General features: G+C 61.5%; 113 protein-coding genes and 1 pseudogene (1 of these 114 running past the window's edge). 65 read left to right on the forward strand and 49 right to left on the reverse strand.

The window, feature by feature from the left end; all coding sequences use genetic code 11:
- The 5 genes from HHL24_RS15460 to HHL24_RS15480 all read right to left on the reverse strand — a co-directional run.
- Window positions 1–199 carry the 5' portion of a hypothetical protein gene (locus tag HHL24_RS15460; protein WP_169486328.1) on the reverse strand. The gene continues 143 nt to the left of window position 1, outside the view, so 199 of the gene's 342 nt are visible here — the first part of the coding sequence; it begins with the start codon at window positions 197–199; its stop codon lies off the left edge, out of view.
- A 299-nt stretch (window positions 200–498) separates the two neighbouring features.
- The gene (locus tag HHL24_RS15465; RefSeq protein WP_169486329.1) at window positions 499–870 is read right to left on the reverse strand and encodes a hypothetical protein; all 372 of its coding nucleotides are present in this window, start codon (window positions 868–870) and stop codon (window positions 499–501) included.
- Between the two features lie 266 nt (window positions 871–1136).
- Entirely contained in the window at window positions 1137–1397 is a 261-nt protein-coding gene (locus tag HHL24_RS15470) for a hypothetical protein (protein ID WP_169486330.1), read from the reverse strand.
- Window positions 1390–2139: a DNA/RNA non-specific endonuclease gene (locus HHL24_RS15475; protein WP_169486331.1), complete on the reverse strand. Its 750-nt coding sequence runs from the start codon at window positions 2137–2139 to the stop codon at window positions 1390–1392. The genes HHL24_RS15470 and HHL24_RS15475 overlap by 8 nt, the downstream gene beginning before the upstream one ends.
- 446 nt (window positions 2140–2585) lie before the next feature.
- Window positions 2586–2945 (reverse strand): DUF3564 domain-containing protein, encoded by a 360-nt coding sequence (locus HHL24_RS15480; RefSeq protein WP_169486332.1) that lies wholly within the window; start codon window positions 2943–2945, stop codon window positions 2586–2588.
- A 159-nt stretch (window positions 2946–3104) separates the two neighbouring features.
- On the opposite strand from HHL24_RS15480, the gene HHL24_RS15485 reads away from it, so the two are divergent.
- The gene (locus HHL24_RS15485; protein ID WP_169486333.1) at window positions 3105–3779 is read left to right on the forward strand and encodes a DUF4410 domain-containing protein; all 675 of its coding nucleotides are present in this window, start codon (window positions 3105–3107) and stop codon (window positions 3777–3779) included.
- A gap of 42 nt (window positions 3780–3821) precedes the next feature.
- On the opposite strand, the gene HHL24_RS15490 is transcribed toward HHL24_RS15485, so the two are convergent.
- Both HHL24_RS15490 and HHL24_RS15495 read right to left on the reverse strand, forming a co-directional pair.
- Window positions 3822–5507, reverse strand: coding sequence for an acid phosphatase (locus HHL24_RS15490; protein WP_169486334.1), 1686 nt, complete (start codon window positions 5505–5507; stop codon window positions 3822–3824).
- A 125-nt stretch (window positions 5508–5632) separates the two neighbouring features.
- Window positions 5633–5920, reverse strand: a complete 288-nt coding sequence (locus HHL24_RS15495) for a hypothetical protein (RefSeq protein ID WP_169486335.1) — start codon at window positions 5918–5920, stop codon at window positions 5633–5635.
- 175 nt (window positions 5921–6095) lie between these two features.
- On the opposite strand from HHL24_RS15495, the gene HHL24_RS15500 reads away from it, so the two are divergent.
- Window positions 6096–7067: an IclR family transcriptional regulator gene (locus HHL24_RS15500; protein ID WP_169486336.1), complete on the forward strand. Its 972-nt coding sequence runs from the start codon at window positions 6096–6098 to the stop codon at window positions 7065–7067.
- A 103-nt stretch (window positions 7068–7170) separates the two neighbouring features.
- On the opposite strand, the gene HHL24_RS15505 is transcribed toward HHL24_RS15500, so the two are convergent.
- A complete protein-coding gene (locus HHL24_RS15505; protein WP_169486337.1) occupies window positions 7171–8247 on the reverse strand; it encodes a porin in 1077 nt (358 codons plus the stop codon).
- A 440-nt stretch (window positions 8248–8687) separates the two neighbouring features.
- Here HHL24_RS15505 and HHL24_RS15510 point away from each other — a divergent pair, with 440 nt between their 5' ends.
- From HHL24_RS15510 to HHL24_RS15600, 19 genes are all read left to right on the forward strand, one after another.
- The gene (locus HHL24_RS15510; protein WP_020068683.1) at window positions 8688–9002 is read left to right on the forward strand and encodes a non-heme iron oxygenase ferredoxin subunit; all 315 of its coding nucleotides are present in this window, start codon (window positions 8688–8690) and stop codon (window positions 9000–9002) included.
- A gap of 1 nt (window position 9003) precedes the next feature.
- Complete coding sequence (locus tag HHL24_RS15515) at window positions 9004–9315, forward strand: recombinase-like helix-turn-helix domain-containing protein (protein WP_169486338.1); 312 nt, start codon at window positions 9004–9006, stop codon at window positions 9313–9315.
- A gap of 49 nt (window positions 9316–9364) precedes the next feature.
- Window positions 9365–10462 (forward strand): aromatic ring-hydroxylating dioxygenase subunit alpha, encoded by a 1098-nt coding sequence (locus tag HHL24_RS15520; protein ID WP_169486339.1) that lies wholly within the window; start codon window positions 9365–9367, stop codon window positions 10460–10462.
- Window positions 10455–11231, forward strand: a complete 777-nt coding sequence (locus HHL24_RS15525) for an SDR family oxidoreductase (protein ID WP_169486442.1) — start codon at window positions 10455–10457, stop codon at window positions 11229–11231. Before HHL24_RS15520 ends, HHL24_RS15525 begins: the two co-directional genes overlap by 8 nt.
- A gap of 26 nt (window positions 11232–11257) precedes the next feature.
- Window positions 11258–11785, forward strand: a complete 528-nt coding sequence (locus tag HHL24_RS15530; protein WP_169486340.1) for a cupin domain-containing protein — start codon at window positions 11258–11260, stop codon at window positions 11783–11785.
- A 46-nt stretch (window positions 11786–11831) separates the two neighbouring features.
- Window positions 11832–12722, forward strand: coding sequence for an alpha/beta fold hydrolase (locus HHL24_RS15535; RefSeq protein WP_169486341.1), 891 nt, complete (start codon window positions 11832–11834; stop codon window positions 12720–12722).
- Window positions 12723–13610, forward strand: coding sequence for an IclR family transcriptional regulator (locus HHL24_RS15540; RefSeq protein ID WP_169486342.1), 888 nt, complete (start codon window positions 12723–12725; stop codon window positions 13608–13610).
- A complete protein-coding gene (locus HHL24_RS15545) occupies window positions 13607–14404 on the forward strand; it encodes an SDR family oxidoreductase (RefSeq protein ID WP_169486343.1) in 798 nt (265 codons plus the stop codon). Before HHL24_RS15540 ends, HHL24_RS15545 begins: the two co-directional genes overlap by 4 nt.
- On the forward strand, window positions 14397–16055 hold the full coding sequence (locus HHL24_RS15550) for a thiamine pyrophosphate-binding protein (RefSeq protein ID WP_169486344.1): 1659 nt from the start codon (window positions 14397–14399) through the stop codon (window positions 16053–16055). Before HHL24_RS15545 ends, HHL24_RS15550 begins: the two co-directional genes overlap by 8 nt.
- A complete protein-coding gene (locus HHL24_RS15555; protein ID WP_169486345.1) occupies window positions 16048–16878 on the forward strand; it encodes an aspartate dehydrogenase in 831 nt (276 codons plus the stop codon). Before HHL24_RS15550 ends, HHL24_RS15555 begins: the two co-directional genes overlap by 8 nt.
- A gap of 40 nt (window positions 16879–16918) precedes the next feature.
- The gene (locus HHL24_RS15560) at window positions 16919–18409 is read left to right on the forward strand and encodes an aldehyde dehydrogenase (protein ID WP_169486346.1); all 1491 of its coding nucleotides are present in this window, start codon (window positions 16919–16921) and stop codon (window positions 18407–18409) included.
- Window positions 18410–18426: 17 nt separating this feature from the next.
- Window positions 18427–19392: a VOC family protein gene (locus HHL24_RS15565; protein WP_169486347.1), complete on the forward strand. Its 966-nt coding sequence runs from the start codon at window positions 18427–18429 to the stop codon at window positions 19390–19392.
- Window positions 19385–20650 carry an NAD(P)/FAD-dependent oxidoreductase gene (locus tag HHL24_RS15570; protein ID WP_169486348.1) on the forward strand — a complete coding sequence of 422 codons (1266 nt, stop codon included), beginning with the start codon at window positions 19385–19387 and terminating at the stop codon, window positions 20648–20650. The genes HHL24_RS15565 and HHL24_RS15570 overlap by 8 nt, the downstream gene beginning before the upstream one ends.
- Window positions 20651–20674: 24 nt before the next feature.
- The gene (locus HHL24_RS15575; protein WP_169486349.1) at window positions 20675–22078 is read left to right on the forward strand and encodes an MFS transporter; all 1404 of its coding nucleotides are present in this window, start codon (window positions 20675–20677) and stop codon (window positions 22076–22078) included.
- Window positions 22079–22514: 436 nt separating this feature from the next.
- Window positions 22515–22772 (forward strand): RHS repeat domain-containing protein, encoded by a 258-nt coding sequence (locus HHL24_RS15580; protein ID WP_169486350.1) that lies wholly within the window; start codon window positions 22515–22517, stop codon window positions 22770–22772.
- Between the two features lie 46 nt (window positions 22773–22818).
- Window positions 22819–26502, forward strand: a complete 3684-nt coding sequence (locus HHL24_RS15585) for an RHS repeat-associated core domain-containing protein (RefSeq protein WP_169486351.1) — start codon at window positions 22819–22821, stop codon at window positions 26500–26502.
- Window positions 26483–26914, forward strand: a complete 432-nt coding sequence (locus HHL24_RS15590; protein WP_169486352.1) for a hypothetical protein — start codon at window positions 26483–26485, stop codon at window positions 26912–26914. The genes HHL24_RS15585 and HHL24_RS15590 overlap by 20 nt, the downstream gene beginning before the upstream one ends.
- Before the next feature lie 178 nt (window positions 26915–27092).
- The gene (locus tag HHL24_RS45065; RefSeq protein ID WP_169486353.1) at window positions 27093–27458 is read left to right on the forward strand and encodes an RHS repeat-associated core domain-containing protein; all 366 of its coding nucleotides are present in this window, start codon (window positions 27093–27095) and stop codon (window positions 27456–27458) included.
- Entirely contained in the window at window positions 27452–27820 is a 369-nt protein-coding gene (locus HHL24_RS15600) for a DUF6984 family protein (protein ID WP_407947507.1), read from the forward strand. The genes HHL24_RS45065 and HHL24_RS15600 overlap by 7 nt, the downstream gene beginning before the upstream one ends.
- Window positions 27821–27870: 50 nt before the next feature.
- Here the strand turns inward: HHL24_RS15600 and HHL24_RS44010 are convergent, their stop codons facing one another.
- The 3 genes from HHL24_RS44010 to HHL24_RS15615 all read right to left on the reverse strand — a co-directional run bounded on the left by HHL24_RS44010 (window position 27871) and on the right by HHL24_RS15615 (window position 29682).
- Entirely contained in the window at window positions 27871–28002 is a 132-nt protein-coding gene (locus tag HHL24_RS44010; RefSeq protein ID WP_329606666.1) for a SymE family type I addiction module toxin, read from the reverse strand.
- A gap of 198 nt (window positions 28003–28200) precedes the next feature.
- Entirely contained in the window at window positions 28201–28983 is a 783-nt protein-coding gene (locus HHL24_RS44790; RefSeq protein ID WP_329606667.1) for an Hsp70 family protein, read from the reverse strand.
- 237 nt (window positions 28984–29220) lie between these two features.
- Window positions 29221–29682 carry a GNAT family N-acetyltransferase gene (locus HHL24_RS15615; RefSeq protein ID WP_169486356.1) on the reverse strand — a complete coding sequence of 154 codons (462 nt, stop codon included), beginning with the start codon at window positions 29680–29682 and terminating at the stop codon, window positions 29221–29223.
- Between the two features lie 120 nt (window positions 29683–29802).
- Here HHL24_RS15615 and pdxR (HHL24_RS15620) point away from each other — a divergent pair, with 120 nt between their 5' ends.
- Window positions 29803–31323, forward strand: coding sequence for a MocR-like pyridoxine biosynthesis transcription factor PdxR (gene pdxR / locus HHL24_RS15620; RefSeq protein WP_169486357.1), 1521 nt, complete (start codon window positions 29803–29805; stop codon window positions 31321–31323).
- Between the two features lie 31 nt (window positions 31324–31354).
- Here the strand turns inward: pdxR (HHL24_RS15620) and HHL24_RS15625 are convergent, their stop codons facing one another.
- The 3 genes from HHL24_RS15625 to HHL24_RS15635 all read right to left on the reverse strand — a co-directional run bounded on the left by HHL24_RS15625 (window position 31355) and on the right by HHL24_RS15635 (window position 34104).
- Window positions 31355–32458 (reverse strand): NAD(P)/FAD-dependent oxidoreductase, encoded by a 1104-nt coding sequence (locus HHL24_RS15625; RefSeq protein ID WP_169486358.1) that lies wholly within the window; start codon window positions 32456–32458, stop codon window positions 31355–31357.
- A 174-nt stretch (window positions 32459–32632) separates the two neighbouring features.
- The gene (locus HHL24_RS15630; protein ID WP_169486359.1) at window positions 32633–32836 is read right to left on the reverse strand and encodes a DUF3562 domain-containing protein; all 204 of its coding nucleotides are present in this window, start codon (window positions 32834–32836) and stop codon (window positions 32633–32635) included.
- Window positions 32837–33039: 203 nt separating this feature from the next.
- Window positions 33040–34104 carry a DMT family transporter gene (locus HHL24_RS15635; protein ID WP_169486360.1) on the reverse strand — a complete coding sequence of 355 codons (1065 nt, stop codon included), beginning with the start codon at window positions 34102–34104 and terminating at the stop codon, window positions 33040–33042.
- A gap of 170 nt (window positions 34105–34274) precedes the next feature.
- Here HHL24_RS15635 and HHL24_RS15640 point away from each other — a divergent pair, with 170 nt between their 5' ends.
- The 8 genes from HHL24_RS15640 to HHL24_RS44020 all read left to right on the forward strand — a co-directional run bounded on the left by HHL24_RS15640 (window position 34275) and on the right by HHL24_RS44020 (window position 42809).
- Window positions 34275–34877: a lipocalin family protein gene (locus HHL24_RS15640; RefSeq protein WP_169486361.1), complete on the forward strand. Its 603-nt coding sequence runs from the start codon at window positions 34275–34277 to the stop codon at window positions 34875–34877.
- Window positions 34878–34965: 88 nt separating this feature from the next.
- The gene (locus tag HHL24_RS15645) at window positions 34966–35742 is read left to right on the forward strand and encodes a DUF1295 domain-containing protein (protein WP_169486362.1); all 777 of its coding nucleotides are present in this window, start codon (window positions 34966–34968) and stop codon (window positions 35740–35742) included.
- A gap of 69 nt (window positions 35743–35811) precedes the next feature.
- On the forward strand, window positions 35812–36915 hold the full coding sequence (locus HHL24_RS15650) for an SAM-dependent methyltransferase (protein ID WP_169486363.1): 1104 nt from the start codon (window positions 35812–35814) through the stop codon (window positions 36913–36915).
- Between the two features lie 386 nt (window positions 36916–37301).
- Complete coding sequence (locus HHL24_RS15655) at window positions 37302–37910, forward strand: cytochrome b (protein ID WP_169486364.1); 609 nt, start codon at window positions 37302–37304, stop codon at window positions 37908–37910.
- A 58-nt stretch (window positions 37911–37968) separates the two neighbouring features.
- Window positions 37969–39420, forward strand: coding sequence for a glycosyltransferase family 2 protein (locus tag HHL24_RS15660; RefSeq protein WP_169486365.1), 1452 nt, complete (start codon window positions 37969–37971; stop codon window positions 39418–39420).
- 191 nt (window positions 39421–39611) lie between these two features.
- Window positions 39612–40853, forward strand: coding sequence for an aromatic ring-hydroxylating oxygenase subunit alpha (locus tag HHL24_RS15665; protein ID WP_169486366.1), 1242 nt, complete (start codon window positions 39612–39614; stop codon window positions 40851–40853).
- Between the two features lie 186 nt (window positions 40854–41039).
- A complete protein-coding gene (locus HHL24_RS15670; RefSeq protein ID WP_169486367.1) occupies window positions 41040–42029 on the forward strand; it encodes an alpha/beta hydrolase in 990 nt (329 codons plus the stop codon).
- Between the two features lie 363 nt (window positions 42030–42392).
- Complete coding sequence (locus HHL24_RS44020) at window positions 42393–42809, forward strand: rubredoxin (protein ID WP_230417478.1); 417 nt, start codon at window positions 42393–42395, stop codon at window positions 42807–42809.
- 78 nt (window positions 42810–42887) lie between these two features.
- On the opposite strand, the gene HHL24_RS15685 is transcribed toward HHL24_RS44020, so the two are convergent.
- Window positions 42888–43742 carry an oxidoreductase gene (locus HHL24_RS15685; RefSeq protein WP_169486368.1) on the reverse strand — a complete coding sequence of 285 codons (855 nt, stop codon included), beginning with the start codon at window positions 43740–43742 and terminating at the stop codon, window positions 42888–42890.
- A 56-nt stretch (window positions 43743–43798) separates the two neighbouring features.
- Window positions 43799–44728 carry a LysR family transcriptional regulator gene (locus tag HHL24_RS15690; protein WP_169486369.1) on the reverse strand — a complete coding sequence of 310 codons (930 nt, stop codon included), beginning with the start codon at window positions 44726–44728 and terminating at the stop codon, window positions 43799–43801.
- An 85-nt stretch (window positions 44729–44813) separates the two neighbouring features.
- Here HHL24_RS15690 and lysA point away from each other — a divergent pair, with 85 nt between their 5' ends.
- Entirely contained in the window at window positions 44814–46082 is a 1269-nt protein-coding gene (lysA, locus tag HHL24_RS15695; protein WP_169486370.1) for a diaminopimelate decarboxylase, read from the forward strand.
- Between the two features lie 64 nt (window positions 46083–46146).
- On the opposite strand, the gene HHL24_RS15700 is transcribed toward lysA, so the two are convergent.
- Window positions 46147–47067, reverse strand: coding sequence for a LysR substrate-binding domain-containing protein (locus HHL24_RS15700; protein ID WP_169486371.1), 921 nt, complete (start codon window positions 47065–47067; stop codon window positions 46147–46149).
- Window positions 47068–47189: 122 nt separating this feature from the next.
- Between HHL24_RS15700 and HHL24_RS15705 the strand changes: the two genes are divergently transcribed.
- Together HHL24_RS15705 and HHL24_RS15710 are read left to right on the forward strand one after the other, a co-directional pair.
- A complete protein-coding gene (locus HHL24_RS15705) occupies window positions 47190–47957 on the forward strand; it encodes a transporter substrate-binding domain-containing protein (RefSeq protein WP_169486372.1) in 768 nt (255 codons plus the stop codon).
- A 42-nt stretch (window positions 47958–47999) separates the two neighbouring features.
- A complete protein-coding gene (locus tag HHL24_RS15710; RefSeq protein ID WP_169486373.1) occupies window positions 48000–49118 on the forward strand; it encodes a succinylglutamate desuccinylase/aspartoacylase family protein in 1119 nt (372 codons plus the stop codon).
- Window positions 49119–49254: 136 nt separating this feature from the next.
- Here HHL24_RS15710 and HHL24_RS45070 read toward each other — a convergent pair whose 3' ends face one another.
- The 4 genes from HHL24_RS45070 to HHL24_RS44025 all read right to left on the reverse strand — a co-directional run bounded on the left by HHL24_RS45070 (window position 49255) and on the right by HHL24_RS44025 (window position 53414).
- The gene (locus HHL24_RS45070; protein WP_407947508.1) at window positions 49255–49635 is read right to left on the reverse strand and encodes a DUF6984 family protein; all 381 of its coding nucleotides are present in this window, start codon (window positions 49633–49635) and stop codon (window positions 49255–49257) included.
- Window positions 49636–50268: 633 nt separating this feature from the next.
- Entirely contained in the window at window positions 50269–50535 is a 267-nt protein-coding gene (locus tag HHL24_RS15715) for a cupin domain-containing protein (RefSeq protein ID WP_169486374.1), read from the reverse strand.
- A gap of 512 nt (window positions 50536–51047) precedes the next feature.
- Window positions 51048–53201, reverse strand: coding sequence for a phosphocholine-specific phospholipase C (locus HHL24_RS15720; protein WP_169486375.1), 2154 nt, complete (start codon window positions 53199–53201; stop codon window positions 51048–51050).
- A 63-nt stretch (window positions 53202–53264) separates the two neighbouring features.
- A complete protein-coding gene (locus tag HHL24_RS44025; protein ID WP_230417479.1) occupies window positions 53265–53414 on the reverse strand; it encodes a hypothetical protein in 150 nt (49 codons plus the stop codon).
- Between HHL24_RS44025 and HHL24_RS44030 the strand changes: the two genes are divergently transcribed.
- The 6 genes from HHL24_RS44030 (at window position 53407) to HHL24_RS15750 (ending at window position 61997) form a co-directional block, all read left to right on the forward strand.
- A complete protein-coding gene (locus HHL24_RS44030; RefSeq protein ID WP_230417480.1) occupies window positions 53407–53679 on the forward strand; it encodes a hypothetical protein in 273 nt (90 codons plus the stop codon). The two genes, HHL24_RS44025 and HHL24_RS44030, sit on opposite strands and share 8 nt — an antisense overlap.
- Window positions 53680–53834: 155 nt before the next feature.
- Entirely contained in the window at window positions 53835–55832 is a 1998-nt protein-coding gene (locus HHL24_RS15730; protein WP_169486377.1) for an amylo-alpha-1,6-glucosidase, read from the forward strand.
- Between the two features lie 51 nt (window positions 55833–55883).
- The gene (locus HHL24_RS15735) at window positions 55884–58691 is read left to right on the forward strand and encodes an MGH1-like glycoside hydrolase domain-containing protein (RefSeq protein WP_169486378.1); all 2808 of its coding nucleotides are present in this window, start codon (window positions 55884–55886) and stop codon (window positions 58689–58691) included.
- A gap of 157 nt (window positions 58692–58848) precedes the next feature.
- The gene (gene zwf, locus HHL24_RS15740; protein ID WP_169486379.1) at window positions 58849–60450 is read left to right on the forward strand and encodes a glucose-6-phosphate dehydrogenase; all 1602 of its coding nucleotides are present in this window, start codon (window positions 58849–58851) and stop codon (window positions 60448–60450) included.
- Between the two features lie 35 nt (window positions 60451–60485).
- Window positions 60486–61286, forward strand: a complete 801-nt coding sequence (locus HHL24_RS15745) for an ROK family protein (RefSeq protein ID WP_169486380.1) — start codon at window positions 60486–60488, stop codon at window positions 61284–61286.
- A 141-nt stretch (window positions 61287–61427) separates the two neighbouring features.
- Entirely contained in the window at window positions 61428–61997 is a 570-nt protein-coding gene (locus HHL24_RS15750; protein WP_169486381.1) for a YbhB/YbcL family Raf kinase inhibitor-like protein, read from the forward strand.
- A gap of 58 nt (window positions 61998–62055) precedes the next feature.
- On the opposite strand, the gene HHL24_RS15755 is transcribed toward HHL24_RS15750, so the two are convergent.
- Entirely contained in the window at window positions 62056–63051 is a 996-nt protein-coding gene (locus HHL24_RS15755; RefSeq protein WP_169486382.1) for an aldo/keto reductase, read from the reverse strand.
- 589 nt (window positions 63052–63640) lie between these two features.
- On the opposite strand from HHL24_RS15755, the gene HHL24_RS15760 reads away from it, so the two are divergent.
- The 6 genes from HHL24_RS15760 to HHL24_RS15780 all read left to right on the forward strand — a co-directional run bounded on the left by HHL24_RS15760 (window position 63641) and on the right by HHL24_RS15780 (window position 68634).
- Complete coding sequence (locus HHL24_RS15760) at window positions 63641–65833, forward strand: TonB-dependent receptor (protein ID WP_169486383.1); 2193 nt, start codon at window positions 63641–63643, stop codon at window positions 65831–65833.
- Window positions 65834–65910: 77 nt separating this feature from the next.
- Window positions 65911–66594 (forward strand): Fe2+-dependent dioxygenase, encoded by a 684-nt coding sequence (locus tag HHL24_RS15765; protein ID WP_169486384.1) that lies wholly within the window; start codon window positions 65911–65913, stop codon window positions 66592–66594.
- On the forward strand, window positions 66591–67313 hold the full coding sequence (locus HHL24_RS15770; RefSeq protein ID WP_169486385.1) for a PepSY-associated TM helix domain-containing protein: 723 nt from the start codon (window positions 66591–66593) through the stop codon (window positions 67311–67313). Before HHL24_RS15765 ends, HHL24_RS15770 begins: the two co-directional genes overlap by 4 nt.
- A 43-nt stretch (window positions 67314–67356) precedes the next feature.
- On the forward strand, window positions 67357–67479 hold the full coding sequence (locus HHL24_RS44580) for a hypothetical protein (RefSeq protein WP_268966720.1): 123 nt from the start codon (window positions 67357–67359) through the stop codon (window positions 67477–67479).
- Window positions 67480–67583: 104 nt separating this feature from the next.
- Window positions 67584–68273 carry a nitroreductase gene (locus tag HHL24_RS15775; protein WP_169486386.1) on the forward strand — a complete coding sequence of 230 codons (690 nt, stop codon included), beginning with the start codon at window positions 67584–67586 and terminating at the stop codon, window positions 68271–68273.
- A gap of 49 nt (window positions 68274–68322) precedes the next feature.
- On the forward strand, window positions 68323–68634 hold the full coding sequence (locus HHL24_RS15780; protein WP_169486387.1) for a high-potential iron-sulfur protein: 312 nt from the start codon (window positions 68323–68325) through the stop codon (window positions 68632–68634).
- Window positions 68635–68685: 51 nt separating this feature from the next.
- On the opposite strand, the gene HHL24_RS15785 is transcribed toward HHL24_RS15780, so the two are convergent.
- Both HHL24_RS15785 and HHL24_RS44035 read right to left on the reverse strand, forming a co-directional pair.
- On the reverse strand, window positions 68686–69036 hold the full coding sequence (locus tag HHL24_RS15785) for a DOPA 4,5-dioxygenase family protein (RefSeq protein ID WP_169486388.1): 351 nt from the start codon (window positions 69034–69036) through the stop codon (window positions 68686–68688).
- A 36-nt stretch (window positions 69037–69072) separates the two neighbouring features.
- Window positions 69073–69261, reverse strand: a complete 189-nt coding sequence (locus HHL24_RS44035; RefSeq protein ID WP_230417481.1) for a hypothetical protein — start codon at window positions 69259–69261, stop codon at window positions 69073–69075.
- 682 nt (window positions 69262–69943) lie between these two features.
- On the opposite strand from HHL24_RS44035, the gene HHL24_RS15795 reads away from it, so the two are divergent.
- A complete protein-coding gene (locus tag HHL24_RS15795) occupies window positions 69944–70417 on the forward strand; it encodes a hypothetical protein (protein ID WP_169486389.1) in 474 nt (157 codons plus the stop codon).
- 355 nt (window positions 70418–70772) lie between these two features.
- On the opposite strand, the gene trpS is transcribed toward HHL24_RS15795, so the two are convergent.
- Window positions 70773–71801, reverse strand: coding sequence for a tryptophan--tRNA ligase (gene trpS / locus HHL24_RS15800; protein ID WP_169486390.1), 1029 nt, complete (start codon window positions 71799–71801; stop codon window positions 70773–70775).
- Window positions 71802–72533: 732 nt separating this feature from the next.
- Here trpS and HHL24_RS15805 point away from each other — a divergent pair.
- The gene (locus tag HHL24_RS15805; RefSeq protein ID WP_169486391.1) at window positions 72534–72755 is read left to right on the forward strand and encodes a hypothetical protein; all 222 of its coding nucleotides are present in this window, start codon (window positions 72534–72536) and stop codon (window positions 72753–72755) included.
- 177 nt (window positions 72756–72932) lie between these two features.
- Here HHL24_RS15805 and HHL24_RS15810 read toward each other — a convergent pair whose 3' ends face one another.
- Together HHL24_RS15810 and HHL24_RS15815 are read right to left on the reverse strand one after the other, a co-directional pair.
- On the reverse strand, window positions 72933–74894 hold the full coding sequence (locus HHL24_RS15810) for a hypothetical protein (RefSeq protein ID WP_169486392.1): 1962 nt from the start codon (window positions 74892–74894) through the stop codon (window positions 72933–72935).
- Window positions 74895–75115: 221 nt separating this feature from the next.
- Window positions 75116–75271, reverse strand: a complete 156-nt coding sequence (locus tag HHL24_RS15815) for a glycine zipper 2TM domain-containing protein (protein ID WP_230417485.1) — start codon at window positions 75269–75271, stop codon at window positions 75116–75118.
- 263 nt (window positions 75272–75534) lie between these two features.
- Here HHL24_RS15815 and HHL24_RS15820 point away from each other — a divergent pair, with 263 nt between their 5' ends.
- From HHL24_RS15820 to HHL24_RS15835, 4 genes are all read left to right on the forward strand, one after another.
- Complete coding sequence (locus tag HHL24_RS15820) at window positions 75535–75888, forward strand: YciI family protein (RefSeq protein WP_169486394.1); 354 nt, start codon at window positions 75535–75537, stop codon at window positions 75886–75888.
- 154 nt (window positions 75889–76042) lie between these two features.
- Complete coding sequence (locus HHL24_RS15825) at window positions 76043–76456, forward strand: YciI family protein (protein ID WP_169486395.1); 414 nt, start codon at window positions 76043–76045, stop codon at window positions 76454–76456.
- Window positions 76457–76473: 17 nt separating this feature from the next.
- Window positions 76474–76881, forward strand: a complete 408-nt coding sequence (locus tag HHL24_RS44040; protein ID WP_169486396.1) for a VOC family protein — start codon at window positions 76474–76476, stop codon at window positions 76879–76881.
- Window positions 76882–76885: 4 nt separating this feature from the next.
- Window positions 76886–78163, forward strand: a complete 1278-nt coding sequence (locus HHL24_RS15835) for an RNA polymerase sigma factor (protein ID WP_169486397.1) — start codon at window positions 76886–76888, stop codon at window positions 78161–78163.
- A 39-nt stretch (window positions 78164–78202) separates the two neighbouring features.
- Here HHL24_RS15835 and HHL24_RS15840 read toward each other — a convergent pair whose 3' ends face one another.
- From HHL24_RS15840 to HHL24_RS15875, 8 genes and pseudogenes are all read right to left on the reverse strand, one after another.
- On the reverse strand, window positions 78203–78892 hold the full coding sequence (locus tag HHL24_RS15840; RefSeq protein ID WP_169486398.1) for a class I SAM-dependent methyltransferase: 690 nt from the start codon (window positions 78890–78892) through the stop codon (window positions 78203–78205).
- 189 nt (window positions 78893–79081) lie between these two features.
- A pseudogene (locus HHL24_RS44045) lies at window positions 79082–79216 on the reverse strand (LysE family translocator); the annotation flags it as partial.
- 16 nt (window positions 79217–79232) lie between these two features.
- Entirely contained in the window at window positions 79233–79811 is a 579-nt protein-coding gene (locus HHL24_RS15850) for a DUF4337 domain-containing protein (RefSeq protein WP_169486399.1), read from the reverse strand.
- A 192-nt stretch (window positions 79812–80003) separates the two neighbouring features.
- Complete coding sequence (locus HHL24_RS15855; RefSeq protein ID WP_169486400.1) at window positions 80004–80180, reverse strand: DUF1427 family protein; 177 nt, start codon at window positions 80178–80180, stop codon at window positions 80004–80006.
- A gap of 55 nt (window positions 80181–80235) precedes the next feature.
- Window positions 80236–81201, reverse strand: coding sequence for a quinone oxidoreductase family protein (locus tag HHL24_RS15860; protein ID WP_169486401.1), 966 nt, complete (start codon window positions 81199–81201; stop codon window positions 80236–80238).
- A 167-nt stretch (window positions 81202–81368) separates the two neighbouring features.
- On the reverse strand, window positions 81369–82208 hold the full coding sequence (locus HHL24_RS15865; RefSeq protein WP_169486402.1) for an AraC family transcriptional regulator: 840 nt from the start codon (window positions 82206–82208) through the stop codon (window positions 81369–81371).
- 108 nt (window positions 82209–82316) lie between these two features.
- The gene (locus HHL24_RS15870; protein ID WP_169486403.1) at window positions 82317–83261 is read right to left on the reverse strand and encodes an AEC family transporter; all 945 of its coding nucleotides are present in this window, start codon (window positions 83259–83261) and stop codon (window positions 82317–82319) included.
- A 73-nt stretch (window positions 83262–83334) separates the two neighbouring features.
- Window positions 83335–84072, reverse strand: a complete 738-nt coding sequence (locus tag HHL24_RS15875; RefSeq protein ID WP_329606672.1) for a VC0807 family protein — start codon at window positions 84070–84072, stop codon at window positions 83335–83337.
- A gap of 193 nt (window positions 84073–84265) precedes the next feature.
- Here HHL24_RS15875 and HHL24_RS15880 point away from each other — a divergent pair, with 193 nt between their 5' ends.
- Complete coding sequence (locus HHL24_RS15880; RefSeq protein ID WP_169486404.1) at window positions 84266–84808, forward strand: GNAT family N-acetyltransferase; 543 nt, start codon at window positions 84266–84268, stop codon at window positions 84806–84808.
- Window positions 84809–84928: 120 nt separating this feature from the next.
- Here the strand turns inward: HHL24_RS15880 and HHL24_RS15885 are convergent, their stop codons facing one another.
- On the reverse strand, window positions 84929–85669 hold the full coding sequence (locus HHL24_RS15885; protein ID WP_169486405.1) for a GNAT family N-acetyltransferase: 741 nt from the start codon (window positions 85667–85669) through the stop codon (window positions 84929–84931).
- 106 nt (window positions 85670–85775) lie between these two features.
- Here HHL24_RS15885 and pdxR (HHL24_RS15890) point away from each other — a divergent pair, with 106 nt between their 5' ends.
- Complete coding sequence (gene pdxR / locus HHL24_RS15890; RefSeq protein ID WP_169486406.1) at window positions 85776–87383, forward strand: MocR-like pyridoxine biosynthesis transcription factor PdxR; 1608 nt, start codon at window positions 85776–85778, stop codon at window positions 87381–87383.
- Between the two features lie 223 nt (window positions 87384–87606).
- On the forward strand, window positions 87607–87939 hold the full coding sequence (locus HHL24_RS15895) for a hypothetical protein (RefSeq protein ID WP_169486407.1): 333 nt from the start codon (window positions 87607–87609) through the stop codon (window positions 87937–87939).
- Window positions 87940–88121: 182 nt separating this feature from the next.
- On the opposite strand, the gene HHL24_RS15900 is transcribed toward HHL24_RS15895, so the two are convergent.
- Both HHL24_RS15900 and HHL24_RS15905 read right to left on the reverse strand, forming a co-directional pair.
- On the reverse strand, window positions 88122–88928 hold the full coding sequence (locus HHL24_RS15900; RefSeq protein WP_169486408.1) for an aminoglycoside phosphotransferase family protein: 807 nt from the start codon (window positions 88926–88928) through the stop codon (window positions 88122–88124).
- A 6-nt stretch (window positions 88929–88934) separates the two neighbouring features.
- A complete protein-coding gene (locus HHL24_RS15905) occupies window positions 88935–89783 on the reverse strand; it encodes an aspartate/glutamate racemase family protein (protein ID WP_230417482.1) in 849 nt (282 codons plus the stop codon).
- A 72-nt stretch (window positions 89784–89855) separates the two neighbouring features.
- Here HHL24_RS15905 and HHL24_RS15910 point away from each other — a divergent pair, with 72 nt between their 5' ends.
- The gene (locus HHL24_RS15910) at window positions 89856–90440 is read left to right on the forward strand and encodes a flavin reductase family protein (RefSeq protein ID WP_169486409.1); all 585 of its coding nucleotides are present in this window, start codon (window positions 89856–89858) and stop codon (window positions 90438–90440) included.
- A gap of 134 nt (window positions 90441–90574) precedes the next feature.
- Here the strand turns inward: HHL24_RS15910 and HHL24_RS15915 are convergent, their stop codons facing one another.
- Window positions 90575–91060 (reverse strand): GNAT family N-acetyltransferase, encoded by a 486-nt coding sequence (locus tag HHL24_RS15915; protein ID WP_169486410.1) that lies wholly within the window; start codon window positions 91058–91060, stop codon window positions 90575–90577.
- A 189-nt stretch (window positions 91061–91249) separates the two neighbouring features.
- Window positions 91250–91423 (reverse strand): hypothetical protein, encoded by a 174-nt coding sequence (locus HHL24_RS15920; RefSeq protein ID WP_169486411.1) that lies wholly within the window; start codon window positions 91421–91423, stop codon window positions 91250–91252.
- Between HHL24_RS15920 and thrS the strand changes: the two genes are divergently transcribed.
- From thrS to HHL24_RS15945, 5 genes are all read left to right on the forward strand, one after another.
- Window positions 91413–92627: a threonine--tRNA ligase gene (thrS, locus tag HHL24_RS15925; protein ID WP_169486412.1), complete on the forward strand. Its 1215-nt coding sequence runs from the start codon at window positions 91413–91415 to the stop codon at window positions 92625–92627. The genes HHL24_RS15920 and thrS overlap by 11 nt on opposite strands.
- Window positions 92628–92862: 235 nt before the next feature.
- Window positions 92863–93531, forward strand: coding sequence for a nitrile hydratase subunit alpha (gene nthA / locus HHL24_RS15930; protein WP_169486413.1), 669 nt, complete (start codon window positions 92863–92865; stop codon window positions 93529–93531).
- On the forward strand, window positions 93528–94199 hold the full coding sequence (gene nthB, locus HHL24_RS15935) for a nitrile hydratase subunit beta (RefSeq protein ID WP_169486414.1): 672 nt from the start codon (window positions 93528–93530) through the stop codon (window positions 94197–94199). The genes nthA and nthB overlap by 4 nt, the downstream gene beginning before the upstream one ends.
- A gap of 1 nt (window position 94200) precedes the next feature.
- Window positions 94201–94569, forward strand: coding sequence for a nitrile hydratase accessory protein (locus tag HHL24_RS15940; RefSeq protein WP_169486415.1), 369 nt, complete (start codon window positions 94201–94203; stop codon window positions 94567–94569).
- A 291-nt stretch (window positions 94570–94860) separates the two neighbouring features.
- Entirely contained in the window at window positions 94861–95232 is a 372-nt protein-coding gene (locus HHL24_RS15945) for a hypothetical protein (RefSeq protein WP_169486416.1), read from the forward strand.
- Window positions 95233–95451: 219 nt separating this feature from the next.
- Here HHL24_RS15945 and HHL24_RS15950 read toward each other — a convergent pair whose 3' ends face one another.
- The 8 genes from HHL24_RS15950 to HHL24_RS15985 all read right to left on the reverse strand — a co-directional run bounded on the left by HHL24_RS15950 (window position 95452) and on the right by HHL24_RS15985 (window position 104353).
- Entirely contained in the window at window positions 95452–96183 is a 732-nt protein-coding gene (locus HHL24_RS15950) for a maleate cis-trans isomerase family protein (RefSeq protein ID WP_169486417.1), read from the reverse strand.
- 38 nt (window positions 96184–96221) lie between these two features.
- Window positions 96222–97601 (reverse strand): amidohydrolase family protein, encoded by a 1380-nt coding sequence (locus tag HHL24_RS15955; RefSeq protein WP_206002882.1) that lies wholly within the window; start codon window positions 97599–97601, stop codon window positions 96222–96224.
- Window positions 97602–97703: 102 nt separating this feature from the next.
- Window positions 97704–99047, reverse strand: coding sequence for a nucleobase:cation symporter-2 family protein (locus HHL24_RS15960; RefSeq protein WP_169486419.1), 1344 nt, complete (start codon window positions 99045–99047; stop codon window positions 97704–97706).
- A gap of 142 nt (window positions 99048–99189) precedes the next feature.
- Window positions 99190–100308: a CobW family GTP-binding protein gene (locus HHL24_RS15965; protein ID WP_169486420.1), complete on the reverse strand. Its 1119-nt coding sequence runs from the start codon at window positions 100306–100308 to the stop codon at window positions 99190–99192.
- 49 nt (window positions 100309–100357) lie between these two features.
- The gene (locus HHL24_RS15970) at window positions 100358–100966 is read right to left on the reverse strand and encodes a UbiX family flavin prenyltransferase (RefSeq protein ID WP_169486421.1); all 609 of its coding nucleotides are present in this window, start codon (window positions 100964–100966) and stop codon (window positions 100358–100360) included.
- Window positions 100963–102360, reverse strand: coding sequence for a UbiD family decarboxylase (locus HHL24_RS15975; RefSeq protein WP_169486422.1), 1398 nt, complete (start codon window positions 102358–102360; stop codon window positions 100963–100965). The genes HHL24_RS15970 and HHL24_RS15975 overlap by 4 nt, the downstream gene beginning before the upstream one ends.
- A 101-nt stretch (window positions 102361–102461) precedes the next feature.
- Entirely contained in the window at window positions 102462–103388 is a 927-nt protein-coding gene (locus tag HHL24_RS15980) for an amidohydrolase family protein (RefSeq protein WP_074289307.1), read from the reverse strand.
- Window positions 103388–104353: an amidohydrolase family protein gene (locus HHL24_RS15985; protein WP_169486423.1), complete on the reverse strand. Its 966-nt coding sequence runs from the start codon at window positions 104351–104353 to the stop codon at window positions 103388–103390. Before HHL24_RS15985 ends, HHL24_RS15980 begins: the two co-directional genes overlap by 1 nt.
- Window positions 104354–104595: 242 nt before the next feature.
- Here HHL24_RS15985 and HHL24_RS15990 point away from each other — a divergent pair, with 242 nt between their 5' ends.
- Window positions 104596–105507, forward strand: a complete 912-nt coding sequence (locus HHL24_RS15990) for a LysR substrate-binding domain-containing protein (RefSeq protein ID WP_169486424.1) — start codon at window positions 104596–104598, stop codon at window positions 105505–105507.
- A 138-nt stretch (window positions 105508–105645) separates the two neighbouring features.
- Here HHL24_RS15990 and HHL24_RS15995 read toward each other — a convergent pair whose 3' ends face one another.
- Window positions 105646–106542, reverse strand: a complete 897-nt coding sequence (locus tag HHL24_RS15995; protein WP_169486425.1) for a LysR substrate-binding domain-containing protein — start codon at window positions 106540–106542, stop codon at window positions 105646–105648.
- 141 nt (window positions 106543–106683) lie between these two features.
- Between HHL24_RS15995 and HHL24_RS16000 the strand changes: the two genes are divergently transcribed.
- From HHL24_RS16000 to HHL24_RS16015, 4 genes are all read left to right on the forward strand, one after another.
- Window positions 106684–107211 carry a (2Fe-2S)-binding protein gene (locus HHL24_RS16000; RefSeq protein ID WP_169486426.1) on the forward strand — a complete coding sequence of 176 codons (528 nt, stop codon included), beginning with the start codon at window positions 106684–106686 and terminating at the stop codon, window positions 107209–107211.
- Window positions 107212–109497 (forward strand): xanthine dehydrogenase family protein molybdopterin-binding subunit, encoded by a 2286-nt coding sequence (locus tag HHL24_RS16005; protein WP_169486427.1) that lies wholly within the window; start codon window positions 107212–107214, stop codon window positions 109495–109497.
- Between the two features lie 162 nt (window positions 109498–109659).
- A complete protein-coding gene (locus tag HHL24_RS44795; protein ID WP_169486428.1) occupies window positions 109660–111501 on the forward strand; it encodes an ATP-binding response regulator in 1842 nt (613 codons plus the stop codon).
- A 251-nt stretch (window positions 111502–111752) separates the two neighbouring features.
- On the forward strand, window positions 111753–112502 hold the full coding sequence (locus HHL24_RS16015; protein WP_169486429.1) for a response regulator: 750 nt from the start codon (window positions 111753–111755) through the stop codon (window positions 112500–112502).
- Window positions 112503–112890: the final 388 nt, after the last annotated feature.

Below are 112890 nucleotides of genomic sequence, written 5' to 3' on the forward strand. Positions count from 1 at the left end.
CCGTGCTGACCACATACACGCCGAGCGGAGAATGAAGCAGGGTGCGGAGCTGGGTGCCGGGAAGATCGTGCGACGGGTGGGGCAGGGTTACCTGCAAGCGGGCGCGAGCCGCGGGGAAGGGAATGACATTGTTGCGTTGGAGCGGCGGCGCGCTGAGCGGCTGCGTTTCGAAGCTGTCGATTGATTGCGTGAGAGCCATTTGATGCGGCGTTCGTTGACGCCATGGTTGATCAAGACAGTTCGAGATTAGACTTCTGCAGGTAAACGCAGTGCAAAAATTGAGGTGTCCGCTGAAAAAATCATGCGGGTTCGACGAGTCGCTCGAATTGGACCAGGCGCCGTGCTGGCAAATAAACTTTGCGTGAGCTTCAACCAGGCGTCATGTGACGCGCCCATAAAAAAAAGGCGAGTCGTGAGACTCGCCCTCCCTGAACGGCACAGTTCGGCTTCGATTAACTACGCATGCCTGGCCGGTGCGTGCCGAAAACCGATCACGTGTTATTGCGTCTTCGTCGTGTCGGTCTTTGCGCCGTCGGCTTTTGCCGGGGCATTGCTGGCCTCTTTCGCGCTCTCCGGCTTTGTCTTGCTTGCGCTTGTGTCGACGGTGGTCTTCTTGGCGACTTTATGGGTCTTCGCTGTGTGGCTGGCGGAAATCTTTTTCACATGCGCTTTCGTAGCGGCTTTGGCCGGCGCTTTCGTCGTCGCCGTGCCATTGTCGGCGGCGCCGGTTTGCACCGCGGTGCTCGCCTTCAGATTCGCTTGACCGGCGGCTTGCGTTTGCGCGGGTTGCGCGGCCGACGGCGCTGCGGTTTGTGCGAACGCGGTCGACACGACCAGAGCGGAAGCGAGAGCAGCGAAAAGCGTCTTCATGATGTAACTCCTGGTTTAACCGGTTGTTTTTCGTGTCGCGGCTGAAATGTTTCAGCGCTGCCGGTTTAACGCTGGCCGGAAGACAGCAGTTGACGGTGCTCTGGTGACAAAACGTAACGGCGGATACATATCGGGATCCTGAATCATCCAGGAATGTTTCCGTGGATGAGCTGCATCAGGCCTGGTTTGATATGAGGCGCGCCTGTCGAGCGACAGGCGCAACGAAGAGAACCCACATCCGCGCGCTTTAGCGATTCCTGACCGCGCTATTGAAACGGATTCTGCACGACGCCCGGTTTCGCATCCGGCTCATCCTTTACCTTCGCCGGCAAATTGGTCTGCGCCTGCAGCGCGGCCACCACCGCATCGATCGCTTCCTTCAAGGCCAGCGCCGCCTTCAGCCCGCGCTGGTCTTGAGTCAGCTCCAGTGTTCCGTTCAGCACCACGCGCGTGGTGCCGTTGCTGACGGTGAGTGCATCGCCCTCGATGTTGAGCACGTCGTCATCGTTCGAATAGGGTTTAAACACCTTTCAGTCCTCCCGGTCGCTGATCTTTGAGATTCTCCGGAATACCCGGAAAACGGATGCCCGAGGCCGCCTCGAGTTCGTGAATCGTCCTGATGTCGTAACGGTTGGTCGAGACGTTGTCCACGATCACCGCGAACGCCATTTGCCGGGACGGCACGTAGACCACCTTGAACAATTGCGTCGGCACGAAGACGCGCGTCGGTCCGATGGTCTGCAATTGCTGGCCGCTGAAAATCGGCCCGGTGACCACATAGGTATCGTCGTACGACATCGCGATCCTACGCACCGACGTTTCGATACGTGCCCACAAGCGCTGATTGTTCTCGCGGTTCTGCGGCACGACGTTGGCCAGCGAAAACGATTGTGCCATCGCTTCCTGATTCCAGCGATTGCCCGCCGGGCTCATATGCCCGCGATCGAAGCCACTGCGCTTATAGTCCGCGAGCGTTGCGCCTTCACCGTCGGGCAAACGCGCGTCTTCGAAGAATTTGTTGGTGCGCACCATGTCTTTGGCGGCTTCGATATGGTCGCGCGTCAGATGCTCGGCGGACCACAGTGGACCATGCGTGATACCCGAATGCAGCACCGCGAAATCGCTATAGCAAAGCATGCGCGTTTTCGGCGCCATCTTCTGATTGGTCAGAACCGGCCATTGCGCATTCGGGGTGAACTGGGTGCAGGAAGGCGCCGCGCTCGCGTGAGCGGCAACGGCGAACAATAGACAGGCAAGCCACTTCTTCATGTGTCAGTCAATTGAAGGATTGGGGGGCGCAAGTATAGCGTCGCGAGCCTGTATCGAGCGACGTGGAACGCGGGAAAACACAGGGAAGGAAGCGGCTTTTGCGCTGCACCCGCGATGATGAAAATGCTGTGAGCGGAAGAAGCGGAAGAAGCGGAAGAAGCGGAAGAAGCGGAAGAAGCGGAAGAAGCGGAAGAAGCGGGAGAAGCGGGAGAAGCGCCCGGCGCACAGCAAAAAGCGCCACACGAAAAAAACGGGCCGCTTTGCAGCGACCCTAAATGCGTGGAGTTCTGACTCTACGCACGCAAACTTAAGAACGACTTAAGCGGGCGATGCGGAGTGCGGAGTGCGGAATGAGTTGAAGGTTGAACCGGCACACGAATCCGCCCGTGCACGGGCGGCGCGGTCTGCGTGTGTAAAAACTTCGACCGGCGAAAAAGCGCCAGAACTTAATTGCCGAAAACGCTGTGTTCGGCGTGCACGTTCTGGCGGTCGACAGCTTGTAAGCGCCAGAAGCCGCTGGTCGGTGCGCGCGTGGGCAGGGCTGTCCACGCTGCGGCACCTTGCGCCGCGCTCACGCGTTGCTTGCGATCGACATGCAATCCACGCAGCGTGCACAACGGCGCATCTGTGCTCGGCGCACAGAGCGTGGTCACGCCATCGTCGTCGCGTAACTCGCCCCACGGGGGCAGATCGATCCCTTGATGCGCTTCCCTCGACCACCGGTGTTCATCGGTGTCGAGCCATAACACAGCGTAATCGTGGCTGACGGTGGGATCGGAACCGTTGATGAGGATGGTCAGGCGCATGGCAGTTCCGTACAAATTGCGAAGTAGTGCTTTAACAGTCTATGCTGCAACGCGTGTTATGCAAGGCAAAAGGTACGACGATCAGGCACGAAAAAACTTACGCGCGGTGCATACGGCTGTAGGATAGCCGCGTCATAAAGACATTCGCGGAGGCACGCCATGCTGCGTCGATTTCTGGAACTGACGATGGTGGCGGCATGTCTGGGTGCGGTATCGACCCTCAGTGCCGCGGCGGACAGCGCTCCCTTCGCAGCGCCAGCGCCGATCGTCTATGTGTCCGACTTCGAACTCGACGTGGCCAACGTGACAGCTGACAGCGGACCGGGGCAACGTGTGCGCCGCCTGCGCGGACTGCTGCCGAGCGGCCCAGGCCCGATGGGCAAGGACAAGAATCCGGCAGACCACGCCAAGGACATCGTGAACGAGATGGCGGACGCGCTGACTGCGGATCTGAAACAAGGCGGCGTCGACGCGCGCCGCACTGCGCCCGGTCAGCCATTACCCGCAGCGGGTTGGCAAGTGCGCGGCGTGTTTCTGAGTGTCGACGACGGCAATCGGCTCAGGCGCGCGATGGTCGGTTTTGGTGCGGGTCAGAACGATATTCAAGTGGCCGTGTCGTGCGACAGCTTGGGGACGGCAGATTTGCCGCCGCTCTATCAGGCCGTCGAAGAGGCCGACAGCAAGGGTAAGCCAGGCGCGGTGATCAAGCTCAATCCATACGTGATCGCGGCCAAGTTCGTGATGGCGAGCGGCGATGAGAAGAAGACGATCAAGAAGACCGCGCAAGAAATCTCGGATTCGGTGATTGCAAAGCTGCACGGGGTGGCGCAGTGACTGACGCGCTGCTGCCCACCCCGCGAGATAGGTAAAAGCGGCTTAGGCCAGATCCAGCGTACCCGTCAAATCCCCAAGCGGCGCCAAGCCATTCTGCGCAAAAGCCCGATCTCGTGCGACAACCCCATCGAGCGGCGCCAGCCCATGCACGCGGCTAATCAGGCGAAGAATCGAATTGGTGTCATACACCGTATGGTCGACATAGCCCTTCTTCGCCAATGGCGAAATCACCAACGCGGGAATCCGCGACCCCGGCCCCCAGCGGTCGCCCTTCGGCGGTGAGACCGGATCCCACCAGCCGCCGTTTTCGTCGTGCGTGACGACGATCACGGTGTGGGCCCATTGCGGGCTGCGCTGAATATGTTCGATAACGTTCGTGATGTGCCGGTCGCCCGATGCGACGTCCGCATACCCCGCGTGCATGTTCAGATCGCCTTGCGGCTTGTAGAACGTGACCGCCGGCAAACGCCCCGCATCGATATCGGCAATCAGTCGATTGGTTGAGGCGTCGTCGCCGAGACCCGCGTCGCGCAGATACTTACGCCGCGCGGCCGTGCCTGGCGCGTAATTAGTGAAGTAGTTGAACGGCTGATGGTGGTACTGGAAGTCAGGCACGGCGCCCGTGTCCTGATGCTCCAACGCGTATTGCCACGCACCGCTGTACCACGCCCAGTCGACGCCTTTGTCCGTCAGACGGTCGCCGATCGTCGCGTAGTTTTGCGGCGGCAGCACGCGTGGATTCGACGCGTCGGCGAAGGCCGGATTGCCGCCTTCGGCTGGACGCACATTGCTCGGCTGGTAGGGCGGCGCCATCGTGTTGACGGCGTAGCCGTCGGCGGTAAACGCACCGTCGTTGACGAATTTCGGCGGACCGTCGAGCGCGGACGCCGGCGAGTCGGCCGCCTGCTTTAGCCGCGCGCCGGTCAGATCGTCGCCTTCGACGACCGAGACCATCTTCTTCGCCGGACTGTTTTGAATGTCGGGATAGAACGGCGCCTGCGCCGAGATCAGAAAAATGTGGTTCAGCCACGAACCGCCGAACGCCGCCATGAAGAAGTTGTCGCACAGCGTGTATTGCTGCGCGAGATTCCACAGACGCAGCGTGTCGGCGGAATTGCGGTAGTGCCCCATCACCAGGCCGCCGGAGTCGCCCCATGCGGCGAACCGATTGTTGCGCCCGGCGTTGATCTGCATCTGGTTCTGATAGAAGCGATGCACCAGATCGCGCGTGATCACCCCGTTCGGCAAAGGCGCGCCTTGTGCATCGGTGATATGGAAGGGCCCGTTGCGCAGGTTGCTGATGTCCTTCTGGCCGATCATGTAGCGCTTGCCGTCCACCTCCTGGGCTTGCGGCACGAGGCCGCCCCAGATTGCCGGCAGGCGCGGCAGCGGCGTCTTGCCGTCGCGGTCGAGTTGCAGATAACGCTCGGCGCTCACCGCGTCGAGTGGATGCTGGACGCCGGGAAAGTTGCCGTACAGGTTCGCGAAGCTGCGGTTTTCGGCGTAGATCACCACGATCTGCTTGACCTGGTCACGTAGTGCAGCGTCGAGCCGCAAGTCTGCGGCACTGCGCGGCGCCGTGTCGCTCGCGGTACTGAGCTCGGTCTTGCAACCGGTCAATGCGAGTCCGATGCCGACCGCCGCAAGCCCGGTCAGGACACGGCGGCGATCGGGATCGTCGGGAGCGTCGTTGGGGTTCGGCGGCAGGGTGGAGTCGTTGTCTGTCATCGGTAGGTTTTGTGGTTAGCGTGACGGGCGCATAACAGCCAGATAGATCCAGATAGCTGCCGCTCGGGGCGGCGTGCGCGCGGCACCGGGTTCAGATACGAGGTGGCCGGAAGGCTCCGGCACAGCTAAGGTAATCGTCGCTTCACGCGCCAGCTGTTGTGCGTCGAATCGACGGCAAGCAGAAGCCAATGCTTGGCGTCCACTGGATGACGCCTCTGGGTAGCGTAACCGTCGACGGTCAATTCGAGTTCGTCGAAAGTCCGCCGATGGCAGGTGGCATGCGCGCCGGAGCCGTCCGCGAATTCGACTATAGCCGTGGCCGCGCGGGTCGGCTCGGGCAGGTGCGCGATATGCACTGCGCAGCCCGGATAAAGATGTGAGTCGGCAACTTGGATCTGGACGGAATCGGACATGAGCGTGGTCTCCGGACGCCTGGCGGGAACCAGGGCGCGGCAGTGAGGCCTCGCGCGATGGACCGCACCAAAGCATAGCACCGCGCGAAACGAAAATGACCGCCGTGTGCTTCGCGCTATCATGTTGATCTGTACCCGATGAACAGCAGAGACAACGGCAAAGACGGCAGCCAAGATGGCAAAAGAAGAGCAGACAGGAGCGGGACGCAAGCACGCGAGGCCACGCGGTGCGACGGCCCCGGCTTCACAGGACGATGCGGCGTTGTCCCACGCGGACGGCGCCGATACGACCGATTCCCCCGATGAAGAGAGCACCGGCGGATCGACTTATCTCGTGCCGGGGCTGGAGCGCGGCCTGCGCATCCTCGCCGAATTCAGCGCGCGCGAGCCGATTCTGGGCGCGCCCGAATTGTCGAAGCGCATCGGCATTCCGCGCACCACCACATTTCGTCTACTGCAAACGCTCGAAGCTTTAGGCTTTCTCGAACGCGTAAACGGCGACCGCTATTTCCGCTTGAGCGTCGCGGTGTTGCGGCTCGGTTTCGAATACTTGAGTTCACTCGAACTCACCGACGTCGGCACGCCGATTCTCGAACGTTTGCGCGACGCGACCGGCCTCAGCACGCATCTGCTGATCCGCGACCAGCGCGACGTAGTGTTCGTCGCCAAAGCGCAAACCCATGAGCCGATGTTCAGTTCGGTGAAGGTGCATGTCGGGACGCGTCTGCCCGCGCATGCAACCGTTCATGGCCAGGTGCTGATGGGCGATTTGAGTTTCGAAGAATTACGTCAGTTGTACCCCGAGCCGCAACTCGAACGTTTCACCGAACGCACGCCGGCGACTGTCGAAGAGCTATATGGAAGAGTGCGCGAAAGCGCGGCGCTCGGCTATGCGTTGAGCGAAGCGTCTTTCGAAAGAGGGATTTCGGTAGTGAGCGCGCCGGTGCGCGACCAAAGCGGCAAGATTGCAGCCGCGTTGACCGTCACCATTCCGCGTTCCGATATCGGTGAAGCGGAGGAACGCGAGCCGCTCATCATCGCGGTTTGCCAGGCGGCGCTCGAATTGTCCGAGCGGCTCAGCTATCGTCCGCGGCCGGATGATCCGACTGCGGCTCAAGCGCGTCGCAGACCGGTTGCGGCGAACTGATTCGGCTTCTGTTTTTGCTTATATAAAGCGACCCGGGTGCGTAAGCAGCCGGGTCGTTTGCTTTACAGCGCCGACATCGATATCAACACCGACATGGCTGCCGTCAGAACGAGTGGTGGATACCCGTCAGGAAAATCGTCTGGTTCCGGCCGCTCGATACACCCGCCGTAAAGAACGCGGCGTCCGTATTCGAGCCCGCGCGCTCATACAGCGCATTCACATACAACTGCGTCGACTTCGACAGCGCATAGATATCGCCGATCTCAAACTGCGTCCAGCGATGGCCGGCCATTGTAGTGGTCGCGGCACCGCCGGCAACGCTGTTGAATGGCGTGAATTGGTAGTTCGCGCCCACGTCGTAGCTCTGATACGTGTCCGAATGGCCGGACGATTCCAGCTTCACACGCGTGTACAAGCCATGTACCAGCAGCTTGCCGAACTGGTATGACGCGCCCGCGCCCATGTTCTCGACCTTGTCCGCCGTGTAGTTCGCCGCGGCGACACCCTGGAAGGTGGTGATGCCCGTCGTCACGATCGACGGCGTACGGTCGTGCTCGTTCGCATAGGTCGCGCCGGCCTTGAATGGACCGTTCGCATAGCTAAGCGCAAAGCTCAGTGTCTTGCCGGTCGAGAAGTTGGTCGTGTTACCGAGACCCATCATCGCGCCGACCGAGAAGCCGTTGAAACTCGCCGAACGGAACTTCACCGAATTGTCGAACGGCACCACGCCCGTGTCGGCGAGTTCGTCGATGTTGCCTGGATGGAACGCGTACCAGCTCGCGGCTTGATAACCCGTGCTAAACGGACCCAGCACGTCGAAGCTGAATGGCGTCTGATGGCCGAGTGTCACGGTGCCGATCTGGTCCGAACTCAAGCCCACGAACGCCTGACGATTGAACAGCGTGCCCGCTTTGGCGAATGCCCCCGTGGTCGTATAGAAGCCGTTTTCCAACTGGAAAACCGTCTTCAGACCGCCGCCCAAATCCTCGACGCCCTTCAGGCCCCAGCGGTCCGGCTGCATGTTGCCTTGTTCTTCGATCCACTTCGAACTGCCACCCGCATTGCTGATATACGCGACACCGGCATCCAGGCTGCCGTATAGCGTCACACTGCTCTGTGCCCATGCGCCAGTCGTTGCGCAGATTGCCGTCAAGCCGGCCGCCGCAATGATGTGCTTCACCGTTGGTTCTCCTGATCACACGACGGATAGCTCGCGCCGATTTCGTCGTCCCTGATCCTTGCTTTGGGTTGAATGCAGCTTCGGGTTTATGCGCCAAAACTGCTACGCTTTATGTTCCACCTATGGGCGTTTGTATCGCCTATGGAAAAGTATAGTGACTCTAGAGGCGGTCAAAATAAATTTTCGGACCCCGTACAAACCCGTATGAAGGCGTCGACATTTGTCTGAAAATTACCGGTAAACCCAAGCCCAGAAAGGCTCTTGAGCAAACGCGGCCATTCATCTCACTTCACGCAAAGCTGTGTTGTGAACGCCACAGTCGGTGTTTTCCCCTACCAGCCCAGATTTTTATTTTCTCTAGCCAAGGTCACTCCTATAATTATCCATACACGAACTGATGTTCCTTGTATGGAACATAAGGCTTCAGGAGAAGGCGAGAAATGACTGAACAATGGCGCTGCGCCGGCCATGCCGGCGACCTGTCCGAAGACGCGCCGCTCGAGTTCAAACTCGACGGCACCGAAATCGGCATCTACAAGGTGGGCGATGCGCTGTACGCGCTGGAAAACGTCTGCCCCCATGCGTACGCGCTGCTGACGCAGGGCTTTGTCGACGGCGACACCGTCGAATGCCCGCTGCACGAAGCCGTGTTCCATATCCCGACCGGCAAATGCTTGAAAGAGCCCGGTGGCCGCGACCTGAAGATGTACTCGGTACGTCTCGCCGGCGAAGAAATCCAGATCAAGGTGGAATGACATGCGAGAGCAAACCGTGAACTTCAATCCCTTCCTGAAGCCGTGGCTCGCGCCGCAGCCGAACAACGTCGCCGGCAAGGGTGTGATCGAAAAACCGGGCGAGACCGAAAACTTCATCTGGCAAACGCGTAAAGCGGAGCCGACCCAGTACGAAAACGACTTCGGCGATGCGCTTGAAAAGGTTTTCGAAGCCGGCGCGAATGAGTTGCAGGAAGTCGTCGACGGGTTGAATCGTGTGGGCTTCCGCACTCCGGAAGGCAACACGTGGGACGCCGACCGTCTCGCCGCCGAATTCCGCCTGCTCGCCGAATAAGCGCGCTTTCCCGAACACGTCTCATCGCTTTCGTATCCGGAGTCTCTTTATGACGTCCCCCAATACAACGACACAAGCCGCGGCCGACCCGATCCAGTCGTATCTGAACAAAGGCCTGCGTAATTACTGGTATCCCGTTGCACCGAGCTGGCAAGTCGGCGACGCGCCGGTCGGCATCACGCGCCTCGGCGACCAGATCGTGCTGTGGCGCGACAAGGAAGGCAAAGTCCGCGCGCTCGAAGACCGCTGCCCGCACCGCGGCGCGCGTCTGTCGCTCGGCTGGAATCTCGGCGGCAGCGTGGCGTGCTGGTATCACGGTATTGAAATCGACGGCGGCGGCACGGTCACGAAAGTCCCGGCTGTCTCGAACTGCCCGCTGGAAGGCCAGAAGTGCGTGAAGTCGTATCCGGTCGAAGAGCATGCCGGCGCGATCTTCCTGTGGTTCGGCGACGATGCCCATAAAGAACCCACGCCGCTCGTGCTGCCGGAAGAACTGGTCGGCGACGAGTACGCGAACTTCCTGTGCATGTCGCACTGGAAGTGCAATTACCAGTACGCGATCGACAACGTGATGGACCCGATGCACGGTGCGTATCTGCACGCGACGTCGCATTCGATGGCCGAAGGCGACAAGCAGGCCGACATGCGCGTGCGCAAGACCGAAACCGGTCTGATGTTCGAAAAGGTCGGCCAGCGTGACGTGAACTTCGACTGGGTCGAACTCGGCGAAACCGGCACGCTGTGGATGCGCCTCGCGATTCCGTACAAGAAGAAGTTCGGCCCGGGCGGCAACTTCGGGATCATCGGTTTTGCTACGCCGGTCGATGAAGACAACTGCCAGGTTTACTTCTGGCGTACGCGCAAGGTGTCGGGCTGGCAGCGTGACGCATGGCGCTTCATGTATCGCAACCGTCTGGAAGCGCTGCATTGGGCCGTGCTGGAACAGGACCGCTATGTTCTGGAAAGCATGGCGCCGAACGCACGCGAGCACGAATTTCTCTATCAGCACGACGTCGGCATGACGCGTGTGCGGCGCATGTTCCGTCAGCGCGCGCAGCAGCATTTCGCTGAACTGGATGCCTATCACGCTCAAGCCGCTCAAGCCGGCGCAGTTCAAACCGAAGCAGCGGGCCACAGCCATGCATAACGAAGCGCCACCGGCATTGTCAGCACTCAAAGGCCGGCGCGTCCTTGTGACGGGCGGCGCGCGTGGTCTCGGCGCGGCGTTTGTTCGCTCGCTGGTGCAAGCCGGCGCGCAAGTGGTGTTCGGCGACGTGCTGCATGACGAAGGCCGAGCGCTCGCTGCGTCGCTGGTCGAGCAAGGCCATGAGGTGACGTATCTGCCGCTTGATCTCGCTGATCCCGCCAGCATCAAGCAATTCGCCGATCAGGCCGCGGCACAACTCGGCGGTCTGGACGCGCTGATCAACAACGCGGCGATCACCAACTCGGGCGGCAAGTTCGCTGACGAGTTGTCGGTCGACACGTGGGACGCCGTGATGAACGTCAACGTGCGCGGCACGTGGCTGATGAGCACCGCCGCATTGCCGTATTTGCGCGACTCGGGCCGCGGCAGCATCGTCAACATCGCCTCGGATACGGCGATGTGGGGCGCACCGAAGCTGCTCGCGTATGTCGCGAGCAAGGGCGCCGTGATCTCGATGACCCGCTCGCTGGCGCGCGAATTCGGTGCACATCAAGTGACGGTCAACGCGATCGCGCCGGGCCTCACCGAAGTCGAGGCCACCGCCTACGTGCCCGCCGAGCGCCACCAGTATTACCTGCAAGGCCGCGCGCTGACGCGCGCACAAGTGCCCGACGACGTCACCGGGCCCGTGCTGTTCCTGTTGTCAGACGCCGCGCGCTTCGTGACCGGCCAGTTGCTGCCGGTCAACGGCGGCTTCGTGATGAATTGATCTTGTCGAATCGTAAGGAGAAAGAGATGGCGGACGCCGATATCGAACGCAAATCGTGGGACCAACCCGCGGACGCGAGCTTTGCACAATGGTTGGACAGCCGCGTCGCGCGCCTGGAAACGCGTCGTTATGACTGGGATGCGCTGAAGTTCCAGGCCGACTACGACCCGAAATATCGCCGCGCGCAAATGCGCTATGTCGGCACGGGCGGCACGGGCGTCGCGAAGGACGTGAACACGGTGCCCGCAGGCGGCTTCACGTTTTCGACGATGGTGATCCCGGCCGGCAACATCGGCCCGAGCCATATTCATATGGACGTCGAAGAAATTTTCTTCGTGCTGCGCGGCAAGATGAAAGTGATCTGCGAGAAAGACGGCGAAACGTGGGCAGCCGTGCTCGGCGAACGCGATCTGATTTCGGTGCCGCCGGGCGTCTATCGCACGGAAGTGAACATCGGCGAAGAAGACGCGTTGATGTGCGTGATGCTCGGCGCAGCCAAGCCGATCACGCCGACCTACCCGCCGGATTCGCCTTTGGCCGCGCTCAAGCGCTAAGCCTTTAACTACCAGCGCAGTCTCACGAAAACCCGCGAAGGAAATCATGTCCGCAGTCCCGTCCGCTACCGTCGATCAAAACGCTACGCTCGAAGCGCGCCTTGCACGCTTTCCCGCGCAGCAGATCTGGCTGTCATCGCAACGCGCGGTGAGCTATCGCGACGTGGATAGCGCCGAAAGCGAAGCGCTGCCTTTGGTGCTGCTGCACGGTATCGGTTCGGGCGCGGCTTCGTGGGTGCAGCAGTTTGAAGTGCTGGGGGAAACGTGCCGTGTGCTGGCGTGGGATGCGCCGGGGTATGGCGCATCAACACCCGTAGAAGCCGATTCGCCCGCTGCAAGTGATTACGCAACCGTATTGACGGAATGGCTCGACGCGCTCGGCATTGAACGCTGCGTGCTGCTCGGTCATTCGCTCGGCGCGATCATCGCGGGCGCGTTTGCTGTGACGAATCCGCAGCGCGTGGCCGGCTTGCTGTTGTTGTCGCCTGCTGGCGGTTACGGCGCGGCATCGGCGGAAGTTCGCGAAACGAAACGCGATCAACGTCTTGCCATGCTGAAAGAGTTGGGCCCGCAAGGTCTCGCTGAGAAACGCAGCACCAATATGTTGTCCGCTCACGCGAACGACGAAGCGCGCGCATGGGTGCGCTGGAACATGTCACGCGTGATCCCGCACGGCTATGCGCAAGCGACGCATCTGCTCGCCAATGCCGATCTCGCCAGCGATCTCGCGCGCTACAAAGGCCGCATCAACGTCGCGGTCGGCGCAGACGACACCATTACGCCCCCCGAAGCCTGCGAGCGACTCGCACTGGCTGCCGGCACCCAATTGCAAGTCGTGCCACGCGCGGGGCATGCCGGTTATATCGAAGCACCTGCCGCGTACACCGCGATCATCGACACGTTCTGCCGCGCGAGCGACGGACAACGGAGCCAATGAATGACGCCCGACACGATTAACGCCGAGCGCGACGCGGACGACGACCGCAACGACACCAGCAGCGATATCAGCTATCGCGTGCCGGGTCTGGAGCGCGGTCTGAAGATTCTGACGGAGTTCTCGCCGCGCGAGCCCGTTCTCGGCGCACCGGAATTATCGAAGCGCCTGAAGATTCCCCGCACGACGGTGTTCCGTCTGCTGCAAACACTCGAATCGCTCGGCTTTCTCGAGCGCGCCGATAAGGACCGCAACTATCGCCTCGGCGTCGCGGTGCTGCGGCTCGGTTTCGAATACCTGAGCTCGCTCGAATTGACCGACCTCGGTTTGCCCATTATCGAAGTATTGCGCAACGACACCGGCTTGACGAGCCATATCGTGATTCGTGATGGACGTGATGTTGTATTCGTTGCCAAGGCGCAAAGCCACGCGCCGATTTTCAGCTCGGTGAAGGTGAACGTCGGTACCCGTCTGCCGGCTTACGCGACGACGCACGGTCAGGTGCTGATGGGCGACATGACGCTCGAGGACTTGAAAAAGCTCTATCCCGAGCCGGAGCTCGAACGCTTCACGAAGCAGACGCCTGCCTCTATCGACGACCTGTACGAACGGATTCGCGACGACGCCAAGCGCGGCTACGCGATCAGCGAGTCGTCATTCGAACGCGGCATTTCGGTGGTGAGCGCGCCGGTGCGCAACGACACGGGCCGCATCGTCGCCGTGATCACGACGACGATTCCGCGCCACGAGATCGACGCCTCGTTGCTCGATAGCGGCCTGATCGACAAGGTCCGCCGCGCGGCTGACGAACTGTCGCAGCGGCTCAACTATCGGCCGAAGGGTAGCCCGAACGCGGGCGCGAAATACTTTAAGGCACTGGGGCTCAAATGATTCAAATCGACTTGACCGGGCAGGTAGCGGTGGTGACGGGCGGTTCGTCCGGCATCGGCCTTGCGACTGCCGAACTGTTTCTGCGCGCAGGCGCCTCGGTCGCGATCTGCGGACGCGACAGCGAACGTCTCGCGCAAGCCGAGGCCTCGCTGAAGGCGCAGTTTCCCGGCGCGCCATTACTCGCGCAAACCTGCGACGTGCTCGACGCCGACGAAGTGAACGCATTCGCGCAAGCGGTGCAAACACGCTTTGGCCGCGCCGACATGCTGGTGAACAACGCCGGCCAGGGTCGCGTGTCGACGTTCGCCGACACCACCGACGACGCCTGGCGCGAAGAACTCGACCTGAAGTACTTCAGCGTGATCCGCCCGACCCGCGCGTTCCTGCCGATGCTGCGCGACGCATCAAACCCGGCAGTGGTCTGCGTGAACTCGCTGCTCGCCCTGCAACCCGAGCCGCACATGGTGGCGACGTCGTCGGCACGTGCCGGTGTGCTGAGCCTCATCAAATCGCTTGCGGTGGAACTTGCACCGCAACGCATTCGCGTGAATTCGATTCTGATCGGCATCGTCGAATCGGGTCAATGGCGCCGCCGTTACGCGAAAGAAGCGCAGCCGGGCCAGAGCTGGGAAGACTGGACCGCCGAACTGGCGCGCAAGAAAAACATTCCGCTAGGCCGCTTCGGCAAACCCGAAGAAGCCGCACAAGCGCTCTTTTACCTGGCTACGACGCTGTCGTCCTATACGACGGGCAGTCACATCGATGTTTCTGGAGGCGTTGCACGACATGTCTAACAAAACCACCGTTGGCGAACTGATCGCCGCTTTTCTCGAGCAATGCGGCGTTCAAACCGCATTTGGCGTGATCTCGATCCACAACATGCCGATCCTTGACGCGATCCACAACCGCGGCAAGATTCGCTACGTCGGCGCACGTGGCGAAGCGGGCGCGGTGAACATGGCTGATGGCCTGGCGCGTGTCTCCGGCGGCCTTGGTGTGGCATTCACCAGCACGGGCACGGCGGCTGGTAATGCAGCCGGCGCAATGGTTGAAGCACTGACGGCCGGCACCGCCGTGCTGCACGTCACCGGCCAGATCGAAACCGAATACCTGGATCAGGACCTCGCGTATATCCACGAAGCGCCGGATCAACTGTCGATGCTGTCGTCGATCTCGAAGGCCGCGTTCCGCGTGCGCTCGGTCGAAACCGCACTGCCGACGATCCGTGAAGCCGTACGTGTCGCGCAAACCGCGCCGAGCGGCCCGGTCAGCGTCGAAATTCCGATCGACATTCAAGCGGCAGAAGTGGAATGGCCCGCCGATCTGGCTGCACCGCACGTCACGACGCTCACGCATTGCAGCAAGCGTGTCGCGCAACTCGCGGATCAACTGGCGAATGCGAAGCGTCCGCTGTTGTGGCTCGGCGGCGGCACGCGTCATGCACGTGCTGCGGTTGAACGTCTCGTCGCGTTGGGCTTCGGTGTCGTGACCAGCGTGCAAGGCCGTGGCGTGCTGCCGGAAGATCATCCGGCGACGCTGGGCGCGTTCAACGTGCATGCCGCTGTCGAAAGTTTCTATAAGACTTGCGATGCACTGGTGGTGGTCGGTTCGCGTCTGCGTGGCAATGAAACGTTGAAGTACAAGCTGGCGTTGCCGCAACCGCTGTATCGCATCGACGCTGACGCGCTCGCCGACAACCGCGGCTATCGCAACGACATGTTCATTCACGGCGATGCATCGTCGGTGCTCGAAGAACTCGCGACGCTGCTCGAAGGCCGCCTGAAGGTGGATCCTAAGTTCGCACTAGATCTGGCCGCTGCGCGCGAAAGCGCCGTCGCCGATGTGGGCAAGGGCCTCGGCCCGTACAAGCGCCTCGTCGACGCGCTGCAACAGGCCGTGGGCCGCGACTACAACTGGGTACGCGACGTCACGATCTCCAACAGCACGTGGGGTAACCGCATGCTGAAGATTTTCTCGCCGCGTGCGGGCGTTCATGCACTCGGTGGCGGTATCGGCCAGGGCATGCAAATGGGTATTGGCGCTGCACTTGCTGGCAATGCAGCAAAGACCGTGTGTCTGGTCGGCGACGGCGGCCTGATGGTGAACGTCGGCGAACTCGCGACCGCCGTGCAGGAAAACGCCAACGTGATGATCGTGCTGATGAACGACCAGTGCTACGGCGTGATCCGCAACATTCAGGACGCGCAATACGGCGGCCGCCGCTGCTACGTCGATCTGCATCAGCCGGATTTCGCGCAGTTCTGCGAGAGCCTGAAGCTGACGCATTACCGCATCAAGTCTCTCGACCAGGCCGAGGAGATCATCCGCGAAGGCATGGCGAAGACGGGCCCCGTGCTGGTCGAAGTGGACATGCTGTCGGTCGGCTCGTTCGCCACCGCGTTCGCAGGCCCGCCGGTCAAGGAAAAGGAGCCGGAACATGCATGAGGCCGGCTACGCGGGGCATCACGCACCCGTCGACGTCGCGATGATCGGCTTCGGCGCGATCGGCCAGGCGGTGTATCGCTCGGTCGAGTCGGATCCGACGGTGCGCGTGTCGCACGTAATCGTGCCGGAACGCCATATGGCGTCGGTGCGTGAAGTGGTGGGCGCGTCGGTCGATGTGGTGGCGTCGGTGTCCGCGTTGAGCAGCCAGCCGCATTTCGCGCTGGAATGCGCGGGGCACAGCGCCCTGGTCGATCACGTGGTGCCGTTGCTGAAAGCCGGTACGGATTGCGCGGTGGCGTCGATCGGCGCGCTGTCCGACATGATGCTGCTCGATGCGCTTTCCGCTGCGGCCGATGAAGGCGACGCAACGTTGACGCTGTTGTCGGGCGCAATTGGCGGCGTGGATGCGTTGTCCGCGGCCAAACTCGGCGGTCTCGACGAAGTGCTGTACACGGGCCGCAAGCCGCCTACGGGTTGGCTCGGCACGCCCGCGGAACAGGTGTGCGATCTGCATGCGTTGACCGAAGAGCGCGTGATTTTCGAAGGCAGCGCGCGCGAAGCAGCACGGCTGTATCCGAAGAACGCCAACGTCGCCGCGACGATCGCGCTTGCTGGTCTCGGTCTCGACCAGACCATGGTGCGCCTGATCGCCGACCCGAAGATGACGCGCAACGTGCACCGCATTGTGGCGCGCGGCGCATTCGGCGAGATGTCGCTGGAAATGTGCGGCAAGCCGCTGCCGGACAACCCCAAGACGTCTGCATTGACCGCGTTCAGCGCGATTCGTGCGCTACGCAATCGCGCGGCACGTTGCGTGATTTAAGACATTAGCTCATTAGCTGAAGCAAACCGGAACGACCGACATGACTCACTTCGATACCAGCCTCGTGCCCACCGGCGATATTTTCATCGGCGGCGAATGGCGGCAAGGGCGTGGCAACCCGTACAAAAGCCTGTATCCGGCGGACCAGTCGGTCAACATGGAAATCTCGACGGCGAATGCCGAGGACGCCCGCGAAGCCGTGGAAGCCGCGGATATCGCATGGCGCCGCGCGGATTGGTCGGGACTGAAGCCGCATCAACGTGCACTGATTCTGTATCGCATCGCCGATCTGATCATGGCGCGTCACGAAGCGCTCGCGCAATTGCAACGCCGCGACAACGGCAAGCCGATCAACGAAACGCGCGTATTGGTGGCGAGCGCTGCCAACACGTTCCGCTATTTTGCGGCGTGCCTCGAAACACTCGACGAAGAAGTGACGCCCTCGCGCGGCGACTATCTGACGATGAGCATTTACGAACCGATCGGCGTGATCGCGGCGATTACGCCGTGGAATTCGCCGATTGCTTCGGACGCACAGAAGCTCGCGCCGGCACTGGCAGGTGGCAACGCCGTGGTGCTGAAGCCGGCTGAGGTCACGCCGCTCGTCTCTTTGGCGCTGGCTCGTATCTGCGAAGAAGCCGGTGTGCCGAAGGGTGTTATCAGCGTAGTGCCGGGCAAGGGCTCCGTAATCGGCGACGTGCTGGTGCGCCATCCGTTGGTCAAGAAAGTGTCGTTCACGGGCGGCACCGAAGTCGGCCGCGGTATCGCGCGTATCGCAGCGGACAAGCTGATGCCAGTCTCGCTCGAACTCGGCGGCAAATCGCCGACCATCGTGTTCGACGACGCTGATCTCGACCACGCAGTCAACGGCGTGCTGTACGGCATCTTCAGTTCGTCGGGCGAAGCGTGCATCGCGGGCTCGCGTCTGTTCGTGCAGCGCTCGATTTACGACGCGTTCATGAAGCGTCTCGCGGAGGGCGCACGCAAGCTGCGCGTCGGCGATCCGTCGCGCGCTGAGACGCAGATGGGGCCGCTGATTACCGCGGCGCATCGCGAAACAGTCGAACGTTACGTCGCATTGGGTCTGGAAGAGGGCGGCCGCCTGCTGTGCGGCGGCGAGCGTCCGGTTGGCGATGGCCGCGAACAGGGCACCTACTTCCAGCCGACCATTCTCGAAGGCCTCACGAACGACGCCCGCATCTGCCAGGAAGAAATCTTCGGCCCGGTGCTGGTCGCGATGCCGTTCGACGACGAAGCTTCGCTGCTGGAAGAAGCCAACAACAGTGTGTTCGGCCTCGCCGCCGGCATCTGGACGCGCGATTACAAACGCGCTTACCGGATCGCCCGCGCGCTTGAAACCGGCACCGTGTGGATCAACACCTACAAGCTGTTCTCGATCTCGACGCCTTTCAGCGGCTGGAAAGAGAGCGGCATGGGACGTGAGAAAGGCCGTCTCGGCATCCGCGAATACATGCAGCAGAAGAGCCTCTACTGGGGCTTGAACGACGCGCCGCTGGCGTGGGCGAACTAATACGCAAGAGGCACGTTATGACGATTCTCGGCATTGAACAGATTATTTACGGCGTGACGGATCTCGCCACTTGTCGCCAGTTTTTCGCAGACTGGGGCATGACGGAAGTGGCGCATGACGAAACGCGCGCGCGCTTCGAGACGCTGAACGGTTGCACGGTTCTGATTGTCGATGCGAACGACCCGTCGCTGCCGCCCGCCTTCGAAGAAGGCCCGACGTTGCGTGAAGTGACGTGGGGCGTGGCGACGAAAGCTGAACTCGACGAATTGCGAGGCCGTTTCGCCGGCCAGCCGGGTCATTTTGAAACTGAAGACGCTGTGGGTTGTATCGACCCGAACGGTATGGCGATTCGCGTCGAAGTGACCCGCAAACGTGCGCTCGATATTCACGGTTCGCCTTCGAACGTGTGGGGCCAGACGCTGCGCGTCGATCAACCGTCACCGATCTACGAACGTGCTGAACCGGTCGAAGTGGGCCACGTGGTGTTCTTCACGAATCAACTCGCGGAACAGGAAAAGTTTTACCAGGAGCTGCTCGGCTTCGAAATGTCGGACCGCTATCCGGGCCGCGGCGCGTTCATGCGTTGCGCACCGCACGGCGGCCACCACGACATTTTCCTATTGGCCTTGCCGGGCGGTAAGCGCGGTCTCAATCACGTGGCGTTCACCGTACGCGATATCCACGAAGTGTTCGGCGGCGGCATGCATATCAGCCGTTGCGGTTGGGATACGCAACTCGGTCCCGGACGTCATCCGGTCTCGTCGGCTTACTTCTGGTACTTCCAGAATCCGGCTGGCGGTTTGATCGAGTACTACGCCGACGAAGACCAACTCACGCCCGAATGGCAGCCGCGCGATTTCGAACCGGGTCCGACCGTGTTCGCCGAATGGGCGATCGACGGCGGCATCGACGGTAATACCCGTCGGCAGAAAAACGCGAAGGCGCCGGAAGGCAAGTTCATGACGGAGCGGAAAAATGACTGACACTGCTGCTGAAAAGGCGCAAGCCGCGCATGCCGGACTCGAAGCACCGCGCACGATCGTCGTGATCGGCGGTGGTCAGGCGGCGGGTTGGGTCGTGAAGACGTTGCGCAAGGAAGGCTTCGACGGCCGACTCGTGATGATCGCCGACGAGATTCATCTGCCGTACGAGCGCCCGCCGCTGTCGAAGGCCGTGCTGGCCGGCGAGGCGGATATCGAAACCGTGCGTCTGGTGAAGCCCGAGGATTTCGACGCGCTGAATGTCGAAGCATGGCAACCGGATTGCGCGACTTCGATCGATCGTGAACAGCGCATCGTGCGCACGCAGTCGGGCCGTGAAGTGCAATACGACCGGCTGGTGATTGCAACCGGCGGCGCGGCGCGCCGTCTGCCGGACGCGCTGGTGAAGACCTCGCACATCACCTATCTGCGTACGCTCGACGAAGCCGTCGTTTTGGGCGAACGCCTGCGCGCAAGCAAGCGCGTACTCGTCGTAGGCGGTGGGTGGATCGGTCTCGAAGTTGCGGCCACTGCGCGCAAGCTCGGCGTGGCAGCGACGGTAGTGGAAGGTGCACGGCGTCTGTGCGCTCGCTCGTTGCCGCCGATGGTGTCGGATTTCCTGCTGCAACTGCATCGTGAGAATGGCGTGGACGTGCGTTTGAACGCATCGCTCGTGTCGATTGCGGATCATCCGAACGACGCCAACCGTATTCGCGCAACGTTCGCTGACGGTTCCACATTGGACGCCGATTTCGCGGTCGCCGGTATCGGCCTCACGCCGCATACGGCACTGGCGGAAGCCGCGGGTATCAAGGTGGAAGACGGCATCGTCGTCGATCATTTCGGTGCCACCGACGACCCGCGTATTTTCGCTTGCGGCGACGTTGCGAACCATCCGAGCGCGTGGTTGAAGCGCCGCGTGCGGCTCGAATCGTGGGCCAACGCGCAGAACCAGGCGATCTCGGCGGCAAAAGCATTGCTCGGTAATTTCGAACCCTATGCGGACATTCCGTGGTTCTGGTCCGACCAATACGACGTCAATCTGCAAATCCTCGGCGACATTCCGGGTGATGCACAACTCGCTGTACGCGGTGATTTGCCGGGCAAGCGTGCCACGCTTTTCCATCTGGAAGACGGCGCGATTCGCGGCGTGATCGCCATCAACACTCCACGCGAGCTGAAACTGTCGCGCAAATGGATGAATCAGGGCCGGACTATCGACCTTGCCACCCTGACCGACGCCTCAACGGCGCTTGCCTAACCACACTACGGACGGCACCACGGCATGAGAACCATCGACAACACCATGGGGGACCGCAGCAGCGCCGGTGTCTCAGGCCCCGTGACCCGGGGTTCGATCATCGCGCGTCTCGAGCGTTTGCCGAAGAATGCGATGCAGGTGCGCGCGCGTATTCTGATCGGTCTCGCGACGTTCTTCGACGGCTTCGATGTGATCGCGATCGCGGCCACGCTGCCGATCCTGATTGCGAAGTGGCATCTGACGCCGTGGGAAATTGGCTTCCTGATTGGCTCGGGTTCGATCGGGCAGTTGATCGGCGCGTTTGTGTTTCCGTGGTACGCGGAGCGCAAGGGTCGCGTGAAGGCGATTGCGTTGAGCTCGGGGATCATCGGCATTACGAGTATTGCGTGCGGGTTTGCGCCGACCTTCGCGGTGTTTGTCGTGTTACGTGTGATCCAAGGGCTGGGGCTCGGCGGCGAATTGCCCGTGGCAGCGACATACATCAACGAAATCAGCCGTGCGCATGGCCGGGGCCGTTTCGTGCTGTTGTATGAAATCGTTTTTCCGGTCGGTTTGCTCGCATCGAACGCGTTGGGTGCATGGATCGTGCCGCGCTTCGGCTGGCAGGCAATGTACTTCATCGGCGGCATGCCGTTGATCCTGTTCTTCGTTCTGCGCAAGCTGGTGCCGGAATCGCCGCGTTGGCTTGCCGAGCGTGAACGGATGGCCGACGCTGACGTAGCCGTGCATGCTTTCGAGCGCGCTGTGAAAGGTCCGCTGCCGCCGGTCGCCAATTCGGCGGAGTTCGAAGCGATGGCCAATCGCCATCCGAAGCGCCGCATGAGCGACCTGTTCGGACCGGCCTATCTGAAGCGCACGATGGCTGTGGCGATGCTGTGGATTACGTGCGGCTTCATTCAATACGGTCTGTCGACCTGGCTGCCGACGATCTATCGCACGGTTTATCACGCGCCGCTGCAACTTGCGTTGAATCTGGCGGTGGCGGCTTCGGTGCTGGGGGTGGTGGGTTCGCTGACCTGTGCGTTGCTGGTCGACAAGGTGGGTCGTAAGCCGATCATCAATTTGTCGTTCGTGGCGTGCGCGCTGTCGCTGTTGCTGGCGGGTGTGTTCCACAACTCGTCGGTGTATGTGGTGGCGACGTGCTGCGCGTTCTCGCTCGGCTTCCTTGCTTGCGGCTTCATCACGGCTTATGTGTACACGCCGGAGCTATATCCGACCAGCATCCGTGCAATGGGCTGCGGTGTGGGCGGCGCGTGGCTGAAGGTGGCGGCGATCTTCGCGCCGGCCATCGTGTCGAAGACGATGATCGGCGGCAATCTGGAAGTAGCGTTTTACATCCTCGCGGTTGTGCCGTTCATTGCGGCGATTGCGGTGCACTTTCTTGGTATCGAGACCAAGGGGAAAGTGCTGGAGCAACTCGAGGCTTGAGGCTTTTTAGCGTGCGATGAGTTTGGTGGGCGGTTGATGTAGAGGTAGAGCAGTAGCAGAACCGCAATGGCAGGGAGATGAAGGGCGCACTGGGTGGTGCGCCCTTTGTTTTTACGCGGGCGGTTGTGCATGCACTCATGCAATTCATTGGTATGCGCGATCAGTGAACTGGGCTGACCAATTTGCGCTCGCACAGAGAAAGATCACTTTGCCGTCGCTACGTAAGGGATTTACTACTCAGTTAGAGAACAATCCTCTATAAATCGGCTTCGCCTTTCGATATCTTCCACTTGATTAGTAAACCTATAAATAAAGTTGGGAGATGTTGATGATCGGTTTATCTGGATGCGCGCATTCCTGTGTCGGCACATGGGGTGGACATCGCAGGGTGTTAGTCGAGCGCGTAGCGAATTGCTGCGTTTTGGTTTGTCTGGCTATGCCAATACAGTCGGCTCATGCCGACGACATTACCTACGGATACGACGCATTGGGCCGTCTGACGTCGGTAACGGTCGCGGGCGCCATTGCGTATTACGACTACGACTTAGCCGGCAATATCACGGCGATTCGGCGGCAGGGAGCGTTGTCTGCTGCGGCACGTGCGAGCGGCGCGGGCGCTTCAAATGCCGCTGCCGTTGGCGCATCCCCTGCGCTGACTGTGCCTGCGATCCCGGTTCGAACCAGCGCGCGCTAGGTGCGCTGCAATCGCCTTCCTCTTCCGGATTTTTCCTGCACCAGTTATGCAATCCATCGATGCCTTTGCGGCGCGTCGCGTGCTGCTACGCCCGTTTGTACTGTTTTGTTTTGTGCTGCTCTCGTGGTTTGTCACGCCGCACGCGCGTGCCGATTGCTTCGCCGACTATGCGTCGAACGGCGCCTACCCGACTAATCCGAGCTGTAGCTTGCTGGCCGCGACTGCGAACTTCAAGACCGGTGGCTATGCGTGTGGTGAACCTTTTACGATCGCCGCCTATTGCGGGGGTTCGACCGGCGGTAGCACGACGGAGCCCGTCCAGCCCGACGAGACCGTGAGCGTCGATGGCGACGATGTGACCGGCAGCCCCGGTGACGCCGGCGGTTGTGGGCCCGACGCATCGGCAGGCTGTGGCAGCGGCACGTCGGGCGGTGATCCGGTCAGGCTGTACACAGGCCAATTCCATCTGGTCGCACACGACCTGCATGTGGCCGACACGATTGCACTGGATCTGGCCCGGGTCTACCGCAGCAGCGCGTACGACACATCGGGCAGGCCAATGGCTGGAGCCTTCGGCGTTGGGAGCACGTTCAACTATGACAGCTACCTGGTGGTTGGCGCGGCGGACGACAATGGCGTGCGCCAGCGGATCGAGTTGTACCTGCCGAGCGGCATCCGCATTCCGTTCGCCGTGCGCGCCGGCACCAGCACGGTCTGGGACGACCTGACGAGCCCGGGCGAATACTACCGCGCGAGCATCGGCAATGCGGATCGCAACGGGACGACCAAAGTCCTCACCCTGCGCGACGGCCGTGTGCTGCGCTTCACCCTGACTGCGGGAATGTACCGGCTGGGCAGCGTGCAGGATCGCAACGGCAATACGGTGTCGATCGCACGTGATGGCGCTAGCGGTGTCGTCACGAGCGTCACGGGCCCGAACGGACGTGCGTTGACGTTTGCTTCGTTTGTGGGCACACGCGGCACGCCGTTGATCTCGCGTGTAACCGACTCGCTGAACCGGCAGCTCAACTATGCGTACGACAGCCAGGACCGTCTCATTCAGATGACCGACGCGGATGGCGGCGCGTGGAAATACGGCTGGGATAGCAAGTCGCGACTCGTGAGTGTTGCCGACCCGGAAGGCAATCTGCAGGTCACCAACACCTATGACGACAGTGACCGCGTCACCGGCCAGACGCTCGCCGACGGCAGTACCTTCGGCTTCTCGTATGCAGTGGCGGCTGGCAAGGTCACGCAAGCCGAAGTGACGGACCGGCGTGGCAGCATCCGCCGCGTTGAGTTCGACGGGAGCGGGCGGGTGGTGCGCAATACGTATCCCGCCGGCCAGACGATCCAGCAGGTGCAGACGTTTACGCGCGACCCTAATGGTCGCGTGACGAACCTCACGTCGACCGACCGCCAATACGTCTTCACCTACGACACGAACGGGAATCGCACGAGCGAGGCCGACCAGTACGGCACGCTGGTCACGCGCACCTTCGACAGCTACAGCCTGTTGCTGACGGAAGCGCAGGCGGGTGATCCGCAGCGAGGCGTGAGAACTGTCTATACATACGATGCGAATGGCAACCTGCTGACCGTAACGGACCGGTCGGGCAATCGCACCACGCTGACGAGCGATAGTCAGGGTCGTCCGCTCACGGTGACCGACGCACTGAAGGGCGCGACGCGTTACGCGTACAACGGCGCCGACCTGACAAGCGTCACGGATCCACTCAACCGCACCACGCAGTACACAACCGACGCTGCCGGCCGCGTGACGGCGGTGCAGGATCCGCTGGGCAACAAGACCCGACGCACGCTCGACGCGCTGGATCGAACTATAGATATCACCAACGCGTTGGGTGGTGTGATCCGCTTCACGTGGGATGGTGCTGGGCATCTGCTCAGTCAATCGGATCCGAAAGGCGTGACGACACGCTATACCTACAACGCGATCGGCCGTCCGGTGAGCAAAACCGATCCGCTGGGCCAAAGCGAGACATACACGTGGACACCGGCAGGCCAACTGGCAACGCTGACCGACCGCAAGGGGCAGGTTAGAACCTATACCTACGACGCAGCGGGGCGCGCGAAGCAGATCGATTTCCAGCCAGCGGTCCGCGCGGCGGCTAGCCGGAGCTGGCATTACGGCTGGGACAACACGCTTGATAAGCTTACCGGTATCGATGACTTCGGAGCGAGCCAGCGTGGCAATGCCGATGCGGATCAGCACATCGCAACCACGCTCCTCTACTACGACAGCCTCACTGGCAAGCTTACGCGGACTTTCGACTGGCCGACCCTGCAGGGACTCTGGTCATACCGCTACGCATCCGATACGCGTGAGCTGGCTGGTATCGACATGGACCGGGCGACGGTGGACTACAGCCGCGACGCGGAACATCGCGTCACGCAGATCACGTATCAGGTGAACGACGAGGCTCCGCGGACCTTCAGCTATGGGTATGACCCGCTGGGCCGGCGCATTCAGGCGACGCTTGCCAACGGCATCACGGCGACCTACGCGTGGGATGCGGCAAGCCAGCTGACCGGCGTGACGTACAGAAGCGCCGACGGCAGTGTGTTGGGCGATCTGACATACGGGTACGACCTGGCAGGGCGGCGCACGAAGTCGAGTGGCAGTCTCGCGAAGGTCGATCTGCCGCAAGCAGTGAGCGACGCGCAATACAACGCGGCGAACCAGCTCATGCGTTGGGCAGGCAAGGCACTCGTATACGACCTCAACGGCAATCTGGCTAACGATGGCGTGAGCCAGTACAGCTGGAACGAACAGGGATTGCTGGGTCAGATAAACGGCGGCGTGACGGCAAGTTTCAGCTATGACGTGTTTAACCGACGCAAGGACCGCACGGTCAACGGTCGGCGTATGCAGACCGTCTGGATCGGCGACGAACTGAACTTCATGGTGCCTGATGGGGACTGGTCACAACGTATCCGCGTCTTCTCGCCGTATCCGGAAAGTGGGCTGGATGAATTGACGTTCCGACGTATTGGAGACGACGCGAGTCAGGACCGGTATGTTCTGCGCGATGCGAACAACAATGTGATTGCGCTGACGGATGCGAATCAGCAGAGCCAGACGCAGTACGGCTACGAGCCATACGGCAAGGCGACGCAAGCCGGTGCGGCAGATCCGAACCCGCAGCAGTACACGGGGCGGGAGAATGATGGGACGGGGCTGTATTACTATCGGAGTCGGTACTACAGTCCGAGCACAGCACGATTCATCAGCGAAGACCCCATAGGTTGGGCGAGTGGGCAGACGAATGCGTATGCTTACGTCAACGGCAATCCGGTTTCGTACAGTGATCCTTCGGGCCTGCAGGTACCGTTCCCATACACGCCGGTCCCACCGCCGCCGGGCGCAGGGTCAAACACACCGTCCTGGGTTTCTCCGCCGTGGGGTGCTCAGGGGGCTAGCGACTGGATCAGGGATACCGTTGGCGGGATATTTTCAAACGGTGACGCCGATGATCCTGTTGTCTATCCGAACAATCCGGATAAAGCTGACGATGGTGTATTCACGCCAATTAACGGAACTCCTGGAAAGCAATGTAACGATGGCTCAGTTTGGGAGCGCGATAAGTCTGGTCATGGCAATCGCGATGGTGATGGCAGTCAATGGAAGCGCTGGCCAGACAGGAAGTCATGGGAAAAGGGCCGCACTCCCCAGAGCATCTGGCCCGATGGACGCATTCGGAAATAGTGAGCAAAGGGAAGCTATGTCGCTCAAGTTCAACGATCTACTGGCCAAAGCTTTAGCTGAATGGCCCCCGGAAATCGACTTCAAGCCTTTGTTGAGGATTGACCCGACATCGAAGAGATACTCTGTTAGTGGACTCGGAGAAATGGCCGATGAGATCGGGGATCGATATATTGGATCCACCGAAGAAATTTTCATGCGAAATTTACATTGGGTGATCTTCGAGGTGCTGCGCGATGTAGCCGCCAACGTCACAAGGGTCAAGACAAGTGATTTGAGCCCGGATGCTGTCCGGAGCGGATTTGAAAGGAATCTGAAGAGGTGCATGGAAATGCCGGACTTGGGATATCCACCCGCCGCTATCGAACTGGGTAGGCGTTACTTTGCTGAGAACGGGGGCGGCGGCACAGAATAGTCCCTTATGGAGTCAGCCAAACGAAAGGCCGCGAGAGCGGCTTTGCGTTTGGCTAGCCTTGATTGGTTGGAGTAACTAGCTCGCGCTTGTCTTGACCAATCGAACATAGGTACGCACAACAATTGCAGCTACGACGTGAGGGCCCAATTGCAAACGGTTGAGTGGTGCTGCAGTACCGATGTACTACTATCGGAGTCGGTACTACAGTCCGCAGACTGGTAGGTTTATCAGTGAAGATCCGATCGGCTGGGCGAGTGGGCAGACGAATGCGTATGCTTATGTCAACGGGAATCCGGTGCAGTTCACGGACCCTACCGGTGAAGCTAGCATTACCTTCGGCCATGGAGCACGACATCTTGCCGATACGGGGCTTTCGGCACAGTGTGTTGAAGGTGCGATATCTGCGCAGGTACAGCCACTGCTACCGCAAACCAGCATCGGCGCTGGCTTTTGGGGAACGGTAGTTGTTGACGGTACGAGAATCCAGTATCGAGGGATGCCTATCAACGGCGGCGTACATATAGGAACATATTTCCCATGGTGACTCCTGGCTATCGAGAGCCTACAACGCACGAGCGAGAACTGATGGATTTACTCGTTGCTCCCGATTTCCCGGGGGTAGAGGAGATCCGGGAGCAGCTAGGGTCGTGCAATGTGCGCGAGATCGATGATGAAGGTAGCCTTGGTTTGCAGATAAAAAACGCTGTAACGGCGTCGGTTATTGCCAGGGTGCCGGTTGAACTATATGCACCGGATACAGATGGTTTCGACGTGCATGTTCTGCTGCATGTGATCGACGGGATATGCCAGGAGATCGAAATTTATAAGGACACTCCCGGACCTATAAGGAAACTGCCAGAGAGATGGAATTACTTTGTGCCATCGTCTGGCGGGTCGAATCCTTGAAATTGCCTGATGCATCACAGAAGGGGCCGCATTCGCGGCCCCTTCTGTATTTAAAGCGGCGTAATGATGAGCTTCTGGTGTTCGACGGTGATACGCACGCGCTGTCCGGGTTCAAAGCCGGCGGTCTCGATCCATCGTCCGGAGAGCTTCATCCACGGGAAGGTGGCCGGCTCCTTGCGCATATGGAAGGGCAGGCGTGCCGGTTTCTGATAGCGCCAGGATTCCTGGATGGTGACAGACCGTTCGGCGACGGGCGGACGTGTTTTCGATTGGCATCAGCCATGATCACCTCCTCGTGTGAGCTGGTGGTGGTCAGCGGGTCGTATGGGTTGCCGCCCATGCGGCCCGCGCTTTTACTGCGTAACTTCTCCTTCCTGCTTCTACCGGCTTGCGCCGGAGCCGCGCCGTGCGGCTGTCTTCTTGGCTGCTGGTGCCGGCCTTTGCTGAATCCCACCGCCTCGTCTGGTACTTGATGATAAGGCTCTCGACGACTTCCCTGATGACGGCGCGCTCGTCGTCCGAGAGCTGCTGGACGGCCTCGAACTGCAGGGCGAGGTCATCAGAAGGCATATAAAGCGACGCCACGATGTAAGCCCGTTTTGCGTGAGCAGACGCTTCGCACGTTCGGCCTGCTGATGCAGACGCTGTGCGGTAATCGGCGTGAGCGAATCGACTCGAAAGCTATTGCGCTGGTGGAACAATTCGATGAGCCCCTCTGTGAAATCTTCGTCACGGAGAAAGTTGTCGCCCGTGTTGGCGCGCACTTCCATCACGCCTTCGAAGAAGTCGAGCACCGAGACATCGAACGTGCCGCCGCCCAGATCGAAGATCAGGAACTTGCGTTCGCTGTCGCGCTGAGGCACGCCGTACGCGAGCGAGGCCGCGGTCGGTTTGTTGACGAGGTGCGGCACATTGAGCCCGGCCAGTTCGCTGGCGATGCGCGTGGCTTTGCGTTGCGCGTCTCTGAAATAGGCGGGCACGGCGATCACGGCGTCGCGTACCGTTTCGCCGAAAAAAGCCTCGGCATCGGCTTTCAACGATTTGAGCACCAGCGAAGACAGCTCCTTCGGACGCAGTGTCTGCACGCCAACCGACACGTTGCGATTCGCGCACATGTAGCGTTTGAAGTTGGTTTTGCGCCCCTCCTTGAGGAGATCGCCCAAGGTCGCGCGGGAGCGGGGTGGTGCTCCGTCCAATGGCGATAGCGGCGGCTGCATGCAAACTTGAGCCTCGAGGGGAGCGGCTGCGGTGAGAGTCGGTGCGAGCAATGCAGTACGCATGCCGGCTGGATGGACCTTCGGGCATGCATATGCGATGCCTGGCCGCGCAAGGATGGCGGCGCGAAGAGGAGATGTAAAGCGGGGGATGCAAAGCCCGGTAGGCGGGCCTGCTGCGCGATATCACAACGCCTTGCGATACACCACGAAGCCGGAGCGTTCCGCGACCTTGTCGTACAGCTTCATCGCAGTGTGATTCGTCTCATGCGTCTGCCAGTAGACCCGCTGCAAACCGTCAGCCTTGGCTCGCGCATACACTGCTTCGATCAGTGCACGGCCGACCCCTTTGCCGCGCTCCGCTTCCAGCGTGTACAGATCTTGCAGATAGCAGGTCGGCGCCACCATGGTGGTGTGACGGTGATACAGGAAGTGCACGAGGCCCAGCAACTGGCCGTTGCGTTCGGCGACCATCGCGTGCATGGGTTCATAGCCGTCGAAGAAACGGCCCCATGTGACCTGCGTGATTTCGCGCGGCAATGCCGTTTCGCCCGAGCGGCCGTAGAACGCGTTATAGGCGTCCCACAGCGGCAGCCAGGCGTCGAAGTCGGCGGCCGTGACGGGGCGGATTTGAATCGCGTCGGACATGGGTGTGGCTCCTTGTATGGTTATGGTTGCGGGCGAGTGGCGGCCCCAGAACCGTCAGCATAAGGAATTTGTGGCACCATTGTTAGCTCCACAAAACGACCAGAATTTGGAGCCACAAATTTGGACTATGGCCTGTTGATGTCGAACGTCGAGCGCGCAATGGGTGGGCGCAAGCTCACGCAGCAGGACTTGCTCTACGAGAGTTTGCGCCGCGCGATTCTCGATGGCGATATCAGGCACGGCAGCCGTCTTGTTGCTACGCGAGCGCTCGCCGAACAGTTGGGCATTGCGCGCAACTCGGTGCTGTACGCCTACGAACGGCTTACCGAAGAAGGCTTCATCACGGCGAGCCGGCATGGTTCCATCGTCAGTATGGTAAGCGGTTCAGCTGCTTCGATCTCCGCAGCAAGCGGCAGCGTGCCGACGACTGAAAACCGCCTGTCGCGCCGCGTCGCCGATCTGCCGCGCGAGCGCACGAGTCCCGACGACCCCACGCCGTTTCGTCCCGGCGTGCCCGCGCTCGACGAATTCCCGCTCGCGCAATGGCGTGCTTCAATGGAACGCGCATGGCGCTCGGTCGAGCCGGGCGAGCTCGGTTACGGCAACAACGCCGGGCACCCCGCATTGCGCCGCTCGATTGCGGAATACGTGCGCGTGTCGCGCGGCGTGCGATGTTCAGCGGAGCAGGTGTTCATCACATCCGGCACGCAGGCGAGTCTCGATCTATGCGCCTGCATGCTGGCCGACCCCGGCGACAGCGTCTGGGTCGAGGACCCGGGTTATCACGGCGCAAAGGCTGCGTTTCAGGCCGCAGGTTTGCAACTGGTGCCGATTCCCGTCGACGCTGCCGGCATGGCGCCGACGCCCGATCATTGGGAACAGACGCCACCGCGCCTGATGTACATTACGCCCTCGCATCAATATCCGCTCGGCAGTGTGCTGAGCCTCGAGCGGCGCTGGTCGATCATTGAGAACGCGGTGGCGCGCGGCGCGTGGATCATCGAGGACGACTATGACAGTGAACTGCGCCACAGCGGTCCGCCATTGCCGTCGATCCAGGGACTCGCGGCCGATACGCCGGTAATTTACCTCGGCACCTTCAGCAAGACGATGTTCCCGGCGCTGCGCATGGGCTTCATGGTCGTGCCGGCGCACCTCGTCGCCGATATCGACGAGGCGCTCAGCGAGATCGCACGGCAAGGACGCGTGGCGGAACAGATCGCGTTGGCGGATTTCATCGACAGTGGGAAATATGCGCGGCATTTACGGCGCATGCGGCGACTGTATCAGCAGCGCCGCGCCGCGCTGGTGAGCGCGATCGAGCGGCACATGGGCGACCTGGTCACGGTCTCGTCCGATGGCGGCGGCATGCATCTGACGATGCGGCTCGATGTGCCACTGCGCGACCAGGATGTGAGCGCAGTGACGCGCGAGCACGGTTTGCGTATCGCTGCGCTCAGTGCGTTTTGTCAGCCGCCTGCTCAAGACGCCGCGCGCTATAACGGTTTCATGCTTGGCTACGCGGGCGTCAAGCCGCACGAAGCAGACGCGCTGGTGGCGCGACTTGCCGCCGTGGTGCGTGGGCTAGCCGTCCCGCTGCGTGATAAACAAAGCGCTGGCGTCTGTCATCTTCGCGCTTGAATAGACGCACCTTTGTCATAACGAAAGCGAGCTAGACCGTTTCCGCCCTGAGCCAACGCGCGAGCATGGCATCGTCATCGGTATCCAGCGCTTGCGCAATCCGCTGTCCGACTGCCGCGCCGAATTTATAGCCGTGGCCCGAGCATGCCGACGCCACCAACGTGTTGCCGATGCGCTTCGAAAAAAAGCGGTTGTCCGCAGTGAACGTGTAGGCGCAGGTTTTTACTTCGGTAACCGTATATTCTTCGATGCGGCTGAACGGTGGTGAAAACAACCTGCGCAGACTGTCACCTTCTCCTGGCGCCGCGACTCGATTGGCATCAGGATCAGGCGAACGTGATTTGTGCACCCCGGCGCCGAACTTCAGGCCTATGCCGTCGATCGGCGGCAGCACGTAACCGCCGCTATCGCCACCAATATCGACGATAGCAGGCGCATTCGACCATGCGTCCTCCAGATCCGCGGGCGGCTCCATGTAGGCGACTGCGTTGCGATACGTCATCAGGTTTTCGGCGAGCGCGGGGAACAGTTGCAGCGTCCACGCGCCGGCGGCGACCACGAGCCGGTCGGCGCGGATGATGGTGTCGTCCTCGATCCGCACGGAGGCCGCGTGCGCATCGATTGCGAGCACCTTGGCGTGGGTGCGAATTTCCGCGCCACGCATCTTGAGCCACGCTTTCATGTCGCGTGCGATGCGTTCGCTAAACAGTGCGCCGCCATCGTGATCGAGGTAGGCGTAGCGAAACGTGGCGGGGTCGAGAAAGGGATAACGCTCGGCCGCTTCGTGCGGGTCGAGCCGTTCATACTCGAATTTCATCCGGTCGAGGCCGGCGCGGAATAGCTCGGCGCCATCGCCTTCGTGTTGCGAAATGCCGAGTACGCCGCAATTCGCATAGTGGGATACGCCCAGGTCATTCCACAGCAGATCCCAGCTATCGAATGCCTCGGCGATGGTGCGTGCATAGCCATCGGCATCGCCATAGGCGCGACGGATCATGCGATGCCGGTCGCCCGAGGCGGCGAGTGGATTCGGAATCGAGCCCTGCTCGATCAGCGTGACGTCGTGTCCCAGTTTCGCGAGCGACCACGCTGTGCTCAAGCCGGCAATACCCGCGCCTACGATTGTTACCCGCATGCCATCTTCCCCCGAGTCGATGTATCCGGGTCAGAGTCTAGCAGTGGGAAAAATAAATACGCGTTCCAGCAGCGGGAAAAATAAATCGGTACGCGTTTTGGCGAATCGCCACGCATGCCAGCGGGGTCGATCCAGGGTGCTACAAGCAGGCGGTGGTCTCCGCGCGCCGCCGTATCAGTGTTTGTGCTTCGACGTATGGCGCAGCTTGTCGCGTACTTTCTTCGCGGCAAACAGCGGCACGTAATCGAACACACGCGCGTCGTGCCGGTAGTCGGCCAGTGTGTCTGCATACATCTTCGAGACCGTTTCCGTGGGCGTGTCGGTTTCCTCTGCGATGCTTCTCACCACTTCGTCGACGTTAGGCTCGGGTTGGGACATGAATCTCTCCGGGGCAAGCGGGGTGGACAGGCGGGACTGCCATGAACAGGCGCGCACGACAGGAGTTTCATTACAGGATGCGATGGGCCACGACGCCAATTGAATCGGTCTATCGCATAAACCGTTCCACAGAGATTTTTGTCTTGCAGTGCCGCAAGCGCCCGCGCCGCGCGGCGATGCGAGAAATCAATGCACGCGGCAAATCAATGCGTATGCCGGTGATGAATATCCGGGAAATGCGCGTGCGCATGCGTGATCGGCGCATGGGAATGCGGATGGGTGTGCGGCTCGTCGCCATTCCACGCGAAATCGTGTTCGTGCCGGTGATGCGCGTCGTGCCGATGACGATGCGTGTGGTCCAGCGGGGCGTGCGTGTGCGGATGCTCGTGACGTTCGCGGATGTGCAGCCAGACACCCAGGGTCATCAGGGCCGCGGCCACCCAGAATAGCGGCGGCGGCAGCTCCGGCCACAGCAGCCACGACAAGGTCACGCCGAATAGTGGCGCGACCGAGAAATAGGCGCCGGTACGTGCGGTGCCGAGATTGCGCAGCGCGACGACGAACAGCACGAGACTCACGCCGTAGCCCGCGAACCCCGTCAGCATGGCGAGCGCGACGGTCGCGGCCTTGGGCCATGCAGCGCCAAGGGTGAGCGCAAGCGTCACGTTGACCGAACCGGCCACGAGCCCTTTTATGCAGGCAATGAACATGGCATCGTGAGTCGATACCTTGCGTGTGAGATTGTTGTCGACTGCCCAGCACGCGCAGGCGCCGACCAGCAGCAGCGTGCCCGGCGGCAGGCCAGCGGCCCCGGGCTGCCACGACAGTGCCACGCCGCCCGCGACGATCGCGGCCATGCCCAGGAACACCTGAATGTCGACATTCTCGCGAAACACGATCCAAGCGATCAGCGCGGTAAATACGCCTTCGAGATTCAGCAGCAGCGAGCCGGTGGCGGCCGGCGTCGTCTTCAGACCCAGCATTAACAGCGCCGGCCCCGCGACGCCGCCGGCCGCGATCGCGCCGGCGAGCCACGGCACTTCGCGCACTGGGAAAGGGTTGTGACTGACCGGCCGCCCGTCCGCGTGACCTTTCAGACGGCGCGCCAGAATCACGGCGGCAAGGCCGGTGCCGCTGCCGAGGTAGAACAGTCCAGCCAGTAGAAACGGCGATAGCGAGCCGAGCAGCGCCTTGGCGAGCGGGGTGGTGGCGCCGAACAGGGCGGCGGCGAGCAGAGCGGTGAAAGCTGCGTTGAAGCGGGTAGGCATGAGCGGAAAATTCGCTAGGGTGCGGGCGTTGTCGACACGATACCGCTATCGGGCCGTGGACGCCTATGCTTCGCTGAACAGGCGTGCGGACGGGAAATCCCGCTCGCGCGCATCCATCCGGCCCCGTCGAACGTAATGCGTTTACTACCGCTACGTTCGAGGCCATTGCCATGCGCCGTGTTGTCTATACCGCCGCCGCTGTTGCGACTGTTTTGCTGCTATCCCTCACGGGTTGCTCCAACGGTCCACCCAATCCCAACCCGCGCGCCAGCGAGCCGCTTTCGACAGTGCCCGTCGATCTGCCGCGGTACATGGGGACCTGGTACATCATCGCGAACATTCCTTATTTCGCCGAGCGCGACTTGGTGGGCAGCCGAGCGGAATGGAAATTGCGACCGGACGGCAAGATCGACGATTCGTACTACGGCCGCAAGAAGCGCTTCGACGCGCCGGAAAAGCACTATCAGTTCCTCGACACGCCCGTGCCGGGCAAAGAAGGTGGCGAGTGGAGCGTGCAACTGTTCTGGCCGGTCCACGTGACGCAGCTGACGCTCTACGTCGACCCCGATTATCACTACACGATTCTGGGTTATCCCGGCAAAAACCTCGGTTGGATCTTTTCGCGTGACCCTGACATGAGCGACGGCACCTATCGGTCGCTGCTCGCGCGGCTCGATGCGATGGGTTACGACACGTCGCGTTTCAGGCGTGTGCCGCAGCGTCCCGACCAGCTGGGCAAAGAAGGCTTTGCCTCGCCGGGCGACAAAGACTAGCGCCGCAGGCGTGCCGGATGCTGCGCCCGCGCGCATCCGATCGAGCCCTTACAGCGTATAACCCGCATCGCCATTGAACGAGGACCCCATGCCGCCACTTGCCGCCGCCGTGATCGCCCTGGTTGGGCTCGTCGTGATTTTCAGCGCCGTCTGGGCGTGGCAATTGAAGACCGAGAACGCCGGCATGGTCGACCCGGTCTGGGCCTATTCGCTCGGACTGGTCGCGGTGCTTTACGCCGTGCTCGGTACCGGCGACCCGGTGTCGCGCGCACTGACTGCGCTGGGTGGTCTGGTTTGGGGCGTTCGCCTCGGCACGCATCTGTGGAGACGCAATTACGGCAAGCCGGAAGACGCGCGCTATCGCCGCTTCCGTGACGAATGGGGCGACAAGGCAGCCAGCAAGATGTTCTGGTTTTTCCAGGTGCAAGTCGTGATCTCGATGCTGCTGTCGATCGCATTCATGGTGCCGTCGTACCGGAGCAGCCCACCGGCCATCGGATGGATCGTGCTGGCGGTCGTGCTATGGCTTGTCTCGGTAGTCGGCGAAGGCATCGCGGACCGGCAACTAAAACGCTTCACGCTGGATCCGGCCAATCACAACGCCGTGTGCCGCGTCGGCTTGTGGCGTTATTCGCGGCATCCGAATTACTTCTTTGAATGCGTGCATTGGCTCGCTTACATCGCGCTGTCGATCGGCACGCCCTGGGCCTGGTTCACGTTGTTGCCGCCAGTGCTAATGGCGTTTCTGCTGCTGAAGCTCTCCGGTATTCCGCTGCTCGAAGAAAGCATGGCGAAACGGCGCACCGGTTACGCCGATTACATGCGCACCACCAGCGCGCTGATTCCGTGGCCGCCGCGGCATTGAGATGAACCGGCCAAGGCACGTGCGAATGTTCAAAGAAAAGTCGAGGAAAAACGATAGGGAGTCAGCCTCATGAGCCTTTCCACCACCGACCATACGATGCCGCCTTCCTCGCCCGCTGAGACCGGCGACGGCTGGCTGATCCAGAGCTGCGAGCGCGGCTGGTTGCCCGATAGCCTGATCCGCTTCGGCATGCGTCAGCTAATGCGCCAGCGGCTGCGCGACGAAGCGATCGACAACGGCGAGTTACGCGCGCAACGGCTCAACCGTCTGCTGGACGACTTGCGCGCGAGTCCGATTGCTATCGAAACGCAGGCCGCCAACACGCAGCATTACGAGGTGCCGGCGTCGTTCTTCCACGCGCATCTCGGACCGCATCTGAAGTATTCGTGCTGTTTGTACCCGACCGGCAACGAGACGCTCGCACAAGCCGAAGTGGCGATGCTCGAGCGCTATGCCGAACGCGCGGAACTGGCCGACGGTCAGCGGATTCTCGATCTCGGTTGCGGATGGGGCTCGTTGTCGTTGTGGCTCGCGGCGCGTTATCCGCGCGCGCAGATCGTCGCGCTATCGAATTCGCATGGGCAGCGCGCGTTCATCGAAGCGCGTGCGGCGGAGTTCGGTTTGCACAACCTCTCGGTGGTCACGGGCAATGTCGTCGATTTCGAATTCGACGAAGCGCAGCTTGATGGCGGTTTCGATCGCGTGGTGTCGATCGAGATGTTCGAGCATATGAAGAACTACGGGCTGTTGCTCGCAAAGATTTCACGCTGGATGCGCGACGAGGCGAAGCTGTTCGTGCATATCTTCGTGCACCGCACGCTTGCGTATCACTTCCAGGTGCAGGACGGCAGCGACTGGATGTCGAAGTACTTTTTCACGGGTGGCACGATGCCGTCTGAAGCCCTGTTGCTGAACTTCCAGGACGATCTGCGGATGGAGCGGCAGTGGTGGGTGAGCGGTACGCATTACGAGCGCACAGCGAATCATTGGCTCGCCGCGCTCGATGCCGCACGTGATCGCGTGATGCCGATGCTCGTCGATACCTATGGCACGCGCGATGCGGCTGTGTGGTTGCAACGGTGGCGGATGTTTTATATGGCCGTGGCCGAGTTGTTCGGCTACGCGAATGGCAATGAGTGGGGCGTGGGGCACTATCGGTTTGTGAAGCGCTAACGAGTGTCGCTCTGCATGCAGGCGGCTTCGGGTGACGGCGCCACCGGCGTATCATCGCCGACCATTTGCTGCTGCGTTGGCGAAATTACGGCCTCAGCGTGATACCGCTTCCGCACCCCTTGCGGCGCAATATCACCGGGTTAAGCGCAACCCGTGGTTCGAAGCAGAGGTGTTGCCGCCTTTGCGGGAGCGGGTTGGTATGGCGCTCCAGGAGTGATTCGCTTCGCACTGTCGAAATAATCCGAAACACACAATTAAGCGCCTGGCGGAATAAACCGGCAAACTAATGCGTTTGCTTCATACCGGCGACGCGATCAGACCTGCTGCGGCACGGCCGAATTTTCAAACAGCTTTCGCCGGAAAACCATTTGCAGACGGAACGACCCATGAACACCCACGCCGATTCCCTGACCGACTCGACCGACTCGACCGGCACGCCGCTGCCGTCGCGCTATACCCGCACGGCGATGACGCTGCACTGGCTGATCGCGCTGCTAATGATCGGCAATGTCGTACTCGGCCTGACCGCCGAATCATGGCCCGACGACTGGGTGCGTCCGGTGGTCGATACCCATAAGTCGATCGGTATCACGGTGCTCGGTCTCGCGCTGATGCGCATCTTGTGGCGCGTGTCGCACAAGCCGCCGCCGTTGCCGCGTGAGTTTCCGTCGTGGGAGAAGATCGCCGCGCATGTCGCCCATTTCCTGCTGTATTTCCTGATGATTGCGCTGCCGCTGTCCGGCTGGCTGCACGATTCCGCGTGGAAAGACGCGGCCACGCATCCTATGCGTCTGTTCAACCTGTTCCCCTGGCCGCGCATCGGCTATGTGATGAATCTCGACCCGGCACTCAAGGAGACTTTGCACGACCGCTTCGGCGCCTTGCATACGTGGCTCGGCTACGCGCTGTATGCGTTGCTGGCGATGCATATCGGCGGCGCGTTGAAGCATCAATGGATCGATCGCAAGTCGGTTCTGAAACGCATGGTGCCGTAAGCACCGTCACGCTGCTTTCTATCTAATAACCGCACCAACGACGGACTCAGCAGTCATTTTGAAGAAAACTCTGGAACAGGCGCTCGCCCTTGCATCGCCGCGCATTTTGCCGCGTCCCACTACGCTGCTGAGCACGCTGATTCATTTCAGCGTCGTCGTGTTGTGGCTGCTGCTGTTCGCGCGCGCGTTCTTTCTGCAGGGCGTGGTGGCATGGTCGACGGGTATCGCGTACGTGGTGTATGACACGTTGCTGCTCGCGTTCGTCACGTGGAAAGCACTGCCGCTGATGCGACCCACGCCGCCGCTCGAGCCGGACCTCGATCCGCGCAGCTTGCCGAGCATGGGTGCGATCGTTGCGTCGCATAACGAGGCGACGGTATTGCCGGTGACGCTCGCCGCGTTACTGCGCCAGACGCATGGCCCGGCACAAATTGTGATCGCCGACGACGGTTCCACCGATGCCACCCACGCGCTGCTCACGGAACGGTTCGGCCTGGTTGCCGCAGCCGACGGCGTGCTGAGCGCGCCGAGTTCGCTTTACCCCAATCTGTACTGGCTGCGCGTGCCGCACGGCGGCAAGGCGCGTGCGCTGAACGCCGCCATCACAGTCATGACCACCGACACCGTCATGACCGTCGACGCCGACACGCTGCTCGACGACGATGCCACCTACGCGATGCGCGCCGCCTTCGCGAGCGAGCCGAAGCTGGTCGCGGCGGCCGGCATTCTGGTGCCGGTGTGCGGCAAATCGGTTTCGGGCCGCGTGTTCCAGTGGTTCCAGACCTACGAGTACATGCGCAACTTCATCGCCCGCTTTGCGTGGATGCGTGCCGACAGTCTGCTGCTGATTTCAGGCGCCTTCGCGTCGTTCAAGCGTGACGCGCTGGTCGACGTGGGCGGCTTCGATCCGCAATGTCTGGTCGAAGACTACGAACTGATTCATCGGCTGCGCCGCTATTCAGTCGATCATGGTCTCGGCTGGGACGTGCGCGTGGTCGGCGATGCCCACGCGCATACCGACGCGCCGGGTAACCTTGGCAGCTTTCTGCGGCAACGCCGCCGCTGGTTCGCGGGCTTCCTGCAAACGCAGTACTGGAACCGCGACATGACCGGCAACCCGCGTTACGGAACGATGGGCATGCTGATGCTGCCGGTCAAGGCGATCGACACGATGCAGCCGATCTACGGGCTGACCGCCTTCGCGCTGTTGCTCGGCTTTCTGATCGGCGGGCATGGTGCGATCGTCGTGTCAATTTTCAGCGTGATCGCTCTCAAAACGGCGATCGATCTTGCGTTTTATCTCTGGTGTATCCATCTGTACCGCCGCTGGACCGGCGAGCGCACCCGCTCCAGTCTGTGGATGGCGATGCTCGCGGCGATCGCCGAGCCGTTCACGTTCCAGCTGGTTCGACATTTCGGGGCGCTGCTCGGCTGGCTGCACTTTCTGCGTGGCGGCCGCTCGTGGGGCGTGCAACGCCGCTCCGGGCTCGTGGTGCACGACGAAAGTTAGCCGCCGATCGCCTTATTTGACGCATGCAGGGTGGCAGATGGGCGCAATTGCGCCCATGGGTTGCGCAGCGGGGCATGGCGCGCCGTCCGCGGAACCATGCCGCTTCGGGTTCGAGTAGACTGTACGACGATGTCGGCCCGCGAATTGCAGGGCGACAACCTTCTATCCGCTCGTGCACGGAGGCTCAACCTATGCATGCTGTTCCCCCGCTCGAACAAGACATCGTCGATGCGCCGGTCGATGCGTCGCCTGCTCATGCAGCCGCGCAATCCAACGCCCCAACAGCCGCGAATGCACACGCGCCAGATCAGGCCGCCACCAACGCCGCGCCGGTGCGCGATCTGCGCCGCGTCGGCATTCACCCTGATTACTGGTATCCGCTCGCGTGGTCGCATGAGGTGAAGCGGGGCAAGACGCATGGTGTGACGTTCGCGGGTGAGCCGATCGTGCTGGCGCGAACGGAGTCCGGCAAGGTGTTCGCGCTCGAAGACCGTTGCGCGCATCGTCAGGTGCCGTTGCATCAGGGCGTGGTGGACGGCGAATCGATCCGCTGCGGCTATCACGGCTGGACCTACGACTGTTCGGGCACGTGCATCGACGTGCCGTATCTGGGCCGCGATCGTCTGCCGAACGGCGTGCGGTCTTATCCGTGCCGCGAAGTCGAAGGTCTGATTTTCGTGTTTCCCGGTAATGCCGCTTTGGCCGAACAACGGCCACTCCCCGCGTTCGGCTCCGTATCCGACAAGAAGTACAAGACGCGCCGTTTCGGCCGTCCGGTGAATTGCCATTATTCGTTCATGCACGAGAACCTGATGGACATGAACCATCAGTTCCTGCATCGCCGGCAGATGGGGCAGATGCGCGCACGTTCGCTGGGGCGGCGGCGCGGCGAAGGCTGGGTCGAAGTCGATTACACGTTTGCACGCATGGCCGGCCAGCAGCCGATCGGCGAAGCGATCGTGTTCGGCCAGAGCCGCAAGACCGGTGGCGACAACGACAAGGACGTGATGACGATCCGCACCGAGTATCCGTATCAGACGCTGCAGATTCGCACGTCCGATCAGACGCTGGTGATGGACTTGTGGATTGTCTACGTGCCGCTCGATCGAGAGCAGCGTACGAACCGCACGTTCGGGCTGCTGTCGATTCGCAAACCGGGAATTCCCGGCGTGCTGAATCTCGCGTGGCCGCTGCTCGTGTGGTTCACCGAACGCATTTTCAAGGAAGACCGCGAGATCGTCGAAGCCGAACAGCGCGCACACGATTCGCAAGGCGCGGACTGGAATCACGAAGTGTTTCCGGTCATCAACGAACTACGCGCCTTGCTGCGCGAGAGCGGTGCGCCGGATCAGGTAGTGGGCGCCGGCACGGGCGGCGCTGCGGTGATCCGCTTCTGGGATTCGCGTCACGGCAACCCCTTGTCGAATACCTGATATTCGAGTTTTTTGGCGCCGCGCAGGACCGTACAATCGTCCGCGACGATGAGTGGCGGCCCGGCGGCACCGGCTAAAACCGGCTAAAACCGGCTAAAACCGGCTAAAACAATACGCATAAGGCAGGCACAACTCATCGATCGGGAAAGCCAAAAATCATAATGAATCGCCTGAGGGGTCCATTCGATGAGTTCCGAACTGCATGCAGTGGTGCTGGTTGCCGTGTTCCTTGTGGGCTTCGTCATCATGGCGGTGGCGTTGGTGAAGGGCGGCCCCAAACAGCCGCCGCCGCTCGCGTCGATCAATGAGCCTTTCAAGTCGGTCGATACTTCCGATTTACCTCCAATCGAACGCTACACCGCACGCGATAACACGCAACTCGCGTACCGGCGCTATGCCAGCGGGATAACGCGGCCGCGAGGCAGCGCCGTGCTGATTCACGGCTCGTCGGCGAGTGGCGTGAGCCTGCATACCTTGGCGAAGGCGCTCGCCGCGGCTGGTTACGACGCCTACGTGCCCGACATGCGCGGGCACGGCGAATCGGGCAAGAAAGGCACCATCGCGTATATCGGCCAGCTTGAAGACGATCTGAGCGACTTTATCGACGCGGTTCAGCCGGCCGGCCCGCGCACGCTAGTTGGTTTCTCGGCGGGCGGCGGCTTCGCGCTGCGGTTCGCGGGGGATGCGCGGCAATTGGCATTCGACCGCTACGTGCTGCTTGCACCGTTCATCCATCAGAACGCCCCGACAACGCCGCCATCCGTCGGCGGGTGGGTGAATGTCGGATTGCCACGCGTGATCGTGCTGGTGATCCTCAATAAGCTGCGCATCACGCTTTTCAATCATCTGCCGACCGTGGCCTATGCGCTGTCGCCTGAGGCGGCGGCCAAGCTCACGCCACAGTACTCATACAACCTGATGCAGAACTTTCGTCCGCATGAGGATTACCGCGCGGATATCCGGGCGACGCGGCAGCCGCTTGAAGTGCTGGTCGGTGCGGATGACGAGGCGTTCCACGCCGAGGCATTTGTCGGGGTCTTTGCGGAAGCGGGGCGCGTCGTGCCGGTCACGATCGTGCCCGGCGTGGCGCATATCGCGCTGACACTCGATGCTGCGGCTGTCGCTGCGATTGTGGCTGCGGTGTCTGAGCAGGCCGGCGAAGTGGCTGTTTCATAGGCTGGCTTTCCGCCCGGTGGGGAATCAATCCATCTCCACCCGGTAGGGAATTCAGGCCGATCGAGCAGCGATAATGGCATCTGACACACTCAGGTTTGCGCCAATCGAGATGCGCCGGCCTTCGACCCGTGTACCATTTCGCTTTTTCCGATCTTTAAGAACACCCCGTGACTACGCAACAGATCCCCACCGCATCCCGTAAATCCCTCACTCTGCTGCAATTGCTTGGCCTCATCGGCGCCGCCGGACTGATCGCAGCCATCGTGCTGAATCAGTTCGTCTAACCCGTCACGCAGCCCACGCTTCAAGCATCCGACCCTATACCGGCACTCGCCGCCGGCTTCATCGATATTCCGATTTGCCATGTACAAGAAGGGCGTAGCTGTAGAAATCCAGTTTTCCCCCGAGCGGCTCAACGACGGCGCCGGCGATCCGTACTGGATCGATTTGACGCAGGCCGAAGCGCAACGGCTGTTGGAAAGCCTGCAGGCACGCCTTGCTGAAAGCAGTGTGGGGACGGCCCCGCCGTTGGTGGTGAGCCTCGATGAGGCGCCGGCGTCTAACGCGGTCGCTGCGGCGGATGCCGCGGTCGAAACCGCAACGTCTGCGGACGATTTCAAACAATGGGTCTGCGTGATTTGTGGCTGGATCTACGATGAAGCAGCCGGCTTGCCGGAAGAAGGCATTGCGGCCGGCACCCGCTGGGCAGATGTCCCGGCCGACTGGCGTTGCCCATTGTGCGATGTGGGCAAGGAAGACTTTGCGTTGGTCGAGTTTTAAGCCCGGCCAACGGTTCTAACCGTCATAACGGTTCCAGAGTCCCGGCGGCCCGTCTACGCGCCGGGCCGCATAGCGGCTTTAACTCGCTCCTTCCGGAAAATCCGCGCCGACCGTGGTCGCTTCCCAGGCATCGAAGTCGCCGCGCATGAAGTCCAGCTTCTTGCGCGCCAGTTCGAGCGCCATCTTGCCGAGCAGCAGACGCAGCGGCGGCTTGTCCGACAGCGCGGCGTCGATGATCGCCTGGGCGGCGCGCACCGGATCGCCCGCCTGTTTGCCGCTACGCGCCCCGGTCTGCTTGCGGCGCTCGCCGGCCGTGGCCGCATAGTCGCCGATTTCCGTCGCCGATTGTTTGATCGACGGACCCGCCCAGTTCGTGCGGAACGGGCCAGGTTCGACAATCAGCACGTCGATGCCGAGCGGCTTTACCTCGGTCGCCAGCGATTCGGACAAGCCTTCCACCGCGTATTTGGTGGCGTGGTAATAACCGGTCGCGGCAAAACTCGTAATGCCGCCAATCGACGACACATTCACGATCAAGCCGCTGTGCTGCTCACGCATGATCGGCAGCACCGCCTTCGTCATATCGACCAGTCCGAACACATTGGTCTCGAACATCGCGCGGACTTCGTCGTCCTCGCCTTCTTCGATCGCGGCCAGATAGCCGTAACCCGCGTTATTGACGAGCGCGTCGATGCGCCCGAAACGCTGTTTGGCTTGCGTGACGACGTCTTCGATCTGCTTGCGGTTCGTTACGTCGAGCGGCAGAACCAGCGCGCGATCGCCGTGTCCTTCGGCGATATCTTGCACTTTCGACGGGTCCCGTGCGGTGACGACCGCGCGCCAGCCGCGCTCCAGCACCAGCTTCGCCAACTCGCGGCCGAAGCCGGTGGAACAGCCTGTAATCAGCCAGACGGGATTGTCTCGATTCATCATTTGGGGAAACTCCTGTTGATGGGTCAACGCGGCGCGGAGATCGTCGAACAGCGCTCCTACTGCCGTCTACGTCTTGAGTGGGTTTTTAATTGTATTCGTAACGCGGCGGCCTCGCTTTGGAGCGCGCAGACGAACGCGCCGGCCAATGGATGGCTCGGACGATGCTCCGGATGAACCACGCTCACGCGAAACGGCAGCGACACGGCGAGCGGCCGGATATGCAGATTGCGGCCCGCGAAATCCAACGCCGTAAGCGGATTGACGATAGCCACACCGAGACCCTGCCGCACGAAACTGCACACGGAGACGGCGGTGGGCGTCTCGATCATCTGGCGGCGCGCGATGCCCGCTTGCGTGAAGGCTTCGTCGATCTGAATCCGGTACGGATCGTTCGACGATAGGCTGATGAAGGGCTGATTCGCGAAATCCTTCAACTCGATCACGCGCTTTGCGAGCAATGGATGCCCATCGGGCAGCACGCAGACTTCGTCGACTTCGAGCAACGGCGTCAGACGGGTTCCGGCGGGCGGCGCGCCGTGTTCGGTCAAGCCGAGGTCGTAGCGCTGCGCGGTCAGCCATTCTTCGAGAAACGGCGATTCCTGCGTCGCGATCGAGAGGCTGACGCCGGGCTGTGCATCGTGGAAACGTTTCGATGCGCCGGGCAGGATCGAATGCGAAAACGCGGGCAACGCGATGATGGAAAGCTGGCCGCCCTGAAATTCGCGCAGGCTTGCAGCCGTGGACGCCACCCGTTCGAGCCCGATATAGGCGCGCTTGATTTCATCGAACAGCGTCAACGCGGACATGGTCGGACGCAGACGCCCATGCACGCGTTCGAATAAGGCAAAGCCAATGCTCTGTTCCATGCGCGCAAGTTCGCGGCTCACCGTGGGCTGCGAGGTGAAGAGCATCTCGGCCGCTTTAGTGACGCTGCCTGCCATCATCAACGCGCGGAAGACTTCGATATGTCGATGAGTGAGCGCCATGATGTCTATATCAGGAATGAATGGGGTCGCGAATAATAGGTATTTTACTGAATGATCGGTTCTCAGCATCATGTTGCTCAAATCCATGCTTCGATATAGAGAGCCGAACACCGTGACCATTTTCAATCCACGACAACTTGTCGAACTCGCGCAACAGCACGGCACACCCCTTTGGGTCTATGACGCCGACGTGATCCGCCAACGTATCGCCGAATTGCGCAGCTTCGATGTGATCCGCTACGCACAGAAGGCGTGTTCGAACGTGCATATCCTGAAGCTGATGCGAGACGAAGGGGCGATGGTCGATGCAGTGTCTTCAGGCGAAATCGCACGCAGTCTCGCGGCGGGGTTCACGCCCGATGGCGATCCCGAGGGCGTTGTTTTTACCGCGGATCTCGTCGATCACGCGACGCTGGCCACCGTGATCGAAAACCGCATCACGGTCAACGCCGGGTCGCTCGATATGCTTGAACGCGTCGGGCAGCATGCGCCTGAAGGTCACCGTGTGTGGCTGCGGATCAATCCCGGTTTCGGTCACGGACACAGCAACAAGACCAACACGGGCGGCGAGCATAGCAAGCACGGCATCTGGCTCGACGATGTGCCGCTGGCGATCGCAATAGTGCGGCGATATGGCCTGAAGCTGGTCGGGCTGCACATGCATATCGGCTCCGGTGTCGACTACACGCATCTATCGCGCGTGTGCGATGCGATGGTCGAAGCCGTGCAAGGCCTAGGCCACGATATCGAAGCGATTTCGGCTGGAGGCGGTTTGTCGGTGCCGTATAGCGAAGGCGAACCGCGGATTGACGTCGAACATTATTTTCGTCTTTGGGACGCGGCGCGGCGGCAGATCGAAGCGCACCTCGGGCATCGCGTGAGACTGGAGATCGAGCCGGGGCGCTTTCTGGTTGCCGAAGCGGGTGTGCTGGTTGCCGAGGTGCACGCGCTGAACCGGCGGCCGGACCGGCAGTTCGCCTTGGTCGATGCGGGCTTCAACGATCTGGTGAGGCCGTCGTTCTACGGCAGCCATCATGAGATGACCGTGGTGAAACGCAACGGCATGCTGAGCGAAGCGCCGGTTGGCTCCGTTGCGGTGGCCGGGCCGTTGTGCGAAGCGGGCGATGTGTTCACGCAGGAGGTGGGTGGCGTCGTCACGAGTCGCTCCATGCAGACGCCGGAGGTGGGGGACTTCATCGTGTTTCACGATGCGGGGGCATACGGTGCGTCGATGTCGTCGAACTACAACAGCCGACCGCTAGCGCCTGAGGTGCTGCTGGAGAACGGCAATGCGCGTTTGATCCGGCGCAGGCAAACCATCGAGGAGTTGATCGCGCTCGAAACGCTGGGTTGAGCGAGACGGGGTGGTGGGGCATGCAGGTCGCCGACGTTCAACGCCACGCTGCGTGAACCTGGCTTCATCGCGCCCGCACCGTGCGCGTGTACGACGCAATCATCGTCGCGAGTTCCTGCGCGGCGGGCGTGACGGGAATCGCCGCGCGCTGCAGCAGGCACACGTTCTGTTCGACCGCGCGCTCGCGCACGTTGATCGACGTAAGCGTGCTCGCAAACGGCCCGCGTTTGACGACGATCGATGATTCCAGCGACAGGCAGTCTGTCGCGCCGACCAGATGGAGCGTCTCGTACAGACCTTCCACCGTCGCGATGATTTTCGGCGGCGGCAAGCCGTGGCTCTCGAGCAGATGGTTCAGGCGGCTGACTTGCGGATCGTCGGTGAGATTCGGCGAGCGCGTCGCCACCCATGTGCAATCGACGAGTTCGGCAAGCGACCTCGCCCCCGCTTTCGGATGACCGCGACGGCAGACGATCACGGGATCGGACGGATAAAGCGGCGTCACGGACAGATCGGCCGTGTCGGTATGTTTCGACACCAGCGCGACAGCGAAATCGAGCGTGCCTTCGCGAATCCACGAAATCATCATTCGCGAAGTACCGGTGCGCAAATGCACCGCGACCCGCTCGAAGCGCGTGCGGAATTCCATCAGCACAGGGGCGAAGGCGTCGATGAGCGGCTCAGTAGTCATGCCGAACGTGACCTCGCCCGCGTAGTCGCCGCGCAATTGCTGCACTTCCTGCTCGGCCCGTTCGCATTCGCCAAGAATCGCGCCGGCGCGCTGCAACAGGCGCTGGCCGAGCGCCGTCAGCGCGATTCCGCGGTTCGTGCGGGTGAATAAGGTCGCACCCAGCATCGATTCGAGGTTCTGCAACTGCTGCGTGATGCCGCTCTGGGCGATGCCGAGCGCCCGCGACGCCGCGCGGATGCTGCCGTGCTCGGCAACGGCGGTGAACGCACGCAACTGGGAGATCGTCAACGCCATGAAGAGTCTCGGTGATCGGTAAAAGTGATCATGATATTACTTTCGGGCCTTCTTTGAGGCGCGACAACGGCATAGGATGGCCCGTACCCTGTCGTAATCCGCCCAACTCACACCCGCCTCCCATGAAAATCTCGTTGATGATCTTGAGCGCCGCGCTGGCTTTCAGCAGTGGTGCGTTTGCCGCCGACCCCGCCGCGCTGCGCCTCGGTATCGATCCGACCTATCCGCCGATGGACTCCAAGGCGCCCGACGGCAGCTTCAAGGGTTTCGACGTCGATCTCGGCAACGAAATCTGCCGGCGCATCCACGCGCATTGCCAATGGGTCGAGCTCGAGTTTTCGGGGATGATTCCGGCGCTGCAGGCACGCAAGATCGACGCGATCCTTTCGTCGATGGCGATCACGGAGAAACGCGAGCAACAGATTCTGTTTTCGTCGAAGCTGTTTCAGTTCAAATCGCGGCTGATCGCCAAGCAAGGTTCCCCGCTCGCGGGCGGTATGAATGCGTTGGCCGGCAAGCAGATCGGTGTGCAGTCGGGGACGCAGTTCGAGGGGTACGCGTTGAAGAATTGGGCGCCCCTTGGCGTGCACGTTGTCGCGTACAAGAGTCAGGATGAGGTGTTCGCCGACCTGCAGAACGGTCGTCTCGATGGGGCGCTGCTCGGTACTGTCGAAGCCGACTACGGTTTTTTGCGCACGCCGGCGGGGAAGGGGTTTGCTTTTGTCGGCGAGCCGCTTTCGATGGGTGATCGTGGCGTCGGCATCGGCTTGCGCAAGGATGAGACTGCGGTGCAGGCGTCCATTAACGAGGCGATTGCCTCGATGCTCAAGGACGGTACGTACGCGCGGATCGCGAAGAAATATTTCGACTTCGATCCGTACGGCAATTGATTTTCCGTTTCACATCTCTTCTTTTACAGACCTCGCGTTCTCATGAAAAAGCAATCGATTCTGCTTCTATCGCCGGCTATCGGCACGCACCGCGAACTGGTGTCGTTTCATTTTGGTCCTGCGGATAGCGGACAGAAGATTTATATCCAGTCGTCGCTGCATGCTGATGAAACGCCGGCGATGTTGACGACGGTTTTGCTTAAGCGGCGATTGCTCGAGCTAGAGAAGCAGGGCGCATTGAACGCGGAAATCGTGCTGGTGCCGGTGGCGAATCCGGTTGGACTTGGGCAGTACGTGCTCGGGCAGTTTCTCGGGCGATTCGATCTGGGTAGTGGCAAGAACTTCAATCGACACTTCATGCAGTTCTCAAAGCTGGTGGCGCGGGCCAAGGAGACTCTAGGTTCGGATGCCGCGGAGAATCGGCGGATTGTTCGCGAACTGATCGCTGCTGAGTTGGCGGAACAGAAGCCGTTGACTGAGTTCGAGTCGCTGCAATTGGCCTTGCTGAATCTTTCTTTCGATGCGGATGTGGTGATCGATTTGCATTGCTCTTTGGAAGCGGCGATGCATCTCTATACCAGTGAGGCTGCGTGGCCTGAGTTCGAACCTTTGTCACGGTATTTGGGCGCGCAGGCTTCGTTGCTTGCGACTAACTCGGGCGGTGAGTCGTTTGATGAGACTCATAGCTTGCTGTGGTGGAAGTTGCAGCAGGAAATGCCCGCTGATAAGCCGGTGCCCAACGGGGCGATTGCTGTGACGGTGGAGTGCCGTGGGCAGCGGGATGTTTCGTATGAAGTCGCGCAGGAGGATGCTGATGCGATTGTGGATTATCTTGGTTGGCGGAAGGCGATTCGGGTTGATGCGGTTAAGCCGTTGCCGGAGTTATTGTCGCCCGCGACGCCGCTCGCTGGGAGTGAACAGTTTTACGCGCCTGTTAGTGGGATTCTGATTCATCGCGCCAAGATCGGGGACACGATTCGCGTCGGGCAGCCTTTGTTCGATATCGTCGATCCGTTGACTGATGAGACGACTACGCTCGTTAGCAATACCGAAGGGGTGTTTTATATGCGGCGCGCGATTCGGTTTGTGACGGCTGGTGCGCCGTTGGGGCGGGTGACTGGGACGCGGGCCTTTAGGACTGGGGTTTTGTTGGGGGCGTGAGCGTTGCTGATAGGGCTGGGTGAGTGGTTGCGCCATCGGCTGGGGCGATCCGCGTGTCACTAAAGACTACTAGCGGACGCCAAGCCGCCGCAAAGAAGAAGGCGCGATTGCTCGCGCTTCCCCTTTGCTTTTTTCGCTATGCAGCGTTGCCGCCAGCAGGAGTCGCGTCAGGTACAAATTTTAGTGACGGCCAGTTTGGCTTCTGCAGGGGGCCATCCCCCCAACGCAGATATTCAAGCTCATACAACCGGTCGGCCGGATCAGCGAACAAGAGCAGGGATATCAGCGAGCCGTCCGCGTCGTTCACCTCTCCCTCCACTGGATATAGACTCTGGCCGCCACGGTGTGGGTGCTCATATCCGTCAAGGTGAAATCGGATTAATTCTCCGTCTGCCAGTTCGGCTTCTACGTGTGCGATCGCGAGGTCACTCATCAGCCTGTTACACGCTTGACTGTCGAGCCGAGCAGCTACGCCGCTGATGAAGCATCTTTCGTCGTCGGTAAGTGCACGAATCACGTTAATATCCTTTTACCGGAAAAATCTCCGGCACTATTTGCGCCGGTCGGCTTGCATTGATTCGCCTCTGTCGCCCGCTGAATTCCATTCTTAACCGCGGTTGCGAAACAGGTTGAAGTCCCCTGTATCGCACCCGATCTCACATAGATCCCGGCGCAGATTCCGTCTCCGCCTTCTGCGTTTGCGCCGAAGGCGATTAGCAGCAGTATGAATGCCGCCAGCAGACGACATAGAGTCCCCGCTGAGTTGCCTTGAGAATTCCAATCTTTCATGTCGCTCCTTTATTTTTAGTTTGGCCAGTAGAGGCGTGAGCACTTTCAATGAGATTGAAATATTTTGAAATCCGACAATTCCGAAAAATCTGATTGCGGTGCGTTTCGCGACCTGAAGATTGATGCTAACGAAACGCGAGCGTCGTAAGCGATGGACAAAAAAATGGCCCGTTGGTAGGCGGGCCTTGGAAGGTCATTCGCAATCTGAGCGCCGTGCGAACACACTTCCATTTTTGGCGTGGTTCGCTGACTCTATCCTCTCAATCCTGCGCAGGCGCGTGCTTTCGTCGGTGTTGGTATGGTTTCGTTGCTGCCCCAAACCGCGCGTTGGCCGCCACACGCCTACTATCCGCATGCCCTCCTACTTCCTTCCCACCAGATACGTCACACCATTCGGACCATAACGCTCTGAATGCGGCTTGTTCGCCGGCAAGTGGAAGACGTCGCCGACCTTATACGCCTGCTCCGTCTCGCCCACGCGGATGTGCAACTCGCCGTCCAGAATCAGTGCCTTCGCTTCGAACGGATGCTCGTGAACATCCATGGAAGTGTTCGCCTCCCGCGTCACGACGACAGTCTCGGCGAAACCTTCTTTCGTCAGGTTTTCGGTAAACGTTTCGCGGTCCATGGCGTCTCCATCGTCAAGCAGCGGGGGGCACTCAATGTAACGCTATCCGCCAATTCGTGCAGAGCGCAGCCGTGTGTTATACGGACGCTGTTACGCCTGCAGCGACCTTCCTGCGCGTTCTCGCGCGTGGCGACGATTCGCCCATTCCTTTTCTGCGGCGCTCAGCGTTCGCTTCCGCCTCTTCTACATCAAGCATGACGACCGAGATATTCCCTCGCTCGATGTTCGTCTCGGTTTCATACTGATGTGCCGTACGCTCCAACAACTCAGCAAGCAACATCTGATCGCGACGATCGCAATGGTTCATCGCGATACCTTTGCGCAACGTCCTGGCTAGCATAGCCAGCGACGAGAGTCGCCCGACATAGAGGCGGCTCAACTATCTAACTTTGGCCAATCGGCCCAAGACGAGTGCAACATTCCTTGGGCGCAGCGACATCAATCCTCAGGGCTTCGATCAGGCAGCCCGCCAAAGCAGCCGCCCAACCGAAGCCCATCCACCATCCCCGCCCTTAATTCACCACCAAAACCGGCGCCACAGCCGCCGGATCACTAATACTCGGACGCCCATTCTCAACGTGTCCAGCCAGACGACGCGAGAAGCTAGCGTCATCGTTACTCGTCACCGTCAAGTCATACCAGTGATGGCTGGACGCCAGCACCCACGCTTCCTCGATATGCGCCTCCGCCGGCACAAGCACCGGCCGCGTCCGCGCGCCGTACGCGTTGTCAGTCACCGTCAACCGCGCAATACCGCCGCCCTTGTTGCTGAACTTCAAAAACACATTCCCGTTCGCGACATCGTATTGCACCTTGATCTCCGGCAGCGCGGGCTTATCGTGGCCATGCGAACCCGCAGCCTGCGACGTTTGCGACGTCGCCTGCTGTGTATTCCCCGCGAACTTACGCACGAAACCATTCGGGCCAAACACCTCGAACGCGTACACACCGTTCGTCGTCGTCAGATCGAAGGTCTCGTCGAGCGACTTGCCGGCCTCGACCGTGTAGCGCCACGGACCATCCGCGCGATTCGTCGAGTACACGTGGAAATGCGCGCCTTGATCGCCAGTATTGGCAAGCACGATCTCGAACGTATTCTTCTTCACATCCACATGACCGTTCACATGCAACTCATACGGCAACGCACGCGCGAAACGAATACCGCTTTCCTGTGGATCGATCGCACCCGGTGTTGTGGGCACAGTCGGCTTCGGCTGCGTCGCACACTGGTTGTCGGCGATGCTCTTGTAGTTGCTCGTGTCCGGCAGCGGCGGCACCTTCGAGTCCGGCGTGCGGAAGTCGAACGCCGTGGTCAGGTCACCGCACACTGCACGGCGCCATTGCGTAATGTTCGGCTCAACCACGCCGAAGCGCGTTTCAATGAAGCGAATCACCGACGTATGATCGAACACCTGCGAGCACACAAACCCACCCTTGCTCCACGGCGATACGATCGTCATCGGCACGCGCGGGCCGAGGCCGTACGGCAAGCCGTCCGCAGTGTAGCTGCCGCCGCGCGCCGGATTCACCACGTTGTGAATTTCGCCTTCGGTGCTGACCGTCGACTGGCCTTGTGCCGGCGTCGTCGCCGGTTGCGGCGGCACGAGGTGATCGAAGAAGCCGTCGTTCTCGTCGTACATGATGAACAGCACGGTCTTGCTCCACACTTCGGGATTCGACGTCAACGCATCGAGAATCTGCGACGTGTATTCCGCGCCGTATGCGGGCGTATAGCTCGGGTGCTCGGAGTACGCAGCCGGCGGGCACAACCACGACACTTGCGGCAACTTGTTGGCCAGCACGTCGGCCTTCAGGTCGTCGATGGTGCGCACGGTTTGCGCGCGCTCATACAACGGCGAACCCGGCTGCGCATTGATGAAGTTCGTGAAGTTCTGCAGGATGTTGGTGCCGTAGTTGCCGTTCAGCGGATCGGAACCAGTCAGGCCTTGCTGATACACCTGCCACGAAATACCCGCGGCTTGCAGACGTTCCGGGTACGTGGTCCACGAGAGCAATTGATAATTCGGCGGACCGTCGCCGTCGACGAAATCGTTGTTGTCGAGCAGCGGGCCCCCCATCGTGCCGGTCGGATCGACCATGCCGGTCATCAGATACGAGCGGTTCGGGTGCGTCGGTCCCGGCAGCGAGCAAAAGTAGGCGTCGCAAATGGTGAATGCATCAGCCAGCGCGTAGTGGAATGGAATGTCGCTGCGCAGGTGATAGCCCATCGTCATGTCGGTCTTGTTCGCGGGCCACTGGTCGTAGCGGCCGCCGTCAATCGCGGCATGCGTTTTATACCAGGTGTGATCGAGGTCGCCGACGCATTGCGCGCTGGTCGTCGCCGTGTTCAGATGGAACGGCAGCACCGGCTGGGTCGGGTCTTCCTTCGACGGTTGATACCACACCGGCTTGCCGCCCGGCAGGGGAATCGGGAAGCGGTCGTTGTAACCACGCACGCCGCGCAGATGGCCGAAGTAGTGGTCGAACGAACGGTTCTCCTGCATGAACACGACGATGTGTTTGACGTCGCGGATCGTGCCGGTGCGCGAAAACGCGGGCACGGCAAGCGCATTGCGAATGGACTCGGGCAGCGCGGTCAGCGCGGCGGCAGCGCCGGCGGATGAAGCCATGGTCTGCAGGAAACGGCGACGGCTATTTGATGTCATCGAATATCACCTTCTGCGGGTGGGGAAAGAATAGCGCGCCTCGCGCGCGCCGGTGGAATCTGGTCAGTTGTTATTGGCGTTGTCGCCCGGTGCGTAATGCATCACGGGCGCGACTTGCTGGCTGTCGGCAGCGAGGCTGGCTTGCATGTTCTGGGTGATGGCGTCGGACGCGGCCGCAGGGTCGGCTGCGAGTGGCGCCGATGCGTTGAGCATTTCAGCTGCGGGGGCGATCGTGGCGCTTTGCGCGGCAACATTATTTGCGGCGGTCGGCGACGAAGACGTTGACGACGTTGACGACGTTGACGACGTTGACGACGTTGAAGCCGTTGAAGGCGAGGCGGAGTCATCGGCGCCACAACCGCTCAACGTGAAAGTTGCAAGCGCAACTAAAGCGGCGATAGCAAAGAGGGTGTCGCTTCTCATGTCTGCATCCAGTTCCGTGATGGCGGATGCAGTCTCCATTCCTTTCGAGAAATAATTGTGAAACGTTTGCGAGTGGATAAAACTCTTATCTCAACGTTGGTTATTCGAAAGGTAGTGGAAAGCGATAAGCAGGAGAATGGTCACATTAACGCCACGTGCCTGAAGTCCAGGCACACCGAAAGATTTGCGTTTGCTAACCTCGGTACGCGCATGACACACATCGACAGACCTTTCGACATCACACGTCTCGAAGACGAATGGCTCGAAGCGGACGGTTTCGGCGGCTTCGCGTCAGGAACCGTCGGCACGCTGCGCACGCGCCGCTATCACGCATTGCTGCTTGCCGCTATGCGCGCGCCGGGCGGGCGCGTCGTGCTCGTCAACGGCATCGAAGCGTGGCTCGAAGCGAACGGCCAGCGTTATCCATTGAGCATGCAGCGGTACATGCCGGACGTGATCTATCCCGATCTGACAGCGAGTCTTCTCGCGTTCGACACCGACCCGTGGCCGACATGGCGTTTGCAACTCGATCCGCACATAACGGTGATAGCGGAAGTGTTCGTCAGCAAGGCCACGGCCGAAACGGTTTTGCGTTGGCGGCTGGAAGGTTCAGAAGCGGTTTCTGGCACCGGCGCGTTCAACCTGAAAGTCAGGCCCTTGCTGTCCGGCCGCGACTATCACTCGCTGCACCACGAAAACGCCGCGTTCAACTTCAACGCGCAGACAAGCGGCGACCAGGCCTGCGTGAGCTGGCAGCCCTATGGTGACCTGCCCGTCATCAACGCCGTAACGAACGGCATCTACACGCACGCACCTGATTGGTACCGAAACTTCTGCTACGTTCGTGAGCGCGAGCGTGGCCTCGATTTCAGCGAAGACCTCGCCACGCCGGGCGTGTTCAGCTTCAATCTCGCTGATGGCGAAGCGGTGATGATCCTCAGTGCGTCGATCGCATCCGCGGCGTCCTCCGTGCCGGCGGCGGAGTCGCCAAGCACCAAACCCGCCGCCGCCCACGCAGTTCAACTCGCGCGCATCGAACAACAGCGCCGCGGCGCACTCGGCTCACGCCTGCAGCGTTCCGCCGATGCCTACGTCGTAGCGCGCAACGAAGGCCGCACGATTCTCGCCGGCTTTCCATGGTTCACCGATTGGGGCCGCGACACGTTCATCGCGATGCGCGGCCTGCTGATCGCAACGGGCCGCCTCGACGAAGCTGAAGCGATCCTGCTCGAATGGTCGGGCACATTGTCCGAAGGCATGCTGCCGAATCGTTTCCCCGACTATGGCGACACCCCGGAATACAACTCCGTCGACGCCTCGTTATGGTTCGTCATCGCCGTCCACGACTATCTGGCGACGAACCACGCGAAAGCCGACGCCCGAACGCGCCTGCAGCAGGCAGTCGAAACCATCCTCACGGGCTACACGAACGGCACGCGCTTCAACATCAAGGCCTCCACCGACGACGGCCTCCTGAGCGCCGGCGTCCCTGGCGTACAACTCACCTGGATGGATGCAAAGGTCGGCGACTGGGTGGTCACGCCGCGCATCGGCAAACCCGTGGAAGTGCAGGCGCTGTGGATCAACGCATTGCGCATTGCAGCAAAGTGGAATCCGCAATGGCAGCAACCTGCGGACCGAGCGTTGCAAGCGTTTCATGAACGTTTTACCGATCCGTCGACGCAAGCGCTCGTCGACAACGTCGACGTGGATTTCGTGAAAGGCGCAGTGGATCGCTCGATCCGCCCCAACCAGATCTTTGCCATAGGCGGCCTGCCGTTTCCGTTACTCGAAGGCGCGGCGGCGCGTGCAGTGGTCGATCAGGTCGAAACCCAATTGCTCACGCCGCTTGGCCTCAGAACGCTAGCCCCGTCCGATCCTGCCTACCGCGGGCACTACGGCGGCACCCCGCTGGAGCGCGATGGCGCCTATCATCAAGGGACGGTCTGGCCATGGCTGCTAGGCCCGTTCGTCGAAGCATGGTTACGGGTTCACGGCGCCGAACCGGATGCCCGTGCACAAGCTAAAGCGCGCTTTCTCGACCCCCTGTACGCGCATCTCGATCACGCCGGCCTCGACCATCTCTCCGAAATCGCCGACGGCGACGCGCCGCACACGCCCGCCGGTACGCCGTTTCAGGCGTGGTCGCTGGGGGAGTTGCTACGCGTCGAAAACCTGCTTGCCCGATCGGAGCCCATCGCCGCTTAAACCGCGCTACGATGTGAGTCCCACCGCCAGGCCCGATGCAAGGATGTAGTCATGCCCCCGCTGCGCGCTGCCAATCTGCTGGATACGATCGAAGGTTCCCGCCTGCACTCCGCCGACTGCGCCCATTGGCAGCGCTGGGGACCCTATCTCAGCGAGCGTCAGTGGGGCACGGTGCGCGAGGATTACAGCCCGGACGGTACTGCCTGGGACTCTTTCCCCCACGACCATGCGCGCAGCCGCGCTTACCGTTGGGGCGAAGACGGCATCGCCGGTTTCGGCGACGATAAACTCAGCTGGTGCGTGTCGCTCGCGCTGTGGAACCGCAAAGATCCGATCCTCAAGGAACGCCTGTTCGGCCTCACCAACGCGCAGGGCAATCACGGCGAGGACGTGAAGGAACTGTACTTCTACGTCGACGGCACACCTACGCATTCGTATATGCGGATGCTCTACAAGTACCCGCATGCCGCCTTTCCGTACGACGACCTGGTTCAGGAAAACGGGCGGCGTGGCGGTGACATGCCGGAATACGAGATCCTCGACACCGGCGTATTCGACGATTTGCGTTACTTCGACGTGCAGGTCGAATACGCGAAACATGCGCCCGACGACATCCTGATGCGCGTGACGATCGAGAATCGTGCGGACCAGGCAGCCTCGCTCGATGTGTTGCCGCAGATATGGGCGCGCAATTCGTGGTCGTGGAAGGAGAACAAGGACAAGCCGTCGCTCGTTGCGGGCCAGGACCACAACGGCGCAGCCCACATAGTCGGCCGTCAGCATGGTCATGAGCCGATCGTCGTGACAGCGTGGTCAAAAGACGCGCCGCAGATGGCGTGGCTGTTCTGCGAGAACGACACCAACGTCAAGCGCCTGTTCAACATGGATGGCACGGGCCCATTCAAGGACGGCTTCAACGACTACCTCGTCCACGGCGACGAACAGGCGGTGCGTCGCGACGCCGGCACCAAGGCGGCCGCGCACGCGTCGATTGACCTCGGTCCGTATGGCCGCGCCGTGGTGTACATGCGCTGGCGTCCGCAGTCGAGTCCCGATGACACGCAACTCGATGCCGATGCGGTGTTCGCTCACCGCATCGCGGAGGCCGACGAGTTCTATGGCGCGCTGCAACACGAGATCGACGATCCCGACGCGCGCCTCGTGCAGCGCCAGGCACTCGCCGGCATGTTGTGGTCCAAGCAGTACTACCAGTATGACGTGCAGCGCTGGCTCGAAGGCGATCCACTGCAACCCAAGCCGCCGGAGTCCCGCAAACGCGGTCGCAATGCGGAGTGGCGGCATCTGTGCAACGCGGACATCGTGTCGATGCCCGACAAGTGGGAATACCCGTGGTACGCGTCGTGGGACCTGGCGTTTCATGCGACCGCGTTCGCGCTGATCGATCCCGCGTTTGCCAAGCGTCAATTGCTGCTGCTGGTGAAGGACCGCTATCAGCATCCGAACGGCCAATTGCCCGCCTACGAATGGGCACTCGGCGACGCGAATCCGCCTGTGCACGCCTGGGCCGCGTGGCGCGTCTATGAAATCGACCGCGCGCTCACGGGCAAATCGGATCGCGATTTTCTGGAGCTCGTCTTCCACAAGCTGTTGCTGAATTTCACGTGGTGGGTGAACCGTAAGGATGCGGATGGCCGCAACGTTTTTCAGGGCGGCTTTCTCGGGCTGGACAACGTCGGTATCTTCGACCGCTCCTCGCCGCTACCCACCGGCGGTCACATTGACCAGTCCGACGGCACCGCTTGGATGGCGGCGTACGCGCTCGACCTGATGCGGATCGCGCTCGAACTGGCGTATGCGAACCACGTGTTCGTCGATATCGGCGTGAAGTTTTTCGAGCACTTCCTGTATATCGCCGAGGCAGTGAGTTGCGACGACGGCTGCGATACCGGTCTATGGGACAGCGAGGACGAATTTTTCTACGACAAACTGCGCCTGCCCGACGGCAGCAATATTCCGATGCGCCTGCGCTCGATCGTCGGCCTGATTCCGCTGTTCGCCGTGCACGTGCTCGAAGAACGTTTGCATGGTCACTTGCCGGGTCTGCGCGAGCGGCTCGTCTGGTTCCTCGAACATCGCCCCGATCTGGCGAAGCTGGTTTCGCGCTGGAACGAGCCCGGCAAGGGTAATGCGCTGCTGCTCTCGCTTTTGCGCGGGCATCGGATGAAAGCATTGCTGCGCCGTGCACTCGACGAAAGCGAATTCCTCTCGGATCACGGCGTGCGGGCATTGTCGCGATTCCATCGCGACCATCCGTTCGAGTTCAACCACAACGGCACCAGCGTCACCGTCAGGTATCTGCCGGCCGAATCCGACACCCGCGTGTTCGGCGGCAATTCGAACTGGCGCGGGCCGGTGTGGATGCCGATGAACTATCTGCTGATTGAATCGCTGTACGAATTTCATCGCTACTACGGCGACGATTTCCGCGTCGAATATCCGACCGGCTCGGGGCAGCAGTTCTCGCTCAGCGAAATCGGCGACGAACTGGCGCGCCGGGCGGCCACCCTGTTCCTGAAGGACAAAAACGGCGAACGTCCGGTGATGGGCGCGTATCCACTTTTGCAGGCCGACCCGCGCTCGCGCGATCTCGTGCTGTTCCATGAGTATTTCCATGGCGACAACGGGCGTGGCGTGGGCGCCTCGCATCAAACCGGCTGGAGCGGGCTGGTGGCGCTGCTCCTGCAACCGAGGGCGATGGCCGCATCGGGTAACGTGCCGCTGGCGGGCGAGCCGGACCGGGCGCCAATTCCAGCATCGCCAACGTCGCCTGCCCCCGCCTGCACACCAGGGTCCGCGCCCGAACCTGCGCCTGCGCTGGCAACGGCAGTGACCAAGTAGCGAGTCGCGATCGGCGACCCAACCGCGCGCGAGGTTACATAAGCCATACAGCGCGCAGCGCGGGCAAGTCGAGTCGTTGTTTTTGAACTGTGTGGGTTCAAGCGTGGTCTTTCATATACCGCCACGTCCGTTCCATTGGCTTCCTTAAGTGAATCCCATGTCGACTACTCCGAACACCCCAACTTCCGCCAGTCACGAACCCAGTTGCAAAGTCAGCGCGGGTCCGCATGAGGCGCCGTCGTCGCCGGCTGGCAAGCGGCCTGCGCCACCTTGCACGCTGGTGATCTTCGGCGCGGGCGGCGACCTGACCAAACGGCTGCTGATGCCCGCGCTGTACAACCTCGCGGTGGACGGCCTGCTCGACGGCGGCATGAAGATCATCGGCGTGAATCACGGCGAGCGCGAGACGAGCGAATGGCGCGAAGACCTGCACACGTCGCTGCAACAGTTCGCCGCCGACAAAGCCAGCACCTTCCACGCTGGCAAGCTCGACGACAAAGCGTGGGACTGGGTCGCGCAACGGCTCGAATACATGGCCGGCGAGTTCGAAACCGACGACACGTTCACGAAGCTCAAGCAAAAGCTCGATCAATCGCCGGGCGGCAACGTGATTTTTTACCTGGCGGTCAGCTCGCGCTTTTTCAAACCGATCGTCGAGCATCTCGGCAAAGCGGGCTTGCTGAAAGAAGGCGATGGCGACGCGGGCGGCTTCCGCCGTCTCGTGATCGAGAAGCCGTTCGGCACGGATCTCGCCTCGGCGCGCGATCTGAACGCACACATTCTGTCGTACGCGAACGAGTCGCAGGTGTATCGCATCGACCACTTTCTCGGTAAGGACACCGTACAGAGCATTCTCGCGGTGCGCTTCGCGAACGCCTTGTTCGAACCGATCTGGCGGCGCGAATATATCGACAGCGTGCAGATCACCGCAGCCGAAACGATCGGCGTGGAGGGGCGCGGCAAGTTTTACGAGCAGACCGGCGCGTTCCGCGACATGCTGCCGAACCACCTGTTCCAGTTGCTCGGCATGGTCGCGATGGAGCCACCCAATTCGTTCGATGCCGAAGCCGTGCGCAACAAGAAGGCTGAAATCTTCGACGCGATCCAGCCGCTGACCGCAGACGACGTCGTCTTCGGTCAATACGAAAAGGGGCCTGCGGGCGTCGGCTATCGCGAGGAACCGGACGTCGCACCGGACAGCACGACGGAAACCTACGCCGCCGCGCGCGTGTACGTCGAGAACTGGCGTTGGGCGGGCGTGCCGTTCTATCTGCGCACCGGCAAGCGGCTTGCCGCGCGCCGCACGGAGATCTCAGTGCAGCTGAAACCGGTGCCGTTCCGCCTCTTCCGCGACACGCCGGTCGACGCGCTGACGCCAAACGTGCTGACTTTGCGCATTGATCCCGCGCACGGCACGAGCTTTGACTTCAATGTGAAGACGCCGGGGCCGGTGATGCAGATCGGCGCGGTCCAATCCTCATTCGACTACGCCGATTTCTTCGCGGAACAGGCCAATGTCGGCTATGAGACCTTGCTGTACGACTGCATGCTTGGCGACGAAACATTGTTTCAGCGAGCGGACAGCATTGAGACAAGTTGGGCCGCGGTGGACGACGTGCTGCATCCGAAGACCGGCGGCGCGATGCCGGTGCGTGGCTACGCCGCGGGCAGCGAAGGCCCCGCCGAAGCAGACGCGCTGCTTGCACGCAACGGCCATGCATGGCGGCCTTTGCAAAAGGATGCAGCCGAAAAGAAGTAACTCCATGAGACGCATCAACCCAATCGGGGGACACCGTGGCCACACGTAAGACGAAAGTAAAAAGCAGTACCGAGCGGATTCTGGCGATCGATGTGGGTGGCACTGGCCTGAAAGCCGCAATCATCGATGCGGACGGACAGATGAAAACCGAACGTTTGCGTGTGGCGACGCCGCATCCGTGCACGCCGGATCAACTGGTGGACGCATTGGTGAAGCTGGTCGAGCCGCTTGTCGAAAAGGAGCCGCCCACGCTGATGTCGATCGGCTTCCCTGGCGTGGTGCGCAACAACCGCATTTTGACGGCGCCGCATTTTGGCATTGAAGGCTGGCACGATATTCCGCTCGCGGATTCGCTGGCGCAGCGCCTAGGTGGTCTGCCGGTGCGAATGATCAACGATGCCGAGATGCAGGGCTTTGCCGCGATCGAAGGTCATGGGCTCGAGTTCGTGCTGACGCTTGGCACAGGCGCGGGCACGGCGCTGTTCCGCGATGGCGAGTTGATGCCTCACCTCGAGCTTGCGCATCATCCGGTCAGCAAGAAGGGGGTGGCGTACGACGAGTACATCGGCGACGCGGCGCGCGAGGCAGCCGGAAACAAGCGCTGGAATCGCCGGGTCCAGAAGGTGATCGGGATTCTCGATTCGCTGGTGAACTACGACAAGCTGTGGATTGGCGGCGGCAACGCGGCACGGCTGACGTTCAAGTTGCCCGGGAACGTCGCCACAGTATCGAACGATGCGGGGATCGAAGGCGGCGCCCGGCTGTGGCATCCGAAGTCGCTGCGCGAGACGCGGCAGTTGCCGGAGGCCAATGAGCGGACGGGCCGGTTCAAGTGAAGCGTGATTGGCGGACGGATTCGTTGCGCGTCGGCGGAATAAAGCGCCCGGTCGATACGTTTGTCACCGGTAGCCGTGACGCGAGTCTGTTGCGCCACTACCTTTTTCAGCTTAGCTAACTTATACCCGGGGCAGCCAACGATGATTCGAAGCGATGCCGCTGGCGTTGCACGACGCCTGTTATTTGTCAGCGTATCTGCCGTGCTGACGTTTGCTGCAGTGAGTGCCCGTGCGGCCGATGCATTCGCGCTGTCGTCACCAGGTTTGGCCGACGGCGGCACGCTGGATTCGAGCCACGCTGCAAGCGCGAATAATTGCGGGGGCGGGAACGTGTCACCAGCCTTGCAATGGCGGAACTCACCTAACGGCACGAAGAGCTACGCGATTACTATTTTCGACCCGGACGGCGCGAAGGGTCTGGGCATTGTGCACTGGGTGTTATATGGCGTCGCGCCGTCGGCGACCGGGCTCGGCGCGGGTGCTACGCCGCCGGCCGGTAGTGTGGGGGGAACGAACCGGACTGGCGGCCCGGGGTATTACGGACCATGCCCACCGGTCGGGGAGGTTCCGCATCATTATGTCGTGCAGATTTATGCGCTTGATTTACCGCCCGACGCATTGCCGGCAGGGTTGACGCGCGACGCGTTGCAGGCGGCTATCAAGGATCATGTGCTTGCTGCGACCAGTACGGTGCTTCGATACGGACGGTGATTTTTGTGCCACTGACGGCGGCGGCCGGGCGATCGACGCCGCCGTCAAAGGCAACACGCTACCTGGCCGCATCACCCCATCGATATTCCAGACTAACCTCATCAAGCTGCGCCTTGACTTGTGCATCGAGCACAAGCTCCGAAGCAGCCAGCGTATCGCTCAGTTGCTCAGCGCGACTTGCGCCAATAATCGCTGAGGTAATCAGCGGATTAGCCAGCACCCACGCAAGAGAAACCCGAGTCAAAGACTCGCCCGTCGGCGTAGCAATCGCCTTCAATTTTTCGATCGTTTCGAATTCGCGCTGATGCCAGTACCGCTCCTGATACATCGCCCCCGCCTTGCCGACGGTTTCGGTAAATCGTCCGGACGTGGGCGCTGCATCCACCCGATGCTTGCCCGTCAGCAAGCCACCCGCCAGTGGGTTATACGGCATCACGGCCAGTTGCTCTTCAGCCGCTAAAGGTAACAACTCCCGCTCGATCTGCCGGAACAACAGGTTATAGCGGGGCTGCACCGACACAAACCGCGCCACGCGTAACACATCAGCGCGACCCAGCGCTCGCGCCAGCCGATAGGCGAGGAAATTCGACACCCCGATATACCGTGCCTTGCCCGATCGAACGATCACGTCCAGCGCCTCCAGCGTCTCATCGAGCGGCGTATTCGCATCGTCGGAATGGAGCTGGTACAGGTCCACGTAATCCGTGCCGAGGCGCCGCAGCGATGCATCGATCGCGTCCAGCAGATGTTTGCGCGACGCGCCTTGATCCCACGCCGACGGCCCCATCTTGCCAACTGCCTTCGTCGCCAGAATGAAGCGGTCGCGTTTGCCTTTCAGCCACCGCCCGACGATTTCCTCCGTGCGCCCGGCATTACTCTCGCCGGCGCCGAGCGGATAAACGTTGGCGGTATCGATGAAGTTCACGCCGGCATCCGCCGCCGTGTCGAGAATGCGATGCGAGGCATCTTCTTCAGTCTGCAGGCCAAAGGTCATCGTGCCGAGGCACAGGCGCGAAACGGTCAGGCCAGTGCGGCCGAATTTGCGGTATTGCATGGTCAACTCCGAAGCAGAACGGAACGGTTGCGGTATGCGGTGTTGCAAAAAGGATAAACGGTGTCGCGATTTCGTGTTTGGATACGGGCACATTCAGGAGCAGAAGGGCGTTAGCATTTAGAAAGCTTTTCGCCTCACTGGATTTCTATGCGCGAATACAACGAACTTTTATGATCGGAGCACATCAACTGAACCATGCCGTTGGTTCAGCGGCAAGATGGCGGCATTTAACGCGCTTATCCCCGATTTACATAGGATCATCTATTCATCTGATAAATAGCTGGATTTCTCGCGTAACAGGCCGTTAACATTACAAATGCGTAATCTAGTCTTGACGCTGCCCTGTTGAAAATTACGAAACCCATACATTCGTAAAAGACCGAAACAATTTAATTACAGCAGGTAATGTTCGGCGAGGTTGATGCGCTTTTATGCGTGTGGAATGATATCGATTCTCATTTAACCATCAGCCAGCCATCCCGTCGTCTTTGCTCTGAGCAGTAGACCGGCAGCCAGCCAATTGCGGTTTTGCCATTGATTCCATGTCGACCATGCGGATCTGGCAAGCGCACTCCTGACGGGATTTCCCATGTTCAATCACACGCCGCTTGCGACTGCGTTAGCGCTAGCTTTTGCCGTTCCGTTCGCCACGCCCGCGGTCGCGCAGACCGCGCCGCAAACCGCATCGCAGCCGTCGGCTCAAAACGCATCGGCGAGCGCAGCAGGCGATAACGGAACCTTGCCGACCATCGGCGTCGCGGCGCAAGCCGAACAACAGGACTTCCAGGCAGAACGCTCGAACGTCGGTGCGAAGACGCCCACCGCGTTGCGCGACATTCCGCAAACGGTCACCGTCATCAACAAGGCGGTGCTCGCCTCCCAAGGCGCCACGTCGTTCCAGGACGCGCTGCGCAATGCGCCGGGCGTGACGATCGGCGGGGCCGAAGGCGGTCAGATCGGCAACAACATCAACTTGCGCGGCTTCACCGCGCAGAACGACATCTATCTGGATGGGTTCCGCGATCGCAACCAGTACTATCGCGACACTTTCGACCTCGAAGAACTCGAGGTGCTGTACGGTCCGTCGTCGATGTTGTTCGGCCGCGGTTCGACGGGCGGCGTGATCAACCAGGTCAGCAAGAGGGCGAACCTGACCGACTCGGCGGAAGTCACGGGCATGATCGGCACCGACGATCGCTATCGCAGCACCGTCGACGTCAACCACAAGCTGACTGACACCTCGGCGATCCGCCTGAATGCGTTCGGCCAAAGCCTCGGTTCGACACGCGACGAGATGAAGAACAAGGACTACGGTATCGCACCGGAAGTGCGTTTCGGCATCGGCACACCAACCGAAGTAACGATCTCCGCGCTGATCCAGCACAACTACGACATGCCCGACTATGGCGTGCAGGCGTTGAATGGGCATCCTTCGCCTGTGCCGAAAAATACCTTCTACGGCTTGACGACCGACCGCACGATTCAGGATGTCCAGACCTTTACGGCCGGCATCAAGCACAAGTTCTCCGACAGTCTCACACTGAGCAACCAGACGCAGTTCTCGCATTCGCTAACCGACGCGCGCGAAACCGCGCCGCAGGCCGTGTTGACGGGGCCGCTCACCACCAGCACGGCGCTGACCAACGGTAATTTCACGACCTTGTCGCCGTCGCAACTATTCATCAAGTTGCAGAGCCACGACCGTGTGATCGAAAACCATTCGCTGTACAACGACACGATGGTCGAATACAAGTTCGACACCGGCCCGATCAAGCATGACCTGATCGCCGGCGTCGAACTTGGGCATGACAGTTACTCGAACCAGGCGTACACGCGCAACAACTTGCCGGTCGTTTCGATGGTGAATCCGGCGTATCTGTCGTCGCCCGCTGGCGTGACCACGACGGTCGGCAACTATGCCAATTCCGGGTCGAATGAGATCGCCGGCTACGTCAACGACACCGTGTCGCTCGGTCAACACTGGAAGGTGATCGGCGGTTTGCGTTGGGACCGCTTCCAGGCGCAGATCCACAACACGATCAGCCTGCCGGGTTACGCGACTCAAACCAACTTCTTCACCAGTGTGCGCGCCGGTGTGATCTATCAGCCGACCGACTGGCAGTCGTACTACGTGTCGTATGGCACGTCGTTCGATCCGTCGCTCGAAGCGTTGACGGTCACCAACCTGACGCAGAACCTGGCGCCGGAGTCGACCAAGTCGTACGAAGTGGGCGGCAAGTGGGACCTGCTGGGCGGCAATATCTCGGTGACGTCCGCGTTCTTCCGCGAGGAAATGACCAACGCCCGCACGCAAGTTTCGCCGACCGAATACGAGCTCGACGGCGACATCCGCGTCGACGGATTCCAGGCCGGCGTGACCGGTCACATCACCGACAAGTGGCAGATTTTTGGCGGCTACACGTACATGGACGCCATCATCCTGAAAGCGCTCGATGGAACGCAAGGGCACACGCCGGCCAACACGCCGCGCAACACGCTGACGCTCTGGAGCACATACGCCATCACGCCGCATTGGGAAATCGGCGGTGGCCCGACCTACATGTCGCCGCGCTACGCGTCGAATACGAACTATGTGCAGGTCCCGGGCTACACGCGCTGGGATGCGACCGCCGCCTACCACGCGAAGAAATACGACGTTCGGCTGAATCTGCTGAACCTGACCAACAAGATGTACTACGACGCGCTCATCCAGTCGGACGGCGGCCGTTCCGTGCCGGGCATCGGACGCACGCTGCTGGCGACGTTCGACTACCGGTTCTGAAGCGTGCCTCATTGATACGGTAGGCTTGCCGCTCTCGCAAACGGCAGGCCGACCTAACGAGGCCAAGGAAACTCAAGATGCTGCTGCACATTCCGAATGTACTGAACGCCGAGCAATTGCGCTTTGTGCGCGAGCGGCTCGACAGCGCCGGCGACGCGTGGGTCGACGGCCGCGCGACCGCCGGTTATCAAGGCGCGCCGGTCAAACGCAATCAGCAGATCGCCGAGCATTCACCGCTCGCGCGTGAACTTGGCGATGTGATTCTCGCGTCGATCGAGCGCAACCCGCTGTTCATCAGCGCGGCGTTGCCGAACCAGGTTTATCCGCCGCTCTTCAACCGTTACGAAGGCGGCATGGAATTCGGCAGTCACGTCGACGGTGCGGTGCGGGTGCTGCCCAACGGCGTGAAGCTGCGCACGGACGTGTCGGTGACGCTGTTCATCTCCGAACCCGGCGAATACGACGGCGGCGAACTCGTTGTCGAAGACACCTATGGCGTGCAGCAGGTCAAGCTGCCGGCGGGCGACATGATCGTCTATCCGGCCACCAGCCTGCATCAGGTCACGCCGGTCACGCGCGGTGCGCGCCTCGCCAGCTTCTTCTGGGTGCAAAGCCTCGTGCGCAGCGACACGCAACGCGCGTTGCTATTCGATATGGACACGGCGATTCAACGTCTGAACGCCACGCATGCTGACGACGCTGCGCGCCGTAGCCTGGTCGGCTGCTATCACAACCTGTTGCGTACCTGGAGCGAAACGTGAGCGTACCCGAAGCTATTGAATTCCAACCGGCTGCGGATATCGACGCTGCGGCGAACGAACCGCAGCGGTTCGAGCGCGGCGAACTGAAAACGCGGCAGCAGCGCTCGCGCCGCGCGACGTTCGTCAAATGGCTGCGCAAAGTGCATGGCTGGATCGGTTTGTGGGGCGCGGCGCTGGGTTTGCTGTTCGGCACCACGGGCTTTCTGCTGAACCATCGTGGCGGCCCGCTCAGGGTGTCGACCGGCGAGCCGCAGGTGTCGGTCGTGCAGGTGCCGTTGCCGCAACCGGCGCCTGAGACGCCGCGCGAACTCGGCAAGTGGCTCAAGCAGGAACTGAAACTAGCCGGCAACCCGGGACGCGCGCAGAAAGAGTCCGCGCATCCGGTCGCGTGGGGTGACCGCAGCATGGTCCAGCCCGAGCACTGGCAGCTCAACTTCGCGTCGCCCCATGAAAACACGACCGCTGAGTATTGGGTCGGCAACGGTTACGTGACGGTCAAGCGCAGCGAGAACTCATTTCTCGCGACGCTCACGAATCTGCATAAGGGCGTCGGCTTGAGCATCGGCTGGGTGCTGCTGATCGATACGCTGGCGGGCAGCATCATTCTGCTGTCGCTCACGGGCGTCCTGCTTTGGACGGAGTTGCACAAGCGCAAAACCGTCGGCGTGGTGCTGGTGGTCGGGTCGATCGTCGCTGCTGTGTGCGTGGGGCTGATCTAGCAGACTCCGCTGGTGCGGCGTAGCGGCGGCGAACGGATCGTCGGTGACCTGCTACGACCTTGTGCTGACGCTGGAGCCGCGCAAGGTGTCGTCGCACGCGAACCTGCCGCGCAAGCCTTACGATCCTTCTGATCTGATCGATGCGCTGAAAATGCCGCTCGGGTAGTGGCTCGCATTCGACATCCTGCACGCCCGCCAGCGGGAAAGCGGGCGCTCGCGCTAGAATCTTCGCAGACCGCCAAAACTGTTGGCCCTGCCGGAATTCTGCCGATGACCGCACCCCCCAATCAGGTCGACGCCGCGCTGAAGTCGCGGCGCTCGATCCGTGCCTTTCTGCCCACGCCGGTTGCGCGCGCCGAGATCGAAGCGATTCTCGAAGCCGCCAGCCGCGCGCCGTCGGGCACCAACACTCAGCCGTGGAAGGTGTACGTGGTGACGGGGGAGTCGCTCGCGCGACTGTCGCAGGCTCTGGTCGCTGCCTATAACGACCCCCGGCGCGATGCGCTGTATCAGGAGGAGTATCGCTACTACCCGCATCAATGGGTGTCGCCGTACATCGACCGCCGCCGCAAGATCGGCTGGGATCTGTACGGCCTGCTGGGCATCGAAAAGGGCGACAAGGCGCGCATGCATGAACAGCACGCGCAGAACTACCGGTTTTTCGGCGCGCCGGTCGGCCTGTTCTTTACGATCGAGCGGGTGATGGAGCGCGGCAGCTGGCTCGACTACGGCATGTTCCTGCAAGCGATCATGACGGCGGCGCGCGGGCGCGGCCTCGACACCTGTCCACAGGCCGCCTTTACGCCGTTTCACCGGGTGATTGCCGAGCATCTCGGCCTGTCGACCGAGGAGCAACTGGTGTGCGGCATGTCGCTCGGTTTCGCCGATGAAAGCGCGCTGGTCAATACGCTACGCACGGATCGCGAACCGGTTGAACGGTTCACGCGATTTCTCGATTGACCTCGATTGATCCCGATTGACGGGCATCCTCACTTCCCATCCGACCATTATGCAAACCTCACGCCGCCATTTTCTGATGCTGACTGTGGGCGTGAGCTCATCGCTCATGCTGTCCCGCGTCGCTTTAGCCGACACCGCGAACACACTGAGCGAAGCCGATCCGAAGGCGCAAGCCGTCGGCTATAAAGAGGACGCGTCAAAGGTCGACAAGGCGAAATTCCCTGACTATGCCGCCGGACAAACCTGCGCCAACTGCTCGCTATTCCAGGGTAAATCCACTGACGCGTATGGTGGCTGCACGCTGTTCGGCGACAAGCAGGTCGCCGCGCGCGGCTGGTGCAGTTCGTATTCGAATATGTGACCGCGCACGCGGCTCAGGTGTCGGTATGTGTGACTTAAAAACGCCTTGGCCTTAGTTCAAAGCGCTCAGTACCAGGTCATGCGAATGGCCGATCCATATCGCCGCGTCGCGGTGGTCGCGCAAGGCGTCGCCGGTATTCGGGTGCAGAAAAATATCGAGCGCGCCGTGATTCAGCGTAAGCCAGCCGACGAGTTCGGCGAACTGCTCCTGCGTGAATGCGAGCTGATACGACCACATCGGGTGTGGCCCAACCGGGCGTTCGTGAAAGCGGCCCATTTGCAGTTTGCCGCTCCAGTGCGCTTCGATCTGCTCGCGAAATGTCCACGCGGCGTCGCGGCTGCCTGAATCGAAGTAAACGTGGGCGTGCCAGCTCTCGATGGCTGAGGTGTCGCGAAAGGTCATAAAAGGGTCCGTTGCGGTTCCGTCTTTGTCAGACCTTCATTCTGCTTGAGTTTCTGCTGACGCGCGCGGCGCAAGGCTCATGTGAAACTGTATTTCTTCTTCGTTGACGATTTCGAAGCCGAGGCGTTGGTACAGGTACCTGGCGGTTATGTTTCGGCCCTCAAATTCTGGCTCACGTCTGAAGAAATCGGCACGCTGCGCCGATTCAGCAAACTGGCCTGCCAATTCCCCTCGTTTCGCGCAATTGCATTCGCGTGTGCTCACATAAACTGTTTTCCATGGAGCGACAAGTCACCGAGCCCATCGACGCGGTCTTCCCCCGCGTTGTTTTGAACCGTACCGTTGATGGCAGTTTGCCGCGGTTGTCTAACGCGGCAGGGCAGTAAAGCTGTAGGAAGTCGAAGCAATGCAAGCAGCGCGATCGAAGCAATAATGCGCGCGAATCAGCAGGGGGTTGCAGCAAGGTGATGTTGATGGCGAGGGACCGTGCTGTAACGCAGTAGCAGTTCAAGTAGCAACAGCTTTTGCTAGTTTGTGGTGGTTATAGGTCGGCACGCATCCACGCGCCTGTACGACTCTTCCATCCTGTCCGGCCCTGTTCCCTCGCGGGAACAGGGTTTTTTTCGTCGGTGCGACAAATGCGACTTGTATTTAGCCGGTCCGAACCAATATGGCAGCGTTGCATTTCAGGATCGCCGCAGGGGAACGTCTGCTCGCGCGCGGCGACATGTCACGCGCATTCGAGACTTTGAGTTGTTTAAGTCTGTCTTAATAGTTGCTTGCCATGATGGCTACACAGACTCACATTAGGGGCCTGTCAGGCCGCCGGCGCATCGGCGGTGTTTGCCACCGGAGAGCACAACATTCGGTGGTAAAGCCTAGAGTTAGCGAAGGAGGTTGAATCGATATGTCCAGTAAATCGCGAGTCCGCAAGCACACCCGGCCGGCCATGTCCCCGCTGTTGCGCGCGCTGACCTATAGCCGCACCGCCCACGAGCCGGTCACCGGGGCAATGCTCCTGCAGTGCTACACCGCCCTCGATGCGTTCCAGCGCGGCCGAGGCTCGCGCGATTTGCACATGACCTTGAGCCGGCATTTGCTGGTGTCGCAAGAGTTGGCGCGCCTTGGTCTTGGAGAGGACGTTCTTGCCGATATCGAAAGCGCACATGCGGCGATGGTGCAGCTTGACGCGCGTGACCATCAAGACGGTGCATGGATTCTCGAAGACGGCGAATACGCCCGTCTTTGCACGGCGCTGGCGATTCTGGACGGACAGTTGTCCGCCGCGTCGTTGAGCGAGATCGCGAACGCGGAAGCGAAGATGATCGAGGGGCTGATGAGATCGGCTCGCACGCAGGCGATTGTCGAAGCGACGGTCTAAGCCGCGTCGCACTCTGCTGCGACTAACGCACAAACAGTGAACGCCCCCCATGGGGCGTTTTTTACTTCAGCGCAAATCCTGTTGTTAGCAAATCCGACGCAACCGGCTAAAACACCGCGGCTATGATCTCCGTCATGAAATTTCTGCGGACTTCGCTCCTCCTGTTGCTTTGTGCTGCGCTGACCATCGTGAAGCCGGGAAAAGCGGCGTGATGCGTTGTTGATGCAAACTCGCGGGCTTGTTACTTGGGCCCGAGAGTTTTTCACAAAGCAGGACAGGCCTTCGAAGATACGCGCGAAATCTCGTAGTCAACCTCGCAGCGCGCTGAAGATAAATGCCGCGCCCCGGCTGTCGCTCAGTTCTGGAAGTAATTCAAGCCGAGCGCACCTTTCACCTCTGACACCGTCGCACCCGCCACTTCCCGCGCGCGCATGGTCCCGCGACGCAGGACATTCAGCACCTCCGCACGGTCAGTTGCGAACTCGCGGCGGCGCTCCCGAATGGGTGCGAGCATTGACTGCAGGCGCTCGTTGAGCGTGCGCTTGACCACGCTGTCGCCAAGACCGCCACGGCGATAGTGCGCTTTGAGTTCGTCAACCATGGGTACGTCCGGCTCGAACGCGTCGAGGAACGCGAACACAACGTTGCCTTCGACCTGGCCCGGGTCGTTGACGCGCAGATGGTTAGGGTCGGTGTACATGTTGTTCACGGCCTTGGTGATTTCGTCCGGACTCGCGCCCAGCGTAATAGCGTTACCCAGTGACTTGCTCATCTTGGCTTTGCCATCGACGCCCGGCAGCCGGGCCACGTGCGAGAGGACTGCTTCGCATTCGACCAGCACCTGCTTATCGACCGTGTTGTTGAAACGGCGCACCAGTTCATTGGTTTGTTCAATCATCGGCAACTGGTCGTCACCGACGGGCACGCGCGTCGCCTTGAACGCAGTAATGTCGGCGGCCTGGCTGACCGGATACGTCAGGAAGCCGGCGGGAATATCCCGCTCGAAACCGCGGAGCACGATTTCCGCCTTGATGGTCGGGTTGCGTTCGAGGCGCGCAACCGTCACAAGGTTGAGCAGATACTGGGACAGTTCCGCCAACTCCGGCACCTGCGACTGGATAAAGATGGTCGACTTCGCCGGGTCGATGCCGACCGCAAGATAGTCGAGCGCCACCTCGATGACGTTTTCAGTGACTTTCTGGTGCCGGCCGACGTTGTCGGTCATGGCTTGCGCATCGGCAAGCAGCAGGAATTGCTGTGCTTCGTGCTGGAGTTGCACGCGCGAGCGCAGCGAGCCAATGTAGTGGCCCAGGTGAAGCGGACCGGTGGTGCGGTCGCCGGTGAGGATGACAGGTTGCTTTTCAGATTCGGTTGCGTGCGACATGGTCAAATATCCGTGTTTGCAACACCACCAGTCATCAGCAAGCAGAAACAAAAATGCCGCCAGGACTGGCGGCATCACGTTTTCGATGTACGAAGAGAATCGGGCCGCCTAGGTCAGGCGTGCCACCAACGATGCAGATTCAGCGAGGTCGGGTTCGTATTCATGGCGCGAGTATAACGCAGCATCCGGGCTTGCCGCCAACGGCGCGCGTGTCGGAAAACTGGCCGGCGTCTGCTCACCGACCTTATTTCGGAGCGGTTAGCGGACGGTCATTGGATTGCGCAAATAACTGTATGGATGTACAGTGTCTCGAGCAGTGTTTCCCGGGTCGGAGGGATGTATCCTGTCGCGACAGATTGAAGCGGATCACCAAGGAGAAACGATAGTGAAACGGGTTGGATGCGGGTTGCTTTTCCTGGTATGCACGTCGTCCGCATTCGCAGGCGAGCGCTACATAGAAATCTGGAATCCCCCCGAAGCTCGGGGCGGATTGCATAGAGGAACAGGTGCTCCGAACTCGCCAAAACGTCGTCAGCATGTGCCCCATCTGGTAAAGACACGGGCACATCGCGTTCCCGCCGTAGTCACGAAGACGGACGCAAAGCAACCGTCGTCTGGCGAAGCAACGAGAACGTTCGCTCCTGATGTATTTAGTATCCCGCGGCAGATAACGCCAGAGGGGAATATCCTTCGCGTCGATGCTCGCAATGCCCCTGTCGAGGTCTCACGCTGATGGAAGCTGAGCGCTACAAGGGGTATTCAATATGGGGCCACGCCATACTCCAGCAAGAAGATATCCTCCAACTGGAGCGATATGCGGCAAGCGGCACTATCACCCGAAACAACACCTTTATTGAAGCATCGGGAGTCCTTGGTCATTTCGATACCGAAGACGAAGCGCAACAAGCTGGGCTTTCCTGGGCGCGAGCCTGGATAGATAACCACGGGGAGTGAGCAGCAGCCTCGCGTGTTGGCCGAAGGCGCCGCTGGTCGCCATCGGCCGAGGCATTTTTGCGCTGAGCACGCCCTTCTATTCTTGACGCCTGGTCACGAAAGACCTACGCCCCGAAAAAACGCCCCTTGCGGGGCGTCTGGTAAGTCGAGAATCTTTCGTTTCTTGTTTACCCTGTTCTAGTCGTTGTACTCCGTCACATCGTAGTACGTGGTTCCATTCTGCCCGCCACCCAACTGCACGAGCCGCGAACCACCGGACGTCAACGCCGGGAACGGGCAATTCGTGCAAGTTTGCACGCCCGATGCATTGGTCCCCGCATAGGCCGTGGTTTGATACTGACCGACCGTGGTGTTGTTCGGCGCGCCGGTCGAGAAGCCGTAGATGGCAGTCGTCGAGCCGGAGACCGTTCCAGGGTAAGCCTGGATCTGCACAGACGTCACCGGATAGGTGGGATTCGGTCCAGTCACGACGCTCGACCACGTCACGCTCATCGCGTACTGTTGGCCGGCCAGCGAGCCGCCCGGCGTCAGGAACTGGGTCGCGAAGTCTGCCAGCAGCGTCGGCCACGCGACCGTGCCGCCCGCCGCCGCGTTCAACGGACTACCCGGATTGATGATCGACGACTGGCCGAGTTGCGCGCCGTTCTTGTCGTAGAAGGTAACGGTGTAGGTCGCGTAGAGCGGCACGGTGCTCGCGTCGATCGATTGCGCCGAGTAGTAGCCGCTCGAGGCCGCCGGCGCGAAGTTCGCGGTCGACGACAGCGACTGCCATGACCAACGATACAGCTCCGTATTGCTGTTGGTCGTCGCCGGTGAAACCGGCGCCACGCTCAACGGCAGATCCGACAGACCCAGCGAGTTGCTGCCGAGCGCATTGCGCTGCGTCAGCCAGACCGGCGCGGCGAGGCCCGGTCCCGTGACGGAAGCCGAATAAACCGTCGGATTCGAAGCGGTCGGAATCGCAATCTTGAGACCCGACTCGTAACGGTTCACGTCGTTCAGCTTCGAATCGAGGAAGGTGCGGCGCTGGATTTGCGACATGATCGAAACCGCAAATTGCGACTGATTGCCGATCAGATCCCAACCGAGCTGCGTGCCGTTGGCGAGCGTAACGGGTGTGGGAAGTTGTTGCGCGATGGTGTAGAGCACGCCGCCTGTAGCGCCGCTCGCCAGTGTGACCGGCAACTGCACGAGCGCAAGCTGCTTGCCGTTGCGCGTGAAGAAGGCGAGCGTTTTCGGTGAACCGAACACGGCGCCACTGAGGATCGCATCGGTCAGACCATGGCCTACGGCCAGATCGGTCGAACCGTTTTCGAGGAACGCGGCGTCGATTGCCGGCGAGCATGACGTGTTGAGCGTGCCGTTCGCCGCGCAGGCAGTCAGCAGCGACGCCAGCGGCTCCAGATAGTTCGCCGCGGCGGCCGGCGCTGCCAGCGTGATCGACTGGGCGGTCTGGTTGTTCAGCGCGACGGTCGTGCCCGGCGCCGCGTTCGACACCAGCAACGAGCCGCCGTTAGCCGCAGACACCAGCGACACCGTGTCGATCACCGCATCGGCGCCGGTGTGGTTCGGCGTAAAGGCCACGCCGATGGGATCGAAGCCCGCCACCTGGATACCGTTCTGCGTGAGGATCTTCGCCAGGATCGTGTCGAGCGTGATGGTGGCGATTTGCACGGACGGCAGCGTCACCTTGGCCAGCGCCGTGGTAGACGCGAGGTCGATCGGGTTACCCGAGGCCGTCAGCATGGCGGCAATCGCGGTGGTCAGCGTGGTGACGTTGGCAACAGCCGGCGCCGTGCCGCTCGGCAGTTTGGCGAGCACGGAGACGAGTGGCGCGGAGACACCGGTGGGATCCGTGGCGACGATCAGGAACGGCGCGGTCATGCCTTTCACCGAGATCGTGTATGCGCCCTGGGTGTTGGCGGTTGCCGTGGCCTGAGCGCCGGTCGCATCGGTCAGCGTGACGGTGGCGCCCACCACGGCGGTGCCGGTGGCGACCGTGCCGTTCACCGAGGTGGCCGTGACCGTCGGCGTGCTCGATGACGACGAACTGGAACCGCCGCCGCCGCAACCGCTCAACTGGATCAAGGCAAAAGCCGTAGCGGCCGCGACGCCGCTACGCACTAACGATCGATGCATGAATTTCCCCGATGCTCTGTTTATGTGATTCGTTTGTTATGCCGGCAGACTATGCCGATAACTTTGGCTATAGTTTGTCGCGCAGTATCGCCGGATTGAACGCGGATTATCTACTGCGATTAATCGATAAACGGCAAATTCATGACGGCTTTAGCGCGTTCGCAGAATACTTCAAAGCGGCACTCTTGTGTCGCGCGCCGGGAAGCCGTTCACGGTTTCATTTACTTACCCAACTCGTGTCCGATAACCCCGCCGACTACCGCGCCGCCGACCGTGCCTGCAGTGCTGTGATCGGTCGCCTCGTTACCGACAACGCCGCCCGCCGCCGCGCCGCCAAGGGTGCAGCCGGTCGAGAACGTCAGCAGCGCCAAAACCATTGCAATCGTGCCCAGGCCAGATAGATTCCGCATGATGTCACCTCGGATGTGTGTCGATACAACCAAATCAGCAATTCACATGCCGCGTCCGTATTACGAGTGTCCGTAGGGCCTGCGGCGTGCCGGTGCCTGGGCGGTGAAACGGGTTTGCTGGAGTCATCCGCGCTTGCTAGACTGCCTTTCGCAACCCAACTGTAAGCGCGATTTTGCTGTCGTACGCCGGCCTGGCGTTCACGTCCACGGCGCGATCAATCGGAGACGCTATGTCTTACATGCTGCTTATCGTCGAACCCCCGGATCAACGCATCGAACGCGGCGAGCAGGCGGGGCGCGAAGTCTATGACCAGATGGTGCGTTTCGCCGCCGACCTCAAAGAGCGCGGCAAGCTTCTCGCAGTCGAATCGCTGACCTCCTCCAGTGACGCCGTGCGCGTGCAGGTGCGCGACGGCCAGCCAAAACTGCTCGACGGCCCGTTCGCCGAAGCCAAGGAAATGATCGGCGGCTTCTTCCTGCTCGATTGTGAAAGCCGTGAGGAAGCGGTGGCGATCGCGCAAGCCTGCCCGGCGGCCTCGTGGTGCACTGTCGAAGTCCGCAAACTCGGACCTTGTTTCCTGTAACGGGTTCGGCCATTCGCGGCTATTTTCCTGGTGTTTTCCCTGGGCCGGCGACAACTATGTCGATCCGGTCGCGCATCGCTCGTCGTGTGAGTAAGGAGCCAGCAAACAGATAGCGGCTCTCCACTTACCACTCGCCACCCAAGGAGCGACTGCGATGCGATTCATGATCATAGTAAAGGCCACGGCCGTCAGCGAAGCTGGCGCCCCACCGGACGATGCCCTGATGGCCGTCATGGGCACATACCATGAAGAACTGGCCAAGGCCGGTGTGCTGCTCGACGCAACCGGCCTGCAACCAAGTTCGAAAGGCTGGCGCATCCACTACAGCGCGGGCAAGCGCACGGTCATCGACGGTCCGTTCGCGGAAACCAAGGAACTGATCGCCGGCTACACGCTGATTCAGGTTCGCTCCCGCGAAGAAGCCATGGAATGGGCGCGGCGGTTTCCGGCGCCGTTCGGCGAGCAGGCTGAAGGCGAAATCGAAGTGCGGCAACTGTATGAACTCGAGGACTTCGAGCCGAGCCCAGAAGTGGAGCGCTTCCGAAAACTGGACGCGGCCAAACATTGATTCCGACGGATTCCATCATGCATAAGCAGATCTACGTCAATCTCGCTGTCGACGACCTCGAACGGTCGAAGGCTTTCTTCAGCGCGATCGGTTTCAGCTTCGAGGCGCAGTTCACCAACGAGCAGGCCGCGTGTCTGATCCTCGGCGAGAACCTCTACGCGATGCTGCTGGTCAAGGACCTGTTCAAGTCCTTTACGCGCAAGTCGCTTTGCAATCCGAAGGAAAGCACTGAAGCGTTGTTGGGCCTGTCATGCGAGAGCCGGGGCGAGGTGGATGCGCTGGTCGCGAAGGCGCTCGCCGCCGGCGGCGCGGTGCCGCGCGCGCCGCAGGACTACGGCTTCATGTACGGGCACGGCTTCGAAGATATCGACGGACACATCTGGGAGCTGATCTACATGGACCCGAACGCCAGGGCAACGGGCTGATCCCGTGACAACACCGGCCACCCATCGTGCCATCGAGGCAGTCTGGCGGATCGAATCCGCCAAGGTCATCGCCCACGTCGCGCGGATCGTACGCGACGTGGGACTTGCTGAAGAGCTGGCGCAGGACGCGCTGGTGGCGGCGCTCGAGCATTGGCCTGAGGCGGGCGTGCCCGACAATCCGGGAGCGTGGCTGATGGCGACCGCGAAGAACCGCGCCCTCGACCGCTTGCGCCAGGAAGCGCTGCACGCCCGCAAGCGTGAGGAGTTGGGCCACGATCTCGACGCATTGGAGGCGCACCTCGTGCCGGATTTCGTCGATACCCTCGATGCCGCACGCGCCGACGATATCGGCGACGACCTGCTGCGGCTGGTGTTCACGGCGTGCCACCCGGTGTTGTCTACCGACGCACGCGTCGCGCTGACGCTGCGCCTGCTCGGCGGCCTCACCACGGACGAAATCGCACGCGCGTTCCTCGTGCCCGAGCCGACCATCGCGCAGCGCATCGTGCGGGCCAAGCGCACGCTGTCGGCGGCCAAGGTGCCGTTCGACGTGCCGCAAGCGGATGCGCGTGCACCGCGGCTCGCCTCAGTACTGCAGGTGATCTATCTGATTTTCAACGAAGGTTATTCGGCCACCGCCGGCGACGACTGGATGCGCCCGGCGTTGTGCGAGGAAGCGCTGCGCCTGGGGCGTGTGCTCAGCGGGCTTGTGCCGGACGAAAGCGAAGTGCATGGTCTCGTCGCGTTGATGGAAATCCAGGCGTCACGCACACACGCGCGTACCGATGCCGAGGGCAGGCCGGTGCTGCTGCTCGATCAGGACCGCAGCCGCTGGGACCCGCTGCTGATCCGTCGCGGGTTGGCCGCGCTCGCCACCTCGCACGCGTTGGGCGGCGCGAGCGGCCCGTATGCGTTGCAGGCCGCGCTGGCCGCGTGTCATGCGCGCGCCCGCCGCGCCGAAGAGACCGACTGGGCGCAGATCGTCGCGTTGTACGACGCGCTGGCGCAGGTGGCGCCTTCGCCCGTGGTCGAGTTGAACCGGGCGGTAGCAGTCGGCATGGCGTTCGGACCGGCTGCGGGTTTGGAAATCGTCGATGCGCTCGCAGCCGATGCAGCGCTCGCGAACTACCACTGGTTGCCGAGCGTGCGCGGCGATCTGTTGGAGAAACTCGGTCGCGTGGAAGAGGCGCGCGCCGAATTCGAACGCGCCGCCGCGATGACGCGTAATGCGCGCGAGCGCGAGCTGTTGCTCGAGCGTGCCGCGCGTGGCATCGCGCATTGAGTGGTGCTGCGCATCGAGTCTGAGCCGTTTAGCGCCGCATCAGTCGGCGCAGGCCCACAACAGATAGAACTCGCGTGGGCCAAATTCTTGCGGTGGATCGAGCAGCGGCTCGACGTAACGTGTGATGCCTATCCGGTCGAAACCCGCGGCCAGGCAGGCGGCTTCCAGAGCGGCCGCATTGTCGACGGCGAAACCGTATTTGGCGAACGGCATTTCCGCGGCAGCCTCAGGCGTGATGGCCGCGATGACCAACACACCACCCGCGCGCAGCACGCGATGTGTTTCCTTCAAACCCCCGATCAGATCAGGCCAAAAATACGTCGTGTTGATCGTAATGGCTTTGTCGAAGGAACCTGACGGAAATGGCAAAGACATGACGTCGGCGGTTTCGAGCCAGACCTGGCCATCGCGGACGAAGCTTGCGTTGCGACGGCGGGCCTCGGCGATCATGGTCGGCGATAGATCGATGCCGGTGAAGAGGAGTCCCGCGGCTTGATCCAGTACAGACGCGATATGACCACCGTTGCCCAGGCCGATCTCGAGAATCCGCTCATTCGCGCGCAGGTCGAGTAGATCAAAGGCCGCGTCGATGACGGCGAGATTTGAACGCTCCAGCATGTCGCCGACTGCCAGGCCGATCTCGCCAGTCGGGCAGCCGAGTTGCGGAAGCAGAATACTTTCGTCGAGGTTCGCGACCAAGTCGCTTGCAGCGTTGGGAGATGCGTTCACGGTAAGTCCTCCATGACAGGTTGCGCTCAATACGGCAGCGCGGACACGCGATGCAAGATCGCGGCGCCCTTAATTTATGTCATGAAAGTTGGACTACTGAGCATCCAATCCGCGCGTCTTTGACTTATAACAAGGCGGCGCGCGGAGGGTTTTAGGACTTACGTGAGGCGCACGAGAGAGATCTACCAGTATCAACTGGCGCACGCCTAACGCGATGATCAGGCCGCCGCACACGCGATCGATGCACGCCTTGTAGCGCCGGTACGCCGACGCAATCCGCGCACGCGACAACGTGAGCGCGACGAAGCCATACCCGCTGCTCGCCGCGCCGTTCTCGCAATCAAGCTGAAAAGAACGCCATGGCGGCAGTGATCACACCCCCTGCCGCAATACCGAACGACAGATTGCGCAGCCACTTCTTGCGGGTCAGCAACGTGATCGCGCACAGGGCGATCGCCACCTGAATCAAGGTGGTGGCCTGCGCCCAGCGATGATGGCCGTGCAGCAGCGCTTCACTTTTAGCGTCGTTGTCCACGACTTCTTTTTCGATCGCTTCAGCCTTCACGCGGATCGGCTCTTTCTGCTGCTTGTACTTGTCGACGTCGGCGACGAACTTCGCGTGAGCATCGGCATTGCCGAGCGACAGCGCCGCGCCGAGTTCAGCGAGATTCTCTTTCTCGCCTTTGGCCTGGTAGTAGTTCCATTGATTCGACGCTTCGGTCTTTTTGATGGCGGCTTCGTTCTTGTAGTACAGCGCCAGATTTTCGCTGTTGCCGCTCTGGTATGCGCACAGTGCGCCGATCGTCGCGAGGATCGCCGTCATCACGGCCATCCGGCTCGCAAAGGGGTCCTCGTCGTGGTGGCCGGCGTGTTCAACCGCATGGTCGTGCGGACCATGCACTTCATATTCTTCAGACATCCGATTCTCCGAGCGAAGCTTTTCTTGTGATCGCCGGGCGGGGCGCATGGCGGCGGCACATGCGCGGGCGACACTGCAAGCGCTGCGCGCCGGCCCGGCGGCCTCAATCTTAGCGTGAGGCGCCCGGTGATGGAAAAGGTATCGGCGCGAAGAGACGCCAATGAGACGCCAATGAGACGCCAATGAGAGGCGTCAATGAATGCCGATCGCCAGCCACGTTCGCACTAACGGGATCACGTGCTCGCCGGCAAGCATGCCGAGCAGCCCGACTAGCGCGACCGTCGGCGGCGCAGGCGATTTCACCTGCATCACGCTGTAGAGCAAACCGACTACAACGCCGGCCGCGAGCGAGATCAAATACGCTTTCATGTTTGATATACCCATCTGAAATGCGGGCTGCCACGCCCGCCGGTCGCTTCGGCAATTACATCGTGATGACCACCCGGCCGCGCGTGCCGGCAGCCACCGCCGCATAGGCTTCGCGCGCACGTTCGAGCGGGAATTCATGCGCGATGGCCGGCCCTTGCAGCTTGCCGCTTTCGAAGCCTTCCACCAGCGCCGTCATCATCGGCGCAGATTCGGCGACGCCCAGCTTGGCGCTGTCCACGCCGAGCAGTTGCGTTTCGTTGTGATAGAAGTCGATCAGGTCGAATTCCACGCGGCGTTTTCCCGTCGCGCTGATTTCCAGCACCCGGCCGCGGCGTTTGACGAGGCTCAGTGCGATCCCGAACGCCACGCCGCCGACGGTGTCGTACACCACGTCCGCGCCGACGCCGCCTGTCAGGGCCTTTACGCGCTCGGTGACGTTTTCGTCGAACGGAACGTAGTCGTCGATCAGTCGGCCCGCGGGTGTATCGGTGGAAAGCGGCTGGCGGTCGACCCCGATCACGCGAGCGCCCCGCGCTTTTGCAATCTGCACCACCGCGCCGCCGACGCCGCCACCCGCACCGATTACGACGATCGTCTCGCCCGTTTGCAGGTGTGCGTACTCGACCGTGCCGAGCCACGCGACCACGAAGTTCACGCCGATCGCCGAGGCCTCTGCGTGGCTGAGCGTGGTGGGCTTGCGCGACAGACCGGCGAGCGGAATCTTGATGAATTCGGCGTGCGTGCCGTCGCGCGTGAAGCCGATGTCGCCGCCGGTGCCCCAGACTTCAGCGCCGAGCCATGCCTGCGGGCCGTCCACCACGACACCGCTGAAGTCGCGGCCGGGCGTGCGCGGCAGGACGGTGTGTTCGAAATGGCCGGACACGTTCTTGACGTCGCTCGGATTCACCGAGGCCGCCTTGATCTGGACGACGGCGCTGTCCGCGTCGGCTTGGGGCGTCGGCAGATCGGCGTATTCGAGCACCTCGGGGTTGCCAAAAGTCTTGAACTGAATCGCCTTCATTGCGTGTCACTCCTGTCGGGTCTTGCGCTGCGTCGTGCAGCAGATGAGCGTAGTCTAAGTGACCGGCGCGGCGGTGTTGAGACAAAGACTTTCGAATATCGGACAAAACGTGCCGTGGATCAGCTCAGGGCCGTGTTGGGGGCCGTTTACCCGTCAGCGCGAATGGCTCACCTGTCCGCGGACAGCTTGTCTCGTGCCTGCTCCGGCGAAGCTTCGGAGGTCGCCTCGCTGAGCGTGCCGCTCGGATCGAAGCCGGTTGGCGGCGCGCCCAACTCGCGCCGGAACATGTCGCTGAAGCTGCTCGGCTGGAAGCCCAGCGAACGCGCGATGCTGCTGACCGAGCGGCCCTCGGCCAGGCCTGACACGGCCACTGCCAGTTGCACCTGACGCCGCCATTCGGCAAACCCCACTCCCAACTCACGCGTGAACAGGCGTGCCAGCGTCCGCACGCTCGCGCCGACCGAGGCCGCATGCTGTTCGAAGCTGATCGCAATCGATGGGTTGTCGATCACCGCGCGGCACAACGCATCGAGCCGCCGGTCCGAAGCATCGGGCAGCGCGATGCGCAGCGACGAGCGGGGCGCGTGCCCCAACTCCAGCATAGCGAGACGATACGCGGCTTCGAGATAGGTTTCGTCGCGAGCGTGGGTGCGTTCGTGATCCGCAATCGATGTGATGAGTTCGCGCAGCAGGCCGTTGATCTCGAACACGTCGCTGCGCCGGCTCAGATGGCCGACGTTGCGCTCGTGCAGATAGAGATTGCGCATCTCCACGTCGCTCATCATGTGGATGGAGTGCACGGTGCCGGCCGGCAGCCAGACCGCGCGCTGCGGCGGCACCACCAGCGCCTCGCGGCCGACTTCCACCCACATCACGCCCGATACCGCATACAGAACCTGCGCCCACGTATGCGAATGAGGCTCGATGCGCAGCCCACGCGGATAGCGCCGCGCGAGGGAGCGGGCGTCGGCATCGTCGTGAAGTTCGGGTGGGCGGGCTTTGGGCACGGAAGTTCGGTTCGCTGTTCGCGGTCGCGCACGGAGATTGCGGACCCTGCTGGTCCGTGTGCGAAGCATAGCGCGAGGCGTGGGGCGGCGGATATTCTCCCGTTCCGCTTACGTGCGATGCCCCATCACCAGCAGCAATAACGACAGGGTCACGACCGACCCGACCGTCGACAGCAAAATCGTGCGCGAGGTGATGTGCGCCTCGCGGCGGTAGAACTCGGCCAGCATGAATGGGCCGGTACCGGTGGGCAACGCGGCCAGCACGACAGCCATCTCGACCAGCGTGGATGAGAGCCCGAACACGCGCGCCGCGAGCCACCAGGTCAGCGCCGGCTGCGCCAGCAGCTTGACGCCAGTCAGCAGCAGCGAGATGCCGCGCGAGCCCGCCTCGGACGGGCGCTTTTCCGCGAGGAACAAGCCAAGACTCACCAACGCGCATGGACTGGCGGCACCGCTCAGCAGCTTCAGAAATGTCTCCGCGCTTTGCGGCAACGCGACGTGGGTGCTTGCGAACAGTACGCCCGCAATCGGCGACACGATCAACGGATTGCGCGCCAGCGAGCCCAGCACTTTCAGACCCAGCTTGTGCGGCGTGCGTTCGGTCTGCAAGCCGACTTCGATCAGCACGATTGCAACCGCAAAAAGCACACACGCGACGAGGATCGTGGCGATCGTGGTTGGCGTCAGGCTGGCTGAGCCGAACGCGATCATGCCAAGCGGAAAGCCGATATAGCCGGTGTTCGGATACGACGCCGCAGTCGCGTCGACGCTCGCGTCGGCCAGCTGCCGGCCACTCAGCATGCGCATGGCGAGAATCAGCAGAAACACGCTGATGCACCCGATCGAAAACGCCGCGACGAAGGCCGGCTGATAGAGCTGCTGCCACGTGGCATGCGCCATCGTGTCGAACAGCAGCGCCGGCAGCGCCAGCCAGACCACGAAGCGATTCAGCTCGGACGCGGAGTTCGGTCCAAGCACGCCGCGCCGGCGACAAGCAAAGCCCGCGAAAATCAGGCCGAACACGGGAAGCAGAATCTCGAGAGTAGCTAACATCGGTGCAAAGGGCGTGGGCGGAGAGCGGGATGCGTGGCTGGTGCGGTTTCTCGAGCTGGCGTGAGGGGCTGCTTCATGAGTTCGCCAGACGGTCCGTAGCATTCGGAGGGTCTGCCGGATCGGGTGGATAGCGCATGGCGTCCTGCTTGAGGCGCCGTCGGCACCAGAACGTCCAGACCGTTAAACCGGCATAGACGCCGTAACGCAGCACCTCGGAGGCCAGCGCCGAGTGCGGATCGTTCGGCCACCGCCAGATGATCAGGGTGCGCAAGAGGTTCTCGCCGGTCATGCCCAGGCCCCATACGAGCGTCATCAACCGGATATAGGCGGCGAGCACGGGGCGTTCGCGCCAATGTTTTTCGTAGCTTTCGACGCTGCGGTGATCTTCGCGCGCCCTCGTCGAACGGCCGAGGTAAAACACCAGCGGCCGCGGAAAGGCCAGCGAGACGAGGAACGACACGCCGATCATCCCCGAGACCATTGGATCTTCTAGCGCCCGCATGTGCGAATCGCCGCCCGCTGCCATCGCGATCAGCGAGAGCATGATACCGACCAGCACGATTGCGCTGAGCGCATCGAAATGGCGGTGGCGTAACAGGTCCCAGCTCATCCACGCGATCAAGGGAAGCGCCGAGGCAACCAGCGCGCCAAGATGGCCGTAGTGCGGGAACGCGAACCGGTAGGCGAGCCAGGGAAAGGCGACGTTCACGAGCAATGCGGAGAGGTAACGCAAGCGGGCTTTCATGGACGGAGCGGCGATAATCGTGGCAATGAAGCGCGAGTCGCGCACGCCGGTTTTCGCCGTGCGCATCGCGCCGACGTGGCTGCGCGTGCGTATCCAGGGAGTGTAGGGCGAAGCCCCTTCGCATGCCAACGTTCGCAGTGCGGCGCGAGCGCCGCCTGGATTTTGGCAGTGAACCTGGCGCGCAAAAAATCTGCGATCATCCCAGGCACTCTTCAACGCTCCTTATCCCAAAGCGTCCACGCCAACCACCAGCCCGCCTATGTCCACCCGCCCCACGCTCCTCACCACCGACCGTCTGATCATGCGTCCGCACACGCGCGACGATTTCCTCGAGAGCTATGCGATGTGGTCCGATCCCGAAGTGATTCGCTATATCGGCGGCAAGCCGTTCACGCGTGAAGAAGTGTGGGCGCGCCTGCTGCGCTACGCCGGGCATTGGGCGATGCTGGGATACGGCTACTGGGTGGTGCGGGAAAAGGACAGCGGCCGGTTCCTGGGTGAAGTCGGCTTTGCCGACTACCACCGCGAGATCGAGCCTTCTTTGATGAACACACCTGAAATCGGCTGGGCACTCGACCCCGCCGTTCACAACCGCGGCTACGCGACTGAAGCCGTGCGCGCCGCACTCACGTGGGCCGATGCGTATTGGCCTGACGACGACACTGCCTGCATCATCGCGCCGGAGAACCAGCCGTCACTGCGCGTCGCACACAAGTGCGGTTACCGTGAGCATCTTCGCACGTCGTACAAAGGCAAGCCGACCATCGTGCTGCGGCGACCGGCAGGCGCAGGCGTTGCCTGAGTTGTCGCGCGGCACCTCGCCTGAAGTTTCGTCAGTCTCTGAAGCTTCGGAATCGACAAGCCGGCGCACGCCGGCCACCTGGCCGGTATGCAACCGCAACCGGCCCGCGAATCAGCTGCCTTATTGACCGCCTTCGCTCGCCGCCGTCCGCTGTCGCGCGATCAGGTCCACCAGCCGTTCAACCTGTTTGCCCTGTGCATCAAAGTTGCCGGCATCGAGCCAGCGTGCATAGCTCGGACGCAGCGCGGGCCATTCGCTGTCGATGATCGAAAACCACGCGGTATCGCGATTGCGTTCGCGATACACGATCGCCTGCCGGAAGATCCCTTCGAACGTAAAGCCATAACGCAACGCCGCCGCGCGCGACGGTCCATTCAGCGAATCGCACTTCCATTCGAAGCGGCGATAGCCGAGGTCGTCGAACACATGGGTCATCAGCAGGGACATCGCTTCGGTGGCAATGCGCGTGCGCTTCAGACGCGGCGAATAGGTGACGTGCCCGACTTCGATCACGCCGTTCGCGCGGTCGATGCGCATCAGCGCGAGCGTGCCGACTGCCAGGCCGGTCGCCAGATCGATCACCGCGTAGTGCAGCGGATCAGGGGATGCGGCCATGCGCGTCAGATGCTCACGATACGCGGCAAGGCTCTCGAACGGACCGACATTCAGATAGGTCCAGTCGCGGCCATCGGGCGCCGAGCTGTAGGCCTCGTACAGGTCCGCCGCGTGGCGTTCGACGTCCACCGGCTCGATCCGGCAATAGCTGCCCACCAGCGGCGCGCGGCCGGGCGCCTGGGCGCCTTTCCAGTCCGGCACGGGCGCGCCGATCGGCTGCTCGAAAACGTTACGCCTGGGTTCCATGTCTGCTCCTGTAGATAGCGGGTGATCGTTGCTTATGGAGAACGATACGGCAAACGTGGTATGTTAAAAAGATCCAGCAGAACAGCATTTGATAGGTCCAGCCGAGATGATCGAGATCATTGGCCCGCTCGCCAACCCGGCCACCGGGACCACCGCCGGTAGCGGCGAAAAGGCGGCATCGCTGCAAAAACAGCTGATCGAGCGTTTGCAGCAGGCCATCCTCGCGGGGCGTTTGCCGGCAGGGTCGTTGCTGCCGTCGTCGCGCTTGCTGGCGGCGGAGATGGGGGTGTCGCGCAATACCGTGGTGATCGCGTACGAACATCTTGCCGCGGTCGGCTATGTAGTGGCCGACAAAAAGGGCACGCGTGTGAGTCCACTCTCCAGTCCTTCTGCACGCGGTGAACCGCAGACTCTGTCGGCCGCGCCGGAGGTCGCCTACGCGGCGCGCGTCGAGCAATTCGCGGCGACGCGTACCCACGCCGACAACACTCTGCCGCTGACACCGGGCACGCCCGCGCTGGATCGCTTTCCACTGGCCGCCTGGCGGCGCGCGCTCGAACGTTCGATGGAACGCGCGTTGCCGCTCGCGCTCGGCTACGGCAACCCGGCGGGCGAACCGGCGCTGCGCGACGCGATCGCCGCGCATTTGCGGATGGCGCGCGGCGTGCGCTGCGAGGGTTCGCAAGTGGTCATCACCGAAGGCGCGCAGGAAGCGCTGAACCTGTGCGTGCGGCTGTTCACCAATCCGGGCGACACCGCGTGGGTGGAAGATCCGGGTTATCGCGGCGCCAAGGCCGCTTTCAATCTCGGCGATCTGACCATGCTGCCGATGCCGGTCGATCCCGAAGGCATCGCGGTGCCGCCCGACGCGTGGCGCACGCATCCTCCCAAGCTGATCTACACGTCGCCCGCGCATCAGTATCCGACCGGTGCGGTGTTGTCGGTGGCGCGCCGGCTGGAGCTGATCGCGCAGGCGCGCCGCTGCGGCGCCTGGCTGATCGAAGACGACTACGACGGCGAATTCCGCCATACCGGCGAGCCGATTGCCAGCATGCAAGGGCTGGTCGAGGACGCGCCGGTTTTGTACGTCGGCTCGTTCAGCAAGACGATGTTTCCGGCGCTGCGCATCGGTTTTGTGGTGCTGCCGCGCGCGATCGCCGCGCACACGGCTGTGGCGTTGCAGGAGATGCTGCGCGGCGGACATCGTCTGGAGCAACTGGCGCTGGCGCATTTCATCGACAGCGGCGAATTCGGGCGGCATCTGGGCCGCATGCGGCGGTTGTATCGGGAGCGCCAGCAGGCGCTGCGCGATGCGCTCACCGCGCATTTCGCGCCGTCGCAGATTCTGGGCGGCAATTGCGGCATGCATCTGACGCTTCGCTTGCCGCCGTCCATTTCCGACCGGACCCTCGCCGAACGCGCGCTCGCCGAGCGGCTCAATCCGCGTGCGCTATCGGGTTTTGCGTTGCAGCAACGCGAGGAAACGAACGGGTTGGTGATCGGCTATGGCAGCACGCCAGCCGGGCAATTGGCGCTGGCTGTCCGCGTACTGGCCGAGCTGGTGCGCAAGTCGGGCAGCGGCCCGGGCAGCGAGTCGACAAGCGGGCCGACCAGCGAGCCGATAAGCGGGTCAACGAGAGCGGTAACGAGCGGGCCCGCAAGCGGGGCAAAGACCGAAGCCACAAGCGGGTCGACATCCCGGCGCGCCGTGTAAGTTTTTACGTTTGTCCGCGCAGCCCATGTCGCGTTATCGTGTCGTTTATGCGCGGCGATTTCGAAGTGCGCGACGTCGACGAATCGCCCGCAGGTCATGCCTGGCGCACCGCGTGCAATATCGTCTGGCATGCGGCGCTCGCCTGCCGGGCCGCTATGGGGCTCGGGCATGAAGAATGCCTTTGTTGTGGTTATCTAATGACGACTATCTGACCGGAGACGACATGAAGGAAATCGAACCGACCGCTTGGTTTGAGCTTGCCGCCCACACACCCGTCCGTGAAGGCTGGTACGAGGTGCAGCTGACGAGCGGCGACACGGCATTTGCGAAATATGGCGACGGGATATGGAGCGAGAAACCGTTGCTGGTGTTCACGCACTGGCGCGGCCTTTCTTCCGACCCTTCGAAAGCTGCCGACGGCGAGGCAGAATCGATCGGCGCCGAAGCCACCGCGGCTCAGGGCGTTCGCGCCGCTTGGAACGCGTTTTTCCCAGGACTCGGTGAAGAACAGCACAAGCCGCTGGATGCCGTGCCCAACGGCAAAGCCCCGCATTGATTGACGGAATGCCTGGGCGGCGGCTTACCGGCCGCCGCCTGATGGCCTCTGTATTCATCACCGACCGGGATCGAGACGCGAGCCGCGAAGGCTTGAAAAATCGGCTGTAGTCGACTGCGGTTTAACGGTTGCGTCCGGCCACGACCGTATCCTCTTCGGTTCCCAGTAGCCATTCCCTGCGGTCACTTCCGCTTCAGTGCTTCGGACGCCATTCGGCCGATGTCTGTATCGATGTCCGGCGCCTCGCCCGTTTCCAGAATCCACGCCGCGGACAAACCCGACCACGCGAGAATCCACTGCAGCAAACGGCGTCTGTCGAGTCCGGCGATTTGCGCCACGCGTTCGACGCGACGCCCAAACCGTCCTGGCACCAGCGCGGATGCCTGATCCGGATTGCAAAAGATGTTCGCATAATCGAAACCGCGTTCGCCATACAGGCCTTTCGGGTCGATCGCCAGCCAGCCACGCGCGCCGAAATCGAGCACGTTGCCATGATGAATATCGCCATGCAGCACGACCGGGTCTTGCGGCGCGGCGAGCAGTACTCGTGCTGCGACGGCACTCTCGGCAAGCCAGCCGCCACATTGTTCCGCCGCGGGCCAGAGACTCTGGAACCAGCGCGGCAAGCCGATCAGCTCGGGCAGCGGTTTGTTTCGCGGTGCGTGGAGTCGCGCCGCGGCGGCGCAGAGGATGTCGATGGCGTGGTTGTCCGCTTCGTCGTCGCCCATGCGGACTTGGTCCGCTAACGCGTGATTGCTTTGGGCGCGCTCCAGCAGCAGGGCGTCGGCATCATGCGCGAGCACGCGGGCCGCGCCGTCGCCGGCCCACCACACCATCAACTGCGCACCAAATTTCTCTTCGGGTTCCTGCGCAACTTTCAGCATCGCGGCGACGCCATGCTGGCGCACCGGCAGCAGGCGGCTGCTATGCGTGCGAATCGGCTCACCGTCCGGCAGCAAGTCCCATTTGACGATGTAATCGGCGAACATCGCGCTTCAGGCTGCGAGCGCGGCTGCTTGGACCGCCGCAGCGAGGGCGATGGCCGGTGTGGTCAGCGGTTTCGCTTCACCCGTGACCAACAAGGCCGCGCCGGCCATCGATGTCTGCGCAAACGCGACAACGTCCGCACCGTTTTCGTAGGCCGCCTCCGCAGCGGCGGCGATCGCCGACAGATAGCCCGCCGTGTCGCCTGCTCTGAAACGCTCCCACGCGCCACTCACCAACTGAACCTCGACATCCGCGGCGGTACGCGTGGCGGCTTGCGCGAACACGCTGGTGGTCGGGCCGAGTGTGGTGGATACGGTGCATAGCACGATAACCTTGCCGCCATTTTCCACCGCGCGCTTAGCCAACGCGGCATCGGCCCGCAAAACGGGTACCGGCGCGGCTTGCGCGGTTAGGGCGTCGTTCACTGACGGGCCGAGCGTCGAACAGTTGAGCAAAACGGCGTGTGCGTTGTCCTTCAGCGTGAGGAGCACCTCGCGGGTTTGCGCCGCGATCGCGTCGGTCAAGCCGCCGGCCTGTTCAGCGGCGGCGAGCAGGTCGGCGCGGACCACGTGCGTCAACTCGAGTGCTTCGAATCCGGCGGCGCGGGCGGCCGCATCGAACAGGGCGATATTGCTGTCAGCGGTATGCAAGCAGACGATGCGCACGGTTTCTCCAACGGGTTGATCGTTTTGCATTCTCGCCTGGATCGTCTGGAGATGGGGCACGTCTGTCGTGTTGCGTCGGCCGTGTGAAAAACCATGGACGATCGAGTGATGGCGCGAGGCGCAGGGCCACCGGCAATTCAGCTTCGCGAGGCTCGGAGCGAGCGCATTGCGGCACGTCGACGCGTCGTTCATGACGGGCCGCCTCACGCGTTTTGCGCGTCCCCGCTACAATCTGCCAGATCCATTTGACGCGGAAGAGCACGTATGAAAGTCACCCGGGAACCCGTCGCATTGTCGCGGGCCACGCAGTTGCTGAATCACGGACCCGTCACGATCATTACCAGCGCGCACGGCGGCCGCTCGAACGTGATGGCCGCATCGTGGGCGATGCCGCTCGATTTCACCCCGCCGAAGGTCGTGGTGGTGGTGGACAGCCGCACGCTCACGCGGCAACTGATCGAAGCGAGCGGCGTGTTCGGGCTGCAACTGCCGAGCCGCGGATTTGCCGCGCAGACACTGGCAGTGGGCTCGAGCGCGGGCGCCGAACTCGACAAGTTCTCCGCCTTCGACCTCGAAACCTTCCCCGCACAAGAAATCGATGTGCCGATGCTGGCGGGCTGCATCACGTGGATGGAATGCAAGGTGATTCCGGACGATAGCCAGCGGCACGATCTGATCATTGGCGAAGTGGTCGCCGCCTACGCGGACAGCCGCGTGTATTCGAACAACCGCTGGCATTTCGGCGATGATCCCGATCTGCGCACGTGCCATTACGTGGCGGGCGGGACGTTCTTCGCCACGGGCGACGCGTTTGAAGTCGAGCCGGTGGCGAGCGGGACAGCGGGTTGATCGGTCAGCGGCGGCGCGCGCACGCCGCGCGCTATTTCTGCCGCTGAGGGCTGCGCAACCGGTTCTTGCTGCAGATAAACAAGGCGCGCATCACTGATTACCTGGCTATGTTTCTGTCCGGGGACAAGCGTGTCTTACTTATTGCCATCGGCAAATGCCGTGAGTGCATCGCCTGCCAGCCGGTAGCGAACCCATTCGCTTTGCGCGCTCGCGCCGATCGATTCATAGAAACCGATTGCCGGCTCGTTCCAGTCGAGCACGCTCCATTCGAAGCGCCCACAGCCTGTTTCGCATGCAATTTGTGCGAGGTGGCGAAGCATCTGTTTGCCCGCGCCACTGCCACGCGATTTCGGCGATATGTACAGGTCTTCCAGATAAAGCCCCTGTTTACCGAGCCACGTCGAATAAGAGAAAAAGTAAACGCAGAAGCCGATCGGCTCACCGTTCATTTCGCAGATCAAAGCCTTCGCCGTGGACGTGGCGGAGAACAGGCTCGTTTCGATATCTTCAACACTCGCGACAACTTCGTGTTCCGCTTTCTCATACACCGCGAGTTCGGTGATGAAGCGGAGAATCAACGCGGCGTCGGATGCGTGGGCGGGGCGGATGTGGATGGTCAAGGTGAGGTGCTCGGTCGGTCAGTTGGATGATGGATCGAAGTTTAACGAAGATGCGTCAGCTTCGGATCAAACATCCATCGTATCGTCTTTCGAGATTGCGATTGACGCGTCCCCGCAAAATCGTTTACTGTCGATCCATGGACTTCCACTCGATTCCCTTCGCTGCCGTCACCACCACGACGACCACCTTCACAGGCGGGTCGTCTGGAGGTTGCGCACGCTAGAAGCAGGAAGCTGTGGCAAACCACCAAAGGCCCCGCCGGAAACGGACGGGGCCTTTGGCGTTTCTGGACCTCCGTTTGCGGCATCGATCTGCCGTATCTGCAACATCAAACCAAACGGAGTGTCATCGATGAACGACATCGACCATCGTGTACTGGGCAACAAACTCGACCTCTTCCATCAACAGGAAGAAGGCGCCGGCATGGTTTTCTGGCACCCACGCGGCTGGGAACTGTATCGCGCGCTGGAAGACTACATTCGCGCCCGCATGCGGCGCGCAGGCTTTCGCGAGATCCGCACGCCGCAATTGCTGGCGCGCTCGTTGTGGGAGAAAAGCGGCCATTGGGAGAAGTTCGGTGCGGCAATGTATTCACTAGCCGACGCGGAAGAAGGACGCGCACTGTGTTTAAAGCCGATGAGTTGTCCGTGTCACGTGCAGGTGTTCAGCCAGCGCGTGCGGTCGTATCGCGAGTTACCGGTTCGTTATAGCGAGTTCGGCGCGTGTCATCGTGACGAACCTTCGGGGTCGCTTGAAGGGCTCAAGCGGACGCGTGCATTCGTGCAGGACGATGCGCATGTGTTCTGCACGGAGGCGCATATCGAAGCCGAAGTCGGCCGCTTCTGTTCGCTTTTGCGGGCTGTCTATGCTGACCTCGGTTTCCCCGATTTCAAAGTAGCGCTAGCCACGCGACCCGCGATGCGCGCGGGCAACGATCAAACGTGGGATCGCGCGGAAGAGGCGCTGGCCAATGCAGCGCGTGCGGCGGCCCTCGAATTCGACGTACTCGAAGGAGAGGGCGCTTTTTATGGGCCGAAATTGGAGTTCCATCTGACGGACAGCCGTGAACGCAGCTGGCAATGCGGCACGATTCAGCTCGATTTCGTGCTGCCCGAGCGGCTCGACGCAGAGTACGTCAACGAGCGCAACGAACGCGAGCGGCCGGTGATGATTCATCACGCCGTGCTCGGCAGCATGGAGCGTTTCATCGCGATGCTGCTCGAACACCACGAAGGATGGCTGCCGGTGTGGCTCGCGCCCGAGCAGGTCGTGGTCGCGACGATCAGCGACGCGAATACGGCCTACGCGCAAGAAGTGATGCAGGCGCTTGACGACGCTGGCATAAGAGCGCTGCTCGACGGCCGACCGGAGCGGCTGGAAAAGAAGATCGTCGACGCACGCGAAAAGCAGGTGCCGATTTTCGCTGCGGTGGGTTCGCGCGATGAGCGCGACCGGACGATTAGCATTCGCATGCGCGATGGAAGTCAGTCGACGCTTGCGCTCGCGGAGGGTGTCGAGCATCTGCGGCTGGCTGCGCTGCCGCCTCCATTGCGATCCGGATTTTAGTGCTGCGAGGACGCCGTACCGCTTCGGCCGTTGCGTTCGAGTGCGTTCGCCCGTACTTGATCGCGAGATCCGCCGGGCGAGCTAAACGTCAGCTTGTAGACCAGTGGCGAACCTGCTTTCGCGGTCGGGCGGTTCCGCAGCGCGCAGCACATGGGCGGGGCCTACTTAGCCGGTTTGCATTTGCGTCCTGCGCGAACCATACTCGTTCTGTCGGCAATCTTCCGAGCGAACTTCGATGAACCGTAACGATTCTGAAGGCACCGAGCAGGAGCACGCGCATGCCGACGCTCACGACCACCACGGTAGTGCGTTGTCAGAGATGGATTTGCGGGTGCGTGCGCTGGAATCCCTGCTGATAGAGAAGGGGTACGTCGATCCTCGTGCCCTGGATATCCTGATCGAGACATACGAGCATAAGGTCGGGCCGCACAATGGGGCACGGGTGGTCGCGAAGGCATGGTGCGACCCGGCATACAGGCAATGGCTGCTGGACGACGCTACCGCCGCGATTGCCTCGCTCGGCCACACCGGCAGGCAGGGCGAACACATGGTGGTGCTGGAGAACACGCCCGCCGTGCACAACATGGTGGTCTGCACGCTGTGTTCGTGCTACCCCTGGCCGGTGCTTGGGCTTCCGCCGATCTGGTACAAGTCGGCGCCGTACCGGTCGCGCGCGGTCATCGATCCGCGTGGTGTGTTGAAGGAGTTCGGCTTCGAATTGGCTGCCGAAGTGGAGTTTCGCGTGTGGGACTCCACCGCAGAGGTTCGTTATCTGGTGTTGCCCATGCAGCCATCCGGAACCAGTGGCTTCTCGGAGGAGGCGCTGGCTGAACTGGTAACACGTGACTCGATGATCGGCACAGGATTGCCGAGGACACCGGAATCGAAACGGGAGCCCGCATGAACGGTGCACAAGATCTCGGCGGCATGCAGGCATTCGGCCCGATACGGGCGGAAGCCGACGTCTCGCTCTTTCACGCAGACTGGGAGCGCCGGGTGCTGGCGATCACGCTGGCGATGGGCGCAGTCGGCAAGTGGAACATCGACATGTCTCGTGCCGCACGGGAGAGCTTGCCGCCTGCGCAATACCTCTCCAGCGGCTACTACCAGATCTGGTTCGAAGGACTAAAAAAGCTGCTGCTGAGTACGGGACTGGCAACGGCGGAGGAAATCGCGACCGGCGAATCGAGAAATGCGACGGCGCCGGTCCCTCGCGTGTTGATGGCCAGCGAGGTGCCCGCCGCGCTGCTCCGGGGCAGCCCCGTCGATCGCCCCGCGGCCGCCGCTGCACGCTTTAAGGTCGGTGACAGGGTGCAGACCCGTCAACTGAACCCATCCACGCATACCCGTCTGCCGCGCTACTGCCGCGGCAGATGGGGGCACATTATCGCCGTGCACGGCGCGCACGTTTTTCCCGATGCCAACGCGGTTGGGCTCGGCGAACAACCGCAATGGCTCTATACGGTGCGCTTCGATGCTTCCGAACTCTGGGGAACGGATACGACAGCGGCATCGGTCTGTGTCGATTGCTGGGAGTCGTATCTCGACTACCCGAACGCCGGGCCTGCCTGACATGACTTCCGCCCGACCGAATTTGCCTGAACTGCGTGCCGCCTTGCCGACGTTGCCTTGCGACGACGCTGGCCCCGTTTTCAGTGCGCCGTGGGAAGCCCAGGCGTTTGCCATGACCGTGGCCTTGCACAAGCGCGGCATGTTCACCTGGGCCGAATGGGCAGAATGTCTGAATCAGGCAATCTGTGATGCGCAGGCCGCTGGCGACCCGGACCGTGGCAACACTTACTACAGCCACTGGCTGACGGCACTGGAGCGCATCAGCACCATCAAGGGACTGGTGACAGACGACATGCTCCGGCAGCGTCGCAATGCATGGGACGTCGCTGCACGCCATACCCCGCATGGACAGCCGATTGAGCTTGGATGACAGTGTCCCTCGCAGTCGGCCATTTATAGCCATTGCCCTGGAACTGGCCGTTCACGTCACTCCAGCTGCAATGGCCGGAGAGGACCGCGTTCGGGCGGATCGAACAGACGCTCTCGACCCGCGTGGCCCCAAAAATAGGCGCCGAGCGCTCCCATGCCGTGCGGACAGCATCTGATTATTCCTATTTATGAGACCGCTATTTGCTTGAATGGCGGCTGACGGCACATGCTGCATCCCCGACAATACGTATCACGACGGGCCGTAGCTCTGGCTGGTGCGTCAGTCAGAACGATGACGAATATCTGGCGAAAAAGGCGAACGGGCAACTTCACTGCGGGTGTTGAGCGCCCGTGTCAGGTTTTCATGGTCCTTGCCGGATACACCGTCGAGGGACCGGAATTTCATAACGCTTCAGGAGAGTTTGTGGATTTCGAACATCGTGGCTTTCGGGTGACTGCCGAAGCTGTGGCGGATGAGCTTGGCGTTCAGTGGGTATGCCACGCCCTTATCGAACGTACCGACGGTGACGTGAAGAAAGGCGCGCCCGCAGGCATCGAACTAACTATTCCGAGGGCAAAGATTGACCCTTTGATGGCGATCAGCGCACTTGAGCACAAATCCCGGGCCGCCATCGATGATTGGCACGAAAGAGGGCAAGCATAGGGGCCGGCCGGTCTTCATACCCTGTAAGGGGCTCCGGCCCGCGATAGCGGTAATTGAGGAGAAACTGACTCTGTTTTCATGTTGAAGAGCGCGGCAATCCGCCTTGTCATTCAGCGGGAGCAGAGTCATGACTTACAACCTTCAGGACTATCAGTCCGCTAAAGCACAGCAGACCCGGACGAAGGCTGCAGGAGCCGCCGTGACACGTAATCTCGCGAGTTACGCCACGTCTGCAAACAATCTGCCCCAACTCGCGAGTGGCTTCGTATCCACCCCCAACATTCTTAAAGCCTTCCAAACCACGGTTGCCACCGTGTCATAAGCGGGAATATCCGTAGCCATCTCAAACGCCCGCACCAGATGCGCCGCATGCAGGTTCGTGCAGAACGTCGTCACCGCATCGGGCCTCGCAAACGCAGCCTCACGCATCATGATCGCCAACTGCGTATCCGGCACCTCGGCAAAACTGAAATTGTCCTGCAAGCCGAGGTGCCGTTCCGCCACGCATTCGATGCCGAGCTTCTCGTAGTTGCGCACGATCCGTTGCTGAACATCGTCGATATAGGGCGACACCAAACCCAACCGCCGCACCCCCGTTTTAACGAAGATTTCGTTGAGCGCCAGCACCGAGGTCGTTGCAGGAATACCGGTCGCCTCGGTGATCTGGCGGCACAACGCTTGATCGCGCTCGAAGCCGAGCCAACCGGCCGACGTGCCGCTCCAGCCGATCACGTCGACCCGTGCATCGGCCAGGTGACGCGCCGCTGCCAGAATCTGGCTCGCGTCGAACTGACCGAGCGCCTGCTCCGATAACGCGATCTGCGTGACCGTGAAGCGCGCAAAGTGTGCGCTGACGTGCGGCAGTTCGCTGAGCATCGCCGAGGTCATCGGTTCTAACGCCGTGTTCGACGAAGGCGTGAGAATGCCGAGCCGGATTCTTCTGTGTTGCATCGCGGCGTGTCCCTTCAGTGCTTGCGTGCGTGAGTGGTTTAGTCGGCGAGCAGTTGCTTCACGCCCTCGGCCGCTTCATAGCGAAGCTGTTCGAGATCGAGGCCCGGAATTACGCCGTTATCCACCACCACGCGGCCGTTCACCACGTTGTAGCGAACGCGAGCCGGTTCGCCCGCCGTCACCGGCGCCACCGCCACATCATGGAAGCCGTTAAAGCGCAGATCGCTGATGTCATACAGCACGAAATCCGCTGCCTTGCCGACTTCAAGCGTGCCGACCGCATCGAGTCCAAGCACGCCTGCGCCGCCGGCACTGCCCCAATGAATCGTCTCTTCGACGGTGGTCGCCGATGCACCTTGCGCCGCGCGATGCACTAACCACGCGAAGTGCGCTTCATTGGTCATGCTGCCCGATTCGTTCGAGGCGACGCCATCTACTGCCAACGACATCGGCACGCCCGCCGCCGCCATCTGCGGGGCCGGCGCAATGCCGCTACCGAGGCGCGCATTGCTCACCGGACAGTGCGAGCAGCCGCTGCCGGTTTCCGCGAGCATCGCGATCTCGCTCGGCTGCAGATGCACGAGGTGGGCGAACCAGACGTCCGGCCCGAGCCATTCGTGATCGGCGACGAACTCGACCGGCAGTTTGTTGAAGCGCTCTTTGCAGAAGTCGACGTAGCGGGTCGTTTCGGAAAGGTGCGTGTGCAACCTTAAGCCCATGCGACGCGCCGCGCGAGCGACTTCAGGCAGCAGTTCCGGCGGCAGCGAAAACGTCGGCGTAGTCGGTGCGACGACGACGCGACGCATCGAAGCGTCGCCCGCATCGTGATAGCGCGACTTGAGGCGTTCGATGTCCGCGAGCATCTGATCGAGCGTCTCGGGTTTCAACGCTACTTTGGAAAACCCCGGATGATCGCCCGCGGCCTGCAATGCGCCGCCACGGCACAGCACGAAACGCATGCCGAACGAAGCCGCTTCGTCGAATAGCAGATCGCCGGTTTCGGTGGTGCCGTCCGCGTGATAGAGGTAATGGTGATCGGCACAGGTCGTCACACCGGACAACAACAACTCGGCAAGACCCAAACGTGCCGCGACACGTGCGAGGCCCGGCGTAAAGCGTGCGAGTCGCGGATAGGGAACGGCGGCTAGCCAATCCTGTAGATCGGCGTTGATGCCGGACGGCACTGCCTTCAGCAGGTTCTGGAACAGGTGGTGATGCGTATTCACCCAACCCGGATAAACGACGCATGAACGCGCGTCGATCACGCGCTCGTCTGCGCGCGGTTCGAGGTTAGGCGCGATGGCCTCGATACGGCCGTTGCGAATCCGCAGATCGACCTGACCCAGGCGCGCGTTATCGCCACTTCGGCCGCTCATTACCGCGACAGGGTTCTTGATCAGCAACGCTTCAGTTTGCATGCTCACGATTCAATGTCCTTTCAGTTACTGCGAAGCGGCCGTCGGTCCAGGGGGGGGCGACGGCCGCGCTCGTCTTACCGCGTTCGCTGCTTATAAGGCCGCCTATTCGCGCACCAGGTTGTGCGTCTCGACGATCTTCTCCTCCTCATGCGCGCCATTCAACACCGCGTTCAACACCACCGATACCAGACACGCCAGCACCACGCCGCTATGCAGGAACGGCTGCGTCCAATCGGGCATATGCTTGAAGACTTGCGGCGCCATCACCGGAATCAACGCGGTGGCGATAGTAAAGCCGACAATCAGTACGTTGTAGCGATTGCGCTCGAAGTCCACCTTCGCCAGCGTTTGAATACCGGCTGCAACCACCACGCCGAACATCGCGATGCCTGCGCCGCCGAGGGCCGCGGCGGGCGTCGATGCGACCACTGCGCCGATCTTCGGCACCAGCGCCACCACGCACATCAGCGCGCCGCTGATCGCCACCACCCAGCGGCTGCGCACGCCGGTCAGGATCACGAGGCCGACGTTCTCCATGAAGGCGATGAACGGGAACGCCGCGAACATGCCGGCAATCGCGCTCGCAAGACCATTCGCACGCATGCCGCGCACCACGTCTTCCTCACTGACGTCCTTGTCGACGATGCCACCGATGGCGACGAACAGTCCCATCGATTCGACCATCTGCACCACCATCACGACGATCATCGTCAGCACCGGCACTAGCGAAAACACCGGCGTGCCGAAGTGAAACGGCATCGGCATCGTGAACCACGGTGCGGCGCTCACGCTCGTGAAGTTGCCCATGCCGAGCGAACACGCCAGAATGCCGCCCGCGACCAAACCGATCAGCACCGAGAGATTGCGCAGGAACGGGCCAGCAAAGCGGTTGATCGCGAGAATCACCACAGCGACGAACAGCGTGACGCTCAGGAAGGGCAACCCGCCGAACTGCTGCTGCGCGGCCTCGCCACCGCCGGCCCATTGATACGCAACCGGGAACAGTTGCAAACCGATCACGGTTACGATGCAGCCGGTCACCACAGGTGGGAAGAACCTTCGTAAGCGTCCCACTAATGGCGCCGCGAACATCGTGAAGAGACCCGCGCCAATCACCGCGCCGCACACGCCGGCGAAGCCGACACCCGGACTCAGGCCGATCGCGATGACCGGTCCGACGCTGCTGAAGGCGACGCCTTGCAGAATTGGCAGACGCACGCCGAACTTCCAGAAGCCGACGGTCTGCAAGATCGTCGAGATGCCTGAGCAAAACAGGGCGGTGCTGATGAGCACGGTCGTGTCGGCCGGCGACATCTTCAGTGCCGACGCGACGATCAATGGAACAGCAATCGCGCCGATATAAGCCACTAGCATGTGCTGCAAACCGAGCGTGATCATCTGACGCTTCGGCAGAATCCGATCGACGGGATGTATGGCGGTGTTCATGACGTGTCTCCTATGTCGAGCGGAGTTGGCGCTTTAGCGCTTACTCCGGTCCCATGCAGATGGCTGCATTATCGTTTTCGATCGGAGCGCGCCGCACGGCCTGGCCGTGCAGCATCACTTCGCGCGCCGACCGGATCTCCCGTCAGGCCGCAACCGGCACGGCAAGACAGGCATGGAAGCGGTCGGTCAGCGCGGCGCGATCGAGATCGCGTCCGATGAATACAATGCGGCACGAGCGCGGTTCACTGCCCCACACTTGTGCCGCGCGCAGTTCGATGACGTTGTGCACCCCTTGCAGCACATAGCGGTGCGACTGGCCCTGCACCGCGAGAATGCCTTTCATACGGAACAGCTTGGCGGCATCGGACTCGCGCAGTTCGGTGAGCCACGCTTGCAGCGCGTCGAGATCGATGTCTGAATCGACTTCGATCCCAACCGAAGACACGCTTTCGTCGTGTTGGTGGTCGGCGTGATCGTCGTGGTCGTCGTCATGATGGGCGTGTTCATGATCGTCGTGCGCTTCGTGCTCGTCGTGGTCCTCGTGCTCGCGGGCGTGTGAATGCTCTTCTTCATGGAGGCCGTCGGTCTCGACCAGAATCTGCGAGAACTCATTTGCACCGACGCCGAGAATCTTGTCGAGGTCGATCTGGGCGTAGCTCGATTCGACGATTTCCGCTGTGGCATTCAACCCGCGAATGCGCTGCGTCAGCGAAACGATATCTTCTGCAGTCACCAGATCCACCTTGTTGATCACGATACGGTCCGCGCAAACAATCTGATCGACCGCCTGATTGTCGCTGCCGTCGAGCACCAGATCGTCCAGATGCGCGGCGATATGCTTCGCATCCACCATCGTGACGACGGCATCCAGCGTCACCTGTTTCGCGATCGGATCGTCGAGGAAGAAAGTCTGTGCGACCGGGTAGGGATCCGCGAGCCCACTCGTTTCGACGATGATGTGATCGAGCCGATCCGGCCTTTCCACCAGCATGCGCACGATCCGCACCAGGTCTTCGCGCACCGCGCCGACGCAGCACACGCAACCATTGGTCATCTCGTAGATCTCTTCGGTCGATTCGAGCACCAGGCCACCGTCGATGCCGATTTCGCCGAACTCGTTTTCGATCACCGCGATTTTGCGTCCATGCTTCTCGCGCAGAATGTAGTTGAGCAGCGTCGTCTTGCCGGCGCCGAGAAAGCCGGTCAGCACCGTGACGGGGATTTTCTCGATTTCGTTGTGGGTGGTGTGAATGTGATTCATGGCTCGTCTCCGTTTCTTCGTTCGTACTGCGGTTCGTGCGGTTCGGCTATCAGGCGATATGCGGTGCTTGTGCTTCTACTTCAGCTTCTGTTTCTTTCTCGCGCCAGCGTTTGACGGTGCCCGCTTCGAGACCGAACAGGTCGAGCACGCGGCCTAGCGTGTGGTCGATCATCTGGTCGAGTGAAACAGGGCGCGCGTAAAACGCCGGAACAGGTGGCGCGACGATCGCGCCCATTTCAGTGACTGCGATCATGTTGCGCAGATGTGCCAGCGTGTAAGGGGTTTCACGCGCCAGCAGCACCAGAGGGCGGCGCTCTTTCAACGTGACGTCGGCGGCGCGCGAGATCAGGCTCGACGACATGCCGCTGGCAATTTCGGCAAGCGTCTTCATCGAACAGGGCGCGACGATCATGCCCAGCGAGCGGAACGAGCCGCTGGAAATCGCCGCGGCCATGTCGTCGCAACGGTAGGTGAAGCTGGCGAGGGCGCTGACTTCGGCGAACTTGTAGTCGGTTTCGTGCGTCATCGTCAGCAGCGCGCTGCGCGAGACGGTCAGATGCGTTTCGATGTCGAGTTCACGCAGCAGTTGCAGCAAGCGCACGCCATATGTGAAACCGGACGCGCCGCTGATGCCGACTACGAGTCGCCGCGGGGTCATCGCTGTGCTCCGGCTGTGGTGCGGTTAAGAATCTCAACCGCTTGTTGCGCAGCGCGCTCGCTGATCTTCGCGCGAATGCCGTCGAAGTGTGAACCGCGTGTCGCGTCGATACCCATCCGCGACGTGGTGCCTGCAGCAGACGATGAAGGATCGAGCGGACTGCCCGGCAAACCGTCGACGATAAACACGTCCTGATGCGGCTGGAAATGCGTGGCGATGGCCCACAGCACTTGCGAATCGCTGGTGATGTCGATATCGCTATCCACCGCTACGACGTTCTTAAGATACGGGTCCCAGCCGAGCAACGCGAGCATGATCTGGCGTGCTTCGCCGTCGCGTGTCTGATTCAATGCGACGTAGCAATGGAAGTGCGTGCCCGAGTTCGGATAGTGCAGCGCGGTGACGGAAGGAAAGCGCGCCTTCAGCTTCTCGCTCATTTCTGCTTCGCGCGGCAAGCGAGCCAGCGTCAGGTGCTCGGCGTACGGACCGCCGACTACATCGACGAGCCATGCATCATTACGCCGCATCAACGTGTCGACGCGCAGCACGTTGTTGGTCGAGCGATCCGACGAATAGCCGGTGAATTCGCCGAACGGGCCTTCTTCTGCGTGCGCGTGCGGATCGATCGTGCCTTCAAGGACGAACTCAGCGGAAGCGGGAACGCCGATTCCGTAACGAGGCGTACGCACCAATTCCAGCGGCGCGCCGAACAATCCGCCTGCAATCGCCCGTTCATCCGTGCCGAAGGGCACGCGCGCCGCGGCGGCCAGCATGAACAGCGGATGCGCACCGATCACCATCGCGACTTTCAACGTGTCGCCGCGCGCTTGAGCGGTTTGCAGCATGCGCCAGAGGTGGCCGCGCGAATGCAGGCTGGTTGCCAGCGCATTGCGGGCGTGCCGCATTGAACGGTGATAGCTGAGGTTCGCGACGCCCGTCACCGGGTCCTCGGCGACAATTACAGCGTTGGTGATGTACGGACCACGATCGGTATCGAAGTGGCGGATCATCGGCAGTTGCGCGAGATCGACGGCGTCGCCTTCGAGAACCTGGTCGAGAACTGGGCCGGTCGGAACGAAAACCGGAGCGACGGGGGCGTTCGCACGTTGCTGGTAAGCGTCGAATAGGCCCGACGCGTCGACGTCGAACAAACGTCCAATGCGCGTACGTGAAGCAAAGAAGTTGGTAACCAGTGGTGTCGCAATGCCGTCGACCTTTTCGCAGATCAGCATCTGATGCTGACCCCGTGCTGCCAATTCGGCGACCACGGCGGTGACATCCTGATCGGCAGCCAAAGGTTGCTTGATCGTCAATACATCATCGGGAAACTGCTCGCGATACGCCTGCGCGAAGCGATGAAAATCCTGCGTGGCGCGGAAGAGGTTATCCGCCATAGTGAACTCCGTCGAAAGCGATAACGAAAGCGGACTGTCGGGAGAGGCAGGCGCGGCATCAACCCTTAGCCGCGCCTGCCGTACAGCAAGCGCTAAACGCGTTAAGCAGGCTGGGTTACGTCATTCACATAAGTCGCCTTCAAACGCTTTTCCGCTTCGGCCAGATCTTTCGGCGGCTTGGTCGGCTCGATGCCGACCAGACGGGCGATGTTGTTGCCCATATAGTCTTCGAGACCGTCTTCATCCAGATCCATGCCTTGCGGCGCCGGACCGCACAGCATTTCCAGTTCGCGCAGCCACATACCCGGCTCATTCGGCGGCGAGTCGGTGCCGAACACGATCTTGTTGCGCGGCAACTCGCGAGCAAATTCGACGATGCGCGACTGATAGCACCAGCCCGATTCGCAATACACGTTCGGTGTATCCATCGCCATCCAGAACGATTCGAACGAGTAGTTGCCGCCCGTTTGAATCCCGAAGTGACCGATGATGAAATTCACCATCGGGAATTCGCGGATGATCGGATAGAACTGCGTCGGAATCGTGTACGGTCCGTCGCCCGTGTGAATCAGCACCACCACGCCGAGTTCGGCACATTTCTTCATCGCCGGACGCAACCAGTCGAGTGCGCGATCCGGGCGATAGCCGTGCATGTTCGCGTGCAGCTTGAGCATCTTGAAGCCGTACTCCTTCACGTGGAATTCGAGTTCGGCGGCGCCGTTCTCCGGACCCCAACGCGGGTTGTACGTGAAGTTGCCGATAAAGCGATCCGGGTACTTCTGCGTAAGCTCGGCGATATACGCCATGTAATCGCGAATGCCTTCACGGCCGCGGCGATTGCCGTCGCGATAGCCGGTGTTGCCCGGCGGCGGTTGAATAAAGCCCATGTCGATACGGCGCGGCTTGCCGTTGATGATGTACGGACCGTCCATCATCTTCAGCAGGCGTTCGCCGGTGAACGGCTCGCCGGTGTGGCGCCACGCTTCGTCGACGAGATTGGTCGGATGCAGATGGGTATCGATGATCATCAGCGGGCTCCTGCGTAGGCTGCTTGAGTTGCATTCGCGGCGTGTTTCTGCGACGCGCCGGCGTGTTGTTTCAGATAGGCTTGCGCTTCTTCGACGCTTCTCGGCGGCGCGCTCGGCTCGATGCCGATCATGCGGGCGAGGTTGTTGCCGAGGTAATCCTCGAGCGTGTCTTCGTCGAGATTCAGACCTTGCGGCGGCTCGTGGCACAACACTTCGAGCAAACGCAGCCACATGCCGGGCTCGTTTGGCGGCGTGTCCGAACCGTAGAGAATCTTGTGCGTCGGCAGTACCTTGGCAAATTCGACGATCCGCGATTGCAGGCACCAGCTCGATTCGCAATACACGTTCGGCGTATCGAGCGCCATCTGATAAGGCTCGAAGCAATACACACCACCCGTCTGCACACCGAAGTGCGCCATGATGAAATTCACCGACGGGAATTCGCGGATTAGCGGATACCACTCGCTCGGGATGCTGTACGGTCCGTCGCCGGTGTGCAGCTTCACGAGCAGGCCGAGGTCCGCGCATTTACGCAGAGCAGGACGCAGCCAGTCGAGTGCGCGGTCGGGACGATACGCATGCATGTTGGCCTGCAACTGCACCATCTTGAAGCCGTGTTCCTTCGCGTAGAACTCGATCGCTTCGGCGCCGTTCTCCGGACCGCAACGCGGGTTGTAGACGAAGCAACCGATCAGACGGTCCGGATACTTCTGCGTCATTTCGACGGTGTACGCCATGTAGTCGTCGATCGACTCGCGCCCCGAGCGGTTGCCGTCGGTCCACGTATAGATAGTGTTGCCTTGCGGCGGTTGAATGAATGCCTTGTCGATGCGGCGCGGCTTGCCGTTGATGATGTACGGGCCGTCCATCGTTGCGATCAGACGCTCGCCGGTGAATGGCTCGCCGTCGTGGCGCCACGCGAGGTCGACCAGATTGGTCGGGTAACAGCTAGTGTCGATGATCATGTACTCGATCTCCTTGAGAGGAACTGGTGTATCCAGTTGCCGGATCGCGGGCAGGCACATCGATGGAACGGAGCCCAGACGGGCTTGCCCATGCGGCCCTTTGCAAGACGCAGTACTAACGCGCCTTCCCCTCGCCGGCATCGAGTGTCACACTGATGTGCACTGCTGCTTGCGATGCAGTCTCACGCGTTAAAAACGCTCTGTACAATATTTTTTAACCACGATCTTGATACGTTTGCGATATGGACATTCGGCTGTTGCGTTACTTCGCGGTACTTGCCGACGAACTGCATTTCGGCCGGGCAGCCGCACGGCTGCACATTTCGCAGCCACCTCTCAGTCAGCAGATTCGCATCCTCGAAGAGGAGATGGGCACCGCGTTGTTCATGCGTTCGCAGCACCGTGTCGAACTCACTGATGCAGGGAAAACACTTAAGGAACAGGTGCCGCTGATCTTCGCGCAGTTCGAGCGCGCGATCGATCTGACGCGTTGTGCGGGACGTGGCGAAGTGGGAAGTCTCGAGATCGGCATCATTAGCTCGGCGATGGTCGATCCGATTCCGCGCGCACTCAGGGTATTTGCGGAGAAACATCCGCAAGTGCAGTGGACGTTGCACGAGATGACGCCCGCTGCGCAGATCCTCGCGCTCAAGGAGCGGCGGTTGGATGTGTGCTTCTTCCGGGTGTCGCATGAGGACCCGGAGATTCGCAGCGAAGTCGTGATGCGCGAATCGGCAGTGGTGGCGCTGCCGTTAGGGCATCGGCTTGCCGCGCGTGGGGAGATCGCGTTGCGTGAGTTGGAGACCGAGCGTTTTGTGTCGTTCGGTTTGCGGCAGTCGCAGCTTGCGCGCTTTCTGCAGGACTGTTGCGTCGAGGCAGGGTTTACACCGCAGATCGAGCAGGAGGTGGTCGAGGTGCATACGCTGCTGTGTCTGGTGCGTGAAGGGCTGGGCGTGGCGTTGCTGCCTTCGTCGGCGCGGCAACTGTCGACGGGAGGCGTCGCGTTCGTGCAGGTGGCATCGCCGCGTCCGGAGGTGTCGCTGCATGCGCGCTATCGTGCTGAGGAGCCGTCGCCGGTGGTGTCGCTGTTTCTCGATACGGTGCGCGAGGTGGCCGCTAGCGTGAGTGGGGACGAGAAGGGTGGCGAGCGGTAACGCTCACGTACTGGCCGTTTGCGTGGCGCGCGAGATTGGGCGTCGATCCGAAGGGTGGCGAGCGGTAACGCTAGCGCGCTGACCGTTTGCGCGATGCGCGAGAGTAAGCATGGACGCGAAGGGTGGTGAATGCAGACGCTAAGGCGCGCCGACCGTCTGCGCGACCAGTTCTCGAATCACTTCGATCAGCGGAGCCACTTGCGCCGCTTTTTCCCGAGGCCACACCGCGTACAAGTTGTAATGCGTCGGAATCTCTACTTGCGTGAGTTCGACCAGGCGCCCCTCGCGCCGCGCGTCGGCAGCGAGCAGGCCGCGCGCCAAACCCGCGCCCACGCCTGCGCTCGCGGCTGAAATCAACCCGGCGGCGTTGTCAAACACCGCCACGGCGTCTGGTTCGATTGCGGGCAGGCCAGCCGCGCTGAGCCACGGAATCCACGAGCGCTTCGTGTAGCCGAGCAGCGGTAATTCGAGCACCTGTTCAGGCGTGAGCGGCAGGCTCAGTTCGCGCGCCGCAAGAAGCGCGGGCGAACCCACGGCAGTCAACCGATCGCCGCAGATGAGCGCGTTCTCGAAGCCGTCCCATTCTCCATACCCATACCGCAACGCAATATCCACCCGCTCGAACGCGCTGCGGTCATGGCGCGGTGTGGACAGCACGGTCAACGACGTGCCGGTCAGCGCATCGAGCAAAGCAGGCAAGCGCGCCACCAGCCAGCTCTGGGCGAGTTCGGGATCGACGTCGAGCGTGATCGACTGCTTGACCGTGCGCTCTTTCACCGACGACAACGCGCGATCAATCTGCTCGAAGCCATCCGCCAGCTGATTCGCGAACAGCACGCCCGCATCCGTCAACACCACGCCGCCGCCTTCGCGCACGAACAACGGCTGCCCGACGAACTCTTCGAGCGTGCGGATCTGCTGGCTGATCGCGCTATGCGTGAGCGACAGCTGGCGCGCCGCGCTCGAAAAGCTGCCGACGCGTGCCGCTTGCAGGAAAGCCTGCATCGACTGGATCGAAGGGTAGCGCTTCAACATAGGTGTTAGCCGGACTTACGGGTGATGGAAGAAATCGTCGCTGGCGTTGTGCTTAACGGCTTTCAATAATGGCCGCAAGCACGCGGCCTTTGTGGCATGCACCACACGCCGCGCTGCACAACAACACTCAGGAGACAGCGCATGATCGAGATCGTGGTCAACGACACGCGGCACTCGCTCGACAATGTACCGGAAGACATGCCCCTGTTGTGGGTGTTGCGCGACCGGCTCAAGTTGACCGGTACGAAATTCGGCTGCGGCGGCGGCTTTTGCGGCGCGTGTACGGTGCATCTGGAAGGCGAGGCGGTGCGCTCCTGTTTGCTGCCGATTGCGGCGGTGGCGGGCAAGCACATCACGACGATCGAAGGTCTCTCGCACGACGGTAGGCACCCGCTGCAACTCGCATGGGTTGCCGAGGACGTGCCGCAATGCGGCTATTGTCAGTCCGGTCAGTTGATGCAGGCGGCCTCGTTCCTGAAGGACAAGCCCACGGTCAACGATGAGACGATTGCCACCGCCATGTCGGGCAACATCTGCCGCTGCGGGACCTACTCGCGGATCAGGAAGGCGATCAAGCGCGCGGCTTCGGGTGATCCGGCGCTTGCGTCGGTCACGTGGGTCGAGCCCGTCTGCGCTTCCGCCTGCGCCTCCGTGAAAGAGGAGGCTTGAATGCGCAACGACAAGCAAGCGCTGAACAGCGCACACGGTGCGGCGCGTAGACGCTTCATCAAACAGAGTTCTGCATTGTTGGCATCGGGTCTCGCGATCGGCTTTCAATTGCCCGAAGCATTAGCGGGTAATACGAACGCAAGCGGCGATCCTAAACCGCAAACCGGCGAGTTCGAGCCGAACGCCTGGGTGCGCGTGCTCCCGGACGATACGATCAAGCTGGTCGTCCATAAACACGACTCCGGCACAGGCACGCGCACCGCATTGGCTGCGGTCGTCGCTGAAGAACTCGATGTCGATCCGTTTCGCGTGGATGTGATCACGCCGGAGAATCCGTTCTTTGGGGATTACATTCATCCGTTGTGGAAAGTGTTCTCGACCGGCGGCAGTACCAGCGTCGCGCTTGAGTACGATCGCTTGCGGCGTGCGGGTGCAACCGCACGTGCCATGTTGATCGAAGCTGCCGCGAAACAATGGAACGTGGCGCCGTCTGCGTTGACGACTGACAACGGGTTCGTCGTCGACAAGGCGAGCGGCAAGCGCGCGAACTACGGATCGTTGGCGAGCGTAGCGGCGCAATTGCCCGCGCCGAAAGACGTCGCGTTGAAAGATCCTTCGCAGTTCAAATACATCGGCAAGCTGCAGAAAAAGCGCGGCGCCGATCTGAAGGCAAGAGGGGCGTTTCCGTACAGCATCGATGTGTCGGTGCCGGGGATGCTGGTCGCTGTCGTCACGCGCTCGCCGATCATCGATGGACGGGTGCGCAGCGTCGATGCGAAGGAGACCTTGGCGGTGCCGGGGGTACGGCAGGTGTTGCAGATTCCTTGCCGCCCCGACATTCTCGGCGGCAATCAGGAAGGGGTCGCCGTGCTGGCCGATGACTACTGGTCGGCGCACAAGGGCCAGGCGGCGCTGCATGTCGAATGGGACGATAGTCCGCTCGAAACTTTCGACAGCAGCACGCTGGCCGCGCATCAAGCCGCATGGCTCGACGATCCCGCTACGCGTGTCGTGCCAACGATTCAAACCGGCGATGCGAAGACCGCGTGGCCGCATGGTGCGCGTGTGGTCGAAGCTTCGTATTCGATGCCCTACAAGGCGCAGAATCCGTTGGAGCCGATCAACGTCACCGCATGGGCGAGGGACGGCGGCATCGAGTACTGGGGCGGCTTGCAGGTGCCTTCTACCGTGCAGGAGGCTGCCGAGGTGATCGGCGGCATTCCAGCCGACCGTGTGGTGCTGCATGAGCTTGTGTCGGGCGGCAGCTTCGGGTCACGCGAATCGAAGTACTGGCTCTTCGAAGTCACGTTTCTCACGCTGAAAACCGGCAAACCCGTGAAGATGATGAACAGCCGCGAAGACGAAATGCGCGCGCTGTATTACCACTCGGCGAGCTATCACCGAGGCAAGGCCGCGCTCGATGCGCAGGGCAATTTGACCACGCTGCAACTGCGCGCGGTGATGCCCGCCTCGCCCGAGCAATGGGAGCCGGGTTACTTCGACCGTCCCGACCGGATGGACTACAGCACCACCGAGGCGATCAGCAAATACGAATTCGCTTACGGCGCGCCGCATGTCGATATTGGTTGGGTGCGTCATGAGACCGGCGTGCCGACCGGTTGGTATCGGGCGGTGAGTTATATCCCGAATGTGTTTTCGGTGGAGTCGTTTATGGATGAGGCTGCGCATGCTGGGCAGCGCGATCCGGTTGATTTCAGGCTCGCGCATATGAAGGATCCGCGGCATAAGGCCGTGTTGCGCGAGGCGGCGGAGCGGGCGGGGTGGGGTAAGCCGTTGCCTGCTGGTACGGCGTTGGGTGTTGCGACGAATCAGGCGTATAGCAGCTATGTTGCGGTGGTGGCGCGGGTGGTTCGCAAGGGCGATGCGGTTGTGGTTGAGAAGCTGACGTGTGTGGCGGATTGCGGGTTGGCTGTGTCGCCGGGTGGGGTTGAAGAACAACTGTATGGCGGGCTGATGTGGGGGTTAGGGCATGCGACGGCGGATCGCATCGACATTCGGCATGGTCAGGTCGAGCAGAAGAACTTTGATACGTATCGCGTGATGCGCATGAGTGATATGCCGGAGATCGAGATTCAGATCGTGCAGGGGGATCCGGCTAAACCGGGTGGCGTTGGGGAGTTGTCGAGTCCTTCGGTGGCGCCGGCGGTAGCGAATGCGGTGTTTAAGCTGACCGGGCGGAGGTTGAGGGATACGCCGTTTGATTTGGAGAAAGTGGCGGCGCAAGCGGGCGCCCCAGGGAAGGTCAATGTGAAAGCGAAGGCTTAAGCTGGCGGCTTGCGCATTGGCGTGCCAGACGCATCCAGAACGCTACATTTGTGTGTATAACTTTGGATGGCGCCCTGCTATTCTGTTTGAATTGCACGCTGCCCTCTCCGCGGACGGCGAATTTCCTGATCGAGCGTCGTCATGAGATCGTCAGGCCTCAGGGTGCGCAGGTTCAGCTCGGCGGCTCAGGAGCGCGCGTTCCGGTGGGACTACGCGCGCCGGTTCTCCGGACAGCGGAGGCTCGCCATCACAATCTTCACCGCGTTGTGGGTCGCATTTTCCATCCGCGACTTCTGCCGGTTAGACGCGCTCGATCCCGCCCATCTGCACCACAACGAGCTAATTCTCCTGAGAGTCGCCGCAGCGATCGGAATGGCGATTCCCGTGCTGTTCTGGACCCCGCGCGCACTCGACGAACGTTGGGCCGTCTGGCTGCTTAGTGTCTGGACGATCAGTTGCTGGTTCAGCTGCCTGAGAATGCTGCAGTTCTATCCGGGCGACGTTGGCTGGCGGGAAATCTACCCGGTGCTGATGTTTTGCCTTTTCCTGATATTCATGGCCTTTCGGCTTCGGGTGATCACGGCGGCGTGGCTAATCGGGATATGCATCGTCAGTTATCTGATCATGCTTTATTTCAAACCCGTCGGCGGGAGTGTCGAACTGCGCGTGGAGTCGGTGGCTGCGCACGCCACGATGCTGCCGATCATGTCGGTCGTCGGCGTGCTGCTCAGTATCCCGCTGGAACGTGCCGCGAGGCGCGAATTCATGTACCGGCGCACCTTGCGCGCGGCCAAGGCGCGCGTCGAAGCGGCGTCGCGCGCGGTCAACGAGCAGAACAGACGCATGCAAGAGCTCGTCAGGGAGAAAGAGCGATTCTTTTCATCGGCGTATCACGACATCCAGCAGCCTCTCGCCGCAATCAACCTTTTCATCCGCAGCGCCCGGACGAGGATCAGGGACGGCTACGCCGTGGATCGCGAGCTCGATGTCATCGAGGAGACCGCGTCCGACATCCTCGACATGTTCAAGGACATTCAGGACTACAGCGAGCTGGGCTCATATGTTCCCCGTGTCGTACCGGTCGATACCCTCGGCCTGTTGACCGAGGTCTTCGAGCAATACCGGGAGACGGCCCGGTTGCGCGGCATCGAACTAAGAATCGCGGGGCGGCGACGCGCCCCGCCCTCCATCGAGACCGACCGATCGCTCTTCAAGCGGTCCGTATCGAATCTCGTATCGAACGCGATCAAGAACACGCCATCGGGCGGCGTTGTGCTTGGCTGGGTGCAACTGAATGACCGGCTGCGCGTCGATGTATGGGATACCGGCATCGGCATTGCGCCCGCCCATCGGGACGCGATCTTCTCCGAGTACTATCAGATCAACAATCCGGGGCGCGACCGTTCGAAAGGGCTGGGACTGGGGCTCTCGATTGTGCATCGTGCGATCCATATTCTGCCGGGACACGGCATGAGTTTCGCCTCCGTGGAAGGGCGCGGATCGCGCTTTTCCCTTTACGCGACGGTTTCGGCATCAACCCCGACCGTCGGGGCAAATGCTCAGGATGGCGACGTGTACATGCCCGATCTCACTGGCACGTTCATACTCCTGTGCGACGATGAACCTACCGTCCTCGAAGGTCTGAGGCGTCTTTTCTCAAGCGCGGGCGCGCTCGTGCACGCCGCCGAGTCGATGGCTGGATTCGAAGCCCTCCTTGCCGATGACAGCCGCATTCCCGATCTCATCATCGCCGATATCCGTCTGCGCGAAGGAGCCACCGGCAAGGAGGTTGCTGATCGGATCAGGCGTCATTTCGCGTGGGCGGGCGTTATTCCCGTCGCATTTATCACCGGCGAGCTGCTGTCCGATCACATCCTTCGCGACTTCCCCGAACCGTTCGTGCTATTGCGCAAGTCCTCCGCCCCCAAAGACCTGCTGGCGGAGATCAGCCGGTATGTGAGCGCTCAGCGGAAGATGAATCTCGATCGCGCGAACGATCACTGACTGAAAACATCCCGAGCGTAATGCCCGTCTCTGCCAGCACCGTCACGCCGTTTGCAAGGCCCGATGGTCCTTTTGGTACGCTTGATTCGTCTAATGATGGGTGAAATCCGCCACTTTTTAGGCGACGCCATATAGATCAGCCGCCACTGTGTACTATCTGACCTGAAGACACCGGACGGTCAGTACCGATTTAGCCATCCGCCGACGTGTAATCGCAGCTCGGCTCGAAGACAGTTCTGGGAGACGATGGAATGCGCGTACTGATCGTCGACGACCATGAACTGTTCAGAGCCGGATTGGCGCTTCTACTGAGGGAGCTCTTTCCGAACATCGAGTTGCTGCACGCGAGCACATTGTCGCAGGGGGTGAATCATGCACTTTGCGAGCTCCTGAACATCGTTTTTCTCGATCTCGACCTGCCCGATGGCAACGGTTGCAACGCGCTTGCCGAATTGAAGGAGTCGCGACCGTCGTTACCGGTGATCGTGATATCGGCCGATGAGCGAGTGGAAACCATTAGTCGATGCATCCAACTTCGCGCCATGGGATACGTGCCCAAATCGTCGCCGCCTGAAGCGCTTCGTGCGGCGATAAGCGCGGTGCTTGCCGGGGGCGTGTTCCTACCAGCCTCCAGCATCGCCAGCCTCAGTCGTGATATGGACACTAACGAGGCTCCGGCAAATGGACCTGAGGATAGACAGCCGCGCGCTAAATCGGAAACGAGCAATGCATCCGCGCTGGGACTCACACCGAGAGAGTTCGAAACGTTGGCGTGGCTGGCGCGCGGACTTCCGTCCAAGGCCATTGCCCTGAGAATGGGGCTCGAGGACATTACGGTACGGAAATACGTCAGTCATCTGCTCGCGCATTTCAATCTGCGGCGCCGTACGGAACTCATCGTCATGCTGGCGAATAGAGGGATCAAGCTCGGCGTCCCACCGGTCACGGATCCGGCGCTTGACCGAAGCCTGCCGGCTGCTGAGGGACAACCAACCGACTGACTTCAAGCCAGCGTGCTTTCATTCCAGCGAAAGCGGCGCCCGTGGTCATGGATGCACAACGCCCTCGTGCGTAGCCACAGCGCGATAAAACAGAAAAACAGGTCGCCATCCCTACCATCAGCCACAAATGTATCAGTGACGTGACGTGACGTGACGTGCGCTCGCCCCGCACCTGGACAGTTCAGGAAGGCGCGCCGTCGGGCGGCGAGTATCCGACATGTCACCGGAATCGGACGATGACAGTGCCTACATCTTTCGCCGACGATTGCTGTCCACCGCCTACGCATGTGCGTTGCGACGGCGTTTCGCCTGACCAAGAATGAATATGACAGCAACGCTGAGGGGCATTCGTCGAGTGCGCCCGGGGCGGTTGGTCGTCGTGATGAGC

Source organism: Paraburkholderia polaris (genome assembly GCF_012927345.1).
In the GTDB taxonomy this organism is placed as follows: Bacteria; Pseudomonadota; Gammaproteobacteria; order Burkholderiales; family Burkholderiaceae; genus Paraburkholderia; species Paraburkholderia polaris.

Bases quoted from the DNA above. Each gene is read 5' to 3' on its own strand.
- HHL24_RS15465 (WP_169486329.1), bottom strand. From the start codon at position 870: ATGAAGACGCTTTTCGCTGCTCTCGCTTCCGCTCTGGTCGTGTCGACC.
- HHL24_RS15475 (WP_169486331.1), bottom strand. From the start codon at position 2,139: ATGAAGAAGTGGCTTGCCTGTCTATTGTTCGCCGTTGCCGCTCACGCG.
- HHL24_RS15480 (WP_169486332.1), bottom strand. From the start codon at position 2,945: ATGCGCCTGACCATCCTCATCAACGGTTCCGATCCCACCGTCAGCCAC.
- HHL24_RS15485 (WP_169486333.1), top strand. From the start codon at position 3,105: ATGCTGCGTCGATTTCTGGAACTGACGATGGTGGCGGCATGTCTGGGT.
- HHL24_RS15490 (WP_169486334.1), bottom strand. From the start codon at position 5,507: ATGACAGACAACGACTCCACCCTGCCGCCGAACCCCAACGACGCTCCC.
- HHL24_RS15495 (WP_169486335.1), bottom strand. From the start codon at position 5,920: ATGTCCGATTCCGTCCAGATCCAAGTTGCCGACTCACATCTTTATCCG.
- HHL24_RS15500 (WP_169486336.1), top strand. From the start codon at position 6,096: ATGGCAAAAGAAGAGCAGACAGGAGCGGGACGCAAGCACGCGAGGCCA.
- HHL24_RS15510 (WP_020068683.1), top strand. From the start codon at position 8,688: ATGACTGAACAATGGCGCTGCGCCGGCCATGCCGGCGACCTGTCCGAA.
- HHL24_RS15515 (WP_169486338.1), top strand. From the start codon at position 9,004: ATGCGAGAGCAAACCGTGAACTTCAATCCCTTCCTGAAGCCGTGGCTC.
- HHL24_RS15520 (WP_169486339.1), top strand. From the start codon at position 9,365: ATGACGTCCCCCAATACAACGACACAAGCCGCGGCCGACCCGATCCAG.
- HHL24_RS15525 (WP_169486442.1), top strand. From the start codon at position 10,455: ATGCATAACGAAGCGCCACCGGCATTGTCAGCACTCAAAGGCCGGCGC.
- HHL24_RS15530 (WP_169486340.1), top strand. From the start codon at position 11,258: ATGGCGGACGCCGATATCGAACGCAAATCGTGGGACCAACCCGCGGAC.
- HHL24_RS15535 (WP_169486341.1), top strand. From the start codon at position 11,832: ATGTCCGCAGTCCCGTCCGCTACCGTCGATCAAAACGCTACGCTCGAA.
- HHL24_RS15540 (WP_169486342.1), top strand. From the start codon at position 12,723: ATGACGCCCGACACGATTAACGCCGAGCGCGACGCGGACGACGACCGC.
- HHL24_RS15545 (WP_169486343.1), top strand. From the start codon at position 13,607: ATGATTCAAATCGACTTGACCGGGCAGGTAGCGGTGGTGACGGGCGGT.
- HHL24_RS15550 (WP_169486344.1), top strand. From the start codon at position 14,397: ATGTCTAACAAAACCACCGTTGGCGAACTGATCGCCGCTTTTCTCGAG.
- HHL24_RS15555 (WP_169486345.1), top strand. From the start codon at position 16,048: ATGCATGAGGCCGGCTACGCGGGGCATCACGCACCCGTCGACGTCGCG.
- HHL24_RS15560 (WP_169486346.1), top strand. From the start codon at position 16,919: ATGACTCACTTCGATACCAGCCTCGTGCCCACCGGCGATATTTTCATC.
- HHL24_RS15565 (WP_169486347.1), top strand. From the start codon at position 18,427: ATGACGATTCTCGGCATTGAACAGATTATTTACGGCGTGACGGATCTC.
- HHL24_RS15570 (WP_169486348.1), top strand. From the start codon at position 19,385: ATGACTGACACTGCTGCTGAAAAGGCGCAAGCCGCGCATGCCGGACTC.
- HHL24_RS15575 (WP_169486349.1), top strand. From the start codon at position 20,675: ATGAGAACCATCGACAACACCATGGGGGACCGCAGCAGCGCCGGTGTC.
- HHL24_RS15580 (WP_169486350.1), top strand. From the start codon at position 22,515: ATGCCAATACAGTCGGCTCATGCCGACGACATTACCTACGGATACGAC.
- HHL24_RS15585 (WP_169486351.1), top strand. From the start codon at position 22,819: ATGCAATCCATCGATGCCTTTGCGGCGCGTCGCGTGCTGCTACGCCCG.
- HHL24_RS15590 (WP_169486352.1), top strand. From the start codon at position 26,483: ATGGACGCATTCGGAAATAGTGAGCAAAGGGAAGCTATGTCGCTCAAG.
- HHL24_RS45065 (WP_169486353.1), top strand. From the start codon at position 27,093: ATGTACTACTATCGGAGTCGGTACTACAGTCCGCAGACTGGTAGGTTT.
- HHL24_RS15600 (WP_407947507.1), top strand. From the start codon at position 27,452: ATGGTGACTCCTGGCTATCGAGAGCCTACAACGCACGAGCGAGAACTG.
- HHL24_RS44010 (WP_329606666.1), bottom strand. From the start codon at position 28,002: ATGCGCAAGGAGCCGGCCACCTTCCCGTGGATGAAGCTCTCCGGACGA.
- HHL24_RS15615 (WP_169486356.1), bottom strand. From the start codon at position 29,682: ATGTCCGACGCGATTCAAATCCGCCCCGTCACGGCCGCCGACTTCGAC.
- HHL24_RS15625 (WP_169486358.1), bottom strand. From the start codon at position 32,458: ATGCGGGTAACAATCGTAGGCGCGGGTATTGCCGGCTTGAGCACAGCG.
- HHL24_RS15630 (WP_169486359.1), bottom strand. From the start codon at position 32,836: ATGTCCCAACCCGAGCCTAACGTCGACGAAGTGGTGAGAAGCATCGCA.
- HHL24_RS15635 (WP_169486360.1), bottom strand. From the start codon at position 34,104: ATGCCTACCCGCTTCAACGCAGCTTTCACCGCTCTGCTCGCCGCCGCC.
- HHL24_RS15640 (WP_169486361.1), top strand. From the start codon at position 34,275: ATGCGCCGTGTTGTCTATACCGCCGCCGCTGTTGCGACTGTTTTGCTG.
- HHL24_RS15645 (WP_169486362.1), top strand. From the start codon at position 34,966: ATGCCGCCACTTGCCGCCGCCGTGATCGCCCTGGTTGGGCTCGTCGTG.
- HHL24_RS15650 (WP_169486363.1), top strand. From the start codon at position 35,812: ATGAGCCTTTCCACCACCGACCATACGATGCCGCCTTCCTCGCCCGCT.
- HHL24_RS15655 (WP_169486364.1), top strand. From the start codon at position 37,302: ATGAACACCCACGCCGATTCCCTGACCGACTCGACCGACTCGACCGGC.
- HHL24_RS15665 (WP_169486366.1), top strand. From the start codon at position 39,612: ATGCATGCTGTTCCCCCGCTCGAACAAGACATCGTCGATGCGCCGGTC.
- HHL24_RS15670 (WP_169486367.1), top strand. From the start codon at position 41,040: ATGAGTTCCGAACTGCATGCAGTGGTGCTGGTTGCCGTGTTCCTTGTG.
- HHL24_RS44020 (WP_230417478.1), top strand. From the start codon at position 42,393: ATGTACAAGAAGGGCGTAGCTGTAGAAATCCAGTTTTCCCCCGAGCGG.
- HHL24_RS15685 (WP_169486368.1), bottom strand. From the start codon at position 43,742: ATGATGAATCGAGACAATCCCGTCTGGCTGATTACAGGCTGTTCCACC.
- HHL24_RS15690 (WP_169486369.1), bottom strand. From the start codon at position 44,728: ATGGCGCTCACTCATCGACATATCGAAGTCTTCCGCGCGTTGATGATG.
- lysA (WP_169486370.1), top strand. From the start codon at position 44,814: ATGCTTCGATATAGAGAGCCGAACACCGTGACCATTTTCAATCCACGA.
- HHL24_RS15700 (WP_169486371.1), bottom strand. From the start codon at position 47,067: ATGGCGTTGACGATCTCCCAGTTGCGTGCGTTCACCGCCGTTGCCGAG.
- HHL24_RS15705 (WP_169486372.1), top strand. From the start codon at position 47,190: ATGAAAATCTCGTTGATGATCTTGAGCGCCGCGCTGGCTTTCAGCAGT.
- HHL24_RS15710 (WP_169486373.1), top strand. From the start codon at position 48,000: ATGAAAAAGCAATCGATTCTGCTTCTATCGCCGGCTATCGGCACGCAC.
- HHL24_RS15715 (WP_169486374.1), bottom strand. From the start codon at position 50,535: ATGGACCGCGAAACGTTTACCGAAAACCTGACGAAAGAAGGTTTCGCC.
- HHL24_RS15720 (WP_169486375.1), bottom strand. From the start codon at position 53,201: ATGACATCAAATAGCCGTCGCCGTTTCCTGCAGACCATGGCTTCATCC.
- HHL24_RS44025 (WP_230417479.1), bottom strand. From the start codon at position 53,414: ATGCTCAACGCATCGGCGCCACTCGCAGCCGACCCTGCGGCCGCGTCC.
- HHL24_RS15730 (WP_169486377.1), top strand. From the start codon at position 53,835: ATGACACACATCGACAGACCTTTCGACATCACACGTCTCGAAGACGAA.
- HHL24_RS15735 (WP_169486378.1), top strand. From the start codon at position 55,884: ATGCCCCCGCTGCGCGCTGCCAATCTGCTGGATACGATCGAAGGTTCC.
- zwf (WP_169486379.1), top strand. From the start codon at position 58,849: ATGTCGACTACTCCGAACACCCCAACTTCCGCCAGTCACGAACCCAGT.
- HHL24_RS15750 (WP_169486381.1), top strand. From the start codon at position 61,428: ATGATTCGAAGCGATGCCGCTGGCGTTGCACGACGCCTGTTATTTGTC.
- HHL24_RS15755 (WP_169486382.1), bottom strand. From the start codon at position 63,051: ATGCAATACCGCAAATTCGGCCGCACTGGCCTGACCGTTTCGCGCCTG.
- HHL24_RS15760 (WP_169486383.1), top strand. From the start codon at position 63,641: ATGTTCAATCACACGCCGCTTGCGACTGCGTTAGCGCTAGCTTTTGCC.
- HHL24_RS15765 (WP_169486384.1), top strand. From the start codon at position 65,911: ATGCTGCTGCACATTCCGAATGTACTGAACGCCGAGCAATTGCGCTTT.
- HHL24_RS15775 (WP_169486386.1), top strand. From the start codon at position 67,584: ATGACCGCACCCCCCAATCAGGTCGACGCCGCGCTGAAGTCGCGGCGC.
- HHL24_RS15780 (WP_169486387.1), top strand. From the start codon at position 68,323: ATGCAAACCTCACGCCGCCATTTTCTGATGCTGACTGTGGGCGTGAGC.
- HHL24_RS15785 (WP_169486388.1), bottom strand. From the start codon at position 69,036: ATGACCTTTCGCGACACCTCAGCCATCGAGAGCTGGCACGCCCACGTT.
- HHL24_RS15795 (WP_169486389.1), top strand. From the start codon at position 69,944: ATGTCCAGTAAATCGCGAGTCCGCAAGCACACCCGGCCGGCCATGTCC.
- trpS (WP_169486390.1), bottom strand. From the start codon at position 71,801: ATGTCGCACGCAACCGAATCTGAAAAGCAACCTGTCATCCTCACCGGC.
- HHL24_RS15805 (WP_169486391.1), top strand. From the start codon at position 72,534: ATGGAAGCTGAGCGCTACAAGGGGTATTCAATATGGGGCCACGCCATA.
- HHL24_RS15810 (WP_169486392.1), bottom strand. From the start codon at position 74,894: ATGCATCGATCGTTAGTGCGTAGCGGCGTCGCGGCCGCTACGGCTTTT.
- HHL24_RS15815 (WP_230417485.1), bottom strand. From the start codon at position 75,271: ATGGTTTTGGCGCTGCTGACGTTCTCGACCGGCTGCACCCTTGGCGGC.
- HHL24_RS15820 (WP_169486394.1), top strand. From the start codon at position 75,535: ATGTCTTACATGCTGCTTATCGTCGAACCCCCGGATCAACGCATCGAA.
- HHL24_RS15825 (WP_169486395.1), top strand. From the start codon at position 76,043: ATGCGATTCATGATCATAGTAAAGGCCACGGCCGTCAGCGAAGCTGGC.
- HHL24_RS44040 (WP_169486396.1), top strand. From the start codon at position 76,474: ATGCATAAGCAGATCTACGTCAATCTCGCTGTCGACGACCTCGAACGG.
- HHL24_RS15850 (WP_169486399.1), bottom strand. From the start codon at position 79,811: ATGTCTGAAGAATATGAAGTGCATGGTCCGCACGACCATGCGGTTGAA.
- HHL24_RS15855 (WP_169486400.1), bottom strand. From the start codon at position 80,180: ATGAAAGCGTATTTGATCTCGCTCGCGGCCGGCGTTGTAGTCGGTTTG.
- HHL24_RS15860 (WP_169486401.1), bottom strand. From the start codon at position 81,201: ATGAAGGCGATTCAGTTCAAGACTTTTGGCAACCCCGAGGTGCTCGAA.
- HHL24_RS15870 (WP_169486403.1), bottom strand. From the start codon at position 83,261: ATGTTAGCTACTCTCGAGATTCTGCTTCCCGTGTTCGGCCTGATTTTC.
- HHL24_RS15875 (WP_329606672.1), bottom strand. From the start codon at position 84,072: ATGCGCACGGCGAAAACCGGCGTGCGCGACTCGCGCTTCATTGCCACG.
- HHL24_RS15880 (WP_169486404.1), top strand. From the start codon at position 84,266: ATGTCCACCCGCCCCACGCTCCTCACCACCGACCGTCTGATCATGCGT.
- HHL24_RS15885 (WP_169486405.1), bottom strand. From the start codon at position 85,669: ATGGAACCCAGGCGTAACGTTTTCGAGCAGCCGATCGGCGCGCCCGTG.
- pdxR (WP_169486406.1), top strand. From the start codon at position 85,776: ATGATCGAGATCATTGGCCCGCTCGCCAACCCGGCCACCGGGACCACC.
- HHL24_RS15895 (WP_169486407.1), top strand. From the start codon at position 87,607: ATGAAGGAAATCGAACCGACCGCTTGGTTTGAGCTTGCCGCCCACACA.
- HHL24_RS15900 (WP_169486408.1), bottom strand. From the start codon at position 88,928: ATGTTCGCCGATTACATCGTCAAATGGGACTTGCTGCCGGACGGTGAG.
- HHL24_RS15905 (WP_230417482.1), bottom strand. From the start codon at position 89,783: ATGAACGACGCGTCGACGTGCCGCAATGCGCTCGCTCCGAGCCTCGCG.
- HHL24_RS15910 (WP_169486409.1), top strand. From the start codon at position 89,856: ATGAAAGTCACCCGGGAACCCGTCGCATTGTCGCGGGCCACGCAGTTG.
- thrS (WP_169486412.1), top strand. From the start codon at position 91,413: ATGAACGACATCGACCATCGTGTACTGGGCAACAAACTCGACCTCTTC.
- HHL24_RS15920 (WP_169486411.1), bottom strand. From the start codon at position 91,423: ATGTCGTTCATCGATGACACTCCGTTTGGTTTGATGTTGCAGATACGG.
- nthA (WP_169486413.1), top strand. From the start codon at position 92,863: ATGAACCGTAACGATTCTGAAGGCACCGAGCAGGAGCACGCGCATGCC.
- nthB (WP_169486414.1), top strand. From the start codon at position 93,528: ATGAACGGTGCACAAGATCTCGGCGGCATGCAGGCATTCGGCCCGATA.
- HHL24_RS15940 (WP_169486415.1), top strand. From the start codon at position 94,201: ATGACTTCCGCCCGACCGAATTTGCCTGAACTGCGTGCCGCCTTGCCG.
- HHL24_RS15945 (WP_169486416.1), top strand. From the start codon at position 94,861: ATGACGAATATCTGGCGAAAAAGGCGAACGGGCAACTTCACTGCGGGT.
- HHL24_RS15950 (WP_169486417.1), bottom strand. From the start codon at position 96,183: ATGCAACACAGAAGAATCCGGCTCGGCATTCTCACGCCTTCGTCGAAC.
- HHL24_RS15955 (WP_206002882.1), bottom strand. From the start codon at position 97,601: ATGCAAACTGAAGCGTTGCTGATCAAGAACCCTGTCGCGGTAATGAGC.
- HHL24_RS15960 (WP_169486419.1), bottom strand. From the start codon at position 99,047: ATGAACACCGCCATACATCCCGTCGATCGGATTCTGCCGAAGCGTCAG.
- HHL24_RS15965 (WP_169486420.1), bottom strand. From the start codon at position 100,308: ATGAATCACATTCACACCACCCACAACGAAATCGAGAAAATCCCCGTC.
- HHL24_RS15970 (WP_169486421.1), bottom strand. From the start codon at position 100,966: ATGACCCCGCGGCGACTCGTAGTCGGCATCAGCGGCGCGTCCGGTTTC.
- HHL24_RS15975 (WP_169486422.1), bottom strand. From the start codon at position 102,360: ATGGCGGATAACCTCTTCCGCGCCACGCAGGATTTTCATCGCTTCGCG.
- HHL24_RS15980 (WP_074289307.1), bottom strand. From the start codon at position 103,388: ATGATCATCGATACCCATCTGCATCCGACCAATCTCGTCGACGAAGCG.
- HHL24_RS15985 (WP_169486423.1), bottom strand. From the start codon at position 104,353: ATGATCATCGACACTAGCTGTTACCCGACCAATCTGGTCGACCTCGCG.
- HHL24_RS15990 (WP_169486424.1), top strand. From the start codon at position 104,596: ATGGACATTCGGCTGTTGCGTTACTTCGCGGTACTTGCCGACGAACTG.
- HHL24_RS15995 (WP_169486425.1), bottom strand. From the start codon at position 106,542: ATGTTGAAGCGCTACCCTTCGATCCAGTCGATGCAGGCTTTCCTGCAA.
- HHL24_RS16000 (WP_169486426.1), top strand. From the start codon at position 106,684: ATGATCGAGATCGTGGTCAACGACACGCGGCACTCGCTCGACAATGTA.
- HHL24_RS16005 (WP_169486427.1), top strand. From the start codon at position 107,212: ATGCGCAACGACAAGCAAGCGCTGAACAGCGCACACGGTGCGGCGCGT.
- HHL24_RS16015 (WP_169486429.1), top strand. From the start codon at position 111,753: ATGCGCGTACTGATCGTCGACGACCATGAACTGTTCAGAGCCGGATTG.